Genomic DNA, 115,343 nt, shown 5'->3' on the forward strand with positions numbered 1-115,343 from the left:
AACTGGTGTTGTGTATGCATTTATCAGGCACAAAAAATTACTTGAAACAAAAGGAAAGCTTGAGCATGGAGATTATCTGATCTTCCGAAGATTTTCATTTGGAGTCAAAAATGGTAGTTCTTTTATTTTAAAAGATCTACCAGATGACGAGCAAGTAACGTTAATAACAGATAATTATTCAAATTTAAATACGCTTGAATCAGATTACGTTAAATTAATTTATAGCGACGAATATAAAGGCGTCGCCAATACGCTGTTGAGTATTTTGCATAGTTTTTTTGTAACATCAGAAATGGATAAGTTCTTACTTCGATCTGCTATAAAACTAATTGAAAATGAATATGGGCCACATAATAACTACAATATCAGATTTGATCAACTCTTAGAAATTAATGCCAAAAGATTTGGAATTATGACTGCTTTTGCAAAGAAAAATGAAAGTGGTAAATCTGTGGTTTTTTTCTCTAACATTGACGAGGACTTATTGATAAATAGCAGAAATCTAATTAATGTTATTGATGTCACCATATCAGAAGGACAGTCAAATAGTGATGAAGCTATTGTGCGTAACAAAACCTATAGCCTAAGAACATTGCCATTAAGGTTTGGGAATGAAAATCATATTGGCGGATGCCTAATACTTATCTCGTCCAAGAATGGAATCCCAGTTTTTGCTGTTAAAACAAACGAATTAGTTGTAGATCATTTTAATGAGCAGCGTGTTATTGGCATTAGAATGCAATTTCAGGCGGAGTTACAGCAAAAAATTATTCAAGGAACCTCTAAAAAGCAAACAGACTTAATGACTAATCAAAATAATGAGAATCAACCATCTAATTTTTTTGATCTCGTTACTGCTGGCTTAATAAAAACCACTCACGCCCATAGTGTTACCATTAGGACATATAAGTCTTTTAAAGGTGTTCTTGAGTTAGTATCTTATGCAGACATATTAGAAGAGCGTAATGATTCAGAAATAATCTGTTGCGCAAATAAGCCAGAATATATATCTGGGTTAACATTCGACCCTAAAGAAAGCGTTGTTGGATTTTGTTATCAAAACACGGAAGACAAAGGTCATGTCTACCTCCGCGACGTAGATGATATTCCTGTGGAATACAAAAACAAGGGGCTTCTGAAATCCAGGAAATGCCGAACTTCCACAAAGTCTGAGCTATGTGTACCTATTGTTACTAAAAGGATGAGATTTGGGGTTATCAATCTAGAGGCGCCTTTTAATTCTGCATTCGAGCTTGATATAGAATATGTAAAAAATATTTCTTTTTTAGTGACCCAGTATCTTGAATTACTTCATTCTTCTGATGATAACTGGTGGCTTTCTCAGTTATCGTTCACACATCTTGCGACTCACGAATTGAAAGACTTTACGAATTTGCTTAATTCGACACAACAAGAAAGGCTTTCCAAGATCTTGTACTTTCTATCTCCCGACAATATTTTTAGCTATAAGAGCGACTTAAAGTGGGGTACGTTATTTCAAGATATTGAATCGTATCATCGAAGATTAACGAGGTGCTCATTAAATCAAATATGGACGATTTCCGGAATTGACCCAGATTGGCAGATTAGCTCAAGATTGCTAAATTCGCTTCGGCTGATCATTCTATCAATTCTAAATAATACAAAACATTCAGTATATGAAAGTAATAGAATAGTGCTGGAGTACTGTCAGGATGATATAAGGCTACCAGAATATAGGATAACTTATTACTCAAAGGTTTCATATATCGATCCGGAAAGATTATTAACCTTATTCAATGAGCCAACAGTTAGCGATGGTTGGCACTTTGGTCTATTTCTAATCGGTGTCCATACGCGACTTCTGGGAGGACAAATCGAGATTGATCCAGACTGTATGAAAGACGTAGACTTTTCTCCATTCACCTACAGAATTAGACTACCGAAGGATGATTATGAAACCGCTTGATATAGTTTTCTTTGATGATGACATCTCTCAATTAAACAGCTTTAGCAAGACATTAACGGCTATCTTTGACGAATATAATGTAGAAACAAAAACAGAATTGTATCAGCTTAAACAAATCCCCATAGACGAACAGCTTGCCAAAATCGCTCGTTATTTAGTGAATCGCGATAAAAGGCCTCACATCGTTATTGCAGATAATTTAATCCATCAAATTGGAGGTGCAGGCCAACGACTCATAGCAACACTTAAGCGCAGATTGCCGGACACTGTTTTTTGCCTGCTTACGAGAGAGAGTTTGAGCTCTGATAAATTTGGGCTTTTTTTTCCAAACCCTGATATGGTTATTTCAAAAGTCTATCTTCGAGCAGGAAGCGGCGCAGATGCTTACCGTAAATACATCGGGAGCACAATATTAGGCCTATTGCGTAGAACACCTAGATTTGCTTTCGAATGGGAAAGAAATATTCAGGATGTTTTTAAATCCATCCAAGATGAACGAGGTAAAAAGATAAAGATAGCAGAAGTAAATTCTGTAATCGAGCAAGTACTTTTTGACGGAAGCTTTTCTAAACCAGAAGAGGTACTGAGGATTTTTGAAGTAAGGGGGGGTAGAAGTGGTTCAATAGTATTAGGGTGTAGAATAGAAGGCCGTGTTCAAAATCCTATAACAGGAATATTGAAAATTTCAACGGCATCTAAAGCGAAACAAGAACTTGATAATTATCATAGTTATGTTAAATGGACTTTGCCGTATACATGGCGGGTTGATGTAATTGGAGAGGGGTTTTCAGAGAGTATTGGCGGTGTGTGTTACTCCTTTGCGTTTGAGGGGCAAGATAAGGTAGCACCAATATCTGCGTCCAATTTATTGCAAACAGGAGACTCAAAAATAATTAATGATATTTGTTGTTCCATTTTAAGTCCTGACAAAAAAACATGGTATAGCGAACTTAGAGCTTCAAAAAAGGATATATCTGCATACTTTTCATCATCTCCTTATTTCTCTACTTCTCAACAATTAGATGATAGAGAAAGTAAATTTATAAGCTTATTTGAAAAATATTTCCCGGACGATTTTGTTGCACGGGATAGCACATTAACATTTTGCGGATATGAGATTAGAAGACCTCATCAACTAATCTTAACCGAAGACTGGGGGTGTGTTGAAGAATGTATTTGCCACGGGGACATGCATGGTGGCAACATATTAGTCCAGCCTCGGAACCGCGCAATTGTGTTTATAGATTTTCAGAATACTGGGTATCATCATATATTCAAGGATTTTATTTCGCTTGAAAGCAGCATTAGAATTGACTGGCCAAATACTTTGAATAATTCCATCAAAGAAGTTATTGAGGACGAGATCAAGCTTGCTCTATACACACAAGATAGCTATAAAGAAGAATATTTAAATATGTGCAGCGTTATCCGAGATTCCGCTTTTAGTAATTTCCCAATTGACGGTCGGCCATCTCGGCTTAACACATATTTGGTTGCGGCATACATCCAATATTGCTGGCTTGCGACTAGGTTTGAGTGGACTGACGATGCAGTCAAGCGATTGCTCCTTGGAGCTTTTGCTTCGATTGTCGGTCTTGAACGGACAAAAGGTATGCCTTAAAAACGGTAAACTGGTAAAGTCACAAGTCCATAAGGTGCGCAAATTATAGGGTGCTACCGTCGGCGCACCGTTCGCGATTGTTGCGCCTCGCATGGCTCGGCACGACCTATAGGTGGTCGCACCTTTTTGGGATTACAGCTAGCGGGCGGCTATAGATCTATCAGCAGACCTTCGTCCAGAAAAACCATCTGTCTGCTTATGGCCGAGGCTGTGTAAAAACTCAAAGATAAAATACAAAAATAAAGAATTGCCCCACTTTGCCGGTTATTTTGCGGGTATATGAAATGAATTATTTCCACACAGTCATAAAATGGCGGAAATAAATCGACTTATTTTTCCACCGGCTTTTAGATTTTTATGTTTTTACACAGCCTTGGCCGTTTGGGCGAGGTCACCAACGACTGCTTTGTAGTCCTCCAGTTCGCAGAATCAGGATTTGCCTGACTGGCCGGTTTGGAGAAGCGCGACAGGCCGTTTTGGGTCGCCTGGCGACCGTCTTCTCTTCAGACTCATCGCCGGAAAGCGGTCATTCAAATCCGATCCCCGAAAGCGGCCAGTCGTCACTGAGTGCAGCCGACCCTTTGCCGCCTAGCGCTTCATGTGATTCAATGACGGCAAACTTATCCTTACCGGCCATTTATACTTCTCACCGATGATATACAGGATTTTCTAATTACTAGTTAGGTATTTATGATTCGCAAGGCTTATAAGGAAATATATTGAAAGCCATTAATATTTTATCCATGGTGCAAGGGAAATTGGCCGCTCGTCGCCACTGGCAATGTTGAAATTGGAACCGGTGGCGGATCTCATTGGAATCCGTACTTCCCTGCCATCTACCAGCTCCGCCCGGCGATGCACTGCGAAAAGTGTGCGCCAGCCAGCGCGGTGCTGCACTCGGTTTTTACATTTTCCCCTACGCCCAGTATGCTTTAGACCGTAACGGTTACGGAGCGTGCACAATGGCGCCGGCAAGTTTCGCCTATTTTCCCTCGATAGAGTTAGCCGCCATCGAAAGTCGGTTGGCGGAGTGGCGCGCGCTTTTTCCGGAAATGGGCGTGCTGGCCTTGTTGCCCGAAGCCGAAAAGGCGTCGATTCCGGCGTTGCAGGCCTTGTGCAACCGTGGCGGGCTGACGTTGTGCGGCGCGATGTTTCCGCAATTGATCTACGGTACCGGCTTTCGCAGCAGCGGTGTTTGTTTGTTGCGGTTCGACCGGATGCCCTACGCGGCCCTGTTCGACGTTGCCCGGCAGGATGCCATCGGTGCGGCCGAGGCCGCCGAGACCATAGCCGGCCATGTCGGCCGCCATCTGGAGGACGAGGTGCCGGCCACGCTGTTTTTAATGCCGGATGCGCTGCTGCCGAATATCGGCTCCCTGCTCGACGAGCTGTATCTGCGCCTGGCCAATCGGGTGCATTACGCCGGCGTCAACGCCGGTAGCGAGACTTTTCAAGCCATGCCCTGCCTGTTCGACAACCAGCGGATTATCGGCAACGGCGTGTTGGCGCTGTTGCTGAAGCCGCATGACGGGGCGGTGTTGGAGCACGGTTACCGCAGCGAAGCCGAAACCTTGCCGGCGACGTCCACCGACCGCAACCGGATCATACATATCGACTGGCGCCCGGCGTTTGAGGTATATCAGGAACTGGTGCGAGCCAAGTTCGGCGTTGAGATTACCCGCGATAACTTTTACCAATACGCGGTGCATTTTCCGTTCGGCATACTCAGGGCCAACCACACCACCGTGGTGCGGATTCCGGTCATGCTCGACGCCGATAACGCGCTGTATTGCATCGGCGAAGTACCGCCGCATTCGATGTTGGCCTTATTGGATGCGCCGCAAGTCGATTCGCCTGACACTTTGCAAAGCTTGCACGGCGGTCTTTCCAAACTCAGCGGCGATCCGGCCGGCCGCGAACTGCTGCTGTTTTATTGCGCCGGTCGGCGCCAACATCTCGGCGCAGCCAGCGCCGGCGAAGAATTGGCTATTTTTCAGAATTTGAGCCATGCGTCGGCAATCGCCGGCGGCCTGGCACTGGGCGAAATCGGCGACACCACGCTGTGGGGTTACCCTCTGTTCCATAATGCGACCGTCGTTACCGCCGCCTGGACCAATCCCACATGAGGCACGACGACGTCATTCCGGTTTTGTACGAAATGGCGATGACGATCGGTGGCGAGATCAGTTTGAAGCCGCTGCTGACCCGCACCCTGCAACGCCTGTTGTATTTCACGTCGTTTCCGGCCGGTTTCATCTGCCTGGATTTGTCCCCGAGCGCAACCGCCGGCAGCACTTGTCTGGATGCGGCGCTGTTGGCCGCGATCGGCGATTTTCAACTGATTAAACACATTGGCGAGACCATATCGTTGCCCGCAGACCTGGCGCTGGGGCCGGCGGCGCGGGAAGACGACCGGGCCGCACTATTTTCCGGATTGCCGGTGAGTCCGGACCGTTACCGGGCATTTTTGCGCTTGCCGATAACCGATATCGGCGTCGTGATTCTGATGGCACCGATCATGCCGGAAACCCATCTGCCGCTGACGCGGATGTTCGAGCCGATCATGGCGCATTTGGCCAGGGCGATATTGCTCTGCCGCCATTACGACCGGCATACCTCGCAACTGATCGCCGACAAACGCCAAGCCGACCAACGCGCCGATTTTCTGGCTTTGCACGACAGTTTGACTGCCCTGCCCAACCGGGTGTTGCTGCTCGACCGAATCCAGCAAGCGATGGCGATGGCCAGCCACAACGGCCAATACGGTGCGTTGTTGACGCTGAACCTCGACCATTTCAAGCAATTGAACGACATATACGGTTACGAGACTTGCGACAAGATCCTGGTCGAAACCGCGCGCCGGCTGGAGTATTGCGTGCGGGAGGGCGATACCGTGGCCCGTTTCGGCGGCGACGAATTCGTTTTGTTGCTGTGGCCGTTGTCGGTATCGAAGCAGGAAGCGGCGATTCAGGCCGAAGCCATTGCCCACAAGGCGCAGCAGGCGCTGCTAACGCCATACCAATGCGACTCGCGCGGTTTGCTGGCGACCTTCAGCATCGGCATCAGCCTGTTTCGGGCTCACGGCGACAGTCTGGAAAGTCTGCTGAAAAATGCCGAAACCTCGTTGTACCAAGCCAAAACCGCTGGCCGCAATACGATCCGCTTCTTCGATCCCGGAATTCAGGCGGCGATGATGCAGCGCTTGGAACTGGAAGCGGACTTGCTGGCGGCGATTCGCGGCAACCAACTGGAGCTGTATTACCAAGTCCAAGCCGACGACCGGAATCGGGCGACCGGCGCCGAAGCCTTGATCCGCTGGCACCATCCGCGGCGCGGCATGATATCTCCGGCCGTATTCATTCCGTTGGCGGAAGAAAACGGATCGATTATCGAAATGGGCGATTGGGTGTTGACCGAGGCCTGCCGCCGGCTCCTTGCCTGGCAAGCCGATCCCGTGCTCGGCCGGCTGGCGTTGGCGGTCAACGTCAGTGCGATTCAATTTCAACAACACGACTTCACCGCCAAGGTCGGCGCGCTGTTGGCCGACTATCCGTCGGTCTCGCAACGCTTGAAGCTGGAACTCACCGAAAGCGTGTTGCTGAACCGAGCCGAGGATGCGATCGATAAAATCCAGTTGCTGAAGAATCAGGGTATCCGCTTTTCGCTGGACGATTTCGGCACCGGTTATTCGTCGTTGGGCTATTTGAAGCGCTTGCCGCTGGACCAATTGAAAATCGACCAAAGTTTCGTCCGCGATATCGCCAGCGACCCGAGTGCCGCGGCAATCACCCAAACCATCATCGCGATGGCGCAAACCCTGGGCCTGGAAGTCATCGCCGAAGGCCTGGAAACTCCGGAACAGCTGGCGCTACTCAGCCGTTTCGGCTGCCGCCATTACCAGGGTTACCTGCTGAGCCGGCCGTTGCCGGTCGCCGAATTCGAGGCCTTGCTGGCCGGCGGCAGCCCTTGGTTAAACCCGGCCGGAGCGGGATGAGGCCAAACCCCGCCGCCGACTAAACCGGGGTCAAGCCATTGGGCCGGTGGGCTTGGCTTTAACCCGCCCGGACGCGGCTTTATGTTTCCGGCGACAACGCCGAGCCGGTTTCGGTATAGTGCCCTTGAATTTTTGCCGGATGACGACGATGAAAAAACTGTTGCTGACCCTGCTTGCCATTGCGTTGATTATCGAGGAATGGCTGTGGGATTTCCTGTCGGCTTGCGGCCACTATCTGGCGCTGTGGTTGCGGCTGGAACGGGTTGAAGTTTGGCTGAGCCGAACCTCGCCGCCGATGGCCTTGCTGGCGATTACGGTACCATTAATGATCGTGACGCCGATCAATCTCGCCGCGTTGTCGCTGCTGGTGCACGGCTTGCTGCTGCAAGGGATCTTGCTGGAAGTGTTCGCCAAACTGCTCGGCACCTTACTGGTGGCACGGGTGTTCAACCTGACCAAACCGCAACTGCTGACGTTTCGGCCAATCGCTTTTATCTACCACACCATTAGCGCTTGGTTGAGCTGGGCGCATGCCAAAATCGCCGATACCGCAATTTACCGCTTCGCCAAACAATTGAAAGCGGATGTCAAAGCCAAAGTCAAAGCCTGGCTGGCTTGATCGAAGGGTGGGTCGGGAGCAGGCGATGGCATTGGCATTTAGTAGGGCGGATGCGAACGACGCCGAGGCCTTGGCGGAGTTGATCAACTCCGCCTATCGCGGCGAAACCAGTCGCCTGGGTTGGACCACCGAGGCCGATTTGTTGGAAGGCCGCCGCATCGACGCCGCCGGCATCGTCAAGTTACTGGCTGCCGCCGACTCGTTGATTCTGGTCTGCAGGCAACACGGCCAATTGCTGGGTTCGGTGCATTTGCAATATGGCGCCGGCCAGGTGCAGATCGGCATGCTTGCGGTCAGTCCTTGCCACCAGGGCCAGGGCATCGGCAAACAGCTATTGCGTCAAGCCGAACAGTGGGCGGAGCAGGTCTGGCCGGTGCAGCGCTTTTCGATGGCCGTGATTCCGTTGCGCCAGGAGCTGATCGAGTTTTACCAACGCCGCGGCTACCGCCGCACCGGCCAAATCCAACCGTTTCCGCTCAACCCGGCGTTATGGACGCCTAAAGTCGGCGATTTATGCCTGGAGCGGCTGGAAAAACCGGCCCGGTTCAGCACAGAGTCGCCGCCGCCAAGCCGGGTTGCCGATACCGATGCTGCCGACGGCTAAGGGCTTGCGGTTTGCGCGATCAGCTTGCCGCTCAAGGTCGCCCCGGCGCTAGGCTCGGTAATCCGCCCGGCGTAACTCAAAATCGGCAGGCTGGCGAATAATTTGTCGCCGTCCTGGCGCATCGCGGCTTTGGCGGCTTCGTAGTCCTGTTGCCAGCGCGGGGCGAATTCGTTGGCGTCCTGGTTGGCACCGGCGCCGCCGGCCAGGAATAATTCGCGGGTAGCGGCGCCGGGATTGACGAAGGCGATCAACTGCGCGTCCTGCAACCGCGTTTTTTCGGCGCCGCGCTGCCAGTCCAGCGGGCTTAGCGACTGTTTGTTGCAGGCGTCTTTCATCCGCGTCAACAAGTTCGGCGAGCTGGCGGCCAGAAACAGGCTGCCGCCGCCGCATTCGGCGCCAAGGTCGGGATTTTTCAGATACTGGGCATAAGCGGCGCTGGCCTGCGGTTGGCTGGGGTTGGCGACGACGACGCCGACCGCACCGCTCGGGTCGTCCGGGCTGAAGTCCCATACCAGGCCGATGCCAGCCGCTTCCGGGCCGGGCGGATTGGCCGACGGGCCGGCAGCGGCCAGTTTGCGCCAATCCTCCGCAGTCAGGTCCGGCGGCAGCGCCAAGCTGGCGGCGAAGCCGGCGAAGGCGTCGTGCGGAATGCTGGCAACCACCCCTTCGAACAGCCGGCTGTGCAATTGACTCTGCCAAGTCGCGGCCGGCAAGTGCAACGCGCCCGGTGCGCCGGCAGCGAGCGCAAAATCCCAGCGCAACGGATAGGTTTCCGCCCCGGCGAACACCGGCAACAGATTGGCGACGAAGGCCTCGCTGCGCACGGTCAGGCTCAGCGGCGCATCACTGTCGGCCGGTTCCGGCACGGTGCTGTCCAACACATTCAGTAACGCTTCCAGGCTTTGCGCCAGATAAATCCGGCCGCGAAATTCGGTAAAGAACAGTTTTTGCAGGCCGATGCGGGCTTCCAGAATCGGTTCCGGCAACTTGGCGACCCGGTAGCCGCTGCTGGCCAGGACGCCGGCCAGCGCCGGCCGGGCTTGGTCGGCCAAGCCGCTGGCGCTGCGCCGATAACTGATGACCCAGCCCTGGCTGCCGTGAGCCATGTCGTAATGCAATTCGGCGTTGGCATTGACCGCGTCCCGCAGCACTTGCAGCAAGAAGTCGCCTTGCATGCCTTGTAAGTTGAGTTGTTCGGCTTTGACGTGCAGGCTTTGCAGCAGGCCGAAGAATAGGCCTTTGACGAAACGGTTTTCCACCATCTGCCGCACTTCGGGCTGATTGTCCCACCAGTTCAGAAACGCATCGCCGCGGTTGAAATAGAGCGTAAACGCCACCGGATGTTTGCGCACGTACCAGGCGGCGCGCTTGGGGCAATCAGCCGGGCGCTTGATCGACACGTCCACTGCGGTGGCGGAACCGATGTCGCCGCCGGTCAGCGCCGGGCAACGTTCGTCGCCGGCCGGCACCTCGTCATTGCTGCCGACTAGCGAAGCATTGGCGTCCAGATCATTCCGCGCTGCATCGCGCAATTTCACGGTCAAGTCCAACAACGGCAGGTCGGCGCGAACCAACTTGGCCAGAGGTTGCTTGGTCAAGTGCTGGTACAGCGCAACGCTCGCGCCGGCGGCCAATACAATACCGGCGGCGATGGCGGTCAGGCGCTTTGCGGGGGTAAGCGGTTCCATTCGTACACTCCTAGGAAATAGGGATTTTCCGGGCGGGGAATCCAGATCGGGTCCGGTGATTGCAGCAATTCGGCGACGCGCACCACCCGTACCTGGCCTTCGCTGCCTTGGGCGCCGTTATGGTAGACGGTCAGATTCTCGGCGCGGCCGGCGGCGAACAGCATCAGGTGGTAGGGTTCGTCGTTGATCAAGGGCTTTTGGTAGACCAGCAAATCGCCGCTTTGCGCTGCCGCCAGATCGCGCGATTTCAGCCGGAAGTTATAGCCGATCAGGGTTTCGGCGTCGGCGAAATGGCCGTAACGCGCGGCGCCGTTATTCAAACCGGTCTGCCAGATTTGCGGATAGCCGGGCAGGAGTTTGCGGGCCTGTTCGGAGACGGCCGGCAGTTTCAATTTGTTGGGGATGCCGAGTTTGGCGCTGCGGGCCGCATCGCGCGGCTCCAGAGCGGTACGGTAGGCGAAGCGGACCAGGCCGGCGCAGTCGCGTTGTTTGGGTTCCCATAGCGGGCTGAGCTTGCGGGCCTGTAGCAGGGCGACGTTGGTGACGCTCTCGCGCAAGGCCTCGGTGTCTTGTGGGGGCAGATAGCCCAGTTCTTCGGCGCTGTCCTCGGCTTCGCCTTCGCGCTTCGGTTCGTGTTTAATGTATTCGCGCACCTCGGCCGGCATGTCGCGCTCGGCGTCCTGGCCCGGCACGTAAATTTTCGCCGGCAGGCGGTTGCCTTGGATCGAGACGTAAGCCAGGGTTTGGGTTTCGCCGGGCCGGGCCAGCGGTTTTTGCACCCGGCGCCGGCTCTCGGTGGGCAGGCCTTCGTCGAGAATGATGTCCAGGTTCGCCAGCGTGTGTTGGACCGCGCCGCCCGGCCAATAATTGGTATCGATGCGGAAGACGCCGACCGGCGGCGCCGGATGCACGTATAGATACGGGCCGTAGCCGGCCTGGTCGAAGTTGTCGCCGTTGGAGTTCAAGAAGAAAATGCCGCCGCTGTTGGAGTTGGTATCGGCCCAATAGACGTGGCTTTTATCCGGTTCGTAGATATGCAGGTCGGTATAGACGCCGTCGCTGTCGCTGGTCAGGATCACTTTCAATGCGATCGGCGAAATCACCGCGTCTATCGTGGTCGAGGCCTTGGCGACGCCGGCGGCATTGGCGCATTCGGCGATGACGCTGTTTTTACCTTTCGCGGCCGGGAAGGCCCGGCTGAAACTGCCGTTGAGGTTGCGCACGTAGTAACGCACACCGTTGATGTTGACGACGATGGGGTCCGCGTTGGGGTCGGAGCAGGTACCGGCCACGGTAATCTGCAAGCCGCTGGTCCAGCCCCCGGCCGGTTTGCTCAGCGTAATGGCTGGCGCTTCGGTTTGGCCCGCGGCAAGCGGCCGTTGCTGGCCGCGGCGGGTCAGGATATCGGGGTCGTCGCTGGGAGCGGCCAGGCATTGCAGCGCGAAAGCCAAACCGGCCAGCATCAAGCCGGGTAGCCGGCATCGGTTGAACAAGGTAAATCTCCGCATCCAGGCCTCCACCGGCTATCGGACTCCAATTCGGTGCTGGAACTGTAGCAACCAAATCCGCTAACGGCAAATCTGGGTCTGGTTCGCCGATGTTGGCGGGGGCTTGCGGGGAAGCTGGCGTCCGGCCTAACCGGTCTCGGTTTCCTTGTCGTCGTCGGACGTCATTTCGGAAATTTCTTTCAGCCGGGCGACGGCTTTGAAGTTGACGCTGCCTTCCGGGTACTGGCCTTCGGCGTTCATCGCGCCGGCTTCCTGCCCGGTTAGCAGGCTCAAGGCTTCGTCGACGCTGGAAATGGCGTAAATCGCGAACAAGCCTTGTTCCACCGCGTCGATCACTTCCCGTTTCAGCATCAGATTGCGTTTGTTCGAGGCCGGAATGATCACTGCTTGCCGGCCGGTCAGGCCGCGCGCGGCGCAGAGTTCGAAGAAGCCTTCGATTTTTTCGTTGACGCCGCCGATGGCCTGCACTTCGCCGTATTGGTTGATCGAGCCGGTCATCGCAAAACCTTGCTTGATCGGGGTGCGGGTCAATGCCGAGATCAGACAGCACAATTCGGCCAACGAGGCGCTGTCGCCGTCGATGTGGCCGTAGGATTGCTCCATGGCGATGCTGGCCGAGATCGCCAGCGGAAATTGCTGGGCGTAGCAGTGGCCGAGGTAGCCGGTCAGAATCATCACGCCCTTGGAATGGATCGGCTGACCGAGTTCGACTTCGCGTTCGATGTCGACGATGCCGCGCGAGCCGGGATGCACCGTGGCGGTGATCCGCGCCGGCGCGCCGAAGCTGCTGCCGCCGATGTCCATCACGGTCAGGCCGTTGACCTTGCCGATGGCTTCGCCGTCGGTATCGATCAAAATCGTGCCGTCCAGCATTTCTTCCAGAATGGCTTCGGCGATGCGGCCGTTGCGTTGTTCGCGGGCGGCCATCGCCAGTTCGATTTCGGCCTTACCGATCTGCGCGGCGCCGGATTGGCTGCCCAGCAGGTTGGCTTCGGCGATGATTTCCAGACAGTTGTTGACGTGCGCCGACAGCCGTTGCTGGTTTTCGGCCAACCGGCAACTGTGTTCGATCAGTCTTACCAGGGCGCCGTCGGTCAGCGGTTTGGCGCCGGCATCGCGCGCCTGTTGTTTCATGACCCGCACGAATTGGCCGATGCTGTCCGGCGTGCGTTTGATGTAGTCGTCGAAGTCGGCCAAGACGCGGAACATCTCGTTGAATTCGCTATCCAGCTCTTCCAGCAGATAGTAAATGTCGCGGGTGCCGACCAGGATCACTTTGACGTTGAGCGGGATTACTTCCGGCTTCAAGGTGATGGTGTTGATGCCCAATTCCGAATACGGCGATTCGATCTCGATCTTGCCGGCTTTCAGTGCCCGTTTCAGGCCTTCCCAGACGAAGGGATAGGTCAGTATTTTTTCGGCGTCGAGGATCAGGTAACCGCCGTTGGCCCGGTGCAGCGAGCCGGGGCAAATGCGCCGGTAGTTGGTGATCAGCGTGCCTTGGTCGCTGATATATTCGATGCGGCCGAACAGGTTTTGGTAAATCGGGTGCGGTTCGTAGATGACCGGCGCGCCGGCGGCGTCGTGTTTGCAATCCACCAGGATGTTGGGCAGATATTGCTCGATCAACATCTGGCGCTTGGCGATGATTTCCCGGTTTTCCGGATTGCGAGTCGGCATCAGGAAATCGCTGATGGTGTTGCTCAGATTTTTCTCGACTTCCGCCAGATAGGTGATGACGTCGTCGACGTTCTGGTACTTGTCGGTCAGTTCGGCCAGTAGCGGTTCCAAGGCCAGTTTGATCGTGTCACTATCCAGTTGGCGGATTTCTTCGGCCAGCGTGCGCCGCCACTGCGGTAGTTCCAGCAGCACGTCGCCCAGATATTCTTCGAGTTCTTCGGTGTGTTGGTGGAAGGCGTCGCGTTCGGCTTCCGGCAGCAGCGTGAATTGCTCCTCGTCCAGTGCCTTGTTGTTACGGATCGGCAGGAAGGTGATCGAGTCGTTGTCGCGGTACAAGGCCACGCCCATCGCTCTGGCCTTGTTGTCGACCAAATCGATCGCCGCGTTGTAGCGCTGGTTGAAACGGCGCTCGATCGCGGTTTTCTTTTGCTGGTAACTGGGGCTTTCGAATGCGGCCGGAAAGGTGGCCAAGACGTTGTCGATCAGCTTTTCGATGTCTTTTGCAAAACTATGGCCTTCGCCGGACGGTAGTTCGACGGCGACCGGTTCCCGCGGGTTTTCGAAGTTCTCGACATAGGCGTAGGACAGCGGCGATTCTTGCTGTTCGGCATAACCATTCAGATAATGGCTGACCATCGACAACCGGCCGGTACCCGGATCGCCCATCACGAAGATGTTGTAACCCGGCGCCTTCATCGCGATGCCGAATGCCAGCGCCGACTGAGCGCGGTTTTGGCCGAGAATGCCGCTATACGGGCCGGCGGCGTCGGCCGGCAGGTCGATCGTCAGCTTCAGCGCTGCGGCCGGCAGTTTCAAGTGATCTAACATGTTGTTCAGGAACGGTCGGGTACCGACAACATGTGGCGCATGCGTTCGGCCTTGGTTTTCAGATAGTCGAGGTTGTCGCGGTGGATGCGGGTTTCGATGGCAATCCGGTTATTCACTTGCACGCCGAGTTTGGTCAGCTCGTCGATTTTTTGCGGATTATTGGTGATCAACTCGATCGAATGTACCTTCAGGTTGTCCAGGATCAGCGCGGCGATGTCGTATTGGCGCTCGTCGGCCAGATGGCCGAGTTTGATGTTGGCGTCGACGGTATCCAGACCTTGGTCTTGCAGGTTGTAGGCTTGCAGTTTTTTCAACAGGCCGATGCCTCGGCCTTCCTGGCGCAGGTAGATCAACACACCGTAGCCGGCCGTGTCGATCATGTCCAGTGCCATGTCCAACTGCTCGCCGCAGTCGCAACGGCGGGAGCCAAGCACGTCGCCGGTAAAGCATTCGGAATGGATGCGTACCGGCACGTCGTCCTTGCCGGCCACGTCGCCTTTAACGAAGGCCACGTGTTCTTTGTCGTCCAGGCTGTTGCTGTAGTAATGCAGGATGAATTCGCCGTGTTCGGTCGGAATCCGGGTTTGAACTTTGTCTTCTACGGTTGCTTTCACTGAGCTGGAAATCCTTGAAATGCGCGGGTTACGCGGCTAAGCCTTTTGCGATCGCCTCACGGGAAACGATGGCAAAAGGCTCCAGCCCGCGATGTTTGGCTTTGCGGCGGTATTGGGTTTTGTCGGCGTAGGTTTGCGCCTTGTTGAATTGGCGGGCGAATTTGGCGACCGGGTTATGCTTGGGTTTGGCCGGTAAACCCTGGCCGGGGTTTTGTTTTCTCATGCTTTTTTCTCGCTAAGCTATTAAAATAACGTTTTATTTGAACATAGATTGCCTGTGAAATTCCAGAAAGACTTTGACGTGATCGTGGTCGGCGGCGGCCATGCCGGCACCGAGGCGGCGCTGGCGGCGGCGCGTACCGGTGCACAAACGCTGTTGCTGACCCAAAACATCGAAACGTTGGGGCAGATGAGTTGCAACCCGGCGATCGGCGGCATCGGCAAGGGCCACTTGGTCAAGGAAGTCGATGCGTTGGGCGGCATCATGGCCAAGGCCATCGATTTGGGCGGTATCCAGTTCCGGATTTTGAACGCCAGTAAAGGCCCGGCGGTGCGGGCAACTCGGGCCCAGGCCGACCGTATGCTTTACAAACAAGCGGTGCGCAGCGCGTTGGAAAATCAGCCCAATCTGGCGCTGTTTCAACAAACCGTATCCGATTTGATCGTGCAAGGCGACCGCGTTACCGGCGTCAAAACCCAGATGGGTTTGGAATTTAACGCCAAGGCCGTGGTGTTGACCGCCGGCACCTTCTTGGCCGGCCGTATCCATATCGGCCTGGAAAATTACAGCGGCGGTCGCGCCGGCGATGCGGCTTCGATTGCATTGGCGGAGCGCCTGCGCGAATTGCCGTTCCGGATCGGCCGTTTGAAAACCGGTACCCCGGCCCGCATTGACGGCCGCACCATCGATTACAGTAAATTGCAGGAACAGCATGGCGACACGCCAGTGCCGGTATTTTCGTTCATGGGCAATCGCCAGCAGCATCCACGTCAGGTTTGTTGCCATATCACGCGGACCAATCAGGAAACCCACGACATCATTCGCTCCGGCTTGGATCGCTCGCCGATGTATTCCGGCATCATCGAAGGCGTCGGTCCGCGTTACTGCCCGTCGATCGAAGACAAAGTAGTGCGGTTTGCCGACCGCGATTCGCACCAGATTTTCGTCGAACCGGAAGGCTTGAATACCAACGAAGTCTATCCGAACGGCATTTCGACCAGCTTGCCGTTCGATATCCAGTATCGTTTCATTCGTACCATGCTCGGTTTCGAAAATGCCGAAATCGTCCGTCCCGGTTATGCCATCGAATACGACTTTTTCGATCCGCGCGATCTGAAGACGTCTCTGGAAACCAAGCACATGAATGCACTGTTCTTCGCCGGCCAGATCAACGGCACCACCGGCTATGAAGAAGCGGCGGCGCAAGGCTTGATCGCCGGTTTGAACGCCGCGCGGCTGGCAAAAGGCCTGGAAAGCTGGTGCCCCGGCCGCGAGGAAGCTTATATCGGCGTGATGATCGACGACTTGATTACCCGTGGCACCTCCGAGCCTTACCGAATGTTTACCAGCCGGGCCGAATACCGCTTGCAGTTGCGCGAAGATAACGCCGATCTGCGTCTGACCGAACAAGGCCGCGAATTGGGTTTGGTCGACGACGAACGCTGGCACCGGTTCGAGGAAAAGCGCGAAGCGATTGCCAATCTGCAAGGCAGGCTGGCGAAAAAGTGGATCAGAGCCGAATCCGACGAAGCGGCGTTGGCCGAGCAGTATTGGGGCAAAAAGCTGCTCAAGGAAGCCAGCTTGATGGATATGCTGCGCCGGCCGGAAGTCGATATCGAAAACCTGCTAACCTTCAGCGACGAAACCGAAGTCGACGAGCAAGTTGCCGAGCAGGTGGCGATTCAGGCCAAATATGCCGGTTACATCGACCGTCAACAAACCGAAATCAGCCGTACCCAGCGTTATGAGCATTTGAAATTGCCGGAAAACGTCGATTACAGTCTAGTGTCAGGTCTGTCCAATGAAGTCAGCGAAAAACTGAAAAAACAGCGCCCGGAAACCCTGGGTCAGGCGTCGCGGATACCCGGCATCACGCCGGCGGCGATTTCGCTGTTGTTGGTGCATCTGAAAAAGAAAAGCGCCTGATGCAAGCCTCTCGGGAAAAATTGCAGCAGGGCCTTGCGGCCTTGGCGTTGAATTTGTCTGCCGAGCAAATCGAATCGTTGCTCAAGTTCGTACAGCTGATTGCAAAATGGAACAAAGCCTATAACCTGACCGCCGTGCGCGAACCGCTGGAAATGGTCGGTTTGCATATTCTGGATAGTCTGGCCGTATTGCCGCATATCAAACCGTCCCGCATTGCCGACATCGGTACCGGTGCCGGTTTGCCCGGCATACCATTGGCGATTTGCCGCCCCGAATGCAAGTTCGTGCTGGTCGATTCCAATTCCAAGAAAACCCGTTTCGTACAGCAGGCTGTGCTGGAATTGAAGCTGAGCAATGTCGAAGTGGTGCATAGCCGGGTCGAGCAGTTCCAACCTGCCGAATTGTTTGACATGGTGTTGATGCGGGCTTTCGCCTCAATGCCGGACATCGTTAAAATGACCGGTCATTTATTGGCCGACGACGGCGTGCTATTGGCGATGAAAGGCCAGCAGCCTGTCGAAGAGTTAGCCGGAATAGACGCCGAATATCAAGTGATCCCGTTGGCGGTGCCTGGCATAGATGCCGAGCGTTGTCTGATTCGCATAGAGAGACTCAAGCATGGCTAAGATAATCGCGATCACCAACCAAAAAGGCGGTGTCGGCAAGACTACCACCAGCGTCAATCTGGCGGCGGCGTTGGCGGCGACCAAGCGCAAAATTCTGTTGATCGATCTCGATCCGCAGGGCAATGCCGCGATGGGCTGCGGCGTTAACAAGGACGAGCTGGAATATTCCAGTTGCGAGTTGTTGCTGGAAGAGGTGCCGGTCTCGGGTATCGTCGTCAAGAACAAGGATTTGGGGTTCGATTTGATTCCGGGTAATGCCGATCTGACTGCCGCCGAAGTGCAATTGATGACGGCCCAGCATCGGGAGCGGCGTCTGGCCGATGCGTTATTGCCGGTCAAAGACCAGTACGATTACATTTTGATCGACTGTCCGCCGTCGTTGAACATGCTGACGCTGAACGCCATGGTCGCCGCCCACAGCGTTTTGATTCCGATGCAATGCGAGTATTACTCTTTGGAAGGCTTGTCGTCGTTGATGTCGACCTTGCGCAATATTCGCGATACCGTGAATCCGGGTTTGCATTTGGAAGGCATACTCAGAACTATGGTCGATAGCCGGAGCCGGTTGGGCAAGGACGTGTCTGACCAATTGATCGAATATTTCGGCGACAAAGTGTTCCGGACCACGATTCCCCGGAATATCCGCCTGGCCGAGGCACCCAGCCACGGTGTGCCGGTCTTGGCTTACGATAAAGCGTCGCGCGGTGCGGTCGCCTATATCGCGCTGGCCGGCGAATTGATCCGCAAACACAAAGCAGCCAAATGATGAATCCGAAAAAACGCGGTTTGGGCCGAGGTTTGAGCGAGTTGCTCGGCGATGTTTCGGCGCCGGCTCCGGAAAAAACCCACGACACCCAAAAGTTGCCGATCGAATTTCTGCAACGCGGCAAGTACCAGCCGCGTAAGGATATGGATCCCGAAAAGCTGAAAGAGCTGTCCGATTCGATTGCTGCGCAAGGCATCATTCAACCGATTGTCGTGCGCAAAATCGCCGGCGAGAAATACGAAATCATCGCCGGGGAGCGGCGTTGGCGCGCCGCGCAGTTGGCCGAGTTGGCCGAAGTGCCGGTGTTGGTGAAAGACATCGACGACCGTTCGGTAATGGCGATTGCTTTGATCGAAAACATCCAACGCGAGGATTTGAATGCGCTGGAAGAGGCCGAAGCCTTGCATCGCTTGCAGGACGAGTTCGAGCTGACGCATCAACAGATCGCCGAAGCGGTCGGCAAGTCGCGCACCACGGTAACCAATTTACTGCGCTTGTTGGAATTGGCCGGCGAAGTCAAAACCATGCTGGGTAAAGGCTTGCTGGAAATGGGTCATGCTCGCGCCTTGCTGGGTTTGGACGAATCGAAACAGGTCGAGATTGCTCATAAAGCGGTCAAGCAAAGCTTGAGCGTGCGGGCGGTGGAAAAGCTGGTGCGTGAGATGCACGACGAAAAGCCGGTGGCTCAGGTGAAAAGAATCGACCCCGATACCTTGCGTTTGCAGCGCGAGCTGTCGGAACGCACCGGCGCCAAGGTCGAGATCAATCATCAGGCCGGCGGCAAGGGCAAGTTGATCATCAATTACACCAGCTTGGAAGAGTTGGAAGGGATTATCGGTAAAATCCATTGATGCGGTCGATTGTTGCAAGCCATTGTCGGTTTGTCGCATCTCCGACACGGTTTTTTCAACAAACCTTAGAAATGCTATTGATTTTGCCGCTGGCACGGCTATTGCTTTTGTTGTCGGGGCGTTAAACCAATTGCCGCTGTGGTTTCAATTTCTTGATTGTGGTTCAAAGCCTTAGCTCGGATGAGGCTTGAGTCGTGTAGCGGCCTTACCTTGCGTAAACCGCGATGGCTGGATATAATCGGCGCGCTTAACGGTCGAGGAGAGTTTTATGACAGTGGAAAATTCGTTTTCAACTGTCAGACGGGTGTTGTATGCGCAGGTCCTGATGGCTACGGTAGTGGCGTCGGGATTTTTATTGATAGGCGGCTGGAAATCCGCGATATCGCCACTGCTAGGTGGTGGTGTGGCCTTGATTCCCAATCTTTACTTTGCATACAAAGTTTATCTTGCCAGATATCAGGAAGCACCCGGCATCTTAAAGGCTTTTTATACCGGCGAAACGGTCAAGTTATTGCTCACGGCAGCATTGTTCGCGATGGTATTGCAGATCCCTTGGGTTAATTTTTTAACACTGCTGGTTGGCTATATCGCAGTGTTGTCGGTTTTTTGGTTCGCGCTTTTTTGTTGGCGCGGTTAGTTTTTATTTGAGAGGCAAAATGGCTAGTGAAGGCGGCGCAACCGGTTACATAGTCCACCACTTAACCCCGTTGTCGGTTGGTGAGGGATTTTGGAAATTGCATCTGGATACCTTGTTTTTTTCCGTGTTTTTGGGCGGATTGTTCATTTTGTTTTTTAAATCGGTTGCCGAACGGGCAACCTCCGGCGTTCCGGGGTTGGCGCAAAACATCGCCGAAATGCTGGTCGAATTTGTCGATACCCAGGTTAAAGACAGTTTTCACGGCCGTAGTGCGTTGATTGCACCGTTGGCACTGACCATCTTCTGCTGGGTATTCCTGTGGAATGCGATGGATATGCTGCCGGTGGATTTGCTGCCGATGATCGGTAGCCTGATGGGCATGGAATATATGCGGGTCGTGCCCAGCACCGATTTGAACGGCACCTTCGCCTTGTCTATCAGCGTATTTTTCCTGATTTTCTTTTACAGCATTAAAGTCAAGGGCTTGGCCGGTTTTGCCCGCGAAATGACTTGCACTCCGTTCGGTCCGAAAATGATGCCGTTCAATCTGCTGTTGAAAACCGTCGAAGAGCTGGCTAAACCGATCTCGCTGGGTTTGCGGCTATTCGGTAACCTGTATGCTGGCGAGTTGGTATTCATCCTGATCGCCTTGTTGCCCCCGATCGTGCAGCCTGTGTTGGGCTTCCCCTGGGCCGTATTCCACATTCTGGTGATCACTTTGCAGGCTTTTATATTCATGGTTTTGACCATCGTTTACCTGAGTCTGGCCTGCGAAGACCACTAACCGCTTTATTTTTTACATTCATATCAATCTTTAGGAGACATTATGGAACTCGCATCATTAATCGCCAACGTTCAAGGCTTCACCGTTATTGCCGTCGGTATCATTCTGGGTTTGGGCGCGATCGGTACTGCTATCGGTTTTGGCCTGTTGGGCGGTAAATTCCTGGAAGGTGCAGCCCGCCAACCTGAACTGGTGCCAATGCTGCAAGTGAAAATGTTCATCATCGCCGGTTTGCTTGACGCGGTAACCATGATCGGTGTGGGTTTGGCTCTGATGCTGACTTTCGCAAACCCGTTCCTTTCTGCCGTTCAATCCGTTGCAGGTTAATTAACCCAACCATCTGTAACCTAAGGCGTGAGCCTTTTGCGTGTCGTTTATGTACGACTGCGGACAGATAGACTAACAACGGCATTACGAGGAAAGCATCAATGAGTATCAATGCTACTCTGATCGGGCAGATGATCACTTTCACCCTTCTGGTGTGGTTCACCATGAAGTATGTCTGGCCGCCGATCATTGCTGCTCTGGAAGAGCGCAAAACCAAAATTGCGGAAGGTTTGGCTGCGGCTGAGAAGGGTCAGGAAGAAATTAAACTGGCTGAAAAGAAAGCTAAAAGCGTTTTGAAGGAAGCCAAGGAGCAGTCGGCCGAGATCGTCAGCGCCGCGCAAAAGCGCGCCAACCAATTAGTTGAAGAAGCCAAGGAACAAGCCAAGAAAGAAGGCGAGCGCCTGTTGGAAGCCGCGAAAGCTCAAATCGAACAGGAAATGTTGCACGCCAAGGAAAGTTTGCGTAAAGAAGTTTCCTCTTTGGCTTTGCGTGCCGCCGAGCAGATTTTGAAAGAAGAAATCGACAAGGCCAAGCACCAAGACATTATCAGTAAAGCGGCGGAACAATTGGGTTAAGCGATGGCTGAAATATCGACATTAGCAAGACCTTATGCTCAGGCCGCTTTCAAGCGGGCCAAAGAAGCCAATGCTGCCCAAAACTGGTCCGATTCTTTGACGTTTTTGGCTTTGCTGGTTCAGGACGAAGCTTTGGCTGGAATCGTCGCTAACCCCAGAGTCAACAAACAGAATACAGCACAGTTGGTCCTGGATATTTGCCAGGATCAAATTCACGATGAAGCCAAGAATCTTCTCAAGGTGTTGATCGAGAACGACAAATTGCCTTTGTTGCCTCAGATTTCGGTAATGTTCGAACAGTATAGGGCCGACGACGAAGGTTATGTCAATGTCGAGCTGCAAAGCGCATACCCGTTGACAAAAACCGAGCAAGGCAAGTACGTCGCCATGCTCGAGAAGTTTTTGCATAAAAAAGTCAACGCGTCAGTGTCTGTCGACAAATCGTTAATTGGGGGCATTCTCGCCAAAGCCGGCGACAAAGTCATCGACGGTTCCGTCAGAGGTCAGCTTCATCAATTAGCTAAAAGACTTTAAGAGTTAGAGCGGGAAAATAACATGCAATTAAATCCATCAGAAATAAGTGATCTGATCAAGAAGAAGATCGAGAACTTCGACGCCCACCTCGAAGCCCACACCGAGGGCACAGTGGTCAGCGTTACCGACGGTATCGTTCGGGTTCACGGTTTGTCTGAAGCAATGCAAGGTGAAATGCTGGAATTTCCTGGCGGCTCTTACGGCATGGCTTTAAACCTGGAAAGAGATTCTGTCGGCGTGGTGATGTTGGGTGCTTACCAGCACATCACTGAGGGCGACACCGTTAAATGCACCGGCCGGATTTTGGAAGTACCAGTCGGCGAAGCGCTGTTGGGCCGCGTGGTCGATGCGCTGGGCAACCCGATCGACGGCAAAGGCGCGATCGAGACCAATCTGACCTCCCCAATCGAAAAAATCGCACCGGGTGTTATCGCTCGCCAATCGGTCGACCAACCGGTGCAAATCGGTTTGAAATCCATCGATTCGATGATTCCGGTTGGCCGCGGCCAGCGGGAGTTGATCATCGGCGACCGTCAAACAGGTAAAACCGCGATTGCTGTCGATGCCATCATCAATCAAAAAGGCACCGGCATTAAATGTATTTATGTCGCGATCGGTCAAAAACGTTCGTCGATTGCCAACGTGGTGCGTAAATTGGAAGAACACGGCGCGATGGAGCACACCATCATCGTCGTCGCGTCGGCGTCCGAATCCGCTGCGTTGCAATTTATCGCACCGTACACCGGTTGTTCGATGGGCGAATACTTCCGCGACAATGGCCAAGACGCACTGATTATTTATGACGATTTGACCAAGCAAGCTTGGGCCTACCGCCAAATTTCTTTGTTGCTGCGCCGTCCGCCGGGACGTGAAGCTTATCCAGGTGACGTGTTCTACATCCACTCCCGTTTGCTGGAACGTGCTGCCCGTATCAATGCCGACGAAGTCGAGAAACTGACCGGCGGAAAAGTTAAGGGCAAAACCGGTTCGCTGACCGCACTGCCGATTATCGAAACCCAAGGCGGCGACGTTTCGGCCTTCGTTCCGACCAACGTGATTTCGATCACCGACGGCCAGATCTTTTTGGAGACCGGTCTGTTTAACTCCGGTATCCGTCCAGCGGTTAACGCGGGTCTGTCGGTCTCTCGGGTCGGTGGCGCGGCGCAAACCAAGATCATCAAAAAGTTGGGCGGCGGTATTCGTCTGGACTTGGCGCAGTTCCGCGAGTTGGCGGCATTCGCTCAGTTCGCTTCCGACTTGGACGAAAGCACCCGCAAACAGATCGAGCGCGGCCAACGCGTTACCGAATTGATGAAGCAGAACCAATATGCGCCGATGTCGGTCGCAGAGATGGGTGTTTCGCTGTATGCGGCCAATAATGGATTCCTGGATAGCCTGGAAGTCAAGCAAGTACGCGTATTCGAAGCGGCGCTGCTGGATTTCATGCGAAACGAAGAAGCCGAGTTGATGGCCAAAATCAACGAGAAAGGCGACTACAACGACGAAATCCAAAAAGGCATTCACGCGGCGATCGAGCGTTTCGTCAAGACTGCTAGCTGGTAAGGGACTCGCACATGGCTGTTGGTAAAGAGATACGATCAAAAATCGCGAGTATCAAGAATACTCAGAAGATTACTCGCGCCATGGAAATGGTGGCCGCGAGTAAGATGCGTAAAACCAAAGACCGTATGCAGGCTACCCGGCCTTACTCGAAAAAAATTGGCCAGATCATTCGGCATCTGGCCAAAGCCAATCCGGAGTACAAACATCCGTTCATGATCGAACGGGAAGTAAAACGGGTGGGCATTATCGTGGTGAGTTCCGACCGTGGTTTATGCGGTGGTTTGAACGCCAACCTGTTCCGAAAAGTGCTGGGCGAAATGCAGCGGTGGCAAAGCAAAGATATTGCCGTCGATGTCTGTGCGATTGGTGGTAAGGGTGCTGCGTTTTTCAGCATGATCAACGCCAATTTGGTTGGCCAAGTCTCGAAATTGGGCGACACGCCGCACCAGAGCGACATTATCGGCCCGATCAAAATCATGTTGGACGCGTTCACTAATGGCGATATCGACGAGCTATTTCTGCTCAGCAACGACTTTGTCAACACCATGACCCAAAAGCCGGTGATGCAGAAATTGTTGCCGGTATCGGTCGGCGAGCTGGGCGAAGAGAGCAAGGGCCGGTGGGATTACCTGTACGAACCCAACGCCAAAGACGTATTGGACAGCTTATTGATTCGCTACGTCGAGTCCGCGGTATTCCAGGGCTTGGTGGAAAACAACGCCTGCGAACAGGCTGCACGGATGGTGGCGATGAAAAGCGCCTCCGACAACGCCGGCAATATCATTAAAGAATTGCAACTGGTCTACAACAAAGCCAGACAGGCCGCGATCACGCAGGAAATTTCCGAAATCGTCGCCGGCGCCGCCGCGGTGTAACGCATTCAAGACAAGTTTAGATAGATTTTTATAGAGGACGACATAATGAGTTTGGGTAAAATCGTTCAAATCATCGGTGCGGTCGTCGACGTGGAATTTCCACGCGACAACTTGCCGAAAGTATATGACGCGTTGAATGTCGAGGGCGGTCTGGTTCTGGAAGTTCAACAACAACTGGGCGACGGCGTGGTACGGACCATTGCGATGGGTTCCACCGATGGTCTGAGCCGCGGCGTCAATGTCACCAACACCGGCGAGGCGATTAAAGTACCGGTAGGCCAAGCCACGCTGGGCCGCATCATGAACGTTCTCGGTGAAGCGATCGACGAAAAAGGCCCGATCGGCGAGAAAGAAAAGTGGACCATCCACCGCGATGCGCCATCCTATGACGAACAAGCCCCAGCCAACGAATTGTTGGAAACCGGTATCAAAGTTATCGATTTGGTTTGCCCGTTCGCGAAAGGCGGTAAAGTCGGCCTGTTCGGTGGCGCCGGCGTAGGCAAAACCGTCAACATGATGGAGTTGATTCGTAACATCGCGATTGAACACAGCGGTTATTCGGTATTTGCCGGCGTGGGCGAGCGGACTCGCGAAGGCAACGACTTCTACCACGAAATGACCGATTCCAACGTTATCGATAAAGTATCGTTGGTATACGGCCAGATGAACGAGCCACCGGGAAACCGTTTGCGGGTAGCGTTGACCGGTCTGACCATGGCCGAATTCTTCCGTGACGAAGGTCGCGACGTACTGTTCTTCGTCGATAACATCTACCGTTACACGCTGGCCGGTACCGAAGTTTCCGCGCTGTTGGGCCGGATGCCGTCTGCGGTAGGTTACCAGCCTACGCTGGCTGAAGAGATGGGTGTATTGCAAGAGCGGATTACTTCCACCAAGACCGGTTCTATCACCTCGATCCAAGCGGTATACGTACCTGCGGACGACTTGACCGACCCGTCGCCAGCTACCACCTTTGCCCACTTGGACGCGACCGTGGTATTGTCCCGTCAAATCGCCGAGCTGGGTATTTACCCTGCCATTGATCCGCTGGATTCCACCAGCCGTCAGCTGGATCCGTTGGTGATTGGTCAGGAACACTACGAAACTGCCCGGACCGTGCAAGGTATCCTGCAACGCTATAAAGAGCTGCGTGACATCATCGCGATCTTGGGTATGGACGAATTGTCGGAAGAAGACAAATTGACCGTGGCTCGGGCGCGTAAAATCCAGCGCTTCCTGTCGCAGCCGTTCTTCGTGGCCGAGGTCTTCACCGGTTCACCGGGCAAATACGTTTCGCTGAAAGATACCATTGCCGGCTTCAAAGGCATCATCAGTGGCGAATACGACAGCCTGCCGGAACAAGCTTTCTATATGGTCGGCACGATTGACGAAGCCGTCGAAAAAGCCAAAGGCATGTAATCCGGCTCATAGGAGAGTTTTAACATGGCAATGACAATACATGTGGACATCGTCAGCGCCGAGGCGGAAATCTTTTCCGGCTTGGCGGAGATGGTGTTCGCTCCTGCCGAGTTGGGTGAAGTCGGTATCGCGCCGCGCCATGCGCCGTTGATTACCAAACTGAAGCCCGGCGAAGTCAGGGTCAAAATCAGCGACAAAGAATCGCAGGCGTTTTTCGTGTCCGGCGGATTCTTGGAGGTCCAGCCGCATTTGGTGACTGTGCTGGCTGAAACCGCGATTAGAGCCCACGACATTGACGAAGCGGCGGCATTGCAAGCCAAAGCCAGAGCGGAAGAAATGTTGCAAGACAAGTCCGGCAAATACGACTACGCAATTGCCCAAGCCGAGTTGGCCCAAGCTGTTAACCAATTGAAAACTCTGGACAGACTCAGAAAGCGTGGCGCATAAAACACGAATTGCGTGAAAATTTAAGCCCGATAGCGTAACGTTATCGGGCTTTTTTTGTTTAAGGAATAGCGATGTCGATAAAAACCATTATTCTCGCCGCCGGCCAGGGTACGCGGATGCGCTCGTCCCGGCCGAAAGTACTGCACGAAATTGCAGACAAAGCGCTATTGCAACACGTCTACGAGACTGCGCGATCTCTGGAAAACAACCAAATCTACATCATCTACGGCCACGGTGGCGAGACGGTCAAGCAAACTCTGGCCGTGCTGGATGCCACCTGGATCGAACAAAAGCAGCAATTGGGTACCGGACACGCAGTGCAACAGGCCATCCACCATGTCGAAGATCCGGATACGGTGTTGATTTTGTACGGCGACGTGCCGTTACTGAAAGCGAAAACCCTAAACGCGCTGTTGCATAAAGTCAGCCTGACCTCTTTGGCCTTGTTGACGGTCAATCTGGACGACCCAACCGGCTACGGCCGCATCGTCCGCGACAAAGACCATGCGGTGGTGAAAATCGTCGAACAAAAAGACGCCAACGAAGCCGAATTGCAAATCACGGAAGGGAATACCGGCATTCTGGCTTGCAAAGGTAGTCAACTTAAACAATGGCTGGCCAGACTTGGCAATAACAATGCTCAAAACGAATATTATTTGACCGACATCATCGAAATGGCGGTGGAAGACGGTTTGACCGTCGAGACCAGTCAGGCCGGCAGTGCCGAGGAGGTGTTGGGCGTCAATAACCGGGTCCAACTCGCTCATCTGGAACGGGTCTATCAAGCCGAACAAGCGCAAGTGCTGATGGAAAAAGGTGTCACTCTCAGGGACCCGGCTCGTATCGACATCCGTGGTGAGTTTGCCGAATTGGGCCAGGACATCGATATTGACGTCAATGTGATTTTCGAAGGCACGAATCGGATCGGTTCCAATGTCAAAATCGGGCCGAACTGCTTGCTCAAAAATGCGACGATTGCCGACGGCGTAGAAATATTGGCGAACAGCGTACTTGAGGACGCCAGCGTTGGCAGTGGCAGCCGAATTGGTCCTTTTGCCCGGCTACGGCCGCAAACCGAATTGGCCGACCACGTTCATATCGGCAATTTCGTCGAGATTAAAAAATCCACGGTTGCCAGCGGTAGCAAAATCAACCACTTGAGCTATATTGGTGATAGCGAAGTCGGCAGCAAAGTCAATATCGGGGCCGGGACCATCACCTGCAATTACGATGGCGTCAATAAATTCAAAACCGTGATCGGCGACGGCGCGTTTATCGGCTCAGATACTCAATTGATAGCGCCGGTGACAGTGGGCAAAAATGCCACGATAGGTGCGGGTTCCACCATCACCAAGGATACGCCCGACGACCAATTGACGTTGAGCCGCACCAAGCAGCTTAGCGTACCGACTTGGCAGAGACCGGTAAAACTGGCGGAGATTGTTCCCGACAATGCTTCGCACTCCTCACATCCCTGTAAGTCGGCAGAGATTGTTCCGGACAATCTTCTGCACTCCCAACATCCCTGTCGGTCGGAGAAAGAATAATGTGTGGCATAGTCGCAGGTGTTGCTCAACGAAACGTGGTCCCGATTTTAATTGAAGGCTTAAAGCGCCTTGAGTATCGCGGGTACGACTCGGCCGGACTGGCTGTAATCCACAGCGGCGAAATATTCCGGAAGCGCGAATTGGGCAAGGTTAAAGGATTGGAAGAATTGATCGCGGCCGATCCGATCGAAGGCCGCATCGGCATCGCCCATACCCGTTGGGCAACCCACGGTAAGCCCAGCACCCGCAACGCCCACCCGCACATTAGCAAGGACCGGGTCGGAGTCGTGCATAACGGCATCATCGAAAACCACGATAACCTTCGGACCTCGCTGCAGGAAAACGGTTACGTTTTCACGTCCGAAACCGATACCGAAGTCATTGTCCACAAGGTTGCCGAAGAGCTAAAAGAGGCTGCTAGCCTGCTCGACGCGGTCGGCAAAACCATCAAAAGCTTGCGCGGTGCCTACGCTCTGGGAGTGATCGACAGCGAACAACCGGATGTGTTGGTCGCCTGCCGCAAGGGTAGTCCATTGGTAATCGGCATCGGCATCGGCGAATACTTCATCGCCTCCGATATCGCCGCGCTGTTGCCAGTGACGCAACGCTTCATCTTCCTGGAAGACGGCGATATCGCCGAATTGACCATCAACGGCGTGACGATATTCGACGAAGCCGGCCGTCGCGTGGTCCGCCCGGTCATCGAAAGCCAGCTCAAGGCCGACGCGGTCGACAAAGGCAAATATCGCCACTACATGCTCAAGGAAATCTATGAGCAAGCCTGGGCGGTATCGGAAACGTTGGAAGGCCGCTTCATCGACAACCGCTTGCAGGATAACGCCTTCGGCCATAACGCCGGCGAAGTGTTCGACCAGATCAAGTCGGTTCTGATTTTAGCCTGCGGTACCAGCTACCATGCCGGTTTGGTCGCCCGCTACTGGTTCGAAAAATACGCCAGGGTTCCCTGTGCAATCGAAATTGCCAGCGAATTCCGCTACCGCAACCCGGTCGTCGCCCCGGATACCCTGGTCGTCACCATTTCCCAGTCCGGCGAAACCGCCGATACTCTCGCCGCATTGCAGGAAGCCAAAAAGCTGGGTGTTAAACATTCCTTGGTGATCTGCAACGCGCCGGAAAGCTCGTTAGTGCGCGAATCGGACTTGGTGTTGATGACCCGCGCCGGCCCGGAAATCGGCGTCGCCTCCACCAAGGCCTTCACTACCCAGTTGGTGGCCTTATTGATGCTGATCATCGCCATCGGCCGTCGCTTCGAACTCAGCGCCGATAAAGAAGAGCACATCGTTTCGCAATTGTTCGCCTTGCCCGGCAACATCGAAAAAGTGCTAAAGCTCGACAATACCATCGAACTGCTGTCGCAGCGGTTCGCCGACAAGCACAACGCGCTGTTCCTCGGCCGCGGTACGCATTACCCAATCGCGATGGAAGGCGCCTTGAAGCTGAAGGAGATTTCCTATATCCACGCCGAAGCCTATCCGGCCGGGGAATTGAAGCACGGCCCGCTGGCCTTGATCGATGCCGAAATGCCGGTCGTCACGGTCGCACCCAACAATAACCTGCTGGAAAAGCTCAAATCCAACATCCAGGAAGTCAGCGCCCGCGGCGGTCAGTTGATTGTATTCATGGACGAAGACTTGGCCGAAAGCGACGCCGCCGACGAGAACGTGCAAATCGTCAAAATGCCCAGCGTCGCCAATGCCATCTCACCGATTATCTATACGATACCGCTACAACTGCTTTCGTATCACGTCGCCGTGCTAAAAGGCACCGACGTCGATCAGCCGAGGAACCTCGCAAAATCGGTCACGGTGGAATAGCGGAAGCGTCGACGGAATGGATTTGTTTTGTGAGATTAAAGTCGTAAAACGTTTAATAAAGTCATAAAAATTGTTTACACCAGTAGTCGTTTTTAAAGGGTTACTACTGGTGTAACCTCGCACTATACAGGCTGTTAATTATATTTAACCCTTGTAATCGGCAAGGCGGAGTATAGTATTTCCGCTTGTTCACGATCCGTAAGCTGATTGGCGAAGTAAGCGGCTACGCTGGACCTTGGGTACCCTGGGGCAAACGAAATTCCGTGGTTTGAATAATATTGGCCGCTAAAACCGTATTTACCTTCGCGATCTATCACCTGACACGCATGCGCATGATTTTCGAGTATATTCGATTTATCAATTGCAAACAGTACCAATCTTGACGAAGCCGAGGATTGCCGAAAACTTGAGTTTCGTTACTTGAACCGTCGATCAAAACTCGCTTGGCGCATGGCAATTACGTGGAACCATCGCCTAACAAAAGCGGCAGCAAGCAGAAAATGCCTGCCAGGAAATTTGGCCTGACGACGGTGCTGCGGACGGCAAAACATAGCGAAATCCGCCCGGATTAATAAAATTGAATGTTAAGTAGTTTTAATCTTGCCTGGTTTTTACGGAATGATTTCGGCGGGATTCAAGGATTGTTTGCGAATTTGTTGATTTGAATTGAGCTGTCCGCATGCGGCTAATACATCATCGCCTTTGGTGCCTCTAATTAAAGTCGGAATTTTGTAAGTATCTAAAACCGCTTTGAAATTTTCAATTGCCGCAGCATCAGGGCAAGTGTAACGCGATCCCGGAAATTCATTAAAAGGGATCAGGTTTATATATGCACTTTTACCGGCAAGCATCTTGCCGAGTTTATTCGCATCATCGGCGGTATCGTTGAAGCCTTTTATCAGAATATATTCATAGGTAATAAACTGCTTCTTTTGCAGCGGTATCTGGTCAATATATGATACTACTTCGGCTAGCGGGTACTTTTTGTTGAGTGGAATCAATTCATTTCGCTTTTCGGGAAAAGGCGAATGCAGTGATAGAGCCAGATTCACGCCAGGTATTTCCTGGCTCCATCTTTTAAGCCCAGGAATATACCCGGCCGTTGAGATCGTAATCTTTTGAGTGCCGATTGAGGTGCCGTATTGCGATAAAAAAATTTCGCAGGCTTTTTTGACGGCATCAAAGTTATGTAAAGGCTCGCCTTGCCCCATAAATACAATATTTAAAATCCGCTCTTCGCCGGGTCTGTTGGTTGCCAACCAGCGCCAAGCCTGAAGAAATTGGCCGATAATTTCGTTGGTCGCCAAATTTCTTTTAAGCCCTTGCTCTCCTGTAAAACAAAAGGAGCAATTCATGGCGCAACCGACCTGCGACGACAGGCAAATAGAATATTTGTTATTGAACGGAATGAGGACTGTTTCGACTTTGTGCTGATCTTTGAGTTTGAACAGAAATTTTACTGTTCGATCTTTGTTCGATTCATAGACCGTATCGATTTCCGGCAGCGAAAAATCGAAATGGGCATCGAAGAAAGCAGAAGATGATTTGGAAATTTTATTGCGGCAGCGATCAATTTCTTTTTTCTTGTAGTGCCAATTAAACAGGACTGCCGGCACTGAAGGGCTTAAATCATTTTCACTGGCAACGGCCTCTAAATCCGAATAACTCAGATCATAAAAGGATTGTTTCAAAAGGGGCTCTCCTGATGAGGATAATTGAGGATTTCAATTTGTTGCTAAAGGCGCTGTTCGTTACTCGGCCAATAACACCTCAATGGCGGCTTTGGCATTGCACTGGCTAATCGCTTCGGCCAGTTGGTCGGCCGTCAGTTTGTGGCGGAGGGCTTGAGTGCCTTGCCATTCGAATGCTTGGTATTCTTTCTGAGCGAAAGTGGCGATTTGGCATTTTTTGAACGGAGAATTTTCAAACGGCATGTTGGCATCCGCTGCTAAGGCTGCCATTGCTTCGGAACTAGGCGCGTAGATCAAGAAGTCTCCCTTCATCGCCAACACCGCACGGTATTGCCCGGCGGTCGTCAGGTACAAGCAACAGACTTCGATATCCGTTTGATTCAACCAGAGGTCTTTGTTTTTCTTCTGCTTTTTCATGCGTGATTCGGATAAGTTTTGAGCGGACTCAGGGTTTGCCATTCACCCGAAGTTTGGTCATTATAAAATCGGTATGAGAGACACCCAAAAGATCTGCAATTTTCCGCACCAGATATTCTTCTTGTGGGTCAAGTTGGCCGTCGGCATAGGCAATTTGCCAGAGCGATTGTATCAACCCGACCTTTTCGCCGGGACTGAAGCGTTTGTTGATCAGCGAGGTAAATTCGTAATAGTCGACCGCGTGTTGACGTTTTTGTTCTGCATTTGCCATCAAATGCTCGGCCTGTTCGGTCGATAACGAAAAACATTTTTTGGTGAGCGATAAAATCGCCGTCCGCTCGGTTTCCTGGCAAACATCGTCCATCGTCATCATTTCCATGAACAATGCAACCAAGGCCTGTTGAAGTTGGGCTTCTGCGGCAGCCGCCGGCAATGGCAAGGCGAGGTGTTTCTCAAAAAATAGTTTAATTTGGTCTAGCATCGGTCATAGTGAAAATGGGGTTGAAAAGTGTGTATAGGTTACCGGGCTAAAGGCCGATCGGGAATGGGGAATGCGACGAGGCGGCGGGTTGGGTCTACCGGCACCGGCGTTAGACAGGAGAAGCCCCCTGTTGCTTGAATTGTGGCTGTCGGCCGGCGCCGTTGGATGTTGAACGCCAAGATCAATGATTTTAGAACGGCTTCACCAGTCGCTGAGGCGGCGGCTAAGGCTTGAGGGCAGTATCAGCCGGCCTAATCCGAGTAGCGGCTGCTGCGCCGAAACCACACCGGGATCAGACTGGCGCTTGCCATTAGCGCCAGCGAACCGGCAGTATGCCATTCGAACAAGTCGGCCGCGGAGCGGATCTGTTCCAACCGTTCGCCGCCGTTCGCATAAATCAACGACGCTGGCACCACGCCAAGCAAGGTGCTGAGCAGATAATCCTTGACCGATAGTCTGGATAACCCGGCGACGAAGTTGATCAGGAAATAGGGCACTACCATAGCGACGCGCAGGCTAAGGAAATAGTAAAAGCCGTTGCGTTCGATTTCGTGTTCGATGGCTTCCAGGCGGCTGTAAAACAAGCGCTCGAATCGGCTTCTGAGGGCGTAACGGCTCAGCCAAAATCCCATTAAACATGCCAATAGCGTTGCGCCGACGTTGTAAACCGCGCCCAGGTAAAATCCGAAGAAATAGCCGGACAGGATTTTCATGGCCGCGGCCAAAGGTAGCGGTGAGTTGATGAAAATCGTGCACAACAAAAAGAATAAAACGACCGCCGCCCCGTAATGGCTGTCGATGAAAAGGCCGATGGCCTGTTTGTGGAGTTCGATATCGTGCAATCCGGGCGTACCGTGTCGAAATGCGACGATGCCCAGCAAGGTTACCAACAAAATGGCGAGAATTGTCGACTGGGTGCGCATGCTTTTGGATCGGGTTCCGGTTGAGGGGACGGCTGAGCCAATATCGGCCGGGGAATACCTGCCGCAGGAATTGGCCTGCTATCCAAACATAGCGATATGACCGGGGTATGACAATCGGCCGGGTTTCGCCTTACTGCGGTTGATTGTAGCGTCGGCTATCGGTTTTATAATCGGCACTCGGCCTAACAGGTTGGTGAAAAACTCATTTTTGACCCTGACTCAGTCTGTATTTAGTTGAAGTATGATGCTGCAGACACTATATATTGATTAAGCTGACCAAAATTAGCGTCTGAAATATGGTTTTTCACCAACCTGTTAAATACATAAGCGGTCCCAATCTAACGTGGGCCGGTAATAATATTATTTTGATACTCCATGGATTGGGTTAAATTGTAGCCGTTATCGCTATATAGGTCGCCGGTAAAATACAAGTGTAAATCTATAATCCAGGCGATTCTTTTTTGCTTATTATTTTCGATAATGATTGTCGACAGTTTCGGGTTATTGTCGGTGACCTGGACTACCACGGTTTTCGGGTTATTGGGGTCTTCCTTCAATGCGCCGGTGACAATGCGCTGTGCAGTCTCCGGTGTCAGAAGCTGCCGTGCCACCTGATTCGACGCATTTTTTTCGTCGATCAGCGACTGGGCTTTGAAATAGCCGATATCGTAGGATATTTTGGAAATCAAACTTAAAACGATGGCTGCCGCCCAAAGCGACAACCCGATTTTCAGTCGCCTTCTAACTTGCGGATGCGAGAATCTTTTTAGAATAACGCGAAGTTTCATTATTAGTTTAGTTTCAAGATGTAATGTGGTCGATTTAGATTCAATCCGGGTAACGCCGGCGGTTTGTCGCCGCAGTTAAAATAACCAATAAACTCCAAAGCGACGGCGGAATATGCTTTACAAATCCGTCGTGTTTTCAATAATGCGGTGGATGCGTTTGGTGACGATGCCGATCGCGATCAAAATAAACGGGATAGCGATACCCTCGGCAATTTCGGGGTTCACGTGCCAGCCCGCGCTATGCAGGGCTTCGGCAATTTTACCGACCAAACTGGCGGCGTAATATGCGATCGCCACAATCGAAATCCCTTCGACCGTTTGTTGCATACGTAGTTGCATCTTGGCGCGCAAGGCCATCGACGACAGCAAGCCCTGGTTTTGGCGTTCGATGATGATATCGACTTTGGTACGCAACAGTTGGCTGGCGTTGCTGACCCGTTCCGAAACCAGGTTGAACCGGTGCGAGGTCGAGGCGCAGGTGTTCATTGCCGGCTCAAGGCGGCGTTTGATGAACTCGCCGAGGGTTTGAATGCCTTGAATCCGCGCTTCGCGCAAATCAGTCAGACGTTGGCCGACCAGATGGTAGTAAGCGCTGGCCGCCGCGAACCGGAACTGGTGCGACGAAATGTGGTTTTCCACTTCGGCGGCCAGTGCAGTCAGTTCGTCGAGCAATTTGGCGTCGTCGGCGTCCGGCTGGGTCATCGAGTTAGTGATTGCGTATAACTGGCGGTCGGCCCTTTTTAATTCGGGATAGAGTTTGCGGGCGATCGGAAAAGCCAGCAATGCCAGTACCCGGTAAACCTCGATGTCGAACAGACGGTGCAGCAGGCGGCCGGCTTGGGCGGTTTTCAGGTTTTGGTCGACCACCAGAAACCGGCTGAAGCCGTCCACATGGATCCGAAAATCGGTGAAGACCGACGCCGCGCCGCCGGTGACCTTGGAGCCGACGATCGGGTTGCCGGCAAAATAGGCGGACAGCGGGCTTAAATCCATGCCGTCCTGGTAATCGATGTCGGCGGCCGTCACCACGCAGGCATGGGCGGCCACCATGGTTTGGCCGGCGATTTTCGATAGCCAGTCCACCGGGACTTTTTTTAAGGCCGGTTCGGCAAAGGGTTCGCTCTCGCCGTCGTAGGCGTAAAAGGTGTAGGTGCTGAATTCCCCGTGCTGTTCCCAACTCATCTGAAACGCGTCGAAGCCGGCGCTGAAATGGTCGGCGTCGTGGTCTGGCGCTGCGACGCCGTAGCGTTGGCACAGCGCGATCAGATGCTGGCGTTCGCGCAGCTTTTCCTCGCCGGACAGCGCCAAGGCCAGGTAGCTGGCCCGCACCGGCAGGCTGCGAATCGATGAGGCGCGGGCATGGACTTCGTTATGCAGGACGAAGCGTTGCGGGTGGTTCGGCGGAATTTGAAATAAAGTAGCCACGGGACGTCGATTAAAAGTCTGGAAGATATGCCGCCAGACCGCAGCAAAACGTAACGCTGCGGCAGCGGGTCGAGTATGGTTTTCGATTTGTCGTGCCGGCTGGTTTAACCATGTGCCGCCTGCCATGCCGACCATTGCCGGACGATGTGCTGCATCTGCCGCAGGCCGTGCTGCAACACCGCGGGGCCGGGTTGCAGGATGTCGGCCGATTTGATTTCGCGGACGAAGCCGTCGCGTACTGCCGGAATAAGGTCCCAGCCGGGGCGGCCGGCAAGCTGTTCCGGGCGGAATTTCTTGCCGCACCAAGAGCCGACGATGATGTCGGGTTGGCGCTCGACGACCCGATTCGGGTCGTCAATGATCCGGCCTTTGGCCGAGGCCTGACCGGCCAGTTCGGCAAAGCAATCGTTGCCGCCGGCCAGTTCGACAATCTCCGAAACCCAACCGATGCCGCTAATCAGAGGCTCATTCCATTCCTCGAAATAAATTTTCGGCCTGACAGCCATCGATTCGGCTGCGGTGCGGGCCGAGGCGATCTGCCGCTCTAACTCGGCACGCAATGCGGCGGCGGCTTCGGCGGCATCGACCAGTGCGCCGAGCGTGGAAATCATTTGCAGGATGCCGACTAACGAACGTTGGTTGAAGGCATGCACTTCGATACCGGCTTTGATCAGTGCCGCGGCAATGTCGGCTTGCAGATTGGTGCAGGTCAACACTAAATCGGGGTTCAATGCCAGAATCTTGCCGATGTTGGCCGAGGTGAAGGCGGCGACTTTGGGTTTTTCTTTACGTGCTGCGGCCGGGCGGGTGGTGTAACCGGAGATGCCGGCAATCCGCCATTGCTGGTTCAGCAAATAAAGCACTTCCGTGGTTTCGCCGGTCAAACAGACGATGCGTTGCGGGCCGTTCATGTTGAATCCTTGATCTGTTCCTTATCGCTTACTCGGTCCTTTCCGCCATTTTCCATGCCGAGCGCGGATCGAGGCGCTCGTTGCCGGGCTGCGGCTAATTTGATCGGTTCGCCGGGTCGATATCGTCGCTCTGCGGCTGTTCGAACATTCTGAGCCAAAACCAAGCTTCGAATACGCCTCCGGCGATCGCCGCGGCAGCGCTGGTTTTGGAATAACCTACCAGATAAAGCAAGGTTGCGGCCAGAAAAATCGCGGCACTGAGTAGATGGCGTTTCAAGGTGCAGCCAACAGCGGGCAAAGCGGGTCAGGACCGATCAATGCGATAAGGTCCGCAGCAGGTTTTTGTAGTCTTCGGCCATTTTCACGTCCTCCTCCTTCAGTTCGGCGATGCGTTTGCAGGCGTTGATCACGGTGGTATGGTCGCGGCCGCCGAAAGCGTCGCCAATTTCCGGATAGCTGTGCGAAGTCAACTCGCGCGCCAGGCTCATCGCTACTTGGCGCGGCCGGGTGATCGATTGTTTGCGGTTTTTCGACGACAAATCGGCGACTCGAATCTTGAAGTACTCCGCCACGGTTTTCTGGATGTTGTCGATGCTGATCAATTTGTCCTGCAGGCTGATCAAATCGTGCAGCGCTTCTTTGGTGAACTCCAACGTGATTTCGCGGCCGGTGAATTGGGAGTTGGCCACCACCCGCCGCAGCGCGCCTTCCAGGTCACGCACGTTGGACGGAATGCGTTTGGCGATGAAAAAAGCGATTTCCTGATCCAGCTCGACGCCGACCTGCAAGGCTTTTTTAATCAGAATCGCGGTGCGGGTTTCCAAGTCCGGCGGCTCGATCGCCACCGGCAAGCCCCAGCCGAAGCGCGATTTCAGCCGGTCTTCCAGGCCGTCGATTTCCTTCGGGTATTTGTCGCAGGTCAGTACCACCTGGTGCTTGTTATCCAGCAGATTGTTGAAGGTATGGAAAAACTCCTCCTGCGAGCGCTCCTTGCCGGCCAGAAACTGGATGTCGTCCATCAACAAGATGTCGATGCTGCGGTAGTACTCTTTAAACTGATTGATGCTGTTCTGTTGCAGGGCCTTGACCATGTCCTGCACGAATTTTTCCGAGTGCAGGTAGACGATGTTGGCATCCGGTTTTTTCAGCAGCACCGCGTTGCCGATGGCATGCATCAAATGGGTTTTGCCCAGGCCGGAGCTGCCGTAGATGAACAGCGGGTTGTAGACCTTGCCGATATTGTCCGATACCGTGACCGATGCCGCCCGCGCCAACTGGTTGGATTTACCTTCGACGAAACTCTCGAAGGTGAAGGCCTTGTTCAGAAAATTGGGCTGGTTCTTTTTCTGGGTCGAACTCTTGCTCAAGGTCGGCGCTTTGATGGCCGGCGCTTTCTTGGAGCCGATCTCGAAATGCACCGACAGCGTCGCATTCGAGAATTCGTTGACCGCGTCTTCGATGATCGAAAAAAAGTGTTGTTTGATATGGTCGATAATGAAACGGTTGGGGGCGAGCAACTTCAGTTGGCTGTCGGACTCCACAGCTTGCAGCGGCCTGATCCAGGTACTGAAATCCGCGCTCGGGATTTCATGTTCCAGTTTGGCCAGGCAGTTGTTCCAAATCACACTCATCGGCGTTAAAGAAGGGGCAGAGAAAGGCCTTGCATCATACCACAGCACGCGGCGGGGCTTGACTCTTAGGCGTTATCAGAAAAGAATGGCGGCCGCATGGATAACCCTGAATAAATAAATGACTACGGGCAGACTTTATATCATTTCCGCACCGTCCGGCGCCGGTAAAACCAGCTTGGTCAAACAGCTGTTTACCGAACTGGACGGATTGACGGTGTCGGTCTCGCATACCACGCGGCCGATGCGTAGCGGCGAGCGTCACGGTACCGATTACTTTTTCGTCTCGGTCGCTGAATTCAAAACCATGATCGAAAACCAGGCGTTTCTGGAACACGCACAAGTGTTCGACAACTTTTACGGTACGGCGCAACAGACGGTGCAGGACAATCTGGCGTCCGGCCTGGACGTGATTCTGGAAATCGACTGGCAGGGTGCGCAGCAAGTGCGGCGTATGCTGCCGACCAGTCAATCGATCTTTATTTTGCCGCCGTCGATCGAAATACTGCGCGAACGTCTGCAAAACCGCGGCCAGGACAATGCTGAGGTCATCGCCCGGCGCATGCGCGACGCGGTAACCGAAATGAGCCATTATCCGGAGTTCGATTACCTGATCGTCAACGACGATTTCGAACTGGCCTTGCGCCAGTTGAAGAGCATCATCGTCGCCAATCGCTTGCGCCAGGATAGCCAGCAGCAAACGCTGGCCCCGTTGTTACAGGACTTACTCAACTAAAACCAAATCAGACAGCACACATCATGAAAAACAACTCGTTGAAACGGGCCCTCGCCCTCGCCTTGCTTCCTGCCCTATTACTGCTGTCGGCCTGCTCCGATGACAAAGCCGAAGCAGAAGCCCCGAAAGCTGCCAAAACCGGCGCCTTGAAAAAATCCGTACACCGCGACGACACCGGCGAAGCCAGCGGTGCGGAAAAACGCCAATTCGAAAAGGAGTTCTCGGCCAAATGCGTCGAGCGCGAGTTGAAAAACTCGGTCAATAAAGACGTCGACGAGCCGCGTTTCAAACAAACCTGCGATTGCATCGCCGAGCACATCATGAAAGACCTGTCGGAAATCGACGCCGAAAAATATATCGAGGACCACGAAGATACCCAGACCCTGGGCATCAAATTCGACGCTGCCGCATATTTCTGCTTGCAAAGCAAACCGCAGCCGAAAGGACCGCATTTGTTCGGCAAACCTTCGGATAATTCCGCCAACTAACGGCAAACGGGCCGCGGGCGCGTCCGGCAACACCGCCGGCGCCGGCGGCCCGATTCGCTCCGACTGCCCTGACCGGGCAGCTCGGCCGGCGCTCCTGCCAGCCGAGCGCTTCAGGCTCGATCAACTTCAATCCGATTGCACAGACCATGACACTATCCAGCGAACTATTCTCCCAAGCCCAACAAGTCATTCCCGGCGGCGTCAACTCGCCGGTGCGCGCCTTCAAGGGCGTCGGCGGTACCCCGGTTTACTTCGACCGCGCCCAGGGTGCCTACGTCTGGGACAGCGAAGGCAAGCGCTATATCGATTACGTCGGCTCCTGGGGACCGATGATCTTGGGCCACGCCCATCCGGCGGTGATCGACGCCGTCAAAGTGTCCGCCGAAAAAGGCCTCAGCTTCGGCGCGCCGACCGAGATCGAAACCGTGATGGCGCAAAAAGTCTGCGAGCTGCTGCCGTCCATTGACATGGTGCGCATGGTCAGCTCCGGCACCGAAGCGACGATGAGCGCCCTGCGGCTGGCGCGCGGCTACACCGGCCGCGACAAAATCGTCAAATTCGAAGGCTGCTACCACGGCCATTCCGATTCGTTGCTGGTCAAGGCCGGTTCCGGCGCGCTGACCCTGGGCGTGCCCAGCTCGCCGGGCGTGCCCGCCGCGCTGGCCGCAGACACCATCACCCTGGCTTACAACGACAGCGACGCGGTCAAACAAACCTTCGCCGAACTTGGCGAGCAAATCGCCTGCATCATCGTCGAGCCGGTGGCCGGCAACATGAACTGCATCCCGCCAGAACCGGGCTTTCTGCAAACCCTGCGCGAGGTCTGCGACCGCTACGGCAGCGTATTGATTTTCGACGAAGTCATGACCGGCTTCCGCGTCGGCCTGCAAGGCGCACAAGGCCTCTACGGCATCAAACCGGACCTGACCACGCTAGGCAAAATCATCGGCGGCGGCTTGCCGGTCGGCGCCTTCGGCGGCAGCCGCAAGATCATGGAATATTTGGCCCCGCTTGGCCCGGTTTATCAGGCCGGCACCCTGTCCGGCTGTCCGGTGGCAATGGCGGCGGGATTGAAAACCCTGGAACTGATTTCCGCGCCGGGTTTTTACGACGAGTTGGCCGCCAAAACCGCCAAATTGCTGCAAGGCCTGCAAACCGCCGCCGACCAAGCCGGCATCCCGTTCACCACCAACCAGGTCGGCGGCATGTTCGGTCTGTTCTTCAGCCCCGAAAAATCCATCACCCGTTTCGCCCAGGTCATGGCCTGCGATGTCGAGCGCTTCAAACGTTTTTTCCATGCGATGCTGGATCAGGGCGTGTATCTGGCGCCGTCGGCGTTCGAGGCGGGGTTTGTTTCGGCGGCGCATACCGATCAAGATTTGCAGGCTACCGTAGAGGCGGCCGCCACGGTCTTTAAGGTTTAGGCCGGTAGTCCGCCTGAGCGGAATCGGCGGCGGATAAGAAAGCGGGGGGAGTTGCTGGCGGCCGGTCGAATTCTGCGGCCGGGATCAGAGATCGCAGGCGGCTCCAGGCCGAATGGCCGTCGGAAGAGCCGCCCGCCGTCGGTTTTGGCCGGATTAGAGCAGATCCTGGTCCGTTGCAGTCTTTTGTACCTTAGGCTCTTGAATGGCCGTGGATTTGAAATCGATCACCGGTTTCATCGTGACCCGAGCCTTACCATGCAACGTACAAAAATCGTCGGTGTCGCTGACACGGTTGCAATGAGGGCATTTCTTCAACATACATTTTCTCCGTTAAGTCTGAATCTTTAAGGCTAATCAGCCCGATCTGGGGGGCCGGCCCGGTAACATGGAGGCGCCATCCCGGTTTTTCAATAGCGCTGCCGATTTTCGAGCGCCATTGTGCCGCGACTAATACGATTTCACGCCGGATTTGGCAAGGCTTGGCGGTACGGAAAGTAAAATCGCCGGCCGATATTTGTACGCCCGCTCAGGTTTCTCGGCGTCCAAATCTCGGACGACGCGCTTTTCCAGGCCAGCCAAACCGAATTAATTCATGACTTTTTGACCGCTCCGGCCAATACTTGTGCGGGTGACCAATTTCAGCGCGGGGGTGGAGCTATGAGTTTTGTCGAGATTTATTTCAACAGCTCGCTGCAAAACGTAGTCGAGATCGGCGATCAGGCCTGCAGTATCGGCCGGGCGACCTATAACCAGGTGTATATCGGCAACAAGGGTGTATCGCTGGTGCATGCGGCGATTTCCCGCCAAGACGGCGAATGGTGGCTGGAGGACATGAACAGCACCAACGGCACGTATTTAAACGGGACCAAGATTGCCGGCCGGCACAAACTCCGTTTCGGCGACGTCGTTACCGTCGGCAAGCATGATTTGAAATTTGTCGACCAACCCACGGCGCCAGGCCTGAACCCGGCCCTCTCCGCCCAATTAGACGATTTCGACCGCACGTTGCTGGTCAACCCGGCGACCGGCTCCGGCCAGCCAGCAGCGGCTGCTCGGCCCGGCAACCAGGCCTTGCTGATGCACGGCGAGGCACGCAATATCAATAAATTGTTGTTGAACAAGGATTACTACACGATAGGCAAAGGCCCGCAGTGTAACGTGCGGGTGGGCGGTTGGTTTACGCCGAAACTGATCGCAGAAATCATCCGCCTCGGCGACCACTATTACCTGACGCCCGTCGTCGACAAACACATCCGCCTGAACGGCCGCGAAGTCGGCCAGCAAGTTCGTCTGGTTCACGACGACAATATTCTGGTGAAAAAAGTATTGATGAAATACGTCGAGCAATAGAACGGCATTACTGGCAGATCAATATCACCGAGATATTGTCTTTACCGCCGGCGGCATTGGCGGCGGCAATTAAAGCCAGGGTTTTTGCTTCCAGATTTGCCGGGCTCAGACCCGCCAGCAAGGCCGCGATTTCAGCGTCCCCCAACATGCCGGTCAAACCGTCCGAACACAATAAAAAGCCGTCGCCGGGAGCTATCTCAACCACTTGGGTTTCCGGCTCGATTGCCGGATTGGGGCCGATAGCTTGGTATAAGCGGTTGCCGGGCGGCGGTTCGCCGATTCGGCCGGCATCCTGCCACTGCCGCAGCAACGAGTGGTCGGCGGTCAAGGCCTGTAACGCATCGCCGCGCCAGAGGTACAAACGGCTGTCGCCGATGTGAAATATCTGCATCGCCGCTAAGTCGGGCAGAAGCCGGCAGCCGACCAAGGTCGTGCCGCAACCGCTACCGTCGGCCGCTCCCCATTCGCAGTTGCTTCGGTAAAGCGTACGGTTGGCTTCGCGGATCAGGTCCGCCAGCAAATCGAGCTGCCGCGCCGGCAGATGGGGATCGGAGGGTTCGGCCGACTTGAACCAGCGGCCTAGCCAAGCCGGCGTTCGGCTGGCGGGCACGGGCGGCAGATGGCGGGCGATCAGACGCTCGACCTCGGCGACGGTCTGCTGGCTGGCAATATCGCCGCGGCCATGTCCGCCCATGCCGTCCGCCAGCAAACAGATCCCGGTTTCAGGACTGAGCAGGATGGTGTCTTCGTTAATCTCGCGTACTCGGCCCCGGTCGCTGGCGCCATAAACGAAGTAACGGTTGAAAATGGGTGCGGCCGGCATGGCGGTATCCTTCAGAACGGGCAATGTATCGAACTGCGCTAGCGAAAAGTGGCCGTAACCGGCCCAATTGTCAAGGTCGAGGCGCCGAATTGCCGGCCCCAACGCCAGCAAGCCGCATAAAAAAACCGCCCGCAGGCGGTTTCAGTTTGTACGGAATCGTCAGCAATCTATGCGCTACGTCGCTGCAAACCCAGTAGTCCGGCCAAGCCGGCGCCGAACAGCCACACTGCCGCCGGTAACGGCACCGGTGCCGCGATGTCGGCGTTGTCCAGCGTGAAATGGAAACCGGCGCCGAGATAGTCCTCGCCGCCGCTGGCAACCAACTCCAAAGTATCGATGCCGGCAAAGTTCAGGTTGAATAACTGTGCGGCGTCGGTGTTGACCAGCAATTGCTGTTGGTAAAGCAGGTCGCCGTTCCGGTAACCGCTGGCAGTGATCTGCAGGCCCCAGCGCGAAGCGGCAGCGAAATATGCAGAGCGGAAATCGAACAAGCTGTTCGAGCGAATACTGGCCGGGCCGCCGTCGGCGTTGAAGGCCGAATAGTCCGCCGATACCACGCCGTGGTAAAAGCCGGAATCGAAATCCGCGACCTGGGCCAATTGCGGGTTCTGCACCCAGAAATTGGACCAATTCAACCCGGCGTAGCCGTCGGCGATCGCTGCTTCCGCATCGGCGGTCACGTCGTCGAAACTCAAAATGGCGGCATCGGCGTTGCCGACCTTCAGGATGGATAAAGCGAAACAAAATAATGCGAGATGAAGTTTATTCATGGCCGTATCAGATAAAAGCGATTAAAGAATGGAAACCGGTGGATACCCGCCGCCGCGATGGCGCTGCGCCGACGGGTAGTCGGTAGCGCGACGGTTAGCGGGTCGGCGAGAATTTATTCACCACCAGTTTGCCGCCGGACATGACCAAATCCGGGTATTCCAGCAATTTGAAGCGTTCCAGCGCATTGCCCTTGACCGCGATCAAATCGGCCGGTGCATTCGCAGATAGCGTGCCGAGTCCGGGAATGCCGGTGGCCAAGCGGGCGGCGGCGGCCGAGGTAGCCGAGCGCAGTACGTTCAATACGTCGCTGAAATCGATCGAATCGCCGCTGCCGGTATGCAACATCAGATGCAATTCCTCGCCGTTGATCCCCCACGGCACGTTGTCGTGGGCGATTTCGGAGCCGTAAACCAGCGGGAAGGCCAAGCCTTCGCCGGCATGTTCCTGGTACACGTGGCCCACCGTATGGGCGTTTTGGTAGAGACCGGCGCCGCACGAGGCCAAGGTATCGATCGTGGTCATGAATTCCATGCCGTCGTTTACCGCGGAATGCAGCAATTCGGCGTTGAGCGCAGAACACGGCATATGAGCCAACATGTCGACGCCGGCCACGTAGGCGAGCTCGAAACCGCTGTTTTCGCCGACGTGAGCCAGTACCCGCTTGCCGTGGTTATGCGCTTCGCTGACTATCCAGGCCACTTGCTGCTGCGACAATACCGGCCAGGGTGCGGCCGGCACCTCGCCGTGGCCGTGCGACATCATCCACGGCGCACCGGCTTCGCCGCCCGGCTCCAATGCGATCTTGATCGCCGAGGCGCCGCCGGCCACCAGATTTTGCACGATGGCTCTGACCTGGCCTTCCGTGGCATTGGCGGCGATGGCCAAACCAACCTTGTCGTAACCGCCGCCGGTATCGTCCGGGGTGAACACATTCAGCGGATAACCGCCCTGCGCTTGCAGAATCGGCCCGGTGCTCAGCAGTCGCAGGCTGCCGTTGCCGCCTTGCGGAGGCAGCAACGGGCCGCCGGTATCCTGCACGGTGGTAATGCCGTGCTCGAGGATTTTGTCCTTGCTGACGTTCTGAAACGTGACGTGGGCGTGCGACTCGATGAAGCCCGGCAGAATCGTCGCGTCGCCCAGGTTGTAACGGGTTGCGCATTGGCCGCTCAGGCTGGCGTAATCGCCGACAGCCTTTACTTTGTCGCCGACCACCAGCACGCTTTTGTTGAATTGCACTTCGTTGCCGTCGAACAGGCGGGCAGCGCTGATTAATTTGCAGGATACCGGAGCGGTGGCGGCGAAGCTCGGGCAGGAGGCGGCCAATACGGCCAAAGCCAGGGTATTCAAGGTAAACGATCTTTGGGGGCGTGGCATAAGGTGTCCTTGTCGCGTGAGTTGTAGTTATGTCCGAAATAAAAAACCGGCTCGGCCGGCCGCATCGCCAAACTCAGTACATGATCAACTAAGTCATTGTGTTATCAGGCAATATTTGCTGGCTGGGCCGGTGGGTATGGTATCGGTTTAACCGCGCCCGGTTTTATGCGCAACGGAGTCTTTGTTATGGCAAACGGATTAAATCGGCGAAATGACTGCGAGCTTGATTGACAGGACGGCGGTCTGGACTAGCCGGCCCGGATTGGCTTGGGCGCCGGGCATTGGGCCGGACGGAACCCCAGGAGGAAAAATATCGGTGGTGTTTGTCGATTTCCGGGTTTGCCGTTCGACTAGCTGGCGAACCCTTTCATTTACGACACAGGAGTAAACGATGAACTCACCCGTCAAACCGATCCCCGAAGGCTACCAAAGCGTCACGCCTTATCTGACCGTCGACGATGCCGCCGCCGCATTGGCGTTTTACCAGCAGGCGTTCGGCGCCGTCGAAATCATGCGCCTGCTTATGCCCGGCGACAAAATCGGCCATGCCGAATTCACCATCGGCGTATCGCATTTCATGATTTCCGACGAATACCCGAATGCCGGCTCGGCCTCGCCGCACAAGTTGGGCGGTACCCCGGTCAAACTGCACATGTATCTCAACGACGTCGATGCCGGATTTGCCCAGGCCGTGGCGGCCGGCGCCACGCCGGTAATGGAACCAGCCGATCAATTCTGGGGCGACCGGATGGCGGTGGTTAGCGACCCGTTCGGCCACCAATGGATGTTGGCGACCCACGTCGCCGATGTCGACGGCAGCGAATTTCAAGCGAAGATGGATGAGTTGCTCGCCGCCGGCGGCGATTGCGCTTGAGGCAACCATGGCAACGATTACCCCGTGTCTCTGGTTTGACGACCAGGCCGAACCGGCCATGAATTTCTACCTGTCGGTATTCAAGGACGGCAAAGTCCTGAACCTCAGCCGTTACCCGGCCGGCGCGCCATTGCCGGAAGGCACGCTGATGACCGCCGGCTTTGTCCTGAACGGCCAGGAATTCGTCGCGTTGAACGGCGGCCCGGCATTCGGTTTCAATCAAGCGGTATCGTTTGTCGTCAATTGCGAAAGCCAGGACGAAGTCGACTACTACTGGGACAAACTGTCCGAGGGCGGCCAACCCAACCAATGCGGCTGGCTGGCCGACCGCTTCGGCGTACCTTGGCAAATCGTACCGACCGCGCTCGGCCGCTTGCTCGGCGATCCCGATCCGGCCAAGGCCGGGCGGGTGATGCAAGTGATGCTGCAAATGCGCAAGATCGATATCGCCGCGTTGGAACAGGCCGCCGCGGCCTGACTTTATTTTTAGGAGACAGCAAATGACCTTATTCGACCCGCAACTCGACCTGGTATTCGAACGTAGCGTCGACCTGTCCAGAGCACAAATCTGGCAGGCCTGGACCGTGCCGGAGCACCTGATGCCGTGGTTTTGCCCGCTGCCGTGGCAGACCGTAGCCTGCGAAATCGACTTGAAACCCGGCGGCGCCTTTTTGACCACGATGCGCTCGCCGGAAGGCGCCGAGTTTCCGCATGCCGGCTGCTACCTGGAAATCGTCGAACATCGGCGTTTGGTCTGGACCAATACGCTGCTGCCCGGCTTCCGGCCCAAACCGTTCGGCTCCGGCAATGCCGCAGCCTGCGGCGATTTTGCGATGACCGGCATCATCGAGTTGAGCGATCACCCGCAAGGCACGTTGTATCGAGCCACCGTACTGCACGCCGACCCCGCCGGCCGCGAGCAACACGCGGCGCTGGGCTTCGAGGCAGGCTGGGGCAAGGCGTTGGCGCAAATGCTGGCTTATCTGAAGAATCGCTAAGCGAAGGAGGTAACTTGAAATACCTGCTATTGATCTATTTTGAAGAACAAAACCTAGCCGAAGCCGAACGCCAAGCCTGTTACGACGAATCGCGGCAACTGGCGCAGGATTTGGCGGCCAAAGGCCAATTCGTCGCCGCCAGCCCGTTGCAACCGACCGCGCTGGCGACCAGCGTGCGGGTGCGGGACGGCAAGCTTCTGGTCACGGACGGTCCGTTTGCCGAAACCCGCGAGCAACTCGGCGGCTATTACCTGATCGACGTGCCGTACCTGGATCAAGCCCTGGCCGCGGCGGAACGCATCCCGATGGCGCGCAAGGGTACCGTCGAAGTCCGGCCGTTAATCGAACTGGACGGTTTGCCGGGGTCGTGATTTAGCCGCGCCGTAGCCTCGGAGCTGTCGGCTCAATTCAATTCGACCACGGCCAGCCGCACCCGCTTCAAGGCCGGATCGGTCCAGGCCAGGTAGGCTTGGTTGCCGATTACTTGCGTCGCCAGATACTTGCTGGGCCATTTCGGAAAGCCGCCGCGGTAGAGCGTGGTGCGCCGGCTGATTTTACCGTCCTCGCCGAGCTTGGCGACGCGTAACTCGTCGTCCGGCCCCTGCCGGCCGCGCCAACTGACCAGTGCCGAACCGTCTTCCAGCAACACGGCGTTGGCGTAACCGCTGGCGTCGGCATCCAATTCGATAGGCGCCCGGAACGTTTCGCCGCCGTCTTGCGAGAACGCCGCCTTGACCCGGCCCTTGCCGTCGGCGGCGCTGAACCAGGCCACCACCGCATTGGTCGGCGCCAGATCGACCGACGGCCCGTTGCTCGGGCAACCGCCGATCACCCAGCCGTCGGCGTGGACGTCGCCGATTTGCGGCGTTGCGTTAGCCGGTTGCCAGCGCACTGCGCTGATATCGCGGATTTCGCCGGCGGCATGGTCGCGGTACACCGTTAGCAAGCGTTCGCCCAGTGCCGCGGTGTAGCTGCGGCAGCAGGAACAAACGTCGTGGTCCAGAATCCGCTCGGGGCTGGCCTGCCACTCTTTGGCGACCACCGTCGACATCAACTGGTAACGGTTGGCTTTTTTATCGGCGTCCGGAGCGTGGCTGGCGAAGCGCATATCGGTCCAGACCAACGCCAGACGCGCCCCCGGCAGAGCCGCCAGCGACATTTGCGCGTCGTAGATCCGCGCCGCCTCGCCGTAAGGTTTCAGCGGCGGGCTCCAGCTCAGGCCGCCGTCGATCGAGCGCGCCAGGTAAATATCCGCTGCGTAGCGGTCCGCCGACTCCTTCGGATACGGCATCCAGGCCGCCGCCAGACTGCCGTCGCTCAAACCCAGCACCACCGGCGGATCGGCCAGTTTGCCGTCCTCGCGGGTTACCGTTAACGGCAGGCTCCAGCCGGATTTTTCCAGCACCGCAAATTTGGCGGTGCTGGCCCGGCCGTCGACTTCGACCCAACTCAGGATCAGTTCCCCGGCCGCGGTTTTTTCCAGATGGTGTTGTTGGCTGTTATCGGCCGCCGGCACGGCCAGTTCCCGCCACGGCATCGGCCGGTCGGCGAGGGCCGCGGAACTAGCGCTCGCCAGCAAAACCAGGACTGCAAATCGGGTTGTTTCCGCCCACTTGAATATGTTCATACCTAATGCCTCTGCATCGCTGCCGGATTAATATTCCACCCGAATCGAGCCACCGGCGCGGCTTAGGAATCGGGAACGGTAGATTAGCACTACGCCATATCCGGCATAATGCGAATGTCGAATTGGGCGGTCATCCTGGAACCGCCGATTGGGTGTTTATACGCCAAATCGCCTCTGTCCGCACTGAACCCCGCATCGGAAAGGCGTTGGCATTGTCGCTTTGTCGCAGCCCGACAACAACTCGGCTGATGCCGGAGCCGAATTGGCGTTTGCCGCCGCACCCGCTGAGTGGCTGTCCGGTCGAATGATATCGAGAGCAAGGCTCAGCAGTTCTCGCCCCAACTTGACGGCCTCGGTGCCGGCGGTGCATGCTGCAATCGATTCACCACCCGCCGCAATCGGCCGGCGCGGCGTTTGCGGCTATCGACAAAACAGGAGGCCCCATGTCCGAAACCACGTTAAACGGCAGTTGCTTGTGCGGCGCCGTAAAGTTTCAAGTCCGCGGCGAACCGCAACGTTTCTACCACTGCCACTGCCAGCGCTGCCGCAAAGCCTCCGGTAGCGGCCATGCCAGCAATCTATTTCTCAGCAACGCGACACTAAACTTTAGCCAAGGCGAAACGTTGCTGAAGCGTTACAAAGTACCCGAAGCGCAGCGCTTTGCCCGCCAGTTTTGCAGCGAATGCGGCTGCGCCGTGGCCCGTTTCGTGCCGGAATTGGCCGCGGTATTGATTCCGGCCGGCACCTTGGACGACGACGCGCCGATCCAGCCGCAAGCCCGGATTTTCTGGGATTCAAGAGCCGACTGGTCTTGCGCCGGCGACGATTTGCCGCGCTACGCCACGTACCCGACCTGAGCCACCTGTCCTCGATTTCAAGCCGATGGCAATCCGACTCGACGAAGTCCGCTGGGGCATGATCGGCTGCGGCGCGGTCGCCGAACGAAAAAGTGCGCCGGCTTTCAACAAGGTCGCCCATTCCCGACTGGTCGCGGTGATGGGCCGTAGCGCCGAGAAAGCGGCGGATTATGCGGCGCGCCACGGCGTGCCGCGCTGGTACGCGGATGCGAAAAAGCTGATAGCCGATCCGGCAGTCAATGCCGTGTATATCGCGACACCGCCGTCCAGCCATGCCGAATATGCGCTGCAAGCCTTGCGCGCCGGTAAGCCGGTTTACGTGGAAAAGCCGATGGCCTGCCGTTATGCCGATTGTCTGGTGATGAACCAAGCCGCCCGCGACGCCGGATTGCCGTTGTTCGTAGCCTATTACCGCCGCGCGTTGCCCTACTTCCTGCAGATCAAGGCGCTGATCGACGCCGCCGCGATCGGTACGGTATTGGCCGTCAACATCCGCCTAGTGCAAACGCCGCGCCCGGCCGACCGCAATCCGGAGCAATTGCCCTGGCGGGTTAATCCGGATATCGCCGGCGGCGGCTATTTTTACGATCTGGCCTGCCATACACTGGACGCGCTGGATTTCATTTTGGGTCCGATCGTCGACGTCACCGGCCATTGCGCCAATCGCGGCGGGCTTTACCGGGCAGAAGATACCGTTGCCGCGGCGTTTCGCTTTGCCAACGGCGCAATCGGCTCCGGTTTTTGGTGTTTTGCCGCCGCCGAAACCCGCCGGGCCGACAGCGTCGAAATTCTGGGCAGCGCCGGTGCGCTAAGTTTTTCCACTTTCGCCTTTACTCCGATCATGCTGGAAAACGCGGCCGGAACCCGGCAATTTCTGCCGCCCAATCCGGAAAACATCCAGTTGCACCTGATCGAAGCGATTGTCGCCGAATTACGCGGCCAGGGCTGCGCGTCGTCCACCGGCGAAACCGCGGCCAGAACCAACTGGGTGATGGACGCGATTTGCGGGCATTTGGGGTGAAAGTCACTCTTGCCAAACAAACGGTTAAACACTGAACACGTTCATCTCCTTCCAGTGTTGGCTGAAGGCCATGTCGGAGTTGACGATGTGCTTGGTCCAGCGCTCGATGAATTCCGGCAGGTCGGTTGGAGCCAGTTGGTCGTGCTGAATTTTTTTGTCCATTTCCAGTAGCTTCTCCAGCATCAGATTGTGTTCCTTGGCGTGGTTGGGGTAATGCTGGAAACCCGATTTTTTCATCAGCGCTTCTTCCTCGGCGAAATGTTCTTTGACATGCTGGTACAGCTCGAACATCAAATCAAGCCGTTCGTCCTTGTTGCGGGCCGCCAGCAGTTTGTCGGCAATCTTGAAGAAGTCTTGGTGTTGATTGTCCACTTGAGGGTCACCCATCGCATAACAATCCTGCCAAACGCAATGCGCCATGCTGCCGGGTACCGCCTTGGCCACGCCGGCCGGTTGGCGATGTTTGGCGAGGTAGTCCGCGGTTTTGTCGTCGCTTTTTTTGAAGACGAACGCTTTACGGGCCTGATGGTAGGCATCGCTGCCGTAAAAGTTGGCATACATTTGCGCCAACTCGAATTTCCGGTACGCCGCCAGCGGTTTGATGGCTTCGTCCCGGCAGCGGACCGCGGCTTTTTCGGCCAGCATTTTCTGCAGATTGGCCGGGTCGGCGATCAAGGTGTTTACCGAATGGCGGATTTGCGCGGCAAAGATCGCATGCTGCCGGTCGAGCACCTTGTCGACCATGCCCAGGTGCCAGGCCCGGCGAGCGCTGACCGGCATCCGCTGTTCGGTCAATTCGGCCGCGACGGCGTGGCCGACCCGCTTTGGCAACAAATAGGTCCAATATTCGGAGCCGTACAACTCGCCCATGTTTTTGTAGTGCGGGTTGAAGACGACGCCGTCGCGGACGAATACTTTATCCGGCGCCAGCGCCAGAATCGCGCCGCCTGCGCCGGCGTTGCCGGCCACCGCCGCAATAGTGATTTTGTCCATGGTGGTAATGATCTGCCGGATCAGGTCGTCGATCGCATTGATGTTGTCCCAGGATTCGTCGGCCGGATTGGCCGCAGCCTCGATCCGGTTCAAATGAATGCCGTTGGACCAGAAGTCGTCGCCGCCGGTCAAGACGATGGCTTTCACATCCAGCGTCGCCACGTGTTGATAAACCCGCAACAACAAGCGGCATTGCTCGGTGGACATGCCGCCGTTATGAAATTGAAAATGCAAGTAAGCGGCCTGACCGACGATTTCGTACCAGACTTCCTGCCAGGGATATTGTCGGCCTGGCTGGGTGTAATCCGGTTCGTGGCGCTTGACGGTTTTGCCGAACCAGCCGGACAGGCCGGCTGGCGGTTCCGGCAGCAAATCGGCCAATGCGGTTACCGCCGGCAGCTTGATTGCGCTGGTATCGCCGGTTTTGGGTTTCAGGTGGCCGATCCAGATCGAACCGTCCAGCGTGGCGCGGCAAATCGCGCCGGCGGCAACCGCGACGATTTCGCCGGGTTTGCCGCCGCAGCGTTCGCCGGCCGTGGCGTTGTATAAGTAAAACGGCCGGCCGTAGAGCTCGTCCAGCACGCCGGGGCTACCGTCGGCGGCATGGATTCTGGCCAGGATTTCGGCGGTCGTGTGCCGTTTCCAGTCGATACGGCGATCGGCTTGTTTCATGGCCGGCCGCAGCCGGCCTTTGACATCGGCCCGGTTGTAATCCAGCGGTTCCGGCCGGAAATGGGCCGAATCCAGATAGGTCATGGCTTCCCACAAGCAATCCACCGCGCACTGCGCTACCTCCCGATTGAATAGGCTGCTCTTGTTGGCTTGGCGTAGCGGGAAACATTTAGTCGCCCAGATGGCGCCGGCATCCATTTCCCGGTCGGCGGCCAGCAGCGTTACTCCCCATTCCGGTAGCCGTTCCTGAATCGCCCAGTCCAGCGACGACGGGCCGCGATCGCCTTTGATGCCGGGATGCACGATCAGGCAGAGATATTTGTGGTAGATGTTTTCCGGCAGGCGCCGGGTCAGGTAAGGGCAAAGAATCAGATCCGGTTTGAATAATTCCACGCCTTCGGTCAGTTGCGCGTCGTTGCCGTGATGCAATTCCACCGAGACGTCGTAACCGGCGTCGTCGAGTTCGGTGTAAAAGCGTTGAGTCAATCCCGAAAAGGCAGTTGAGATCAATAAAATGCGCATAACGGTTCTCCTGGGTGTGGTTACTGCCGGGCAAAGCGACGGCCTGCCCGGCCGGCTTTATGGCCGCGGTTACTGAGGGAACTCCGAAGCCGACGATAGCGCTCCGGGCACGAACGGAATCTGGCGGTTAACGTCCTTACTGTTGCCAGGCTTGGCCAATCACGGATGCGGCTCGACTGAATCGCTGTCGATAGTTTTGCGGATTGATGCCCAACTGACGGATAAATGTGCGTCGCATCCGCTCCGGATCTTTAAAACCGGTCTTTTTGGCGACGCTTTCGATGGACTGTTCGGTGGTTTCCAGAAAATGCCGGGCTTGGTCGATGCGGGCGGTTTCGACGAACTTGGCCGGTGTCATACCGGTTTCGTTCAGAAACACCCGGGCGAAATTACGCGGACTCATCGCCAAACGTTCCGCCATCGTCTCGACTTTCAGTTCGGTATGCAGATTGGCGATGATCCAGGATTGCAATTCGCGCAAGTCGGTACGCTGGAACGCTTCGTTGGATAAATAACTGCTGAACTGGGATTGGCCGCCCGGCCGTTTTAGGAATACAACCAGGAAACGGGCGACAAACAGCGCCAAATCCCGGCCCCAATCTTCCTCGAGTAAGGCCAACGCCAGATCGATGCCGGAGGTGATGCCGCCGGAGGTGAAAATATGGCCGTGTTTGATGAAAATCCGGTCCGCTTCGACCTGGATGTTCGGATAGCATTCCGCCAGTTGCTGGCTGTAATGCCAATGGGTGGTGGCAATCCGGCCGTCCAGCAAACCGGCTTCGGCCAACAAAAAGGCGCCGGTACACACCGAGGCGATGCGGCGAACCTTCGGTGCCATCGCGGCGATCCAGTCCAGCAGTTCCCGGTTGTGCAATTCCTGCGAAATGTCGCCGCCGGGAATCAACAAGGTGTCGTACTCGGTCGAAGTATCGCCGTAAATGTCTTCGGCGACGATTTGCAGGCCGGACAGCGTCGCCACCGGCCCCGGACTCCGGCCCAACAGTTTGATCGTGTAAATCGGGTCGCAGTCGATACCGTGCTGGCCCAAGCCGAGATTGGCGAAGTTGAACACTTCGAACGGGCCGGTGATGTCCAGCGATTCCACGCCGGGAAATACGACGATGCCGATGGTACGCGATTGGTATTTGAAGTTTTCCGGATGAGCAAAGCTAAATGTCGTCATGACATTTTCCCCCGTTAGCTGGTCTCGCTAACAAGCGTACTCGTTCTGGAGGATGATTCAATGACAACTTTCCCTCGTTTTCTGCCAACGCTGATTCTGGCGGACCCTACCAGGGTCGCCGTTGGGAGCTCGACCGAAATCCGGGATAACTCGACGAGTTGCGGCAAATGTCGTAACCCGCCGGCTCCGCGCCCGGTTTAGAACTCCACTTTGATCGAGCCGATCGCCATTAGCGGCGCGCCGGGATAAATACCGTTACGCGGCGAGACATTCGAATCCGGGTCGGTCGATTCGTAATAGGTTTTATCCAACAAGTTGCGGATATTGAATTGGGCGGTGACCGGGAATTTATGCACATTCCATTTGTAGGCGGCAAAGGCGTCCAGCCGCACATAACCGGGCAACTGGAACGGGCTGCCGTAGTAGGCATAGCTTCCCTCGCGCTTGCCGGCCAGCACGCCGCCGACAGCACTCTGCCGCGGCCTTCGGTCAGCGCCGGCAAGTTCGCCAGACTGCGGCAATTGCCACAGTCGATGCGGCATTTCCCGCAATTTTCAAGCGGCAAGTTTGTCTGCCGCGCGTCCAGCCCAGCCGATTCTTGTCTCCGCGACGCCGAATTTACCGGGCGTGCCGGGCAAAAGCGGCGCGAGGCGTTGATGCTGGCGAAAGTTTTGCTTCGGGAAAGCCGGTTTCCCTCCGCAATTTTTTGCCATGTTAAAACTCGACCAAGCCTTTGCCAGCACGCTGCTCGAACTTCACCGCGAGGAATTATTCGGTTTTGTGTTGAATCGGGTGAGATGCCCGGATGCGGCTGCCGACATCCTGCAAGACGCGTTCTTTCGCCTCAGGCAAGTCGAAGCCGATGCGCCGATCCGGAATCCGCGGGCGTTTCTGTACAAAGTGGTCGGCAATCTGGCGATAGACCATATCCGGAAAATTCAGCGGGAACAGGCGCGCCATGCCGACGCCGAGGAATTGGCCGAACATGCCGACGCTCAGCCCGGCCTGGAGCGCCAGCTCTACAGCCAGCAGCAGCTGGCCCACTTGCGTATCGCTATTGCGGAGCTGCCGCCGCGGTGTCGGGAAGTGTTCGTTCTGCATAAATTCAAACACTACCCCTATTCGCAGATCATGCGCGAACTGGATATCTCGGAAAACACCGTGTTGAAGCATATCGTCAAAGCGCTGGAGCATTGCCGGCGGCGGATGCAGGAACTGGAAGCCGGCGGTCCTGCCGACCGGTCGTAGCCGGAAGCCGGCCGATGGTGGACAATACCCCGGCCGAATTGCCGTGCCGATTTCCTTCAGACTCCCGCTTGCCGCCCATGCCAGACCGCCGACAGCAACATGCAGAACAACAGGCCATGGAATGGCAGGCCCGATTGAGTTCCGATCTGGCCGACGCTGCCGTGCACCAGGCGTTTCAGGCTTGGCTGGCTCAGGCTTCGGAAAACCGGCAGGCTTGGCGCGACGTCAACGACTTTTGGCGCGGCCTGGACCAATTGCCGCTTGCCGATACCGATTTAGCGCCGCCCATTGCGGCGGCCAGGCCGGTTACAAGACCGCGCAAGCGCTGGTCTAAAACCGGACTGGCCTTGGCGGCCTCCGCCTTACTGGGGTTGACGCTGGCCTATCCGCAATGGAGCCTGTTGCTGGCCGATTACCGCAGTGCAGTCGGCGAACAACGCCAGGTGCAACTCAGCGACGGTTCTACCGTATTGCTCAACAGCGGCAGCGCTTTTTCGGTCAACTTCTCCGCCGAGCGACGCCGGATCGAATTGGCACGCGGCGAAGCCTATTTCGAAGTGGCGGCCGACAAGCGGCGGCCATTTGTCGTCACCACCGAAGCCGGTGAAATCCAGGCCCTGGGTACCGCGTTCAGCGTCCGCTGCCGGGACGGCGGGGCCAGTGTCACCGTATTCGAGCATGCGGTAAAAATCACCACCGCCGGGGGCCGGACTCACGAGCGCCTGTCCGCCAACCAGCAGCTCGGCTTCGCCGGCGACCGGTTGGAGCCGGTGGCGGCTGTCAATCCGCAACGCGCCGGCGCTTGGCGGCAACGGCGCATGGTGTTTCAAGACCAAAAGCTGGCAGAGGTTATTGCCGAACTGGAGCGTTACCGGCCCGGCAAGATACTGATCGTCGATCGCCGCATCGCCGATTTGCCGCTGACCGGCGTGTTCGATATCGGCGATACCGATCAGGCGCTGCAAACCATTGCTCAGACTCTTCCCGTCAAAGTCACCACATTTGGTGACGCGCTGGTGTTGCTTTCCGCCGGCTGATTGTTTCGACGCCCGATATTTTTTTTCGGGCGGATGGATGCTCTACCGAGTTGATTTCGTCTTCATCGCAGGAGCCGGCGGCATAAGCCGCTGCCGGCCGAATCGGATATCAATCGACGGAGTCCCAATGATGCATGAAGCCAGTATCCCGCCGTTCGCCGCTGCCGCCAGCCCGGCCGCAAATGCCTGCCGCGAGCGGCGGGCGCAGGTCTGGGCCGCCCCGCTGCTTTGCGCCGGATTGTTGCTGACGGCCTTTCCGGTCCGCACGATCGCCGACACCACGGAAAAGTCGCCGCCGACGGTGGAGTTTAAGATTCCGGCCGGGGCGCTGGCCGATGCGTTGCTGCAGTTTTCCGAGGCCAGCGGCCAGCGATTGCTGATCAATGCCGATCTGCTGCGCGGATTGGTTTCGCCGGGCTTGCAGGGAACAATGACGCCGAGCCAGGCTTTGCAGCGCTTGTTGGCGGGCAGCGGTTTGACGGTCCGGCGTACCGAATCGGGCAGTCTGACCTTGGAAAAAGCCGCGGCCGCATCACCGCAGTCGGCCGCTTCCGTATTGCCCGGCGTGACGGTAACCGGCAGAGCCGAATACGCCGATACCGATCCGTACAACCCGCATTACAACCGGAGCGTTGCCAGCACGGCGACCAAGACCGACACGCCGGTGATGGAAACTCCGGTTTCGATCCAGGTGGTGCCGAAAGCGGTGCTGCAAGACCAGCAGGCGATCCGGGTCGGCGATGCACTGCGCAATGTCAGTGGTTATTTCGATACCCGCGGCGAGGAGTTTTTCTACGACACGGCTTTTCTGCGCGGTTTCGATACCGGTAGCAGCCAGTATATCGACGGCCTGCGCGACGTTTCCCAATCGCATTCGCTGGCCAACATCGAACAGGTCGAAGTTCTGAAAGGCCCGGCCGGCGCCTTGTACGGCCGATTACAACCGGGAGGTTTGATCAACTACGTTACCAAACGGCCGTTGGACACGCCTTACTACTCGGTGCAGCAGCAATTCGGTTCGTTCGATCTGTACCGGACCCTGGTCGATGCAACCGGTCCGGTCAACCAGGACGGCAGCCTGCGGTACCGCTTCAATATGGAGTATCTGGACAGCAATTCGTTCAGGGATGTGGTGCATAAAGAGCGCGGTTTCGTCGCGCCGTCGTTGGCTTGGATATTGTCGCCGCGCACCCGGCTGGATTTCGATTTTCGTTACCACGATGTCAACGGCCCGACGACTTTCGGCGTTCCGGCGGTCGGCAAGCGGCCGGCCAACGTACCGATCAGCCGTTATTTCGGCGAGCCGGCGCTGGACGGCGCCGATTTTAGCTTGCTTTACGGCGGCATGAGTCTGAGCCACGAATTCAACGAGCGCTGGAAGCTGGAAGCCAAGGCCGCTTACAACAGCAACCACCAATACAGCGCCGGCGTCGGCATCGAAGCCCTGGACGAAACCAGCGGCGAGGCTTCGCGCTGGTACAGCATGTACGATTACGACCAGGACAGCATTCAGGGTCTGATCAACCTGACCGGCAAATTTTCCCTGCTCGCTACGGAACATACGCTGGCGGTCGGCGGCGATATTTTTAAAATCGATTACCGCAACAACACCGCGTTGTTTCTGTGCGAAGTGGGCTGCGGCAATACTTTTCCGGCACGGATCAATATTTATCAGCCCATGGTTTACGGCCGGCCGGGCGTGGATTTGAGCCAGGAACAATACGATCCGACTTCGTCCGGCCGCGATTCCTGGTGGGGGCTGTACATCCAGGACCAGGTCAAAATCAGGGAAGATTGGCATGTGTTGTTCGGTACCCGTTACGACCAGGCCCGCACCAGCTGGGTCGATACGCCGACCACGGACGACGGCGAGTTCAGTCCGCGGGTCGGCTTGCTGTATCGGCCGTTGCAGTGGCTTTCGCTCTACGGCAACTACAGCAAAGCCCTGAACGCCGCCAACAGCGTGTTGGTGGCGCCCGGCACGCAGCGCAAACCGGAAATGTCGGAAGGTTACGAAGCCGGTCTGAAAGGCGAGTGGTGGGACGGCAGGCTCAACGCCAGCCTGGCGTTCTTCGAATTGACCAAAAAGAACGTGGCTCAGACCGACCCCGACGACCAACGCTACAGCATCTTCGTCGGCAAGGGCCGCAGCCGCGGCATAGAGTTCGATATGGCCGGCCGGGTCACCGAGCAGTGGAATCTAATCGCAACTTATTCCTATACCGACACCCGGGTGGTGGAAGACGCCGACTTCCGCGACAAACGCTTCATTAATGTGCCGCGCCATGCCGGCAGCCTGTGGTCGAAATACGAGTTTGCCGAACCGGCCTTGAAAGGCCTGTGGTCGGGTGCCGGCGTCTATCTGGTCGGCCAGCGCGAAGGCGACAACCTCAACTCGTTTCAATTGCCCGGCTACGCGCGGGTCGATGCCGCGTTGGGCTACGCCTTTCATGCCGGCCCTTCCAAGATCAGTCTGCAGTTCAATATCGACAATTTGCTGGATAAGCGCTATTACACCAACTCCACCTGGGGCAGCCGTACCGGCGGGATTCAACCGGGCGCGTCGCGCACCTTTTTAGGCTCGGTGCGGATCGAGTTTTGAACCCGGCAGGCTTACGGCGGCGGCAGACCCGCCGCAAAATCTGGCTCAAGCTGCACTTATATCTGGGGTTGAGCGCCGGGGCAATCGTCGCGCTGGCGGGTTTGACCGGGGCGATTCTGGTGTTCTATGAGGAGCTGCAGGAAATTCTGAACCGCGATCAAATCGTCGTTGTCGTGCCGGCACACCCTCAAGTCCGCTCGCTGGACGAGATGGTCGCGGCCGCCGATAGCCTGAAGCGGCCCGGCAGCCGCTTTTTTAAGGTCTATTATCCGCGCCGGCCGGGCTTGGCCTATAAGCTGTTGTATTACGCATCCGTAAGTGGCGAAGCGGACGGCGACGGCTATTACCTCTTCGTCGATCCGTACACGGCTCAGGTAACCGGCCGCCAATTGTGGCATCCCGCCGCCGGTTACTGGCGGCGGCCGCTGGTCAGCTTCATCATGCAACTGCACTATTGTCTGTTGCTGGATCGGTTTGGCGTGGTATTAGTCGGCATTGTCTCGGCGCTGTCGCTGGCTTCGTTATCGACCGGGCTGGTATTGTGGTGGCCGTCGACCGGCCGTTTTACCCGTGCCTTGGCGTGCAGACGCCGCGCCGGTTGGGTCAGACGCAACTACGATCTGCACAAACTGGCCGGTGTTTTGAGCTTTTGTGTGTTGTTTCCGGTGCTGTTTTCCGGGGTGTATTTCAATTTGCCGGAGCCGGTCAACCGGGTGGTCGGCAGGTTTTCGGTGTTGACGCGGCCGAATGCCTGGGAAGGGATCGATAGCGAAAAGTTGTATTCGGAACCGGCCCTGGGCCGCGATCCGATCAGTTTTCAAGTGGCGGAAGCGGCCGTGAATCGGGCGTATCCCGGCGGCAGGTTGTGGATGTTGACCGCACCGACTGGGGAGCGGGGCGTGTTTCGGATTGCCAAACGCGACGCCGCCGAGTTAAGCGGTTTTGCCTTGGGCTATCGGGATTTCGCCGTCGACCAATACAGCGGCAGGTTATTACAAGTCTACGAAGCGGGGCGCGGCAGCTACGGCGATGTGTTTTTGGATTGGCAATGGCCGATCCACAGCGGCCAGGCTTTGGGTTGGAGCGGGCGGCTCGCCGTATTCGCGTCCGGTCTGGCTTGCCCGCTGTTGTATCTGACCGGGGTACTGCGATGGCTGCAAAAGCGGCGGGCCGCCCACGCACGGGAAAATTAAACTATGTTAGCTGCCGGCTGGATTGGGCGATATGCCGTATCTGCCAAGCGACATGGCGCGCAACATTTTGAATGTACAGGCGTTTTTCTGTGGCATGAAACTGGCTGTGTATTCGGCCGACCCCTCTTGCCTATTCCGCCCACCATGAGTTTGGATATTGCCGTACTGTACCGGAGTTACCGTAAAGAGTTGCTGCACCATTTGCAACGCATCGTACACTGCCCGGAGACGGCTCAGGATTTGGTGCAGGAAAGCTATCTGATTTTATGCCGTAACGCTGCCGATACCATTGAGCATCCGCGCGGCTTGCTGTACCGCATCGCCGGCAATCTGGCTTTGGACCATTTGCGCCACGGCCGCATCGTCGATCGGCACCGCGAAACCTGCGATGCGCCGGAAACGGACCGCTACCCGGACGCCGAGAGCCAAGTTGCGGATGCGCAGCGGCGGGCGTTATTGCATCAATCCATCGCCGAATTGCCGCCGCGCTGCCGGGATGCCTTCATCTTGAACAAACTGCGCGGCATGAGTTACCGCGACATCGCCCTGCTACTCGATATCTCCGAGAGCGCCGTGGAAAAACACGTCATCAAGGGCGTGACGTATTGCCGCAAGCGCCTCGGCGGCCAGGTTCGTCGGCGGGAAGCTTTGGCAACTCCGCGCGTTAGCGGTTCCAAGCATCTAGTGGCATAAAGGAGCGATCCATGAAATGGCGCCCGTTCTGGGTGGTTGTACACCGTTACGCCGGGCTGGCGACGACTGCTTTCCTGATTATTGTCGGTCTGACCGGCAGTTTGTTGGCTTTTTACCATGAGCTGGATACTTGGCTGAATCCGGCATTCTCAGTGCCTGCTGCCGGGCAGCCCCGGCTCGAATTGCCGGTCGTGCTGGAGCGAGTGGAACGGTTGGCGCCCAACGCCCGCTTACAGTCGGTAAATTTGGGGCACGACTTGGTCGAGGTTTGGCTCGAACCGAAAACCAACCCGATGAACGGCAAGCCTTACGCCTTGGATTACGACCAATTACTGCTGAATCCTTACAACGGCGACGAGTTGGGCCGGCGCAAGTGGGGCGATCTTAGTCAGGGTTTGACCAATTTGTTGCCGTTCGTCTACCGCTTGCACTACGCCTTGGCGTTGGACGAAATCGGCGGCTGGATCATGGGCATTACCGCGCTGGTATGGACGCTGGACAGCTTCGTCGGTTTTTACCTGACGCTGCCGCCCGCCCGGCGCAACGCTGCGGGAGCCCCGGCCAAGCCGTTTTGGCGGCGTTGGGCTGTGGCCTGGAAGATCAAATGGCAGGGTTCCGCGTATCGGATCAATTTCGATCTGCACCGCGCCGGCGGCCTGTGGCTGTGGTTATTGTTGCTGACCTTCGCTTGGTCCAGCGTTTACATGAATCTGAGCGACAGCGTTTACGCACCGGTGACGCGGACGCTGGTCGGCGAATACCATGAGCCTTGGATCGATGTTCCCGACCTCGACCAGCCGCTGGAAAACCCGGCCATCGGCTGGCGCGACGCCTACCGTATTGCCGGCGAATCGTTGGCCCAGGCCGCCCGTGGACGTGGCGTGGCAGTTAATGAGCCCGTGTCGTTTCGCTACAACGCCGCAAAGGGATTTTACGTTTACACGGCCCGCACCGGCGCCGACATTCAGGATACGGGCGGCGAGACCCGGCTGGTGCTGGACGCCACGACCGGCGCACCGAAATTGTTGCTGTTTCCCCGCGGCCAGTACGCCGGTAACACCGTAACCAGTTGGCTGGCCGCGTTACACATGGCCAAGGTGTTCGGCCTGCCTTACCGGATAGTGGTCTGCATCCTCGGCTTGGCGATCGTCATGCTGTCGGTGACCGGCGTGGTGATTTGGTTGAAGAAGCGGCGGGCGAGGTTGGTTAAATCTTGAATAACCGCTGAAATCAAAACCCCGGTTTGGATGGGCTATATCCCTACGAAGGCGACCATGAACGCAAGTCTAAAAGGTAGCCGAGTCATTCGGAGAAGTTTTATCCGACAATCGTCCGGGGTGGGCTGAGTAGATCAAATTCAACAGAGTTACTTTCTAAACATTGACCGTCTGGAACCCGAAACCAATAACAGCAAGCCGCTAAGCAGCATAAGAAACGACGGTGGCAGAGGCACACTAGCTAGTGTGCCAGCTGACATTATTGTAATCCCTCCAGAACTAAGAGAAATTTGCCCGCCAGCGGGAGGCACTAAAGAAATAGGTGGTCGAGCCAAGAAAGTAACTGATGGAGGCGAAATTTTAACAATTCCGGCCCCGCCCCTACCGGCGCTAATATCTCTACCAGTTGTCACCGTAATATCTCCACCTGATGACAGCGACGGTTCTGTCGGGCTGAAATTGCCGCCGATCAAGCGCGATTCTGGTGAAGAAATAAGAATGCTGGGCTGATTGCCGTTTCCTGCAAATGAAACATCAGAACCAATATGTAATGAATCTTCAGTATTCAACGTTATACGTGGTGCAGAGAGCTTAAAATTACTTAGCGAAAGCCTTCCCTTAGAAAATAAAGTAATCGCAGTATCCGATATTAAACTTCCCTGGCCGAGCGAAAAATCGCCCGTACAACTGAGAGCCAAGCCATTGCTGGAATCCAGAGATTGATCGCCAGAGCAAATAGAGCTACCAAGATCAATAAATGTTGAAGCTTGAATCGTAGACGTTGCTAACCCAAAAACGCAAACCAGAAACCATTTCGCACGCATACTAAATTTATCCTTTTCTAGAATTTAATCTCAGCGTACTACCTGATTATTTCAGCTCTGTGACATAAGCGCGGTCGTTCAATTTGCAACGATTAAAGATGGCTTGGTCATCGCTGGTTGGCCGGCTTCGACACAAAACAGTGCTTTCGTGACCGAACGGTTTATTCACAAACCTCCACCTCAAACTCCGTCCCTTTCACTGCGGTAACTTTGACTTTGGTGCCCACCGGGCTATCCGGGCCGCGAACTGTCCAGATCGTGTCGTCGACTTTGACTTTGCCGTGGCCGTTTTCGATCGGGGCGATCAGATTGAAAGTGCGGCCGACGTATTGGGCGCCGCGCCGATTCAATAACGGGTGGTCGCTAACGTCCGTGGCGCGGTTGCGGGCGTATCGGCGCCAGGCCAGTACCGACGATACCGCCAGCAGCGAAAACAGCAAGACCTGGATGTTGAACGTGGTTGCTTCGATCAGTAGCACCACGGAGCCGACGATGAAGGCAGAAACCGCCAGCCACAGAAAAAAGAAGCCGGTGGCCACAATTTCCAAAGCCAGAAAGCCGACCGCCAGCACCCACCAGTACCAAAATACGATGTCTTGTTCCACCATGTTCAGCCCTTCTTCTGCAAGGCTTCTTTAGCCAGCTCGCCGATGCCGCCCAAAGCGCCGATCACGCTGGAGGCCTCCAGCGGCATGAACACCAATTTGCTGTTACCGGCGGAGGCGACGTCTTTCAAGGATTCGATATATTTTTGGGCGACGAAGTAATTGATGGCCTGTACGTCGCCTTTGGAGATCGCTTCGGACACCATCAGCGTGGCGCGGGCTTCCGCTTCCGCCAGGCGTTCGCGGGCCTCGGCGTCGCGGAACGCGGCTTCCTTACGGCCTTCGGCTTCCAGAATCTTGCTTTGTTTTAAACCTTCGGCTTTCAGGATTTCCGCCTGACGCAGGCCTTCGGCTTCCAGAATTTGCGCGCGTTTTTCCCGCTCGGCTTTCATCTGCCGCGCCATCGAGTCGACTAAATCCTTGGGCGGCGCGATGTCTTTGATTTCGATCCGGGTGACTTTGATCCCCCACGGCGAGGTGGCATCGTCGACGACGGTCAACAGGCGAGCGTTGATTTCGTCGCGGCGGGACAGCAGTTCGTCCAGGTCCATCGAGCCCATCACGGTGCGGATGTTGGTCATCACCAGATTGATGATCGCCACGTCCAGAAAATTGACTTCGTACGCGGCCTTGGCGGCATCCATGATCTGGTAAAAGATCACGCCGTCGACCCGTACCATCGCGTTATCCTTGGTAATTACCTCCTGCGACGGCACGTCCAACACTTGCTCCATCATGTTCAGCTTGCGGCCGATCTGGTCGATGATCGGCACGATAATGTTCAAGCCGGGCGTCAAAGTCGCGGTATATTTACCGAAGCGCTCGACGGTATATTCCATCCCCTGGGGGACGGATTTGACGCTCATGAACACCATCAGTATGGCAAACACCAGTAACACGGTTACAAACAAGCCAAAGCCGCCCATAGCGCCTCCTAAATTTGAAGTTTATTTTTGTTTATTGCCAACGTTTGGTCGGCTAATAATAATGTATGTCCCTTTAACTTGCTGGAAACAGGACCCGGATACATGAATACCTTGATCTACTACAGTTTTAACGTGATGATCCTCGCGGTGGTGATATTGATCGTCGGGATGTTCAAGCCCAAGTGGATTCTGTTGTGGATGGATAAACCGGGGCGGTTGCCGGTAATCGCCATTGCCGGCGCGATTTTCATGGCCGCCGCAGTGATGTTCGGCGAGGGTAACAAGCAATTACAGACTGAAAAAGCCAAGCAGGCTCAATCGCAGCCCCAGCAAAAAGCCAAGGAAGAAGTGCCGGATCTTCATTAGCTCTCGCTCAAACCCGCAAGCCGCGAACCAGCGCTTTCAAGACCTGCAAGTCTTCGGCCGCAGTGCAAGGTTCGTAGCGCAGGCGGATAAAAACCGTTGCAATCCGTTCGATTGCGTCAGCCAAGTCCGGCCGCGCGATCTTGGCGCGTTGCGCCAGGGTCTGCGGGCCGTCGCCGGGACCGAAGTCGACGCCGGCCTGGCGCAGTTTGTCGCAAAACTGGCGGTAGGCCAGCAATACCGGGTCGCGCCGACGCCGGTTCGGCCTTAACAACCGCCAGGCCAACACGCCTCCTAACCCGCCCACGCTGAGCACCAGCCAATAACCCAGCTTGACGAAGTCGTCGATACCCAGGCTTTGCAACAAAGCCTGTTGATTGGCGGTATCGTAGTTGATGACCCAGCGCTGCCATTGGTAATCGACGTTCTGCCACAGTTGCCGGCTGCGTTGTAGCCAGGTCAAGGTGTTGGCATCGAGTTGAATCGGGCTGAAATTCACAGCACCGCTGGCGATCTGCAAATCAACGTTCACGCTTTGTTCGATCCGTTCCGGGGCTATCGCGGCGGTCGGGTCGAAACGCACCCAGCCCTTACCGTCCAGCCAGACTTCGGCCCAGGCATGGGCGTCGGCTTGGCGGATTTCCAGAAAACCGCCTAGCGTGTTAAAGCGGCCGCCTTGGTAGCCGCCGACCACCCGCGCCGGGATTTCGGCGGCCCGCAGCAGATAAACGAAAGCCGTGGCGTAATGGCTGCAAAACCCGGCGCGGCGTTCGAACAGAAACGTGTCGACCGGATGCTCCGGCATCGGCTCCGGATTCAAGGTATAGCGAAAATTTTCGCGGTGGAAGTGCTGCATCAAATTAGCGATCAGCACCTCCGGCGATGTCTCGCCGCCGCGCAACTGGGCGATCAAATTGCGAATTTGTTCGGAAGGCTTGCCGGGCAATTGCAAGTTTTCCCGACTCTCGGCCGGGTTGATGTCGCCGGTGTTGTATACCGGCGTTGATGAAATCCGATATTCGGCGCGGTCGCCGGGATCTTTGTTGGTGGTTAACTGGTACAACTCGTTGCGGCGCAGGCCGGCGCTGAATGTGCTCGGCAATTCCAAAGCAAACACCCAGTTTTGTTTTTGCGGTTCCATCATTAAGGTGTAAGCGTAAGTCTTGCCGCTGAAGACCGGCTGATCGGGATTGGCCGCGCGGAACAAGGCCGGCGCCGCCTTCCAGGCCGAGCCATCGAAAAGGCTATAAACCGGGCCGCGCCAGTAACGCTGGGTCGGCGGCGGCAGATCGCCGTCGAACTTGACCCGAAACACCAGTTCCGGGGACAGGCTCAATTCGGCGATCGAACCCGGTTCCAGCGTATCGCTCAAGCCGCTTTTGGCTTGATTGTCGGCATCCAGCCAACTCCAGCGCGGCGCTTCCAGCCTGGGAAACAACACAAACAACACCATGGCAATCGGCAGACTTTGCAGAATCAGCGCCGCGGCGGTTTTCAGGGCCGGAACGGTTTGCGGCGAGACGCTGTTTTGGGTGATCAACGTCGCCAACAGCACTGCGCAGACCAGCACAATGTAAAGCGCCATCAAGATGCTTTCTTCGTACAAAAACTGGGTTGCGGCGACTATGAAGGCCAGATAGACGATGACATACACATCGCGCTTACCCTGAATTTCCAGTAACTTAAGTCCCAGCGCTACGACAAACAACGCGGTGCCGGCGTCGCGGCCGAAAATGCCGCGGTGCTGGCTGTAGACCAAGCCAATGCCGGCCAACGTCAAGCCAAACAAGGCCAAACGATTCGGCAACCAGTCCGGCCGGCTTATCGCCAACAACCGCCAAAGCCAGGCCAAGCCAAAAAAACCAATCAACAACGGCGGAACATGCCAGGCATGCGGCAAGGTAATCAGGCCGATCGAACCCGATATGAACCATAACAGGCGGGAGGAGGGTTGGCCGTTCATGCTCAAAACAGGGCCAAGGCTTGCAGACATTGGCGGTAGTGGGCCGCGCCGGTATCGGGCTGCAGGCGTAGATTGGGCAGCACCAGCCCGTAGCGCAATCCGGCTTTTTCCGCATCGACGATCCAGCGGCAGAGTTGGCTGAGGCGTTCCTCGCGGTTGTGTCCCGGCGCCTGTTGATAGTCCAGCCATAGCTCGCTGGAACCGGCGCCGGCGTATTGCTTGCTGAAGACGCCCTGGCCCTTGGCGAACGTTTTCCAATGAATCTGCCGAATCGCATCGCCGCGTTGATAAGGGCGCAAGCCGTAAAATTCGTCGCCCTGACGCCGGCTCTGCCCCTCGGCGACGGCACCGTCGTCGCTCTGCGGAAACGGCAATTGCCGCTTGGCCGGTTTGGGATAAACCAGCAACGGGCTGTCGAATCGTAGCGGCGCCCAGGCTCGAAACAATCCCAACGGATACAGGCTGGATACCGTCAATGTCTGCGGTTGCAGCCAGCCGCGGCGAACTGTCGCTTGATACAAAGTTGCGGTTTGGGTTTCGGCCGGCGCCAGGCTGATAGTCAGCTCGGTTTGCAAATGTAGTTGCACGGCAAACCGGCTGAGCCGGCCGGGATTACTGATCTGAAAATTAAAGGCTCCCGCCTGGCCGGCAAACACGGCCGGTTGACGGCCGGCCCTGACGATCAACCCGGCCAGGGCTTTGAAGCTGTGCAAAATCGCGACAAAAAAAATGCTGGCTAACAAAAAGCCCAGTAAATAAGCCAGATTATTGCTGTAAACGAAGCCGATCAACAGCAGCAACAGGATCAGCAGAACGAACGCCAAGCCGCGCTGGGTTGGCAAGATAAAGATCCGGCGGTGGCTGAGCGTGATCGGGCCGGCGGCTGGCGCTTCGCCCCGGAAAAACCGCGACAGGCGAAAGCGGTCCGGTAACGATAACGCCGCCGAGTTCAATGAACCGGCACTTGCGCCAGTATCGGCGCGACGATGCCGACCGAATCGCTGGAGCCGGCATTCAAGCGATGGCCGGCCACTGCCGGTAACACGGCTTGCACATCTTCCGGTAGCACCGCGTGGCGCTTATCGATAAAAGCCCAGGCTTTGGCGGCGGCCAGTAAGCCGAGGCCGGCACGAGGCGACAAGCCGTTGACGAAATCGGGCGACTGCCGGGTGTAAGCCAACAGGGCTTGCAAATAATCCAGCAAAGCGGGCGAGGCGTGCACGCCAGCCGCCGCTTGTTGCAGTTCGACCAGCTGCGTCGGGCTCAGGGCTTCGGGCAGCTTATTAATCAACAGATGGCGAGGTTGGCCGGCCAACAATTCGCGCTCGGCCTGGCGGCTGGGATAGCCCAGTTCTATCCGCATCAGAAAACGATCCACTTGCGATTCCGGCAACGGAAAGGTGCCGATTTGATTGGCCGGATTTTGGGTCGCAATCACGAAAAACGGCTGCGGCAAAGTATAGGTCTGGCCCTCCACGGTTACTTGGCGCTCTTCCATCGCTTCCAGCAACGCACTCTGCGCCTTGGGTGTGGCACGATTGATTTCGTCGGCCAGAATCATTTGTTTGAAGATCGGGCCCGGGTGAAAGCTGAATTGCTGCTTATGAGTGTCGAATACCGTCGAGCCGATGATGTCGGCCGGTAAGATGTCGCTGGTAAATTGAATCCGCTGGTATTCCATGCCGAATAGTCGCGCCAAGGTGTGCGACAACGTGGTTTTGCCGACGCCGGGAATGTCTTCGATCAGCAAATGGCCCTTGGCCAGCAGGCAACAAACCGCCAGCTGAATTTGGCGTTCCTTGCCCAGAATGATCTGGTTGGCGGCGGCGAGTAGCCTGTCGAGAGCAAAGTCCATCGCGAGATTCATGGCAGAAATGTCGATGTTTCGAGTATAGACCAGCTTGGTTGCGCCGGCAGGAGCTTCGTTGTATAAACCAAAAGGCCGGCACCGGCCGGACCAAGCCATGCAGCACCGCTGCGGAGACTGAAATGAAAGAATATCAAGACGTGCGCGACCAACTGCTGAATATGCTGGAAGATCTCGACGACCGGCTGGGTAAGATTACCGCCGATGTGAAGCACGCCGAGCATCCGCTGGATAAGGATTTCTCCGAACAAGCCGTCGAAACCGAAAACGATCAAGTGCTGGATGCCTTGGGTAATGCGGCCCGCGACGAAGTCGAAAAAATCAAACAGGCCATTATCAGAATCGATGCCGGCACGTATGGGGTGTGTGTCAGCTGCGGCGAACCGATTCGGCAGGAGCGGCTGGCAGCGCTGCCGTTCGCCAACCAATGCCTGCGTTGCGCCGAACACAGCCAGAGCCGGCAATAGTCCGTTCCAGCTACGGCCGATCCCGGCTAGCGGAGGATTTTGCTGCCGCTATCGGCGGCACATGTCAGAGCGCTGCCACGGAAAATCCGAACCACTCGTCCAGAATCTGGTGCACGTCGTCGACGCCGACTTTGTCTAAGGCCGAAAACAGCTGCAAGCTCACGACAATATCGACCCGGCTCAACTCCTTCTGCACTTGTAGCAACGTGGTTTTAGCCGCGCCGAATTTGAGTTTGTCGGCCTTGGTCAACAAGATATGCAGCGGTAATTTGCGGTGTTCGCACCACTCGACCATTTGCCAGTCGAAGTCGGTCAACGGATGGCGGATATCCATTACCAACACGATGCCGCACAAAGCTTGGCGTTGGTTCAGATAGGTTTCCATCATTTTCCGCCACTCTTGTCTCATCGCTTCGGGGACTTTGGCGTAACCGTAACCGGGCAAATCCACCAGTTTTCGCTCTGGGTCGATTTCGAAGAAATTCAACAATTGAGTGCGGCCGGGTGTCTTACTGACTCGGGCGAGGGCATTCTGTTGTACCAGCGTATTGATCGCGCTGGATTTACCGGCATTGGAACGGCCGGCGAACGCAATTTCCTTGCCCTGATCCGGCGGCGCATCCTTCAGTTTGGGGGCGCTGTTGATGAACTTGGCCTGGTGGTAGATCGGATTCATCCAGTCTCGCTTACAGTGATTAAATCGGTTAGAATCCGGCCATTATAGCGCTTGGCGGCCGACGGCCGCGTGCTTTGTGCCGATCAACCTTTCCTGAGCAGGGGCCCATAATGATAAGAAAATTGCTGACTGTTTCCATCTCTTTGGCGTTGGCGTCCGCCGCCGGTTATGTCCACGCCCAAGGCAACGCCAGCGCCGGCAAGGCCAAGGCCGCCAGTTGCGCGGGTTGCCATGGTGAAGACGGTAACAGTACCATGCCAAGCTTCCCGAAGTTGGCCGGCCAGCACCAGGGCTATCTGGTGAAGCAATTGCAGGCCTTTAAGAACGGTAGTCGAATTGCGCCTATGATGGCGCCGTTGGCGGCCGGACTGGACGATCAAACCATTCAGGAAATCGCCGCTTACTACGCCGGCAATAAAATCTCCGCCAATCCTGCTCCGGTTTTGCCGGCCAGCGACGACGATGATGACGCTCCGGCCAAAACCGACGAGCAGAAAAAAGCCGAGTTGGCGGCATTGATCGCGCAGGGCAGCGATTTGTACCGCAACGGCAATTTAAGCCGGGAAGTCTCGGCTTGCGTGGCGTGTCACGGCCCTTATGCGGAAGGCAACAAACCGGCCTCGTTCCCGTCGCTGCATTCGCAACATGCCGATTATCTGATCAAAACCCTCACCGATTTCAAGACCGGCGCCCGTAGCAACAATCGGGAAAACATGATGCACATGATCGCCACCAAGATGACCGATGAGGATATCAAAGCGGTTTCTTATTACATCTCGACGATGAAATAAGCCCATCGAAGCCGATTGTCGGGATTATTTTTTACGGAGAACTTTGATGTTAAAAATTATTGCGTTGCTGGGGCTGTTCGGTTTTGCCACGTTGGCGAATGCGGAAGGCGGTTATGATCCCGTCTCGCCGGCGCAACCGGTGCAAAATCCGGCTAAAGTCGAAGTTATCGAGTTTTTCTGGTACGGCTGCCCGCACTGCTACAGTCTGGAGCCGGCAATGGTGGCGTGGCTGAAAACCAAGCCGGCCAACGTCGAATTTATCCGCCAACCGGCGGTGTTCAGCGAGCTGTGGGGCAAGCACGCTAAAGCTTATTACACCGCAGAAGCTCTGGGTGTATTGGAAAATGTGCATGCCGACCTGTTCAACACCGTCCAAGCAGCGCTTCGAGACAAAAAGCCGGCACTAACAGACGAAGACGACTTGGCGAAATTTTTTGCCGCCCACGGCGTGAAAGAGGAAGATTTCCGTGCCGCCTACAGCTCGTTTCTGGTCGACGCCAAATTGCGCCAGGCCGAATCGATCGGGCCGCGCTACGGCATTACCGGCGTGCCCTCTCTGGTGGTCAACGGCAAATACAAGGTGACCGCGCAGTCGGCCAAATCACAGGCCAATATGCTTAACGTGGTCAACCAGCTGATCGCCCAGGAAAGCCCCCAAAAATAAGGCTGCAACAGCCTTGGCAGCTTCCGGCAGGGACGCGGAAGCCGTCCGTCGCAATTTTGGCCATAGGCTATACTTGGCCCGATGAAAGTTTCGATATTGAGGCGGAGTTCATGGTTTTTTTCAAAAACAAGGAAGAAGGGCCGGAAAAGTGGAAGGAGAAATATCTCCGGCTTTTGGATGAGCAGGAACAAAGCGAAAAGCAGTTCAAAGCCAACGAAGAATTACTCTGCAAAACCATCGTCCGTTTTGCGTTAGCGGTGAAAGGGCTCAACCGGCAGTTAGACCCGCATTTGAACCGGATCCGCAATTTGTTGAAAAGCGGTCTGCAAAGCCAACAGCTACAACAGGAATTGGCTGCCTTCTCGGCCGCGTTGGCCAAATTGGAAGATTCGGCGGAAACCAATTTTGCCGATGCCGGCTTGTTATTCGAATTTCTCGGCAAACAATACCCGCCGTTGCAACTTCGCTTCGACCACGTTCGCGACGATTACGAAAACCGCCGGTTTAATAACAACCAAGGATTGTTCTTGGCGCTGTTGGAACTGATCGAAGCCGAAAACAAAGCTCAGGCGCTGCCGGCTCTCGGTATAGAGCTGCCGGCCGGCGACATCGATGTCGATGCGATCCACATTCAGTTGATACGCTTGCTGGACAATGCCGAGATCCCGTCGTTTTTCGCGGCGGACGCCGAGCGATTGAAACAGCGGATCCAGACCGAACGGCAGCCTTTGGGTCGGGTGTTCGACGATACCATCAGTCTGTTGCTGTCGATAAAAAGCCATCTGGAAGCCGAGCAGCGCGAAATGGCGGTATTTCTGGCCGCGTTAACCGAACAGTTGACGGAGCTTGGCATCAGAGCCACCGGCGTCAACTTGGCCGCCGAAAACAGTTTGAAAAAACGTAACCTGTTGGATCGCACCGTATCCGAACAGATTCAGGAATTGAAGGAAAAGGCCGAAAATGCCACCCAATTGGAACCGCTGAAGCAAGTCGTCAGCAGCCGGCTCAGTACCATCAGCGAGCAAATTCAGGAACACAATCGCCGGGAACAACAGGAACGCGATCGGGTGAGTCAAGAAATGCAGGCCTTGGCAAATAAATTGAAAGAAATGGAAACCGAATCCGGCGAATTGCGTTCGCGACTGGATGTCGCCCAGCAGCGGGCAACCCGCGATCCATTGACGGGTTTGCCGAATCGATTGGCTTTCGAAGACCGGCTCGCCGACGAAATCGCGCGTTGCAAGCGGCACAAGTCGCCGCTGACGATGATCGTCTGGGATGTGGATTTGTTCAAGGCTATCAACGACACTTACGGTCATAAGTCCGGAGATAAGGCGTTAGTCATTATCGCCAAGTTATTGACCGAACATTGCCGGCAAACCGACTTCGTTTCCCGTTTCGGCGGTGAAGAATTCGTCATGTTATTGCCTGACACCAATGCCGCGGCCGGACTGCAAGTCGCCGAAAAGCTGCGTAATACGGTACAAGGCTGCAGTTTCAACGCCAATGGCAACAAAGTGAACATTACCCTGTCCGGCGGCTTGAGTCAGTACCGGGAAGGCGATAGCACCGAGGCTTTATTCGAACGTGCCGATGCCGGTTTGTATCAGGCCAAGCATTCCGGTCGGAATCGTTGCGTCGTGGTTTAGAGCGATTGTACGATGGCAATTCAGTCCCCTTATTCCGCCCCGGTCGATATCGAAAAATTTCTGTATAAGTTGGTCATCCAACTTTTGATTTTCAGCCAAGGCAGCCACAAATTACTGGAGCCGCATCTGGTGACGATCGGCGCTAGATTGCGCAGCGGCGCAAATTTGCATGACTTGTTGCAGGAGCTGCAAGCCGTGTCGAAAACGTTGTTACAAATATCCAAGCAAGCCAAAGAAGAGCCCGGAAGCGATAGTTCGGCCGCTGCCCAGCATGACTATGTGTTTCAACGCCTGGAGGAACTGTTAGGCGAAGCTGAGGTGCCGCGGAGATTTCAGCAGCAGACTACGCTGCTCCGGCAACGCGTCCACGCCAGACAAACCGGGCAAGCGTATAAACGCGTAATCGACTCGGCGATCGAGTTGTTGTTGAACATCAAGGACTATGGAGCTTCCGAGAAAAAGGATCTTGATCTGTTTCTGGCCGACTTGACCGATCAACTGGGCGAAATCGAGCAACAGGCCGAAACCGCCAGCAAAGCCAACAAATTGTCGATGGACAATCGCAACGACCTGAGCGAAAGAATTTCGCGGCAGGTCGGTGATTTGAAGGACTCTGCACAATCGGCGCAAGGACTGGCCGAGTTGAAAACCCACACCAGCGAGCACCTCGACCGCTTACTGGAACAATTGCTCGAACACAAGCAGATGGAAGACTTGCGCCAGCTCGAAGCGCAGCAGGAAATCGAGATCATGACGCAAAAATTGCAGGCCTTGGAAACCGAGACCGAGACTTTGCGCACCAAGTTGAAAATCGAGCACGACAAAGCAATGTGCGATTCGCTGACCGGGTTGCCCAACCGTTTGGCTTACAACAACAGGGTGGAAATGGAAACGAATCGCTGGAAGCGCTACAAGGAGTCGTTGGCGTTGGTGATTTGGGATATCGACCATTTCAAGCAGATTAATGACAATTACGGCCACAAAGCCGGCGACAAGACTTTGGCTTTGGTCGGTCAATTATTGTCAAGCAACTGTCGGGAAACCGATTTCGTCGCCCGATACGGCGGCGAAGAGTTTGTGATGCTGATGCCCAACACCCCTGAAGACCAAGCCCTGGAAGTCGCAGACAGCATTCGCAGTATTGTGCAGCATTCCGGATTTCATTCCAACGGCGAGGAAATCAATTTAACCTTGAGTTGCGGCGTCAGCGAATTCAAGGAAGGCGACCAGCACGAAGACGTTTTCGTTCGAGCCGACCAAGCGTTGTACCGCTCCAAACAACAGGGCCGAAACCGTTGTACTTTATTCACCGACGATCTCGGCTAGGGGCGCGGCAAGCGCCCGCCTGCGCTATCTAACGTAATTGCCGGGCGGCAAGGCGGGATTAGTTGAAAAAGAAAGGGTAGCGGGCGGAACGGTAAGGCCGGGTAGCGGCCATACAGCGATCGAACACGGTAATTGCTTGGTCGCAGGAAATCACTTCTTGCTGACTGTCCAAAATGTAGTGGGCCAAATTCAAAATGCATTTCCAATGCCGGCGATCGTCGATAATGCGGAAGGCTTCGGCCAGTAATTCCTGCATTTTCTTTTCGCGCTCGGCCCTGGATGAAATGAAGTGCTCCAAATAGCTTGAGGCGGTCTCCAGATCGCTGTATCCGCCGTAGTTGTGCAGCGCGTTGAAATTAATCAGGTTGAGATTGAACACCTCGTCGTCGCGGATTGCCACGTATTTGGCTTCGGCTAACGGGCCGGCCAGCAGATTCACGACATCGGCTTCGTAAGCCCTTTGGCAACTGTGCTGTTGATGTTCTGCAAGTAATGAAAAACTTTCGACGACGGCGATCGGCAGGTTTTGGATCAGATTACCGTCCACCACTTTGGCAAAGAACTGGTCTTTACCCGCTCCGGGGCGTTGGACATGGATTTCGAAAAACACGGGAGGTAATTGCTTTTGCCGGTTGCCAAGGTAAATGGCCGCTGCGTGGCCGGCTTCGTGAAAAGCGGTGCGTAAGTCCAATTCGTCCGGATGCACGAAAGTGGACGTCGAAGAATGGTAGTTTCTTTCCATAATGACAACCTCGTCCAAAAAAAGATGCGGCGCAAGGCCGCATTGAGGAAGGATATTAAAACTCTTTACCCTTTAGGAGAGGGAGCGCATACATAAGAGTTGCATATAGTTTACTGGCGGGCTAGGGATTTGAGAATGTGACAAATTGCCGCGCGGCAAACTGTCGCTCGATATTGAGGCTTGGAAAACATCGCGCCGAGGGCACGGTTTCGGCAGCCGTAGTATCTAGCATTAGCGATCAGCGTTCTGCGGTTTGCCGAACCAAAACGGTAACGACAGCACCGCCAGATAGACCAGCCAAGTCGCTAATTGCCGGTTGTTCAGCGTGTAACTTAGCGCGACCGGCAAACCTTCGGCTATGCCGGGATGAGCCTGGATGAAATCCCGGCCCACCATAAATGCCAGGCTTTCGCCGACCACCATTCCGGCAATTGCGAAACACAGCAAGTAGGCGACGACACGGCTATGTTTGAGGCCTGATTCCCAGCCTATCAACTGATCGAACGCCAGCAAGCCGCCGTTGGATTTCCCAGGTCCCAACCATCGGGATACGATTAGCGCGACCAAGCCGGAAACCGGAACCGAAAACTGTTCGATCGGGAAGCTCAGATAGCGGCCATTGACTGCCAGGCCGTAAGTTTTGTACAGCGCCAAGCCGACAAACAGTAAGTATCCTGTCCGCAATGCCTTTGCCAGCTCCAGCGATCCGGGGCGGCCGGCCAGGATCTGCTGCACCCGGCCAAGCAACAACCCGGCCATTGCCGCGTTGGCCAACACTATTAATAAGGTGTACAACCTTTGCCAGTCGCTGTAGCTGGTATACCAAAGGAAATCGGCCAGCGTGACCAAACAGGCGCTGAAGGTCTGAATCGTCGCCAAAACCAGCAGCATCCCCCGCCAAGGCAAGGCTTGCAGCTTGTTAAAAAAGACTCCAATCACCGCCAAGCTAAGCAATGTGGCCGCCGCCAAGCGCCATGTCCAGTTCGGCGTTTCCAGCACCGGCCCGGTTAACGGAAATACCGGTTTGCGGGAAGCCGAGAACAGGCCCCAGTTAGCGCCGACCACGCCTTCCAACTCGCTTTTCCAGGGCTGATTGAAGGCTTCGACAATGTTGTAATCGAAATTATGGCGCTGGGCGACCTGGATCATGCCGCGGATGAACTTGGCTTCGTTGACCACGCTCGGTACTGCCAGACCGCGCTGGCGACCGGCACTGGGCCAGCCGGACTCGCCGATCAGAATCGGTTTGCCGGGGGCGATGCCGCGCGCTTCGTCTTCCACTTGTTTGACGATTTTCTCCAAATGTTGCGTCGCATTTTCCACCGAGATCGGCTCGTCCTCCCAATAGGGCAGAATATGAATGGTGATGAAATCGACCTCGTTGATCAGTTGCGGATGCTTCATATACATAGACCAGACGTCGGCATAAGACACCGGTTGCTTGACCGCCTGCTTCACGGCGCGGATGTAACCGATCAGCCGATCGACATCCATTTCGCCGCGCAACAAAACTTCATTGCCGACGATGACCCGTTTCACGACATCGGGATTCGCGTTCGCTGATTTGATCAAGGCTTCCATTTCCCGTTGGTTGTCGAGATAAATCGCATCGATCCAACAACCCTGAATCATCTGCAAACCGTATTTCCGTGCTAATTCGGGCGTGGGTTGCATGCCGCCCAGGCTGGAATAGGTGCGGATGGTTTCGGTTTTATCCGCCAATAAACGCAAATCCTCATCGACGTGTTCGGGCAGCGGAAACTTTGCCAGCAACGGATTGAAGCCTTCACGGAACGGCGCAAACGACAGACTCATCAACTTGCCGGCCGGAACGTCGGTGCCGGCATCCTGCGGGCGGTTACTGAGCCAGGCATAGCCGCCGTGAACTGATAAAATTAGGATCAAACAAAGCAGGAGTCGTAGGCTGGGCATAATGTCGCGTGCTGAATTAACGGGCAAATATTTTGTCCGACGATTAGCAAAAAGCGCCGGTTATGGAATTATAAGGCATAGCCGCTTCGCCCGATTGCAAGGTTTTCTCGGCTGGCGAACCGAGCCGCCTCGGCGGCAAAATTGTTAAATAATTTCTGTACTTTACCCATGGGTTCTGGTTACAGTATCGCGCTTTTTCTGATGTTCGGATGCCCTGTCGAGCTATCCGCTAATTTGTCTGTTTTATGAGGTTTTGTATGCATAAAAAGGTTATCCCCATGCTGTGTGGCGCGATGTTGCTGTCCGGTTCGCACTGGGTTTTGGCGGCGGCGGACAAGCTACCGGCAAGTACTAACGTCAAATTGGGGGCGGCAGAAGAGTTTTGTTCAGAATTTACCGATCCGAAATGGCGCGAGGCGCAAGTGATCGACGGTGTGGAAATTCAGGAGTCGCGGATGTGCAATCCGGACAACCCTGCCGAGATCGCTGCGTTTGTAAAAGGTACCAACAATATTTCCATGGCGACCCTGATGGAAACCCAGTTGGCCGCCGATGCGATCACCGTCAGCAACGACATGGACGGCGACGGCGATCCGGACCATTACATCATCAAGCTGGAAATCGCCGAGCTCAACGGCCATTCGCCGGACATGAAGGAACCGACCACGACTTTCGACATTGCCCCCGGCATTCAGCCCACGTTCTGGGTTTATGCGCCCAAAACCCGTGACATGTCGACTCTGAGCCTATACGAACCGGTGGCAAATCCGCTGTTGCGTGCACCGTCGCCGGTAATCCGCGTAGAGCAAGGCGACATCGTTTGGATTGTGTTGGAAAACAGTCATTACTTCCCGCATTCGATTCATTTGCACGGTATCGACCATCCTTACATGGACCATGGCGGCGAAGGCAACGACGGCGTCGGCCAGACCGGGCAAATGGACGTGATGCCGGGCCAAAGCAAAACCTATGTCATCAAACCCCGTCAGCCGGGCACGATGTATTACCATTGCCATGTTCAGCCCCACACGCATATTCCGATGGGGTTGCAAGGTATTTTTGTGGTGGAAGAAAACCGCCCGAATAACTGGGTCCAGGTGTTTAACGTCGGTGCCGGCCAAGTCCGCCATCCATCGGTAGCGGTCAAGGAAAAATACGCGGGCGAATACGATCTGCACTACCAATCCGCGGACAAGGAGCTGCATGAAATGGTGCGTTCCGCTAACGATCCGCGGATTATCGCCCGGCGCATGAATCAGGAATACGATATCACCGAAGCCAAGCCGGATTACTTCATGCTCAACGGCCGCTCGTTCCCGTACACTTTACGCGAATCGTTGATCCTGATGGAAGAGAACAAAAAGGTCAAAATTCGCGTCCTGAACGGCCATGAGGAAGAGTTCGCATTGCATATCCACGGCCATAAACCGATGGTGACACATTACGACGGCGTCGATAACGGCCCCTCCTCTTATATCAAGCGCGACGTGCATGGCATGGTGCCGGCACAACGACTTGATCTGGAACTTAGCGGCGTCGACGATGGCTTGAATAGTTTCGGCCAAGGCGTCTGGATGTTTCACGACCATGTCGAGAAATCGTTCACCACCAACGGTATCGGCGAAGGTGGCGACATTAGCTTGGTGGTTTACAAAGGCTACATGGATGAGCGCGGCATCCCCAAAGTTCACGGCATGAGCTTGGCGCCTTATTTCACCAAGGAATTCTGGCAAGGCAAATTCCCCGCTTGGCAGGATTACGATGCCTGGAAAAGCCTGGGTTTACCGGACATTTCCAACAAAAAACAAGCTGCATTCGTACCGCCACCGCCTGCACCGGCTAAAACCGATGTCGCTGGGCAACCGGCGTCCGCGGAACAATCGTCATTTTTCGGCCAATTGGTTACCGGCCTGATTTTAGGCGGTTTGGCTTATGTCGGTTTTGCCAATCGGCAACGTATCCTGGATTTATTCGGGAAAAAGTAATCCGCACTAGCCGCTAAACACGCCGGTGTCGAGCTTGTCTCGGCACCGGCGTTTTGTTTTCAGCCGATGTAATATTGGCGCATCATGCCCAAATCTTCGTGCTCCAGATTGTGGCAGTGATACAGGAATAAGCCCTTGTAATCCTGGAACGGCTTGATGATGTTCACCTCTTCTCCCGGCATCACCAATACCGTATCCTTCCAGCCCGAATCGATAAACCCGTCTTTCACCGTTGCATAGTCTGCGGCTTTGGTATTTGCACCGTTGCGGGACAGGATCTGGTACTGCTGGCCATGCAGGTGTATCGGATGGGCCATTTCCATCATCATGCCCCCCATTCCGCCCATGCCCCTGCGGTCCGATTCCGCGCCGCCGCGCATGCCGCCCATCCGGCCCATGCCCATACCGCCGCTGTGTTGGCCGTCCGCGCCACCATGGTCGTGGAAGATTCTGATTTTTTTGATCGAGCCCAGCGCCACTTTCTCGTAATCCATGACCCTGTCCATCGAGAACGAAAGTCCGTTCAATAGCGGCCGCATATGGCGAATCGACAAAGCTATCGGAATCGGGTTGTCCCGGTTGTCGACATTGGCTTCGCTTAGGCGCTGCAACGGCACCAGGGTTTTCGGCAACTTCGGCGAGTCGGCAACTTTTTCGCTGACCTTGAACGCCGCGATCGGAAATTTCGCGCCCTGCGCCAACTTGCCATGCATCATGCCCATGCCGCCATGCATCCCCGGCAAGGCGCCGGAATAGGCCAGGCTGTTTAGGGTCAAGCGCGTGCCAACGGCTCTGCCGCTGAAATCCAGCCACAAATCGACCCGCTCGCCCGGAGCCAGCATGATGTAGGGCCGGGTTTCCGGCTGCGCCAGCAATCCGGCATCGGTACCGATCGCTGTCAATGGCGTGCCGTCGTCCCAACCGAGTTTGTAGATTCTGGAATTGGAGCCGTTGACGGCACGAAACCGGTATGCGCGGGATTTGACGCTGAATTCGGCCTGCGGTTTGCCGTTGACCAATATCGTGTCGCCCAAAAAGCCCATCATCCGCTCCGGCATCGCCTGCAGATATTGCAATTGGTTTCGCTCGTCGAAACGCCGGTCTTGAATGACAAGCGGCAGATCGAATTCGCCGCGCGGCAAATCGAGCTTGGCTTCGTCGGCGTCGTTGACCACGATCAAGCCGGCCAAACCGCGATAAACTTGTTCGGCGGTCAAGTCGTGGGCGTGCGAATGGTACAAACTGGTGCCTGCCCGATTCAGTACTTCGAATTCGTAAACGTATTGCTCGCCGGGCTGTATCGAATACATCGGGTGGCCGTCGCTGTGCTGCGGCACATGCAGACCGTGCCAATGAATGATGGACGGTTCCTGCAGGCGGTTATTGAAAAATATCCGTACCTTCTGGCCCTGCTGCAAGTTTAGGATCGGGCCGAGATAATTGTCCGGCAGTGTCCGCAATGTGCTCGCCGGCCCCTTTAAAAGAGAGGCGCTGTAGGTTTGTACCCGGGTGGCCGGGCCGTCTGCAAAAACGCGTACTTGCGACGTTTGCGCGGAAAACTCGATTTCGACATCGGCATTAAATCCCGGCGTGGCTTTGCGCAGCAGGCTGCTGCCGGTCGCCGCCGACAATCCAGGCAGCGCCGCGAAGGCTGCTCCCGCTGCCGAAGTCTGCAAAAACCGCCGTCTGCTGTGGTTGGTTTGATGCGTCATTTTCCTCTCCCCCTGTTGGCCCTTTGAAAAAGCTCATAATTATTGGGTTTGAACATACTCCAAATTCCAGTGCCGAACAACTTGCCCTTAGGCCTTGACCGCCAGCCCGCGGCAACCCAATCACAATCCGGAATTGGGTGTTAGAATGCTCGGCGAGCGATATGCAAACGCCTAACCGGGCCGATTTAACTCCGGTCGGGGCCACGGCGGGCAAGCGTAAAACTATTAAAAGAGGACATTATGCGTAACTGGAAACTGTTGCCGGCGCTGATGGCGGCAACCCTGGTAGTAGCTGCCGTTTTGTACGTGGCGTTCTACTTCGTGTTTCTCGATTTTTTCGTCGATTTATGGTGGTTTCGCTCGCTGGAATTCGAAACCTACTTTTGGTTGAAGCTGCTCTATCGCTTTATCTTTTCCGGGGCGGTTACCGCATTCTTCTTTGCAATCTTCCTGTTTCATTTCTGGATCGCCTCCCGTTACCTGGGCCTTAACCCGCCTGACGACATCTTGATGGACGACGGCAAACGCCGCCGTTTTCAGCGTTTTGCCGATGTGTTTATGACCGGCTCGGCTAAGGTTTACACGCCGGTCTCGCTAGTGTTGGCCATCGCGATCGCGGTCCCTTTCTACTTGCAATGGGAACAAGCGCTACTGTTCTTCTTCGGCGAAGCCGCCGGCATCACCGACCCGGTATACGGCAACGATGTCAGCTTCTACATGTTTTCGTATCCGATTTACATGTTGATTCAAAAGGAATTACTGACTACGGCCGCGCTGGTGCTGTTGGCGACAGGCGTGTTGTATTGGCTGGAACACGTGTTTGTACCCAACCAAAGTAAGGAGTTTCCGCTCGGCGCCAAAATCCATCTGGCGGTTCTGTTCGGCTTTGTCGTGCTGTTCGTGATCTGGGGCTTTCTGCTAGACCGGTTTTCGCTGCTGTATTCCGACCAAAACGAACCGGTGTTTTTCGGCCCCGGCTTTGTCGAATTGCATTACCAATTGCCGTTGATTTGGCTGGAAATATTTTTCATCGCCGCGATCGCGGTCTCTATCGTGTTTTATGCATTTTCGGAACGGCACCGCAGCAAAACCCCGACCATCGTTGCCGTGCTCGGTTATCTGGCGGTCTGGGGGCTGAGCGGCTCGCATACCATTCCGGAAATGATCGAAAAGTTTATCGTCAAGCCTAATTTTACCCGGACAGAGGGCGATTCGATGCTGCACAACATCGATGCGACGATGGCGGCTTACGACCTGAACAACATCAAAGTCGTCGATTTCAAAGTCAATCTCGACGCGACCAAAGATATCGAGGCCTGGTCCAACGTCAAGCATTTCGAAAACATTCCGGTCTGGGATCGCGAGTTTTTGATCGACAGCTACATGCAGTTGCAGGGCTTGCGCTCGTACTACGTGTTTCCGACTGTCGACGAAGACCGCTATTTCATCAACGACCATTTTCAGCAAGTCAATCTGGCGGCGCGGGAAGTCAACATCGAGCGCATGCCGAAGGAAGCCCAAAACTGGGAGAACACCCATCTGCGCTTCACCCACGGTTACGGTGCGGTGGTTTCGCCGGCGGCGCAAGACGCCGGTATTCCAATCGTCTGGTATCTGCGCGATTTGAACATGAGCTCCGACGTCGGCTTTTCGGTCAAATATCCGGATATTTATTACGGTCTGGAAAAGTACCGTTATGCCATTGTGCCTAACCAACTGGCGGTATCCGATATCTCCACGTCGGCACCCGACGAAGGCAAAGATTACCGCGGCAATACCGGCATCCCGATCCCATCGCTGTTTAGAAAGCTGTTGTTTGCCTTTTATTTGAAAGACGAAAAAATCTTTTTCTCGCCAAGTATCTCGGGCGATAGCAAATTATTGCTGCGCCGCAATATCGACGAACGCATCAGCGCGTTGACTCCGTTCCTGCATCTGGACAAAGACCCGTATCTGGTCATCGACAAAGACCGGTTTTACTGGATCCAGGACGCCTATACGCTATCGAAATACTATCCGGTCTCGAAACCGGCCGCCGACGATTATCTGGACGGCAGCCACCAGTTCAATTACATCCGCAATTCGGTCAAAGTGGTGGTCGACGCTTACGACGGCAGCGTCGACTATTACATTGCCAACCCGGATGACCCGATTATCAAGGCATACAGCCGAGCCTACCCCGGACTGTTAAAAAACCTGAAGGAGATGCCGGATCACTTGCTGAAACATTTGCGCTATCCGCGCGATTTGTACTTCATGCAAATGAAGATTTACGCCAAGTACCACCAAAACACGCCGGAGTTGTTTTACGAGCAGGCCGAAACCTGGCAATACGCCACGGTCGACGGCCAATCGGTTTTGCCCTATTTCATTACGATGGATTTCAACCGTTGCAACGACACCGAAGAATTCGTCATGATCAATCCGATGACGCCGATTCGCCGCGACAATCTGAGCATGGTCGGCCTGGCCGGCACTTTGGACGAAGCCGACTGCGGCCGCGGTTACAAACCGGGTATTACCATCTTCAAATTTCCGAAGGATGTACAGGTCAACGGTCCGTCGCAGGTCAATGCCTTGATCGACCAGAATCCGGAAATCGCCGCCCAATTCACGCTTTGGAACCAACAGGGTTCTGAAGTGAAAAAAGGCCGCATGGTGATTTTGCCGATGGGCAATTCGATTTTGTACGTGCAGCCGATTTACATGCTGGCGACCAAAACCAAAATGCCCGAGTTAGCCCGAGTTATCGTCTCGATCGGCAATCAAGTGGTGATGGATAAGACGCTGCAGGCGGCATTCGACCATTTGAAAGCGCAGTTTATCAAAGGGGCTAACGGCCCGGCCTCCGGCATTTCGGCAGTCGGCGGCAAATAAGCCTTTGGTGGTTTCTACGGTTCAATGCAGCAGCATGGAGCAAAGCTGGTCTTCCAGCTCCATGCGTTCTGCCAAGTGCTCGCCGAGTACAGATAAGTCTTGCGCCAGATTATCGGTTTTGAATTTGCGCCGGCCTTCGTCGTAGGTGTCGCTGAACGATACCGCCGAGGCTGTGATCTTGGAAAACGCCGGATAAATCCGTTCCGCATAGTTCAGTGCCGTAGATTCGTCCTGTGTTTCGGTTAATAGATGCTCGTAAATGCCGAAATGGCCGAGTGAAATATAATCGATCAGTAGCTGAGAGAATTCGGATAGCACGGAGCGCAAATGACTGTCGCCATTGAATGGCAGCATTTTCCCTATCTGGCAATACAACTCCCAAACCGCGGAGCGTTCGGCCAATAATGTTTCGACCCAATGCCGGGCGCTGGCGCTTTTTTCGGCGCGGTAGACGTTAGACTCGATCACTGAAGTTCTCCCTAAATAAAATGACGAGCCTTAAATTTAAGTCACTTATTAACAATATTCAACAACACATTAAAAACAAAGCATTTTTTAATGAAAAATGTGAACGACTCAGCACCTGAGATTTTTGTTTTTGTGGCCCTGCCCTGTGAAGCAAAGCCCCTGGTTGCCGCCTGGAAGCTTAAAAAAAACACGCAAATACAAGCGTTTGTCACTTACCAGAATCAAAACAGCGTTCTTACGGTTAGCGGCCTGGGAAAAGTAGCGATGGCCGCAGCAGTGGCCTACACGCTGGCGCGCCACCCGGATGTCGCGCAACCCTTGTTGTTGAATTTGGGCGTGGCCGGACATCGCAATCTTCCGCTAGGCAGTTGCGTTTTGGCTGATCAAATCATTGACGCCGACAGCGGCCGGCGCTTTTATCCGCAGTTGCCTTTCTCGGTGCCGTGTCCGACCCACGCTTTAAAAACAATGTCCCAAGCAGATGAGACATATAGCGACGGCTACATCCGCGACATGGAAGCCTCCGCCTTTTTCGAAACCGCGGTTAAATTCAGTTCCAGCGAACTGGTTCATTGCTTGAAGGTGGTATCCGATAACGCCGACTCGCCGCTGGCGAACATCACTGAGGATGCGGTAACAAACTGGATTGACGGCCGGCTTTCGGTTGTGGCAGACCTGATAGTTGCGCTGAGGGAGTTGAGAGCTGTAATAGCGGTGCCTGACGGGCGGGATTGTCAAGGCATCCTGAGTCGATTTCATTTCACCGCGAGCAATGCTGCAAAATTACAATCGCTATTGAACCGGTGGCGTTTGATGAATGGGGTATCGGTGGATTTAGCGAAAATCGATGCCAAAAACGCAAAAGACTTGATTGCGCAACTGGAAGCCTTAGTGGCTGAAAAGCAATTTTATTTGTAACGGGAAGGCCGTTCTGGAACGGTAGAGCAGACGGGATAAAAAACAGGGCGCCGAAGCGCCCTGCCGCGAAACGATTACAGCAATTTTTTCAAGCCATCGATGCCGGCTTTCGCTTTTGCCAAGTGCTCTTTAGACTCTTGCAGGTTGGCGGCTTTAGCAGCGGTGATAGCGGCTTTCAGGTGAGATCTGACTTTTGAATTTTCTCTGGCAACTTTATCGTTGGCATTGATTTCTTCGGAAAAATCAGCGGCTTTTTTGATCAGGGCTGCAACTTCAGCGTCTTCAGCGCCGTTGTTAATCGCAGTCTCGGCAGCAGCGATACGCTCTAAAACGCCATTGATCGCATCAATAGGTTTGTAGGACGTTCTGCCGGCTTCGGCAACCGCAGCAGTCGAAAAAGAACCCATAGCGGCAGCCAAAGAGAACGCGATAACAGCACTTTTTAAAATTTTCATGTATTGAACCTCACAGTTATTTTTATAAGAACATATAGCTGCTAATCCAACCGATTTAGCCACCACATGTTGGGCCGGGATAATAGCATAGTTCATGCGCTTTGCTAGCGAGTTTATTGGCGAAAATCAGGGTTTTTCCGGCCCGTTTCGCCTCATTCGACGCTGACCAGTAACTTATCCAACCACGCTGTCGGCAGCAGGCGTTTCAGCCAGGCAAATAGATGGGTCGGGACCGTAACCCGGTAACGGATTTTAGGTCGCGCGGACTCCAATGCCGCCGCGACTTTTTCGGCGACCGCCGTGGCCGGCAAGGTAAACGGCGCCGCCGGACCTTGCTTTTGCAGGCGAGCCTCCATGGCTCGATAGGTTTCTTTGTGGACGCTGCGTTCCGGGTCGATGTTTTGCCGGTACAAGGCAAACGCGTTCTGCCTAAAACGGCTCTCGATCGGCCCCGGCTCGATCAATACCACATGCACGCCGCTGCCGCGCAATTCCAGACGTAAAGTATCGACCAAACCCTCCAGCGCGAACTTGCTGGCGTTATAGGCGCCGCGGAATTTCATCGCTACAAAACCCAGCACCGAACTGTTGTAAATGATCCGGCCGTGGCCTTGCCGACGCATCACCGGCAACAACAAATTGGTTAACTCGTGCACGCCGAAAAAGTTGGTTTCGAACTGGTTGCGCAATACATCCCGACTCAGATCCTCCACCGCTCCTGGTTGGCCGAACGCGCCGTTGTGAAACACCGCATCGAGCTTGCCGTCGGTTAACCTCAATAACTCGTCTACAGCAACACGAATGCTTTGCGAGTCGGCCAGATCGAGTTGCAGGCATTCGTAGCCCTCGCCGCGCAAGCGTTCGACATCCTCCGCTTTGCGCGCCGAGCAGATCACCCGGTGGCCGCGTAATTTCAGATAAAGCGCGGTGCTGTAACCGATGCCCGACGAGCAACCGGTAATAAAAATGATTTTGCCTTGGGTCATGGCTGGCTCAGGTCGCTTTCGCTGAAGGTATAGGTTTTACCGCTGCTGCAGTTGATCGAGAACACCAACTGGTCCAATTTGCTTTTGCCGTTCAGTTCGTCGGCTTCGACCCGTTGGCATTCGCCGCCGGCCAAGGCTTTCTGAGCTGCTAAACGCCGAAATTTCTCGACATCCGGCAGCCGGGTTTCGAACGGTTTGATTTCAACCGGTAATTTATCGGGATCGTAGGGCGGGACGGCAAAAGCGGAAAACTGCAGCGGATTTTGCTTGATCAGGCTTTGGGTTTGCTCGCTTTCCGATTTGGCCGCCTGCTTGGTTTGCGCGATCAAGTCCAGTTTGGCCTGCTGCGCCGCGCGCTCCTGCTCTGACTGCAATTTCTTCAATTCGGCTTCGTCGGCTTGCTTCTTCTCTTGTGCGGTGATGTCGACGCTGCTGCCGGTCTTGGGATTCATTTGCACCGCTTTATGTTGCTCGGTGCACGGCGACGACTGATAGTTAGTATGGCCGCTGGCATCGGTGCATTTATAAACGCCTGCCCAGCTGTCGCAAGACAGGCACAGGGCAAAAACAAAGAACAGATTTTTCATTGTATTCCTGTTGGTTAAACGCTACTGTAAAACTATCACTTAGCTTGCCCTTACTGTAAACAGATTTTTCAATCCGCCGATGTTCGTCCTGCACAGCTCCAACAAAACCGAAAACCTGCTGGAGCACTTGGTCACGGTCATTAGCGCCGCACCATTATCGTCGCCGTTCGCCGCCGAGTTGTTCTTGATTCAAAGTCAGGGTATGGAACGCTGGCTATCGCAGCAACTGGCAGCGCGGCTGAAGGTTTGGGGCCATTTCAGCTATTTGTTCCCGGCCAAATTCTTCGCCGAAATTGCCGCGACGCTGCACGACGAACTCTACGAGCCAGCCTTCGACCGCCATTGGATGCTATGGCGCTTCGAAGCCTTATTGCGCGATCTCGACGCCGAAGTGTATCAGGCTTTGCGGCAATATCTAGTCGGCGAAAACGCCGAGCTTAAGCGTTACCAATTGGCGCAACAATTGGCGCGGGTCTACGACCAATACCAGATGCTGCGGCCGGACCTGCTCGAGGCCTGGCAAGCGCGGCGCCTGCTATACGGTAGCCCGGCGGAAGCCTGGCAAGCCCAGTTGTGGCGAGCCGTCGTTGCCGAAATCGGCCAGCGTCACCGCGGTGTGCACTGGCTGCAAGCGATCGCCAAACTGCAGCAAGCGGAACCCGGTGCGTTCGCCGGGCAATTGCCGGAACGGGTTTCGGTATTCGGCGTCAACAGCTTGCCGCCGCTGATGCTGAACTACCTGCAGGCCTTGTCCCGCCATTGCCATGTCCACCTGTATCTACTAAATCCGGTCCAGGGTTACTGGGCCGACCTGCCGCCGAAGCGGCTGCTGGCCGAATTGCAACAGTTCGACGGCCATCCCTTACTGGTCCGGCTGGGTCAGCAAGGCCGCGAATTCCAGCAAATGTTGCTGGAGCAGGCCGAATTCGCCTTCGAACCCAGCAGCTTCGAGCCGGCTGAGCCCGAGACCGTGCTGCAATGCCTGCAAAACGACGTCCTCGCCAACCGGGTACCGCAGCAAATCCGGCTGGCGGCCGACGCTTCGATCGGTATTCACGCCTGCCACTCGCGCCTGCGCGAAGTGCAAGTGTTGAAAGACCAGCTATTGCAAACCCTGGAACAACACCCCGATCTGGATCTGCGCGACATTGTCGTGATGGCGCCGGACATCCAGGCCTACGCCCCGTTCATCAGCGCGGTATTCGACGACATCCAGCACGCCGTCGCCGACCGCAGCCTGAAAATCAGCGATCCGCTGCTGGACGCTTTCATCCGTTTTCTGAAACTGTCGCAAAGCCGGCTGGGCTGGCGCGCGGTCATGGATTTACTCGAGCAACCGCTGATTCACACAGGCTTCGGTTTGGCGGCTGCCGATCTGGAATTGATCGCCTATTGGCTGCAGGAGCTGCACGTGCGCTGGGGCCGGTCGGGCGAGGCCAAGCAAGCGCAGGGCCTGCCGCCGACGCCGCAGAATACCTGGCAGGCCGGCCTGGAGCGGTTGTTCATGGGTTATGCCCTGGCCGAAGACGAGTTCGTCGACGACATCCTGCCCTACCCGGATATCGAAGGCTCTTCGGCGCAGGCGCTGGGCGGCCTGAACGCTTTCCTGCAACTACTGTTCCGGGCCGGCGACGAGTTGGCGGCCGCGAAAACCCTGAGCGAATGGCAAACCTGCCTGAGCCGCTACGCCGACGGCCTGTTGGCCGGCGCCGACACGGCGCAACGCCAAGCGCTGAATGAGCTGCTGGCCGAAATGGCGGAGATGGCCGCGATTCACGACCGGCCGCTGGCTTTGGCCGTGATCGTCGCCTGGCTGCAAGGCCGGATGGACGAAACCAAATCCGGCGCCGGCTTTCTGCGCGGCCAACTGACTTTTTGCTCGATGCTGCCGATGCGGTCGATCCCGTTTCAGATCATCGCCTTGTTGGGTATGAACGACGGCGAATTCCCGAAAATCGAACGCCAGCCGACCTTCGACCTGCTGGCTGCGCATCCGCGCTTGGGCGACCGTTCGCGCCGTGCCGACGACCGCTACCAATTTCTGGAAATACTGCTGTCCGCCCGCCGGCAACTGATCGTTACCTATCTGGGCCAATCGCTGCGCGACAATAGCGAAATTCCGCCGTCGCCCATCGTCAGCGAATTGCTCGAGGTACTGCGCGACGGTTACGGCCTGGACGGCATCGTGGTTCGCCACCCGTTGCACCCGTTCAGCCAGCGTTATTTCCTCGGCCAGGATCCCAACCTGTTCAGCTACGCCCGCCACGATTGCGACACCGCCCGCCGCCTGCGCGGCGAGAAACCGGCGCCGCAGCCCTGGTGGTCCGGCGCGTTGCCGGCCGAAACCGACACCGTGATCGAAATCGACCGCTTACGCCAGTTTTTCCACCACCCGCAACGCTATTTTTTCCGCCACTGCCTGGAACTGCAGCTTCCCGGTTTGATAGTCGACGCCGAAGAGCGCGAACCGTTTGCCTTGAACAGCCTGGAAGATTATTTGTTAGCCCAGGAGTGGCTCGATGCCGAACTGCAGGGCAAAGTATTTTCGCTGGCAAAATTGCAAGCCCGCGGTTTGTGGCCGGCCGGCGCCGCCGGCGAAATTGCCTGGCGCCGCCGCCAGCCGGCGATCGCCGAATTCGCCGCGATTATCGCCGGCAAACAACTGGGGGAACCGCTGCCGCCCCAGGCCATCGATCTGACCATCGGCGATTGCCGGCTGGTCGGCAAACTGGGGCGTTTACACCAACACGGCGGACTGATTTACCGCTTCGGCAAACTGAAAGGCCGCGATTTTTTCGGCGCCTGGTTACAGCATTTGATTGCCAACCGCATCGCGCCGCAAGCCACCCACTTGGTTTGTGCCGATGCCGATTTACGGTTTCCGGCCCAAGCCGACCCCGACGACGCGCTACCGCAATTGCTAGCGATTTTCCGGAGCGGCCAAATCCGGCCCGACGCGTTTTTTACCGAAGCGGCGCTGGATTTCGTGCGTCATAACGACCCGGAAACGGCGCTGGCGGCAACGGCCAAACGCCTGGCCGACGCCATCGAACAGGGTTACGAAGCGGAAATCGGCCAACTGTTCGCCTACCGCGACTTGAGCGATTTGCTCGGCGACGCATTTAGCGGGTTCTGCCGGGATTGGCTGGAACCGGCCTGGAGGGCGGCGCATGCAGAGTAAGGCCTTCGATGCCACTCGCGGCGAGCTGGAAACCGGGATCAATCTGATCGAAGCCAGTGCCGGTACCGGCAAGACCTACACCATTGCGATGCTGGTGCTGCGCTTTGTGGTCGAATGCCGGCTCGACATCAAGCAACTGCTGGTGGTGACCTTCACCAAAGCCGCCAGCGAAGAACTGAAGGACCGCATCCGCGCCCGCCTGGTCGAGGCCCGGCACATTCTGCTGCATCCGGCGCCGGACGACGATCCGGCGATTACCGCCTGGCTGGCAGGCTTGACGCAGGATAGCGCCAGCATTCGCCAACGCCTGGAACTGGCGCTGCTCGATATCGACCAGGCGGCGATTTTCACCATCCACGGTTTCTGCCAACGGGTGTTGGCCGAGCACGCACTGGAAAGCGGCCAGTTGTTCGATTGCGAACTGAGCGGCGACGTGGCCGAATTGAAGTTGCAGTGCGCCGACGACTTCTGGCGTCGGCAAATCTACCAACGCCCGGCCTGGCAAGCCGCATTGCTGCTGCGCGCCTATCCGACTCCGGACACCTTGCTGGATAGCGTGCTGCGCATCGATCTGCAGCAAAACGCCTACCCGCTGGATACCGATCTGGACGCCGATCTGGCGGCGCTGCCGGCCTTGCGCGCGGCGGCCGCTGCGCAATTGCCGACGGTAGCGGCAACCTTGATCGACGCGCTAGAAGCCGGCTACTTTAGCGCAAGCTTCGCCGCCGGTTTGCCGCAACGGCTGCAAGCCCTGGCAGAGTGGTTGCAAGACTCGGAGCAGGATTTGCCGGATTTCGACTGTCTGAACCAAGTCACGTTGCTGGCCGGTCTGAACGGCATCAAATTCCGCAGCAGCAAGAACAAGCCGTTGCCGGCCGAGGAGCAGAAGCAGCAGTACTTGGCTGGCCTGAATATCGATTGCGCGCCGTTCGAGGCTCTGGCCGACGCAGTGCGGCGGCTGCCGGTCGCGTTGCGCGCCGCGTTGTTGGCCAGCTTGCGCACGGAGCTGGACCGGCGCCTGTTGCGGGAGAACGTGTTGTCCTTCGACGACCTGATCACCCGCTTGGCGGCGGCGCTGGACGGCGACAACGGCGCCTTGCTGGCGGCGGAATTACGCTCGCGTTTCCGGGCAGCGTTGATCGACGAATTTCAGGACACCGACGCCAAGCAATGGCGGATCTTTTCCGGCGTGTTTGCCAGCGCGGAACATTACTTGTATTTAATCGGCGATCCGAAGCAGGCGATATACAAATTCCGCGGCGCCGATATTTTTTCCTACTTCGCCGCCCAACAACGCGCCGACCGGCATTACACGTTGCTGCACAATTGGCGCTCGCATCCGCATCTGGTACAGGCGGTGAACCGCTTGTTCCGCCGGCAAAAACCGTTTTTGTTCGATCAATTGGATTTCACGCCGGTCATGGCCGGCCGCCAGCCCGGCGACGGCAGCATCGCCGGTGCGCCGCTGGTCCTGTGGCAGCTCGATAAAAATCCCGGCAAGCAGGAGCATTGGACCGCGCGCAAAGGTAGTTCCGGGGAAGTCTCGGCGCTGATCGAGCACGCCGTCGTCGCCGAAATCAGCCGGCTACTGACGGCCGGCCGCATCGCCGAAAAGCACGGTGCGGAACGGCCGGTACAAGCCGGCGACATCGCGATTCTGGTGCGGAGCAATGCCGCTGCCGCGGCCTATCAACAGGCGTTGCTGGCAGCCGGCATACCGGCAGTATTGAACAGCAAGCAGTCGGTATTCGCCTCCATCCAAGCTTTCGAGTTGTACCACGTGCTGCGGGCCGTAGCCGGCGCCGGCCAAATCGATCTGTTGAAGCAGGCGTTGGCCACGCCTTGGTTCGGATTGGACGGCCAGCAATTGTACCGGCTGAGCCAGGACGAGGCGGAGCTGGACGCTTGGGTGTCGCGCTTTCAGGACTATCTGCAATGCTGGCGCAACCAGGGCCTGCTGGCGACGCTGCAGCAACTGCTGCGGCGGGAACGGATCGAACAACACCTGTCGGCGCAACCCCAAGCCGAACGGGTGCTGACCAATATCCACCATTTGGCCGAGCGGCTGCAGCAAGCGGCCATCGACGAGCATCTGGCGATCAACAAGACGCTGGACTGGCTGCGGTGGGCGATTCAGCAAGCGGCGCAAGACAGTAGCGAAGATCGCCAATTGCGGCTGGAAAGCGACGAGGACGCGGTCAAAATCGTCACGCTGCACAGTTCCAAAGGCCTGGAGTACCCGCTGGTGTTCTGTCCCGATCTATGGCGGCGCAGCGACCGGCTGAAAACCGAAACCGCTTTGGTGCAATGCCACGAACACGGGACGATGGTCGCCGACCTGGGGTCGGCACAATTCGCCGAACGCCGCGAACAAGCCTTGTTCGAAGAATTGGCCGAGGACCTGCGTTTGTTTTACGTGGCGCTAACCCGCGCCAAGTACCGCTGCTATCTGAATTGGGCCGACGTCCGCACCAAGGAGCGGGCCAACGATTCGGCCATGGCCTATTTATTCGAATTCGCCGACTGCGATTTCGCCGGCCAGCAGTGGGTGCTGCAACAGCTGGCAAGCGCAGAACCGGATTTATTCGAGTACCGCCTGCTACCGGCCGAAGCGGCCGGCGAGCTGGCCGAATTGCCGGCCGACCGCCGTGCTACCGACCTGGCGTTGGCGCATCGCCGCCAAACCCGCAGTCTGCACAGCATCTGGCAAATGAGCAGCTACACCGCGTTGGCGGCGCTGAGCCTGGAGCAGACGCCGGAACTGCCGGAGGATAAAGCCGAAGAAAGCCACGGCCAACCGGCCGGCGATGAAGCCCTGCCGCGCGGCGCCCACACCGGCAACGTGATCCACAGCCTGCTGGAGACTGTGGCGTTTGCCGACTTGGCCGGGCGCCGCGACATCGGCCGCGCCAGCGCCCAAGCCTGCCTGCGCTACGGTCTGCAGTTGGCGCAACCGCAAATTTTGAGCGAGGTGCTGTACCGGGTAACGGCCACACCGCTCAGCGAAGATCCGGGGTTTTGCCTGAAAAATCTGGCGCCGGCGCAGTGCATCAAGGAAATGCCGTTTTACCTGTTCATGCCGGGCCGGGTGGATACCGCCCGCATCAACCGGATCCTGGCCGCCTGTCCGGCCTATCAGGCGCTGGACGCCAAACAAATCAGCGGCTATCTGACCGGCTTCATCGATCTGGTCTGTTGTTACGGCGGCCGCTACTTTGTAATGGACTACAAAACCAACGCCTTGGCGGACTATAGCCAGGCCAGTCTGCTGCAGGCCATGCGCGAACACAATTACGGCCTGCAATATTGGCTGTACAGTCTGGTATTGCACGCATACCTGGACCAACGCCTGCCGGACTACGATTACGCCCGCCATTTCGGCGGCGTCAAATACTTGTTCGTGCGCGGCATGGAGCCCGAGCGGCCGGCAAGCGGCGTGTTCGCCGACCGCCCGGAGCAAGGTCTGCTTGGCGATCTGGCCGATGTGTTCTTCCGTACCTAGCCGATTTTCAGCGCTGCTACGATTTAAAAATCCGATTTTGCCTGTTCTCGTGGTGGCTTGGCGGCGTCGATCCGGCCAGGGACAATCTAAATATGTTAAATCACCCAGGCCGGTATCGGGATTTGCCGATATCAAGCCAAAGAGCCAGCCAATACAATAAGTTACCATTTGCCGCTTAGGGGGTGTTTGGGTTAAATCCCCTAACTTCCGTCGTCCGTTTCATCGCTTGGGCTTGTCGTCATCAGACCAAGCTGGAGCGGACATCCATTCTCTCAATCGCGACTCGAATCTCCCGTCCACCCTTTCCGGCCCCGCCGTTCCTAATATTTCAGCCGCTCGGCTTCCCGCTCCAGCCTGCTGAATCGGCATCTGGTTTTATTTGTTAGGACTGGCATGGTATCTGCTGAACTCCTGTTGTAGCGTTTGCCAGCGTTCTGGTGGCGGCTGTGGCCCGCCCGACCGGTGCGTTAGCAACCGCCGCTCACTAAAGGAATATGCCGTTCGGGGTCCAGCCGTCCGGTTTTCAAGGAGGGAGCACTTCGCCACATCCGCCGCAAGGTGGAGCCGGAAAGCCGCGGATCTCGGCAGCTCGAGACAGCCGGGCCGCCTCTCGTGCGAGAGTCATCGACGGCTTGAGTCGTTCAAGCCGCTTATAGCGTTTATATCTTTCATTTAGGAAAAAAGTATGCAAAAGATCGGATCGAAATCGCTGCGGCTACGCTGCGTACTGGCTGCCGGCGCGCTGGCAATCGCTAACGTGGCAAGTGCGGGCACGCTGAACGGCGGGGTATTCCAAATTTCCTATGACAATCCCGATGATTTGTTGTCGGGCTTGACCTTGGGCGACGGCGCGATCACTTCGTATTATGTCGCCAATTATTTCGACAAGTCGTTGGCGGACAATATGAATGTGTCGCAAATGCTTGGCGTGGCAAACGATACCTACCCGGCGCCTGCGACGCTGTCGTTCGACATCAACCCGTCCAGTTTGGCCGGTACCGGCATTCCGTTCGGTAGCGGCGGCCGCAACAACAAAGCGACCACTTTAACGTGGGGAAGCAGTCAGGACGCGTTGACCAACTCGTCGACCTTTACCGCCAGCGGCGTTGCCGGGCTAAACGGTGTGGTAATGACTCGCGGCAGTTTCACCGGTACGCTGCTATCCGGCGATTACCAATTCGGCTACGTCGCCGCTCGCAATAATGGCGTCAACAGCGGTTGGGCTCTGACCAACAACGTCAGCTTCTCGTCCACCACCTACGATACCCGCAACATCAGCGTCACCACCGACGGCGACAAACTGCTGTTTACCGGCGAACTGTGGTATTCCGCCAGCACCAGCGCCTTCCTGTTCGGCGGCGACGGCGTCAGCCAAGCCGGCCGCGCCGGTACCTTCAGCCTGATTTCTCCGGCTCCGTCTGCGGTTCCGGTGCCGGCAGCGGTCTGGTTGTTCGGTAGCGGTTTGTTCGGCGTGATGGCCTCCACTCGGCGTAAACGCAAAGCCATTCCGGCCTAAGCCGGCTTTCGCACCCGGCCATACCCGGGTGCTTTGTCTTGGCTGGCACCGTTTTTCGAGATTATTTCCCTCAGCATGACTATGAGTATTCATTTAGCTAGATTTTCGGCGCTCCGCTTCGGCTGGGGTATGTTGCTGGTCACGGCGTTGTTATCCCCGGCGGAGGCCGCCACGGTATCCGGCGGCTGGTTGGTCGTGAACTTGGATCGCGACGCGTTGGCCGCCGCCGTGGATATCGACGAAACGCCTGCCCGGTCGATGTACCTGGAAGAGTTTTTCGACGCGCAGGCCTCGCGCAGCCGGAGCTATAGCCAAATTTTGGAAGACCACCTGGTGCCCGGCGTGGCGGAGATTCCCGCAACCGGATTGACGTTTGCCGTTAACGGCAGCTCGGTCACCAACTTAACCAACCGGCGGAGCAAGCCGACGACCATCGACTTCGATCCGGCCGATTTCGAGGCCACGGTGACGGGTGCTATCGGCTTGGCCGGGGTGTTCCGGTTTCGGGTCGATACCGGCTCGGACTTCAATCGCATTTTATCCGGCGATTACACCTTGGAATACGCCGCCGCCAATATCGACCTTGCCAGCGGCCGCTCGGCCTGGAGTCTGTACAACCACGTTTCTTTCCGCTCGCAGTCTTACAACCTGTTCAACGTCGTGATGGGACTCGATTCCGGCCGCTTCAGTCTGTCGGGCGATCTGGGTTTGGGAGAGGGCTACGACCACCTGAACGGCACCCGCGATGCGATTGTCGGCAACTTCAAGCTGCAAACCGCGGTGGTGCCGCTGCCGCCGGCATTCGCGTTGTTCGCGGCCGGCTTGGCCGGGTTCGGTTTTTGCCGCAAGCCAAGAGGACACATGTTATGAAAATCGACCTAGGCCAAGCGGCTAGCACCTGTCCGCTCCGTTGCGCGCCCCCTGCGAAGCGCTTGGTGACAGCGTTGGCGGCTTCGATGCTGACCGCCGGCTGGACGCAGTCCGCGATCGCGAATCAATACAGCCAGGGCGCTTATATCAGTACCCAAGTCAATGTCACCGCCGACGGCAAAAATATCGTCGGCGATGCCGCCAACGAACCGAGTCTGGCGATCAATCCACTGGACCCGGCCAATATGGTGGTTTCCTGGCGCCAGTTCGATTCGGTGGACTCGTCGTTTCGGCAAGGCGGATGGGCTTATACCGCCGATGCCGGTGCGCATTGGCATTTCAACGGCACGATCACACCGGGCGAAGGCCGCAGCAATCCGACCCTGGATGTCGACGCCTTGGGCAATTTTTACTACCAGAGCCTGCATTTCGATCCGAGTTATACCTTTGTCCAAGACATCCAGGTCATCAAATCATTGGACGGTGGCCGCAGTTGGGAAGCGCCGGTGTTCGCTTACGGCCAAGGCGGCGACAAGGCCCAAATGGCCGTGGACCGCAGCGGCGGCACCAGCGACGGCCACGTCTACCTGAATTGGCGCGACTGTCTGGCGGAAAAATGCTTCGTCCGCTCGATCGACAGAGGCGCCAGCTTCCAGCCGCCGCTGGCAATCCCGGAGACCCCGACCTTCGGCACGATGCGGGTCGGCAACGACGGCGAGCTGTATCTGGCTGGCAGACGGGAGCCGCCGGAATTCGACGAGGAACACCAAGACCGTAACCTGCATCACCACCTGTTTTCCCGGTCATTGAATGCCCGCGATCCGGCGCAAACCCCGACCTTCGATACCCGCGAAATCGACTTGGGCGGTCTGGCTCCGCTGTTTTTGTTTAAGCAAAACCCCAACCAATACGGGCCTATCGGCGACGTCCAAGTCGGTGTCGATAGCTCGGCCGGCGCGATGCGCGGCCAGCTTTATGTTTTGGCGACGGTCGATCCGCCGGGGGCGGACAATCTCGACATTACCTTCGTCCGCAGCGGCGACGGCGGCGACACCTGGAGCGCGCCGATACGCATCAACGACGACGCGCAGAGCAAAAATAACTGGAATTGGTTCGGGATGATGGGCGTGGCGCCCAACTCGCGCATCGATGCCGTCTGGTACGACACCCGCGATAGCGGCAATTACAAGGTGTCGCGGCTGTATTACAGCTACTCCTGGGACGGTGGGCAAACCTGGAGCAAAAACGTTCCGGTTAGCCCGGCATTCGACACCACAATCGCTTACCCGCACGGCTCGACCAAGATCGGCGACTATTCCACCTTGGTGTCGGGCAAGGACGGGGCCAGCCTGGCCTACACCGCAACCTATAACGGCGAACAGGACGTGTACTACCTAAACGTGTTTCCGGACTGTAACCAAAACGGCCAATCGGATGTAACCGACATCGAGCGGCGCCGGGTCGGCGACACCAACACCAACCATGTGCCGGACGTGTGCGAGGCCATCACGGTGGCCGGCGATTTTGACGGCGACCGCGATGTCGATCAAGTCGACATTAACCGGATTCTGGCGGCGCGCGGCAGCAAGATCGCCGCCGGCGACCCGCGCGACATCGACCGTAACGGCGTCGTCAACCTTCTCGATGCCCGCAAACTGGTGCAATCCTGTACCCGGCCGAAGTGCGCGACCAACTGAACAAATTTCCACAGACCGCTGACCAGCCCATCAAACATAAGGAGATACCGCAAATGAAAAACCGTTTTAGCCTGACTCTGCTCACTGCGTGGTTATTATCGATATCGGGAACGGCAGGGGCCGCGATCGAATTGAGCCTGGTGCCGATCACGCAGACCGCTTCGTCGCTTAGCGTCGGCGTTTCGATATCCGGCTTGGGTAACGCTGCGGCGCCGTCGTTGGGAGCCTACGATTTGGACCTGGTTTTCGACGGCGATCATTTAGCGTATGTCGGCGCGGTATTCGGCGATCCGGTTTTGGGTAAGGCTTTGGACCTGCTGGATTTGGGTTTGAATCCGTCGGCGGCGGCACTGGCCGGCGCAGGCCGGTTGAATCTGTTCGAATTGTCTCTGGATAGTGCGGCGACACTAAACCAATTGCAGGCGGACAGTTTCATCCTGGCTGTGCTCAATTTCGATTTTCTGATGGCCGGTAGCAGCCAATTGAGCCTGAACATCAACGCCCTAGGGGATGCCAACGGCGATCCGTTGCAGGCCGCCGCGACGCCGATCGCTGTCACTTCCGTACCCTTGCCGCCGGCTTTTGCCTTGATGGCCGCCGGCTTGGGCTTATTGTACCGGCGCCGCGCTTAGTGCCGTTTCGACTCGGCCGCATCTCGATATTCCTTTATCTTGCCGCTGCGGTGTCGTGTGCATTACCCGAGGGTGTTATTCGACCGGCCGTGCTGTGAAAGGCAAGTATCGGCGGATAGGCGCCGCGTTTACCCGTCAGGAGGAGATCAAAATGTTGGGATCGATTCGCCGCGCGACCGTGCGTGGGCTCTGCTTTGTCATACTGCTGCCGGCAAACGCGCAATCCGGTTTTACCCTGTTTGAAAGCGGCCAAGTCCGGCCGTTGGCGCTGTCGCCGGACGGCAAGTTACTGTTTGCCTTGAACAAGCCGGATAACCGGCTGGAATTGTTCCGGGTCGGCGACCGCAGTGCAGTGCCGTTGGGATCGGTCCAGGTCGGGTTGGAGCCGGTCGCCTTGGCGGTCAGGAACGACAAGGAAATCTGGGTCGTCAACCATCTATCCGATAGCGTCAGTATCGTCAATCTGGACGAGAACGGCAGCGGCCGAGTGACCCGGACCCTGTTGGTTGGGGACGAGCCGCGCGACATCGTTTTTGCCGGTCCCGGCAAATCCCGCGCCTTCGTTACGACCGGCGATGTCGATAAAAACGACTTGAGTTTGCTGTTGGCAAGCAAAAATACGGCGGCGGCCATCGGCGATCCGAAAGATTTGGATTACGACGGCACGATCACCGCCCAGGATGCCCGTAAGTTGATTTCGCTGTGTAGCCTGGAGCGTTGCGCGCTGAATTGAAGCGCAGGTGCCGGAGCTACTGGTCATCCAGTGGTGAGGCTCGGCCTGATCACTCTGGAATCGGAATCAACGGATATTCGGCGCCGCTGTGCGACCGGCGGTAGCGGCCGGGGCTGGTGCCCAGGCAGCGTTTGAAGGCGCGGCTGAACGACGATAGCGAGTCGTAGCCGCAGCGGCTGGCGACTTTCTCGACCGTCATGCCGCTTTCGCTGAGCCAGTCGGCGGCGATCTGCATCCGCCAGCGCGTCAGATACTCCATCGGCGGCAATTGGAAATGGCGGTCGAATTTTTGGATCAATGCGGTTTTCGACAAACCGACCTGGGCGCACAGCCCGTTCAAAGTCCAATCCCGCCACGGCTCTTGGTGAATCAGAGCCAAAGCCTTTTCCAGCCGGGCGTCCGCCATGGCGCCGAACACGCCGCCCCGAACCGAACCGGACTCGATGCAGTGGCGCACCGCCAACAGGAAAATGCCGTCGCACAGGCGTTCGATCACGGCAAAGCTGCCGAAGCGGCCGCTGTCGGATTCGGCCGTGATCAATTCGATCAATTGCGCCAGAATCGGCCCGGCCTGCCGCTGCCTGACCACGATCTCGGTCGGCAAGGTCCGCCAGACCGGCAACGGCGCAACCCCTGGTTCGATCAGGCCGCAGACCATGCCGCTGTCGCCTTGCGGCCAGTGCGCGGTGCGGGCGCCGGGCAAATCCGGCCTCACGTCGCTCGGGCTGTAACTGAGATAGTGCTTGCGGGCGTGCGGCAAAAACAACACCAGATCGCCGGTTTCCAGCCGCAACGGCTCGGGCCAGGCCGGCGAGTGGACCCAGCCGCACCCTTTGGTCACCAAATGAAACCAGATCGCCTGTTCGGAATTATGGTCGACCACCCAGGGGCCGCACAGGCCGCCGGCAAATACCAGTCGCGCCCGCAGACTCAGACTGTGGAAAATTGCAGACAGGCCATCCATACGTCAACCTCGGTTAAACGGCCGGTCTCGGCAACAGCGCCGGCCTTTACGCCGCCGGCACATGATAGGACTGTTTCCGGACTGTGGGCAAAGGTTTGCCGGCGGGGTGTATTCGGGTGGGATTGAAGTCGAGGCGGAGAGTGATTTTGCGAAGGGGTGAGCCGTAACTGGTTTTTTGGGTTGTCTCAATGATCCTGACGTACGCATAGCGTATAAGGCTGTCATGCTATGATTCGGACTAGACTGATGCGCTAAGAACGCACCTTATCGCGTTGTCTGTAATAAGACCTTACTGATCTTGGTATGCGTTATGTTTTAGTACTCCTTTTAGAAGAAAAAATAGACTTATGACCGTCGCAAACATCAACACGACCATGCTGACCTGGGCGCGCGAGCGCTCCGGCATTGCCGTGTCTGAATTTGCCCGGAAATGCGGTGTCAGCGAAGATAAACTCAGAGAGTGGGAATCCGGCCACCGGCCGTTGACCTTCAAGCAGGCCATGACCTACGCTGAAAAGGCCCATATCCCGTTCGGTTATTTGTTCCTAGTCCAGCCTCCAATCGACGATTTGCCCATTCCCGATTTGAGAACGATCGAAGGCCAAATCGGCCGGAACCTTAGCGCAGAATTGCTCGACCTGATCAAGCTGATGCAACAGCGCCAGGAATGGTACAAAGACTATTTGCAACAACATTTTGTCGGTCCAAATCCTATCGTTGGCCGCTTTGCTGTCAAAGATGGAGTCAGAGCCATCGTCCGAGATATGCGCATCGCGCTTGGTGTCGGCAATCATCCGCAACGCGGCAGTTGGGAAGATTACTACCGCGATTTGGTCAGCCGTATCGAGTCTGTCGGGGTTTTGGTAATGCGCCAAAGCGATGTGGGCCACTACACGCGACCGTTGCGCGTCGAAGAGTTTAGAGGTTTTGCAATTGCTGATGATTACGCGCCGATCATTTTCGTCAACCATGCAGATGCCTTAGGTGCACGGCTATTCACCCTGATCCACGAACTCTGCCATATTTGGATCGGCCAGTCCGGCATTTCTGATGCCAGTACCCACGCGCATCGTGAAGAAGAAATACTTTGCAATGCCGTCGCCGCAGAATTTTTAGTGCCTGCGTCTGAATTTGAAATGCTATGGCAACCCGACCTGGAAAGCTGGCAGGCCAATTTGGCGACGCTGGAAGCACATTTCCACGTCAGCACCTGGACCTTGGCTCGACGCGCGCTGACACTGAATTTCATCACCCTGGACGAATACCAGCGCCACATTAGCGCCCAACAAGCAGCCTATCGGGATCGCGAAGATAGTGGCGGCCCTGGTTACTACCGCACCAAAAAAGCTCAAATCAGCCTGCGTTTTTCTCGTGCCGTCGTTAGCCAGGCGCTCTGCGGTCAACTTTTACTCCGTGAAGCCAGCCAGTTATTGGGCGGTATCAAACCTCACAAAATCGCTACCTTTGCCAAGGAGTTGGGCGTTTGAAATATCTTTTGGATTCCAATACCTACATTCAAGCCAAGAACTTCTATTACGGTATGGATATCTGCCCGGCCTACTGGGATTGGTTGGATCGGCAATTTCAATTGGGCTTGGTCGCCAGTGTGCAGATGATCGGAAAAGAACTCAGAGACGGTGACGACGATTTGGCAGAATGGGTCAAGCTCCGTCCGGCACACTTCATCGACAACGACGACACCGAAACTCAGTGGGTGTTTTCCGAAATTGTCCGAAGTGTCGCAACCGGCGATTACAATCCCGGCAACCGCGATAACTTCTTAGCGAAAGCTGATCCCTGGCTCATCGCCAAAGCTAAAACCCTGGGGGCGTCAGTGGTCACTCATGAAGCTTTGTTGGCGCCGAATACCAAGAAAGTTAAAGTTCCGAATATTTGCCGCCAATTCGGCGTGCAGTGCCTGGACACGTTTCAGTTTCTGCGGGAACTGAATGCCAAGTTCGTTTTAGAGCGTTAATTTTCAGCGAATTAGAAGAGAGCTAAACGGATCAAAACGCACTTAGTCTTTTCACTAATTTTTCGCGTCCAATCCCATTCCCACCGGTTTTGCCCTCGGTCTATTTCCGATCGATTTCGGGCCCACTCAAGGCATAGATCAAGTCAGCAAATTCGGACATAAAATGTGAAATAGCTAACATATTATTCGCTATTCCCGCGCGCTAGACTATCGCTGCCGTTTGGCCTTTACCTGCAATTTTCAGGAGGATTCCCAATGCGAAACCCTAGCGCTTATTCCCTGCTTTGCGGCGGCTTGCTAGCCTGCTTCAGTTTATCCGCCCACGCCGTCTCTCAAATCGGGGCGGCCGGTTATACCGATTTGGACGGCAACTTCGTTCGCGAAAATGTGACCGCGGATGCCGAACCCAGCCCGCCCGGTACGCCGTTCGACCGCTCGGTCGTCGCGGTTCAGGCCGGCGATCCGAACGGCGCGTTCTACTACAGTGCCTCGGCCGATATCGGCCTGCTGGAGTTGAAAGTGTTCGGCCAAATCGACAATACCGCGCAAGACGCTAAAGCCAACGGCGAAATTGGCGTACTCAGCGCTCGTGCCGAATTGGACGACGTGATTTCTCTGCACTCCGACCTGGCTACGCCTTATGAGGTGACTTTCGAACTGCAAGTGGACGGCATTTTGAGCATCTTAGGCGGCAGCGCCAACGGCTTCGCTTCGATCAATTTCGGACCGACCAGCGGCGCCGATGCTTTCGACTCCAGCTTTTATAGTAGCGACGGCGCCTTCAGCGATACCTTGTCGGTGACCAAAACTTTTACCGGCAACGTCGACGCCGATATCGGCGCCTTGTTGAGCTTCACGATATTTGCGGTCGATCAGAACGCCATCATCACCGGCGCCTTGAATAACACCGCGACGCTGAATCTGATTCTGCCGCAGGGTGTGACGATCGCCGCCTCCGAGTCAGGCACGTTCGGCATTCCGATCCAACCGGTGCCCTTACCGGCGGCGTTGCCGTTATTTTTGACCGGCATTGCCGCCACCTGGGCCGGCAGCTTCCGTCGCAACCGGCCGTGCAGCCGGTGTGCGGCCGAGGTTTAAACGGTCGGAGTATCCGTTTCGCGCCGGCGGTTGCCGGTGGGGCTAGGCGGCATCGGGCGCAAGCGCTTCCCGGCCGCTGTCCATCGCCGGTTCCTTCAAGATTAACCGCACAATCTTTCCGTTAGGTTGGTTATGATATCCGGGCCGCCATGCCGGCGGCTTTTTTGCCGATGCCACTAACTCAACCTTCTCTGCACGGAGCCTGCGATGAAATCCACGACCGAACGCCGCGAACACCTGGAAGCCCTGATCTGCCGCGCGGAGCGGGAAGCGCAGCAACGGCCCGATCTGTACCGGGCCAAAGTCGGCCTGATGGCACTATTGGGTTATCTGGTGATCTTCGGCGTGCTGTTTACCTTGTTGGCGCTCAGCGTCGGCATCGGCTGGGCCGCGTTGGCCAGCACCACCTTTGCGATTCTGTTGTTGAAGAAGAAATTGATCTTCGTGATTCTGGGTATGATCTACGTGCTGCTAAGGGCGCTGTGGGTCAAGTTCGAAGCGCCCGACGGTTACCGCCTGACCGCCAAGCAGTATCCGCAACTGTTCGACCGTCTGAAAACCCTGAGCCGGCAACTGCGCGCGCCGCGAATTCACCAAGTGATTCTGACGCCGGAAGCCAACGCCGCCATCGTACAAACTCCGCGGCTGGGTGTGTTCGGCTTTCCGAAAAACACATTGATACTCGGCCTGGAATTGTTGATGAGCCTGTCTCCGGCCCAGGCCGAAGCCGTGATCGCCCACGAACTGGGCCATCTGTCGGCCGCGCATGGCCGTTTCGGCGGCTGGATTTACCGGGTCAGGCTGGGTTGGCAACGCATCGTCGACGGCCTGGAACAACAACAAAACATCGGCGCATCCTTGATGCGGCGCTTTTTCGATTGGTATGCGCCGACCTTTGCCGCCTATTCGTTCGCGTTGGCCCGCAGCAACGAATTCGCCGCCGACGCCGTCGCCGCGCAACTGACCAGCCGCGCCGATGCGGCGCAGGCTTTGGTCAACAGCTACGTGGTCAGCGGTCTGGTCAACGAGAGGTTCTGGGCGCCGTTTTTCCAGCAGGCCGATTGCAACGAGCAGCCGGCTGCGCCGTTCGGCCCGTTGCGCGATTTCCTGAGCCAGGCCCCGTTTGCAGCCGACGAATTGCAGCGCAAATCCGCCGAAGCGATGGCGGTGGCGACCGGCCACTACGATACCCACCCGGCGCTGAGCGACCGGTTGCAGGCGCTGCAGGCCGGAACCCCGCTGCCGAAAATGCCGGCGCTGTCGGCAGCTCATGCCTGGTTGGGCGAACGCTTGACCACCGTATTGACCGACTTCGACCGGCTTTGGCTGCAACGCCACGGCGATAAGTGGCAGGAGCGCTTCAATTATTGTCAACAAGGCCGCAGCCAACTCGCGGAATTGACGCCATTGCCGGCCGAAACCCTGAGCCGCGACCAGCAATGGCGTTTGGCGACGCTGACCGAGGAATTCGCGCCCGATATCGATCCGCTGCCGCTGTTTCAGCGTTACCGCGCCGCCCATATCGACGCCAATGCCGACTTCGTGATCGGCCGATTGCTGTTGAAACGCGGCGATGCGGCCGGTATCGACGCAATCCAGGTGGCGATGCAGGCCAAGCCGGAATTGGCGCTCGACGGTTGTCGCTGGCTGGAATACTTTTACCGCAGCCGGGGCGAGGACGCTGCTGCGGAGCAGTGGGTACGCCGGGCGGAGCGGCAAATCGACGTCAACCATGCCGCGGCTATCGAGCGGCAAAACCTGACGCGCAAAGACGTGTTGATCATGCCCGATGCCGACGGCGACACCTTGGCCGTGTTGCGCGCAGCCGGGCAAAACTTGTCCGGCGTCAAGCGTATTTGGCTGGCGGAAAAACCGATGCAGCATTATCCCGAGGCCAAAACCTATGTCGTGGCGTTTGCCAAAACCCGCTTTGCCAACGAAAAAAAACTGACGCAGCAGCTGATTGCCGAACTCCAACTACCGCAAAACCTGTTCGTGCTGTGCAAATCCGGTGCTTATGCAGCCATTGCCAAACGGGCGATCAAGGCCGGTATCGAAGTTTACCGGCGCTAAGCCGCCGCCACGGGAATCCCGCCGCCGCCCGCTCCGGCTTCGGACGGGCGCCACAAAATCCGTCACCCACCGAACCCCATCCCGCGCTAAAATCGCGATCCCGGTGCGGCATGTCGCCGAGCCGAACGTTTTATCGCCACCATGCTCAATTTCAAAAACATCGCGATTCGCCGCGGCAGCCGCCAACTGTTCAGCGGGGCGTCTTTCACCATTCATAAGGGCCAGAAAATCGGCTTGACCGGCGCCAACGGTGCCGGCAAATCCAGCTTGTTCGCATTGTTGCGCGGCGAGCTGCATGCCGACGAAGGCGAGTTCTCGTTGCCGCCGAATCTGGAAATCGCCCATGTCGCCCAGGAAACTCCGGCATTGCCGTGTTCGGCGATCGATTACGTGCTGGACGGCGATCAGGCCTTGCGCCGGCTGCAGGCCGAGTTGGTTGCGGCGGAGCAGGCGCACGACGGTTTGAAACTGGCGGAATTGCATGTGGCACTGGAACACGCCGGCGGCTACACCGCCCAGGCCCGCGCCTCGCGGTTGTTGAACGGTCTGGGTTTTACCAGCGAGCAGGAAGCCCGGCCGGTCAGTTCGTTTTCCGGCGGCTGGCGGATGCGACTGAATCTGGCCCAGGCCCTGATGTGCCGCTCCGACGTGTTGTTGCTGGACGAACCCACCAACCACCTGGATCTGGACGCCGTGATTTATTTGCAGGACTGGCTGGTCAAATATCCCGGCACGCTGTTGCTGATTTCGCACGACCGCGATTTTCTGGATGCGATCACCGACCACATCGTCCATATCGAACAAGGCAAGGCCGAGATTTATACCGGCAATTATTCCGACTTCGAGCGGATGCGGGCCGAGAAACTGGCGCAGCAGCAATCCGCCTTCGAAAAGCAACAGCGCGAGATTGCCCACATCCAGAGCTTCATCGACCGCTTCAAGGCCAAAGCCACCAAGGCCCGCCAGGCGCAAAGCCGGATCAAGGCGCTGGAGCGGATGGAAATCATCGCCCAGGCCCACATCGATTCGCCGTTCGGATTCGCCTTCCCGCCGCCGAAACGGATGCCGAATCCGCTATTGAAGATCGAGGAAGCCGACATCGGTTACGGCGACAAGGTGGTGATCAAAAACGCCAGCCTGTCGATCTCGCCCGGCGACAGGATCGGCCTGCTCGGCCCTAACGGCGCCGGCAAATCCAGCTTAATCAAAGTTTTATCCGGGCAAATGCCGGCGTTGGCTGGTAAGCTGCAGACCGCCCAGGATTTGAACATCGGCTATTTCGCCCAGCACCAGCTCGAATTGCTGCGGCTGGAGGAGAGCCCGCTGTGGCATTTGCAGCAACTGGACAAACAAGCCACCGAGAAGGATTTGCGCAATTTTCTGGGCGGCTTCGATTTTCGCGGCGACAAGGTCAACGATCCGGTCGGGCCGTTTTCCGGCGGTGAAAAGGCCCGGCTGGTGCTGGCGATGCTGGTCTATCAAAATCCGAATCTGTTGTTGCTGGATGAGCCCACCAACCATCTGGATCTGGAAATGCGCCACGCCTTGAGCGTGGCCTTGCAGGAATACCAGGGTGCGTTGGTGGTGGTGTCGCACGATCGGCACTTGCTGCGTTCGGTCACCGACCAGTTGTTGTTGGTGGCCGGCGGCCGGCTGCAACCTTTCGACGGCGATCTGGACGATTACAAGCAATGGCTGGCGGAACAGAAGAGGGCTGCAGACGAACCGGCCGCCGGTAGCGACTCGACCGGCAACGTATCGCGCAAAGATCAACGCAAGCAGGATGCCGAACGCCGGCAACGGCTGAGGCCGCTGCTGGATGCGGTCAAAAAGGCCGAAGCGGCGGTGGAAAAGTTTCACCAGCAACAACGGGATCTGGAGGAAATGCTGGCGGATCCGGCGATTTATGCCGACGAACACAAGGAACAATTAAAACAACTGCTAAGCCGCAAAAGCCAGATCGACAGCGCGCTGGAACAAGCCGAGACGGATTGGCTGGCCGCGGAGGAAAACCTACAACAAGCGGAGTGACCATGTACCAACTGATTGTGTTGTTTTTCGAGATTACCATCCTGCGCAAAGGTCCGCAGGATGTACCGGCCGCTCCGGTGTTGTACCGGCTGGTTTTCTTACCCTATATCGGCGTCAATCTTTTGATTCTGCTGCTGGACGGCTCCTGGAGCAAAGCCATCGCTCAGATCGCAGTGGAAACGGCGCTACTGGTCGGGTTTTGTTATCCGCTGCTGTATTTCGCCGGCAAAACCGCCCGGTTTCCGCAGACCTTTACCGCCTTGCTCGGTACCGACGCCCTGATCAGCTTATGCGCAATTCCGGCCGTGGCCAGCCTGCAAACCCAGATCGGCGACGTTGCTTTCATCGTGGTGATGGGCATGATGATCTGGCATTGGCTGGTCAACGGCCACATCTTCCGCAATGCGCTGGATCGGCCCCTGCTATTCGGCTTGGCGTTGGCGTTTTTATATATACTGATTTCCTCGCAAGTAATGACCTTATTATTCGCCGGACCTACCGCCGATTAACCTGGAGCTTATTTATGACGCTGTACAAACATATCTTGCTGGCTGCCGATTTTTTCGAACACGGCGGTCAAGTCGCGGAAAAAGCCAAACGCCTTGCCGAACAAAATCAGGCCCAACTCAGCCTGGTACATGTGGTCGACAATCTGCCGATTACCGATCCGGCTTACGGGCCGATGATTCCGTTCGATGTCGATTTGACCCAGGAACTGATCGAAGCCACTAAAAAACGGCTGGCCGAATTGGGCGAAAAATTGGGCGTGCCGGCCGAGCGGCAATGGTTGGAGATGGGCAGCCCGAAACTGGAAATCGTCCGCGTCGCCGCGGAAAACCAAGTCGATTTGATCGTGGTCGGCTCGCACGGCCGCCACGGCCTGGCTTTGTTATTGGGCTCTACCGCCAACGGCGTGTTGCACCATGCCCAATGCGATGTGCTGGCGGTGCGCCTGGCCGATGATTGAATTGGTGCTCGGCGGCGCCCGTTCCGGCAAGAGCCGCTATGCCGAACAACAGGCGCTGGCCAGTGGTCTGCCGGTAGTCTATGTGGCGACCGCCGAAGCCGGCGACGCCGAAATGCAGGCGCGGATCGAGCACCATCGGCAGCGGCGGCCGGCCGAGTGGACCACGCTCGAAGAGCCGCTGGATTTGGCGCGGGTCATTACCGAATCGGCCGGCCGTGGCCAATGTTTGCTGGTGGATTGTCTGACCTTGTGGCTGTGTAATGCGCTGTTCGACCGGCAAGGGAATCTGCAGGCGGAGCGTTACCGCGACCTTAGCGATGCCTTGTGCAAGGCGCTGAGTATCGGCGGCCAGCGGGTGATTCTGGTCAGTAACGAAGTCGGCTTGGGCGTGGTCGCCGCCGATCCGATGACACGCCGCTTCGTCGACGAAGCCGGCTTCCTCCACCAAAAACTGGCCCAACTCTGCGATAAAGTGGTACTGGTCACCGCCGGTTTGCCGCAAATCCTGAAACAGGTTTAATCCCGCCGATGAATTGGATCTTCGAGCCGATTGCCGCGCCCGCGGCCGACTATTACCTGCAAGCCCAACAACGCCAGCAGCAACTGACCAAACCGCCCGGTTCCTTGGGCGTGTTGGAGGACTGCGCCGCCCGGCTGGCGGCGATGCAACGCAGCGCAGCGCCGGGCATAGACCGCATTCATATCAGCGTCTTTGCCGCCGACCACGGTATCGCCGCCGAGGGCGTATCGGCCTTTCCGCAAGCGGTTACCGCGGAAATGGTGAAAAACTTCGCCGCCGGGGGCGCCGCGGTCAATGTGCTGGCTCGCCATATCGGCGCTGATTTCGAAGTGGTCGATACCGGCTTACTGCAGCCGGTGGCGCTGCCGAACGTGATTGCCGACCGCGCCGGTTCCGGCACTGCCAATTTCATCGATAGCCCGGCGATGACCGCCGCCCAACTGGAATTCGCGCTGGCTGCCGGCCGCCGTGCCGTGGCGCGGGCGCTATCGAACGGCGCGCAACTGTTCGTCGGCGGCGAAATGGGCATCGCCAATACCACTAGCGCCAGCGCGTTGGCCGCGGCCTGTTTGGGTCTGCCGGCCGTGGAGATTACCGGCGCCGGGACCGGTTTGCTGCCGGAACAAATCGGCCGCAAAGCCGCGGTGATCGAGGCCGCGCTGCAACGCCACCGGCCGCTGTTGGATACGCCGCTTGCCATTCTGCAAACCTTGGGCGGTTTCGAAATCGCCGCACTGGCCGGCGCTTACATCGCCGCCGCGCAGCAGGGTTTGCCGGTTTTGGTCGACGGTTTCATCAGCAGCGTCGCCGCCTTGCTGGCAGCGCGGCTCAACCCCGGCTGCACGGCCTGGTTTTTCTTCGGCCATTGTTCGGCGGAAATGGGCCACGGCCGGGTGCTGCAGGCGTTGCAAGCCCGGCCGCTGCTGACGATGGACATGCGTCTGGGCGAGGGCAGCGGCGCGGCGTTGGCGGTACCTATCCTGCAAATGGCCTGCCGGCTGCACAACGAAATGGCGACCTTTGCCGAAGCCGGAGTATCCGCAGGCTGACGCCGGTAGCGAGCGTTGCGGACGATGGCAGGCCATGGCGCTTTCCCGTATCATGGCCGGCGCTGCAAATATCCGAGTCGCTCCGGCGCGGCAGAATAATAAAAACAACTCAAACCAATGCGGATTAGCCCATGCTAGGACATATCGAAAGTTACGACGAACGCTGCCAAACCGGCGTTATCAAATACCAAAACCAGTTTTACGAATTCCATATCGACCAATGGACCTCCCAAGAGCCGCCTAAAGCCGGCGACGACGTCGATTTCGATCAGGACGACGGCAAGGTCACCGAAGTCAGTCCGGTCGGCGCCTACTTGATGGAAGTCAAACCGGTAAAGAGCCGGATGTTGGCGGCCTTGCTGGGTATTGCTTTCGGCGCGATCGGTCTGCACCGGATTTATCTGGGGTTTTATATGCTGGGTCTGTTGCAAACCCTGGTCACGCTGGGCACCGGCGGTTTCGGCGTGATGTGGGGCTTTATCGAAGGCGTACTGATTTTTACCGGCCATATCGATAAAGACGCCAAGGGCCGGCATCTGAAATAACCGTGCAGGCATTCTGGCTGGCCTTACAGTTTCTGACTCGCATTCCGGTCCCGGACACCGGTCCGGCCGGGCCGCGGCGGCTGGGCCAATCCGCACTGTATTATCCGGCGGTGGGCCTGCTGCTGGGCTTGCTGCTGGCGCTGCTGGCGGCAATGCTGGCCGGCGGCCCGCACTTGGCCGGTGCCGCCCTGGTGCTGGCCGCCTGGGTGTTATTGACCGGCGGCCTGCATCTGGACGGTTTGGCCGATTGCGCCGATGCCTGGGTCGGCGGTTACGGCGACCGCGAGCGCAGCTTGCGGATTATGAAAGACCCCAGCTCCGGCCCGATTGCGGTTTGTCTCTTGTTGCTGGTGTTGCTGCTGAAATTCGCGGCGATCGAGGCACTGCTGGCCGAACAACGCTATGCCGCGCTGGTGTTGGCGCCGGTATTGGGTCGGGCGGCGATTTTGCTGTTGATGTGCAGCACCGCTTACGTCAATCCTCACGGCCTGGCTGCCAAACTGCTGGAACAGTTTCCGGCAGACGCGGCGCGTTGGCCGATCGCGGCCAGTGCGCTATTGGGCTTGGCGCTGGCGGGTTGGCCGGCGCTATTGGCCGCCGGGCTACTGCTGTTTTGGCTGCGCCGCACCGCCATCGCCCGCTTGGGCGGCTGCACCGGCGACGTCTACGGCGCGGCGGTGGAGTTGGTCGAAACCGCCGTGATTGTCGCCGCCGCATTTTGATGACGCAGTCGCCTTACCGCTTTTCCGAGCCGGAACTGAACGGCGTCTACCGCGCTATCGCCGAACGCCGCGACATGCGCCATTTCCTGGATCTCCCGGTCGATCCGCAAGTCCTGACGCGCTTGCTGCAAGCCGCGCATCAGGCCGGCAGCGTCGGTTTGATGCAACCCTGGCGATTTTTGCGGATCAGCGACCGCGAACTGCGCCGGCAGATCCATGAGTTGGTGGAAGCCGAGCGCCGCGCGACCGCAGAGGCGTTAGCCGAACGCCACGACGAATTCATGAAGCTGAAAGTGGAAGGCATCCTCGATTGCGGCGAGCTGTTGGTCGTCGCGTTGCCGGACCGGCGCGAACGTCACATCTTCGGTCGCCGCACCCTGCCGGAAATGGATTTGGCCTCGGCCTCTTGTGCGATCCAGAATCTGTGGCTGGCAGCCCGCGCCGAAGGTTTGGGCTTGGGCTGGGTATCGTTGTTCGAGCCGCAGGCGCTGGCAAATTTGTTGAACATGCCGGCCGGCAGCCGGCCGATAGCGATTTTATGTTTGGGCCACGTCGCCGAGTTTTACCCGAAGCCGATGCTGGAATTGGAAAATTGGGCCGCGCCGCAGCCGTTGTCGGCATTCGTTTACGAAAATAGCTGGCCTGATGACACCTAAGTCGCCGTTTCCGGCCTTGATGGTGCAGGGCACCACCTCCGATGCCGGCAAAAGCACGCTGGTCACGGCCTTATGCCGTTACTACCGGCGCCAGGGCGTCAGCCTAGCGCCATTCAAACCGCAAAACATGGCCTTGAACAGTGCCGTGACCGTAGACGGCGGCGAAATCGGCCGGGCCCAGGCGGCCCAGGCGGCCGCCTGCGGCTTGCCGCCGCATAGCGATATGAATCCGGTATTGCTGAAGCCCAATTCCGATACCACGGCCCAAGTCATCATCCATGGCAAAGTCCTGCAAAACCAGTCTGCGGCGCAGTACCACGACTATAAAAAAGTAGCGAAGCAAGCCGTGCTGGAGTCGTGGCGGCGCCTGACCGAACAATACGCGATGGTCATCGTCGAAGGCGCCGGCAGTCCGGCCGAAATCAATTTGCGCGCGGGCGATATCGCCAACATGGGCTTTGCCGAAGCGGTGGATTGTCCGGTGATTTTGATTGCCGATATCGACCGCGGCGGCGTGTTCGCCCATCTGGTCGGTACGCTGGAATTGCTGTCCGACAGCGAACGGCGGCGGGTGGTGGGATTCGTTATCAACCGTTTCCGCGGCGACATCGGTTTGCTGCAGCCCGGCCTGGACTGGCTGGAAACCAAAACCGGCAAGCCGGTGCTGGCGGTGTTGCCTTATCTGCACGACTTGTACCTGGAAGCGGAGGATGCGCTGTCCACCCGCCATGCTGCAGCCGACGCCGGCGGTTTTCAGGTGGTCGTGCCGCACCTGCCCAGTTTCAGCAACCATACCGATTTCGACCCGCTGCAATTGCATCCCGGCGTCAAAGTCAGCTTCGCCAAGCGGCCGGACCAGGTCGACGGCGCCGATCTGGTCGTACTGCCGGGCAGCAAAGCGGTGCGTAGCGATCTGGCGCAATTGCGCGAGCGCGGTTGGGATGGTTTTATTCGTCGGCATTTGCGCTACGGCGGCAAATTGCTGGGCATTTGCGGCGGTTTCCAGATGCTGGGCCAGACGATCGCCGATCCGCTCGGTCTGGAAGGCGCCCCCGGCCAAGCCGAAGGGTTGGGCTTGCTGGATATGGCGACCGAGTTGCAAGCCGAGAAATGCCTGAAGCGCACGGCCGGCCGTTTTTACCGGCAGAATACACCGGTGGCCGGCTACGAAATCCATCTCGGTATCAGTCGCGGCCCGGCCTTGTCCAGTCCATTATTCGAGCTGGCCGACGGGCCGGACGGCGCGGTTGCCGCCGACGGCCAAGTCGCCGGCAGCTATCTGCACGGTTTGTTCGATCTGCCGGAAGCTTGCGACGCATTGTTGGCCTGGGCCGGCTACAGCGCCAACCAGGCCGTGGATTTCAATGTGCTGCGCGAGGCCGGGATCGAGCGTCTGGCCGATTGCCTGGCCGAACACTGCGATTTCGCCAAGCTGGAAGCCGGCGTCCGCCGGTTCGGTTCAGAACGATAGTTCGCAATGCTCCAATAACTGGACGATCTCCAGATTCACTTCCAATAGCTGTTTAAACTGCTCGGCAGCTTCCGCGTTGCGGCCCTCTTGCCGGTTACGCCACATCAATTGCGCCAGCCGGTGTTGCTGCTGTTGCGCGCGTTCCAGCTGCTCCAGTAATTGCCGATCGACGTTGCGTTCGTTTTTCTGCCGCTCCAGCCAGCGGCCGAGGTGCGATTTTTTGGCCGTGGCAACCGGCCAGCGCGGTTTGATGTCGATAGCTTCGCCGTGCAGGCATTGCTCCAGCCGGCGCAACCAGTATTGCTGTTGCAATTTCAGCAATTCCAACTGTCTGTGCCAGGCGCTGCGCTGGGTTCCGGCGCAACGGCTCCAGGCTGGCGGATGGCGGTAATTGGCGACCCAGCCCAACACGGCGTTGGCCGGCATCGGCCGGGCAATGCCGTAGCCTTGGGCGACGCTGCAGCCCAAGTCGATCAGAAACACGCCGTGTTCGAGGTCTTCGACGCCTTCCGCCACCGCCTCTCGTTTAAAGGCTTTGGCGAGTGCGATCACGCTCTCGACGATGGCCATGTCGTCCGGATCGTCGATCATGTCGCGGACGAAGCTCTGGTCGATTTTGACGGTGTTGATGGTGAGGTGGCGCAGGTGGGCCAGCGATGAATAGCCGGTGCCGAAATCGTCCAGCGCGCAGGGTATGCCCAATTCGTGGAAGCACTGCTTCAAGACTTCGCCGACCGAAATCAAATCTTCCAACACGCTGCTTTCCAGCACTTCCAGTTCCAGTTGCCGGGACGATAGCTGCGGGAATTCGGCCAGCAGCGTCTCCAGATTCTTGATGAAATCCGGCCATTGCAGATGCCGCGGCGAGACATTGACGCTGATTTGCTGGTTCAAGCCTTGTTCGCGCCAGCTTTGCAATTGGATGAAGGCCTGACGCAGCACCCAGTTGCTGACGTCGATTTCCAGCGGCGTATTTTCGATGATCGGCAGGAATTCGGCCGGCGGCAACAGGCCGCGCTCTGGGTGGCGCCAGCGAATCAACGCTTCCATGCCGACGATCTCGCCCGATTTCAAATTGACCTTGGGCTGGTAATACAGGCGGAACTGATTTTGGGCCAAGGCTTGGCCGACTTCGGCCAAAGCCTGCTCCAGTCGGCTAGGGCGCTGGCTGTAGGCGCTGCTCGGCTGCGCCAGGTGTTCGTACAATTTGAAGCGGTTGCGGCCTTCGAGTTTAGCCTGGTACATGGCCTGATCGGCATGACGCAGCAGGATGTCCGGGTCTTCCATATCCAGCGGGTAGACCGTCACGCCGCTGCTGGCGGCGATACGGACGTGGCGTTCCACCAATTCGAACGGCTCGGCCAAGGCCTGGTGAATCCGGCTCAGGGTGTCTTCGCATTGTTGGATCGATTGCAGGTTCTCGAACAGCAAGGCGAATTCGTCGCCGCCCAGGCGGCAGACCGTGTCGCCTTCGCGCAGATTCATCTTGATGCGTTTGGCTACCTCGATCAACAACTGGTCGCCGGTTTCGTGGCCGAAATGGTCGTTGACCTGCTTGAAGCCGTCCAGATCCAGGTAACACAACGCCAACAACGAGTCGGCGCGCTTGCTGTGGGCGATGGCCTGGGCAAATCGGTCGGCAAACAGCGCGCGGTTCGGTAACTGGGTTAACGGATCGAAATGCGCCAGTACTTCCAGTTCCTGCTGTTGCTTTTTGGTTTCGGTGATGTCGGAAAACAAGCCAATGTAATTGATGACCGCGCCGGATTCGTCGCGCAATGCCGAGACCGTCAGCAGCTCGGCGTACAAGTCGCCGTTCTTACGCCGGTTCCAGATTTCGCCGCGCCAATGGCCGTTTTGGCTCAGGGTTTGCCACATCTGCGCATAAAACTCGTTGGACTGGCGGCCGGATTTGAGAAACCGCGGATTCCGGCCGATCGCTTCGTCGCGGCTGTAGCCGGTGATTTCGCTGAACGCGGTGTTGACGTCGATGATCAACGCATCGACATCGGTAATCATGATGCCTTCGTGGGCATCGGAAAATACCCGCGCCGACAGCCGCAGTTTTTCCTCGGCTTTTTTACGTTCGCTGATATCCTGGACGATACCGCGCATCCGCACCGGTTTGCCGGAAGCGTCGCGTTCGGCCTGACCCACCGAGCGCATCCAGCGCCGCTCGCCGCCGTTACCTTGAATCCGGTACTCCACCTCGTATTTGGCACCGGTTTCGATATGGCGTCGCGTCGCTTCAATCAATAAAGGCCGGTCTTCCGGGTAAACCACGGCCAGAAAATCGGCCCAGGTATGAATGTCTCTGACCGGAAACCCCAATTCGGAGGTGACGATCTCGGACCA

General features: G+C 56.5%; 104 protein-coding genes and 1 riboswitch (2 of these 105 running past the window's edge). Of the genes, 66 read left to right on the plus strand and 38 right to left on the minus strand.

Translation table 11 applies throughout. The features are described 5' to 3' along the window. The 6 genes from ACH518_RS05045 to ACH518_RS05070 all read left to right on the plus strand — a co-directional run. Positions 1-1,948, plus strand: partial view of a hypothetical protein gene (locus ACH518_RS05045; RefSeq protein ID WP_445372104.1) — the 3' portion only. 137 nt of this gene lie to the left of the window's left edge; 1,948 of the gene's 2,085 nt are visible here — the last part of the coding sequence; its start codon lies beyond the left edge, outside the window; the stop codon is at positions 1,946-1,948. After that, positions 1,935-3,569, plus strand: coding sequence for an aminoglycoside phosphotransferase family protein (locus ACH518_RS05050; protein WP_445372105.1), 1,635 nt, complete (start codon positions 1,935-1,937; stop codon positions 3,567-3,569). The genes ACH518_RS05045 and ACH518_RS05050 overlap by 14 nt, the downstream gene beginning before the upstream one ends. 962 nt (positions 3,570-4,531) lie before the next feature. Then, on the plus strand, positions 4,532-5,695 hold the full coding sequence (locus ACH518_RS05055) for an FIST signal transduction protein (protein ID WP_445372106.1): 1,164 nt from the start codon (positions 4,532-4,534) through the stop codon (positions 5,693-5,695). Beyond that, positions 5,692-7,563, plus strand: a complete 1,872-nt coding sequence (locus ACH518_RS05060) for a putative bifunctional diguanylate cyclase/phosphodiesterase (protein ID WP_445372107.1) — start codon at positions 5,692-5,694, stop codon at positions 7,561-7,563. The genes ACH518_RS05055 and ACH518_RS05060 overlap by 4 nt, the downstream gene beginning before the upstream one ends. A 148-nt stretch (positions 7,564-7,711) precedes the next feature. Continuing rightward, positions 7,712-8,182, plus strand: a complete 471-nt coding sequence (locus ACH518_RS05065) for a hypothetical protein (protein ID WP_445372108.1) — start codon at positions 7,712-7,714, stop codon at positions 8,180-8,182. Positions 8,183-8,207: 25 nt separating this feature from the next. Continuing rightward, the gene (locus ACH518_RS05070; RefSeq protein WP_445372109.1) at positions 8,208-8,786 is read left to right on the plus strand and encodes a GNAT family N-acetyltransferase; all 579 of its coding nucleotides are present in this window, start codon (positions 8,208-8,210) and stop codon (positions 8,784-8,786) included. On the opposite strand, the gene ACH518_RS05075 is transcribed toward ACH518_RS05070, so the two are convergent. From ACH518_RS05075 to ACH518_RS05095, 5 genes are all read right to left on the minus strand, one after another. Continuing rightward, the gene (locus ACH518_RS05075) at positions 8,783-10,474 is read right to left on the minus strand and encodes a hypothetical protein (RefSeq protein WP_445372110.1); all 1,692 of its coding nucleotides are present in this window, start codon (positions 10,472-10,474) and stop codon (positions 8,783-8,785) included. The genes ACH518_RS05070 and ACH518_RS05075 overlap by 4 nt on opposite strands. After that, a complete protein-coding gene (locus tag ACH518_RS05080; RefSeq protein ID WP_445372111.1) occupies positions 10,444-11,982 on the minus strand; it encodes a DUF1175 family protein in 1,539 nt (512 codons plus the stop codon). Before ACH518_RS05080 ends, ACH518_RS05075 begins: the two co-directional genes overlap by 31 nt. 126 nt (positions 11,983-12,108) lie before the next feature. Further along, positions 12,109-14,490, minus strand: coding sequence for an AAA family ATPase (locus ACH518_RS05085; RefSeq protein ID WP_445372112.1), 2,382 nt, complete (start codon positions 14,488-14,490; stop codon positions 12,109-12,111). A 5-nt stretch (positions 14,491-14,495) separates the two neighbouring features. Beyond that, positions 14,496-15,104 carry a GTP cyclohydrolase II gene (ribA, locus tag ACH518_RS05090; protein ID WP_140913192.1) on the minus strand — a complete coding sequence of 203 codons (609 nt, stop codon included), beginning with the start codon at positions 15,102-15,104 and terminating at the stop codon, positions 14,496-14,498. A 28-nt stretch (positions 15,105-15,132) separates the two neighbouring features. Next, on the minus strand, positions 15,133-15,327 hold the full coding sequence (locus ACH518_RS05095; protein ID WP_140913191.1) for a DUF7230 family protein: 195 nt from the start codon (positions 15,325-15,327) through the stop codon (positions 15,133-15,135). 54 nt (positions 15,328-15,381) lie between these two features. Here ACH518_RS05095 and mnmG point away from each other — a divergent pair, with 54 nt between their 5' ends. From mnmG to glmS, 15 genes are all read left to right on the plus strand, one after another. Further along, positions 15,382-17,250, plus strand: coding sequence for a tRNA uridine-5-carboxymethylaminomethyl(34) synthesis enzyme MnmG (mnmG, locus tag ACH518_RS05100; protein ID WP_445372113.1), 1,869 nt, complete (start codon positions 15,382-15,384; stop codon positions 17,248-17,250). Next, positions 17,250-17,876 (plus strand): 16S rRNA (guanine(527)-N(7))-methyltransferase RsmG, encoded by a 627-nt coding sequence (gene rsmG, locus ACH518_RS05105; RefSeq protein WP_445372114.1) that lies wholly within the window; start codon positions 17,250-17,252, stop codon positions 17,874-17,876. The genes mnmG and rsmG overlap by 1 nt, the downstream gene beginning before the upstream one ends. Then, positions 17,869-18,642: a ParA family protein gene (locus ACH518_RS05110; RefSeq protein WP_445372115.1), complete on the plus strand. Its 774-nt coding sequence runs from the start codon at positions 17,869-17,871 to the stop codon at positions 18,640-18,642. The genes rsmG and ACH518_RS05110 overlap by 8 nt, the downstream gene beginning before the upstream one ends. Continuing rightward, the gene (locus tag ACH518_RS05115) at positions 18,642-19,493 is read left to right on the plus strand and encodes a ParB/RepB/Spo0J family partition protein (protein ID WP_445372969.1); all 852 of its coding nucleotides are present in this window, start codon (positions 18,642-18,644) and stop codon (positions 19,491-19,493) included. Before ACH518_RS05110 ends, ACH518_RS05115 begins: the two co-directional genes overlap by 1 nt. Positions 19,494-19,761: 268 nt before the next feature. Continuing rightward, positions 19,762-20,130 carry an ATP synthase subunit I gene (locus ACH518_RS05120; protein WP_445372116.1) on the plus strand — a complete coding sequence of 123 codons (369 nt, stop codon included), beginning with the start codon at positions 19,762-19,764 and terminating at the stop codon, positions 20,128-20,130. A 19-nt stretch (positions 20,131-20,149) separates the two neighbouring features. Further along, positions 20,150-20,914, plus strand: a complete 765-nt coding sequence (gene atpB / locus ACH518_RS05125) for a F0F1 ATP synthase subunit A (RefSeq protein ID WP_445372117.1) — start codon at positions 20,150-20,152, stop codon at positions 20,912-20,914. 42 nt (positions 20,915-20,956) lie between these two features. Next, on the plus strand, positions 20,957-21,241 hold the full coding sequence (atpE, locus tag ACH518_RS05130) for a F0F1 ATP synthase subunit C (protein WP_020484117.1): 285 nt from the start codon (positions 20,957-20,959) through the stop codon (positions 21,239-21,241). A 101-nt stretch (positions 21,242-21,342) separates the two neighbouring features. Continuing rightward, complete coding sequence (locus ACH518_RS05135) at positions 21,343-21,816, plus strand: F0F1 ATP synthase subunit B (RefSeq protein ID WP_278209951.1); 474 nt, start codon at positions 21,343-21,345, stop codon at positions 21,814-21,816. Between the two features lie 3 nt (positions 21,817-21,819). Then, on the plus strand, positions 21,820-22,350 hold the full coding sequence (locus tag ACH518_RS05140; RefSeq protein ID WP_140913183.1) for a F0F1 ATP synthase subunit delta: 531 nt from the start codon (positions 21,820-21,822) through the stop codon (positions 22,348-22,350). Between the two features lie 21 nt (positions 22,351-22,371). After that, complete coding sequence (gene atpA / locus ACH518_RS05145) at positions 22,372-23,913, plus strand: F0F1 ATP synthase subunit alpha (protein ID WP_256609118.1); 1,542 nt, start codon at positions 22,372-22,374, stop codon at positions 23,911-23,913. Between the two features lie 11 nt (positions 23,914-23,924). Beyond that, the gene (atpG, locus tag ACH518_RS05150) at positions 23,925-24,788 is read left to right on the plus strand and encodes a F0F1 ATP synthase subunit gamma (protein WP_445372118.1); all 864 of its coding nucleotides are present in this window, start codon (positions 23,925-23,927) and stop codon (positions 24,786-24,788) included. Positions 24,789-24,833: 45 nt separating this feature from the next. Continuing rightward, on the plus strand, positions 24,834-26,207 hold the full coding sequence (gene atpD / locus ACH518_RS05155) for a F0F1 ATP synthase subunit beta (protein ID WP_278209948.1): 1,374 nt from the start codon (positions 24,834-24,836) through the stop codon (positions 26,205-26,207). Positions 26,208-26,231: 24 nt separating this feature from the next. Then, on the plus strand, positions 26,232-26,654 hold the full coding sequence (locus ACH518_RS05160) for a F0F1 ATP synthase subunit epsilon (protein WP_140913179.1): 423 nt from the start codon (positions 26,232-26,234) through the stop codon (positions 26,652-26,654). 71 nt (positions 26,655-26,725) lie between these two features. After that, on the plus strand, positions 26,726-28,201 hold the full coding sequence (glmU, locus tag ACH518_RS05165; RefSeq protein WP_445372119.1) for a bifunctional UDP-N-acetylglucosamine diphosphorylase/glucosamine-1-phosphate N-acetyltransferase GlmU: 1,476 nt from the start codon (positions 26,726-26,728) through the stop codon (positions 28,199-28,201). Continuing rightward, the gene (glmS, locus tag ACH518_RS05170; RefSeq protein ID WP_445372120.1) at positions 28,201-30,036 is read left to right on the plus strand and encodes a glutamine--fructose-6-phosphate transaminase (isomerizing); all 1,836 of its coding nucleotides are present in this window, start codon (positions 28,201-28,203) and stop codon (positions 30,034-30,036) included. Before glmU ends, glmS begins: the two co-directional genes overlap by 1 nt. A gap of 611 nt (positions 30,037-30,647) precedes the next feature. Here the strand turns inward: glmS and rlmN are convergent. The 9 genes from rlmN to dnaA form a co-directional block, all read right to left on the minus strand. Beyond that, positions 30,648-31,727: a 23S rRNA (adenine(2503)-C(2))-methyltransferase RlmN gene (rlmN, locus tag ACH518_RS05175; RefSeq protein WP_445372121.1), complete on the minus strand. Its 1,080-nt coding sequence runs from the start codon at positions 31,725-31,727 to the stop codon at positions 30,648-30,650. A gap of 60 nt (positions 31,728-31,787) precedes the next feature. After that, complete coding sequence (locus tag ACH518_RS05180) at positions 31,788-32,144, minus strand: hypothetical protein (RefSeq protein ID WP_445372122.1); 357 nt, start codon at positions 32,142-32,144, stop codon at positions 31,788-31,790. Between the two features lie 28 nt (positions 32,145-32,172). Further along, complete coding sequence (locus tag ACH518_RS05185) at positions 32,173-32,583, minus strand: tellurite resistance TerB family protein (protein WP_445372123.1); 411 nt, start codon at positions 32,581-32,583, stop codon at positions 32,173-32,175. Between the two features lie 293 nt (positions 32,584-32,876). Next, the gene (locus tag ACH518_RS05190) at positions 32,877-33,548 is read right to left on the minus strand and encodes a TVP38/TMEM64 family protein (protein ID WP_445372124.1); all 672 of its coding nucleotides are present in this window, start codon (positions 33,546-33,548) and stop codon (positions 32,877-32,879) included. Positions 33,549-33,886: 338 nt separating this feature from the next. Beyond that, a complete protein-coding gene (locus ACH518_RS05195) occupies positions 33,887-34,336 on the minus strand; it encodes a hypothetical protein (protein WP_140913564.1) in 450 nt (149 codons plus the stop codon). Between the two features lie 117 nt (positions 34,337-34,453). Beyond that, a complete protein-coding gene (locus tag ACH518_RS05200; RefSeq protein WP_445372125.1) occupies positions 34,454-35,761 on the minus strand; it encodes a DUF3422 family protein in 1,308 nt (435 codons plus the stop codon). Between the two features lie 104 nt (positions 35,762-35,865). Continuing rightward, the gene (locus ACH518_RS05205; RefSeq protein WP_445372126.1) at positions 35,866-36,672 is read right to left on the minus strand and encodes an ABC transporter substrate-binding protein; all 807 of its coding nucleotides are present in this window, start codon (positions 36,670-36,672) and stop codon (positions 35,866-35,868) included. 94 nt (positions 36,673-36,766) lie between these two features. After that, positions 36,767-36,949: a hypothetical protein gene (locus ACH518_RS05210; protein ID WP_445372127.1), complete on the minus strand. Its 183-nt coding sequence runs from the start codon at positions 36,947-36,949 to the stop codon at positions 36,767-36,769. Between the two features lie 37 nt (positions 36,950-36,986). Then, positions 36,987-38,303 carry a chromosomal replication initiator protein DnaA gene (dnaA, locus tag ACH518_RS05215; RefSeq protein ID WP_140913560.1) on the minus strand — a complete coding sequence of 439 codons (1,317 nt, stop codon included), beginning with the start codon at positions 38,301-38,303 and terminating at the stop codon, positions 36,987-36,989. A gap of 118 nt (positions 38,304-38,421) precedes the next feature. On the opposite strand from dnaA, the gene gmk reads away from it, so the two are divergent. The 3 genes from gmk (at position 38,422) to hemL (ending at position 40,948) form a co-directional block, all read left to right on the plus strand. Next, positions 38,422-39,036, plus strand: a complete 615-nt coding sequence (gmk, locus tag ACH518_RS05220) for a guanylate kinase (protein ID WP_445372128.1) — start codon at positions 38,422-38,424, stop codon at positions 39,034-39,036. Positions 39,037-39,059: 23 nt separating this feature from the next. Continuing rightward, positions 39,060-39,524 (plus strand): hypothetical protein, encoded by a 465-nt coding sequence (locus ACH518_RS05225; protein ID WP_445372129.1) that lies wholly within the window; start codon positions 39,060-39,062, stop codon positions 39,522-39,524. Positions 39,525-39,670: 146 nt separating this feature from the next. Then, entirely contained in the window at positions 39,671-40,948 is a 1,278-nt protein-coding gene (hemL, locus tag ACH518_RS05230; protein WP_445372130.1) for a glutamate-1-semialdehyde 2,1-aminomutase, read from the plus strand. 153 nt (positions 40,949-41,101) lie between these two features. On the opposite strand, the gene ACH518_RS05235 is transcribed toward hemL, so the two are convergent. Continuing rightward, the gene (locus ACH518_RS05235) at positions 41,102-41,266 is read right to left on the minus strand and encodes a hypothetical protein (RefSeq protein WP_186289644.1); all 165 of its coding nucleotides are present in this window, start codon (positions 41,264-41,266) and stop codon (positions 41,102-41,104) included. Positions 41,267-41,605: 339 nt separating this feature from the next. Here ACH518_RS05235 and ACH518_RS05240 point away from each other — a divergent pair, with 339 nt between their 5' ends. Next, positions 41,606-42,298 (plus strand): FHA domain-containing protein, encoded by a 693-nt coding sequence (locus tag ACH518_RS05240; RefSeq protein ID WP_445372131.1) that lies wholly within the window; start codon positions 41,606-41,608, stop codon positions 42,296-42,298. Positions 42,299-42,305: 7 nt separating this feature from the next. Here ACH518_RS05240 and ACH518_RS05245 read toward each other — a convergent pair whose 3' ends face one another. The 3 genes from ACH518_RS05245 to ACH518_RS05255 all read right to left on the minus strand — a co-directional run bounded on the left by ACH518_RS05245 (position 42,306) and on the right by ACH518_RS05255 (position 45,266). Beyond that, positions 42,306-43,121: a PP2C family protein-serine/threonine phosphatase gene (locus ACH518_RS05245; protein WP_445372132.1), complete on the minus strand. Its 816-nt coding sequence runs from the start codon at positions 43,119-43,121 to the stop codon at positions 42,306-42,308. 167 nt (positions 43,122-43,288) lie between these two features. Continuing rightward, positions 43,289-43,891, minus strand: a complete 603-nt coding sequence (locus ACH518_RS05250) for a hypothetical protein (RefSeq protein WP_445372133.1) — start codon at positions 43,889-43,891, stop codon at positions 43,289-43,291. A gap of 94 nt (positions 43,892-43,985) precedes the next feature. Continuing rightward, a complete protein-coding gene (locus ACH518_RS05255) occupies positions 43,986-45,266 on the minus strand; it encodes an amidohydrolase family protein (protein ID WP_445372134.1) in 1,281 nt (426 codons plus the stop codon). 391 nt (positions 45,267-45,657) lie between these two features. Between ACH518_RS05255 and ACH518_RS05260 the strand changes: the two genes are divergently transcribed. Genes ACH518_RS05260 through ACH518_RS05275 form a run of 4 tightly spaced genes read left to right on the plus strand, consistent with a single transcriptional unit; the run spans position 45,658 to position 47,509 of the window. After that, positions 45,658-46,140, plus strand: coding sequence for a VOC family protein (locus ACH518_RS05260; RefSeq protein WP_445372135.1), 483 nt, complete (start codon positions 45,658-45,660; stop codon positions 46,138-46,140). Between the two features lie 7 nt (positions 46,141-46,147). Beyond that, positions 46,148-46,618 (plus strand): VOC family protein, encoded by a 471-nt coding sequence (locus ACH518_RS05265; RefSeq protein WP_445372136.1) that lies wholly within the window; start codon positions 46,148-46,150, stop codon positions 46,616-46,618. Between the two features lie 22 nt (positions 46,619-46,640). Then, the gene (locus ACH518_RS05270; protein WP_445372137.1) at positions 46,641-47,138 is read left to right on the plus strand and encodes an SRPBCC family protein; all 498 of its coding nucleotides are present in this window, start codon (positions 46,641-46,643) and stop codon (positions 47,136-47,138) included. Between the two features lie 14 nt (positions 47,139-47,152). After that, positions 47,153-47,509, plus strand: a complete 357-nt coding sequence (locus tag ACH518_RS05275; protein WP_445372138.1) for a YciI family protein — start codon at positions 47,153-47,155, stop codon at positions 47,507-47,509. 32 nt (positions 47,510-47,541) lie between these two features. Here ACH518_RS05275 and ACH518_RS05280 read toward each other — a convergent pair whose 3' ends face one another. Next, positions 47,542-48,765, minus strand: a complete 1,224-nt coding sequence (locus ACH518_RS05280; RefSeq protein ID WP_445372139.1) for an exo-alpha-sialidase — start codon at positions 48,763-48,765, stop codon at positions 47,542-47,544. A gap of 443 nt (positions 48,766-49,208) precedes the next feature. Here ACH518_RS05280 and ACH518_RS05285 point away from each other — a divergent pair, with 443 nt between their 5' ends. Further along, positions 49,209-49,622 (plus strand): GFA family protein, encoded by a 414-nt coding sequence (locus ACH518_RS05285; protein WP_445372140.1) that lies wholly within the window; start codon positions 49,209-49,211, stop codon positions 49,620-49,622. A 25-nt stretch (positions 49,623-49,647) separates the two neighbouring features. Further along, positions 49,648-50,643, plus strand: a complete 996-nt coding sequence (locus ACH518_RS05290) for a Gfo/Idh/MocA family protein (RefSeq protein WP_445372141.1) — start codon at positions 49,648-49,650, stop codon at positions 50,641-50,643. 24 nt (positions 50,644-50,667) lie between these two features. Here ACH518_RS05290 and ACH518_RS05295 read toward each other — a convergent pair whose 3' ends face one another. The 3 genes from ACH518_RS05295 to ACH518_RS05305 all read right to left on the minus strand — a co-directional run bounded on the left by ACH518_RS05295 (position 50,668) and on the right by ACH518_RS05305 (position 54,555). Then, a complete protein-coding gene (locus tag ACH518_RS05295) occupies positions 50,668-52,830 on the minus strand; it encodes a hemerythrin domain-containing protein (RefSeq protein ID WP_445372142.1) in 2,163 nt (720 codons plus the stop codon). A 136-nt stretch (positions 52,831-52,966) separates the two neighbouring features. Further along, a complete protein-coding gene (locus tag ACH518_RS05300; protein WP_445372143.1) occupies positions 52,967-54,013 on the minus strand; it encodes a GlxA family transcriptional regulator in 1,047 nt (348 codons plus the stop codon). A 197-nt stretch (positions 54,014-54,210) separates the two neighbouring features. Next, positions 54,211-54,555 carry a hypothetical protein gene (locus tag ACH518_RS05305; RefSeq protein ID WP_445372144.1) on the minus strand — a complete coding sequence of 115 codons (345 nt, stop codon included), beginning with the start codon at positions 54,553-54,555 and terminating at the stop codon, positions 54,211-54,213. A 169-nt stretch (positions 54,556-54,724) separates the two neighbouring features. Between ACH518_RS05305 and ACH518_RS05310 the strand changes: the two genes are divergently transcribed. The 6 genes from ACH518_RS05310 (at position 54,725) to ACH518_RS05335 (ending at position 62,003) form a co-directional block, all read left to right on the plus strand. Further along, on the plus strand, positions 54,725-55,261 hold the full coding sequence (locus ACH518_RS05310) for an RNA polymerase sigma factor (protein WP_278209916.1): 537 nt from the start codon (positions 54,725-54,727) through the stop codon (positions 55,259-55,261). 77 nt (positions 55,262-55,338) lie between these two features. After that, positions 55,339-56,298 (plus strand): FecR family protein, encoded by a 960-nt coding sequence (locus ACH518_RS05315; protein WP_445372145.1) that lies wholly within the window; start codon positions 55,339-55,341, stop codon positions 56,296-56,298. 127 nt (positions 56,299-56,425) lie between these two features. After that, the gene (locus ACH518_RS05320; protein WP_445372146.1) at positions 56,426-58,900 is read left to right on the plus strand and encodes a TonB-dependent siderophore receptor; all 2,475 of its coding nucleotides are present in this window, start codon (positions 56,426-56,428) and stop codon (positions 58,898-58,900) included. Beyond that, positions 58,897-60,093 carry a PepSY-associated TM helix domain-containing protein gene (locus ACH518_RS05325; RefSeq protein ID WP_445372147.1) on the plus strand — a complete coding sequence of 399 codons (1,197 nt, stop codon included), beginning with the start codon at positions 58,897-58,899 and terminating at the stop codon, positions 60,091-60,093. The genes ACH518_RS05320 and ACH518_RS05325 overlap by 4 nt, the downstream gene beginning before the upstream one ends. 144 nt (positions 60,094-60,237) lie before the next feature. Next, entirely contained in the window at positions 60,238-60,786 is a 549-nt protein-coding gene (locus ACH518_RS05330; RefSeq protein ID WP_445372148.1) for an RNA polymerase sigma factor, read from the plus strand. Between the two features lie 11 nt (positions 60,787-60,797). Further along, entirely contained in the window at positions 60,798-62,003 is a 1,206-nt protein-coding gene (locus tag ACH518_RS05335; RefSeq protein ID WP_445372149.1) for a PepSY-associated TM helix domain-containing protein, read from the plus strand. A 149-nt stretch (positions 62,004-62,152) separates the two neighbouring features. On the opposite strand, the gene ACH518_RS05340 is transcribed toward ACH518_RS05335, so the two are convergent. The 3 genes from ACH518_RS05340 to ACH518_RS05350 all read right to left on the minus strand — a co-directional run bounded on the left by ACH518_RS05340 (position 62,153) and on the right by ACH518_RS05350 (position 64,358). Next, a complete protein-coding gene (locus tag ACH518_RS05340; RefSeq protein ID WP_445372150.1) occupies positions 62,153-62,827 on the minus strand; it encodes a hypothetical protein in 675 nt (224 codons plus the stop codon). Positions 62,828-62,988: 161 nt separating this feature from the next. Continuing rightward, entirely contained in the window at positions 62,989-63,435 is a 447-nt protein-coding gene (locus ACH518_RS05345) for an NfeD family protein (protein ID WP_445372151.1), read from the minus strand. Positions 63,436-63,437: 2 nt separating this feature from the next. Further along, positions 63,438-64,358 carry an SPFH domain-containing protein gene (locus ACH518_RS05350; protein WP_445372152.1) on the minus strand — a complete coding sequence of 307 codons (921 nt, stop codon included), beginning with the start codon at positions 64,356-64,358 and terminating at the stop codon, positions 63,438-63,440. Positions 64,359-64,460: 102 nt separating this feature from the next. Between ACH518_RS05350 and ACH518_RS05355 the strand changes: the two genes are divergently transcribed. Further along, positions 64,461-64,724, plus strand: coding sequence for a hypothetical protein (locus tag ACH518_RS05355; protein WP_140913573.1), 264 nt, complete (start codon positions 64,461-64,463; stop codon positions 64,722-64,724). A 7-nt stretch (positions 64,725-64,731) separates the two neighbouring features. Here ACH518_RS05355 and ACH518_RS05360 read toward each other — a convergent pair whose 3' ends face one another. From ACH518_RS05360 to ACH518_RS05370, 3 genes are all read right to left on the minus strand, one after another. Next, positions 64,732-66,684 carry a transglutaminase TgpA family protein gene (locus ACH518_RS05360; RefSeq protein WP_445372153.1) on the minus strand — a complete coding sequence of 651 codons (1,953 nt, stop codon included), beginning with the start codon at positions 66,682-66,684 and terminating at the stop codon, positions 64,732-64,734. A 2-nt stretch (positions 66,685-66,686) separates the two neighbouring features. Next, positions 66,687-67,526 carry a DUF58 domain-containing protein gene (locus tag ACH518_RS05365; RefSeq protein WP_445372154.1) on the minus strand — a complete coding sequence of 280 codons (840 nt, stop codon included), beginning with the start codon at positions 67,524-67,526 and terminating at the stop codon, positions 66,687-66,689. A 107-nt stretch (positions 67,527-67,633) separates the two neighbouring features. After that, positions 67,634-68,539 (minus strand): AAA family ATPase, encoded by a 906-nt coding sequence (locus ACH518_RS05370; protein ID WP_140913595.1) that lies wholly within the window; start codon positions 68,537-68,539, stop codon positions 67,634-67,636. 134 nt (positions 68,540-68,673) lie between these two features. Between ACH518_RS05370 and ACH518_RS05375 the strand changes: the two genes are divergently transcribed. Further along, positions 68,674-69,018: a TraR/DksA family transcriptional regulator gene (locus tag ACH518_RS05375; RefSeq protein WP_140913576.1), complete on the plus strand. Its 345-nt coding sequence runs from the start codon at positions 68,674-68,676 to the stop codon at positions 69,016-69,018. 64 nt (positions 69,019-69,082) lie between these two features. Here ACH518_RS05375 and yihA read toward each other — a convergent pair whose 3' ends face one another. Beyond that, complete coding sequence (gene yihA / locus ACH518_RS05380; RefSeq protein WP_140913577.1) at positions 69,083-69,694, minus strand: ribosome biogenesis GTP-binding protein YihA/YsxC; 612 nt, start codon at positions 69,692-69,694, stop codon at positions 69,083-69,085. A 110-nt stretch (positions 69,695-69,804) separates the two neighbouring features. Between yihA and ACH518_RS05385 the strand changes: the two genes are divergently transcribed. From ACH518_RS05385 to ACH518_RS05400, 4 genes are all read left to right on the plus strand, one after another. Further along, positions 69,805-70,485, plus strand: a complete 681-nt coding sequence (locus tag ACH518_RS05385; protein WP_278209899.1) for a c-type cytochrome — start codon at positions 69,805-69,807, stop codon at positions 70,483-70,485. A gap of 46 nt (positions 70,486-70,531) precedes the next feature. Continuing rightward, entirely contained in the window at positions 70,532-71,149 is a 618-nt protein-coding gene (locus tag ACH518_RS05390; RefSeq protein ID WP_140913579.1) for a thiol:disulfide interchange protein DsbA/DsbL, read from the plus strand. A gap of 110 nt (positions 71,150-71,259) precedes the next feature. Next, entirely contained in the window at positions 71,260-72,798 is a 1,539-nt protein-coding gene (locus ACH518_RS05395) for a GGDEF domain-containing protein (RefSeq protein WP_445372155.1), read from the plus strand. Between the two features lie 12 nt (positions 72,799-72,810). Continuing rightward, a complete protein-coding gene (locus ACH518_RS05400) occupies positions 72,811-74,124 on the plus strand; it encodes a diguanylate cyclase (protein WP_445372156.1) in 1,314 nt (437 codons plus the stop codon). A 58-nt stretch (positions 74,125-74,182) separates the two neighbouring features. On the opposite strand, the gene ACH518_RS05405 is transcribed toward ACH518_RS05400, so the two are convergent. Both ACH518_RS05405 and ACH518_RS05410 read right to left on the minus strand, forming a co-directional pair. Then, complete coding sequence (locus ACH518_RS05405) at positions 74,183-74,866, minus strand: hypothetical protein (protein ID WP_186289645.1); 684 nt, start codon at positions 74,864-74,866, stop codon at positions 74,183-74,185. Between the two features lie 231 nt (positions 74,867-75,097). Next, a complete protein-coding gene (locus ACH518_RS05410; RefSeq protein WP_445372157.1) occupies positions 75,098-76,771 on the minus strand; it encodes a glycoside hydrolase family 17 protein in 1,674 nt (557 codons plus the stop codon). Positions 76,772-77,055: 284 nt separating this feature from the next. On the opposite strand from ACH518_RS05410, the gene ACH518_RS05415 reads away from it, so the two are divergent. Next, entirely contained in the window at positions 77,056-78,783 is a 1,728-nt protein-coding gene (locus tag ACH518_RS05415; RefSeq protein ID WP_445372158.1) for a multicopper oxidase domain-containing protein, read from the plus strand. A gap of 59 nt (positions 78,784-78,842) precedes the next feature. On the opposite strand, the gene ACH518_RS05420 is transcribed toward ACH518_RS05415, so the two are convergent. Beyond that, positions 78,843-80,495, minus strand: coding sequence for a multicopper oxidase family protein (locus ACH518_RS05420; protein WP_445372159.1), 1,653 nt, complete (start codon positions 80,493-80,495; stop codon positions 78,843-78,845). Between the two features lie 240 nt (positions 80,496-80,735). Between ACH518_RS05420 and ACH518_RS05425 the strand changes: the two genes are divergently transcribed. Then, entirely contained in the window at positions 80,736-83,372 is a 2,637-nt protein-coding gene (locus ACH518_RS05425; RefSeq protein WP_140913585.1) for a UPF0182 family protein, read from the plus strand. Positions 83,373-83,393: 21 nt separating this feature from the next. Here ACH518_RS05425 and ACH518_RS05430 read toward each other — a convergent pair whose 3' ends face one another. After that, on the minus strand, positions 83,394-83,840 hold the full coding sequence (locus ACH518_RS05430; protein WP_260839377.1) for a sigma D regulator: 447 nt from the start codon (positions 83,838-83,840) through the stop codon (positions 83,394-83,396). A 90-nt stretch (positions 83,841-83,930) separates the two neighbouring features. Here ACH518_RS05430 and ACH518_RS05435 point away from each other — a divergent pair, with 90 nt between their 5' ends. After that, positions 83,931-84,758: a 5'-methylthioadenosine/S-adenosylhomocysteine nucleosidase family protein gene (locus ACH518_RS05435; RefSeq protein WP_445372160.1), complete on the plus strand. Its 828-nt coding sequence runs from the start codon at positions 83,931-83,933 to the stop codon at positions 84,756-84,758. Between the two features lie 74 nt (positions 84,759-84,832). Here ACH518_RS05435 and ACH518_RS05440 read toward each other — a convergent pair whose 3' ends face one another. Genes ACH518_RS05440 through ACH518_RS05450 form a run of 3 tightly spaced genes read right to left on the minus strand, consistent with a single transcriptional unit; the run spans position 84,833 to position 86,786 of the window. Then, complete coding sequence (locus ACH518_RS05440) at positions 84,833-85,309, minus strand: hypothetical protein (protein ID WP_260839378.1); 477 nt, start codon at positions 85,307-85,309, stop codon at positions 84,833-84,835. Between the two features lie 56 nt (positions 85,310-85,365). Further along, the gene (locus ACH518_RS05445; protein ID WP_140913587.1) at positions 85,366-86,199 is read right to left on the minus strand and encodes an SDR family oxidoreductase; all 834 of its coding nucleotides are present in this window, start codon (positions 86,197-86,199) and stop codon (positions 85,366-85,368) included. Further along, complete coding sequence (locus ACH518_RS05450) at positions 86,196-86,786, minus strand: DUF4124 domain-containing protein (protein ID WP_445372161.1); 591 nt, start codon at positions 86,784-86,786, stop codon at positions 86,196-86,198. Before ACH518_RS05450 ends, ACH518_RS05445 begins: the two co-directional genes overlap by 4 nt. A gap of 79 nt (positions 86,787-86,865) precedes the next feature. Here ACH518_RS05450 and recC point away from each other — a divergent pair, with 79 nt between their 5' ends. From recC to ACH518_RS05485, 7 genes are all read left to right on the plus strand, one after another. Further along, entirely contained in the window at positions 86,866-89,967 is a 3,102-nt protein-coding gene (gene recC, locus ACH518_RS05455) for an exodeoxyribonuclease V subunit gamma (RefSeq protein ID WP_445372162.1), read from the plus strand. Then, positions 89,957-93,469, plus strand: coding sequence for an exodeoxyribonuclease V subunit beta (recB, locus tag ACH518_RS05460; protein ID WP_445372163.1), 3,513 nt, complete (start codon positions 89,957-89,959; stop codon positions 93,467-93,469). The genes recC and recB overlap by 11 nt, the downstream gene beginning before the upstream one ends. 531 nt (positions 93,470-94,000) lie before the next feature. Then, a riboswitch (cyclic di-GMP riboswitch) is annotated at positions 94,001-94,080 on the plus strand. A 74-nt stretch (positions 94,081-94,154) separates the two neighbouring features. Then, positions 94,155-94,985, plus strand: coding sequence for a PEP-CTERM sorting domain-containing protein (locus tag ACH518_RS05465; RefSeq protein WP_445372164.1), 831 nt, complete (start codon positions 94,155-94,157; stop codon positions 94,983-94,985). 81 nt (positions 94,986-95,066) lie between these two features. Then, positions 95,067-95,855 (plus strand): hypothetical protein, encoded by a 789-nt coding sequence (locus ACH518_RS05470; protein WP_445372165.1) that lies wholly within the window; start codon positions 95,067-95,069, stop codon positions 95,853-95,855. After that, positions 95,852-97,552 (plus strand): hypothetical protein, encoded by a 1,701-nt coding sequence (locus ACH518_RS05475; RefSeq protein ID WP_445372166.1) that lies wholly within the window; start codon positions 95,852-95,854, stop codon positions 97,550-97,552. The genes ACH518_RS05470 and ACH518_RS05475 overlap by 4 nt, the downstream gene beginning before the upstream one ends. Before the next feature lie 53 nt (positions 97,553-97,605). Then, on the plus strand, positions 97,606-98,184 hold the full coding sequence (locus ACH518_RS05480) for a hypothetical protein (RefSeq protein WP_445372167.1): 579 nt from the start codon (positions 97,606-97,608) through the stop codon (positions 98,182-98,184). 151 nt (positions 98,185-98,335) lie between these two features. After that, positions 98,336-98,917: a YncE family protein gene (locus tag ACH518_RS05485; RefSeq protein ID WP_445372168.1), complete on the plus strand. Its 582-nt coding sequence runs from the start codon at positions 98,336-98,338 to the stop codon at positions 98,915-98,917. A gap of 49 nt (positions 98,918-98,966) precedes the next feature. On the opposite strand, the gene ACH518_RS05490 is transcribed toward ACH518_RS05485, so the two are convergent. Further along, positions 98,967-99,881 (minus strand): AraC family transcriptional regulator, encoded by a 915-nt coding sequence (locus ACH518_RS05490; protein ID WP_445372169.1) that lies wholly within the window; start codon positions 99,879-99,881, stop codon positions 98,967-98,969. Positions 99,882-100,228: 347 nt separating this feature from the next. On the opposite strand from ACH518_RS05490, the gene ACH518_RS05495 reads away from it, so the two are divergent. The 13 genes from ACH518_RS05495 to ACH518_RS05555 all read left to right on the plus strand — a co-directional run bounded on the left by ACH518_RS05495 (position 100,229) and on the right by ACH518_RS05555 (position 112,988). Then, the gene (locus tag ACH518_RS05495; RefSeq protein WP_445372170.1) at positions 100,229-101,368 is read left to right on the plus strand and encodes an XRE family transcriptional regulator; all 1,140 of its coding nucleotides are present in this window, start codon (positions 100,229-100,231) and stop codon (positions 101,366-101,368) included. Beyond that, complete coding sequence (locus ACH518_RS05500) at positions 101,365-101,856, plus strand: DUF4411 family protein (protein WP_445372171.1); 492 nt, start codon at positions 101,365-101,367, stop codon at positions 101,854-101,856. The genes ACH518_RS05495 and ACH518_RS05500 overlap by 4 nt, the downstream gene beginning before the upstream one ends. Before the next feature lie 255 nt (positions 101,857-102,111). Then, positions 102,112-102,954: a hypothetical protein gene (locus tag ACH518_RS05505; RefSeq protein ID WP_445372172.1), complete on the plus strand. Its 843-nt coding sequence runs from the start codon at positions 102,112-102,114 to the stop codon at positions 102,952-102,954. A gap of 207 nt (positions 102,955-103,161) precedes the next feature. Beyond that, the gene (locus tag ACH518_RS05510; protein WP_445372173.1) at positions 103,162-105,027 is read left to right on the plus strand and encodes a M48 family metallopeptidase; all 1,866 of its coding nucleotides are present in this window, start codon (positions 103,162-103,164) and stop codon (positions 105,025-105,027) included. Positions 105,028-105,168: 141 nt separating this feature from the next. Then, a complete protein-coding gene (locus ACH518_RS05515) occupies positions 105,169-107,058 on the plus strand; it encodes an ATP-binding cassette domain-containing protein (RefSeq protein ID WP_445372174.1) in 1,890 nt (629 codons plus the stop codon). Positions 107,059-107,060: 2 nt separating this feature from the next. Then, the gene (locus ACH518_RS05520) at positions 107,061-107,567 is read left to right on the plus strand and encodes a hypothetical protein (RefSeq protein WP_445372175.1); all 507 of its coding nucleotides are present in this window, start codon (positions 107,061-107,063) and stop codon (positions 107,565-107,567) included. 14 nt (positions 107,568-107,581) lie between these two features. Continuing rightward, a complete protein-coding gene (locus ACH518_RS05525) occupies positions 107,582-108,025 on the plus strand; it encodes a universal stress protein (protein ID WP_445372176.1) in 444 nt (147 codons plus the stop codon). After that, positions 108,018-108,545: a bifunctional adenosylcobinamide kinase/adenosylcobinamide-phosphate guanylyltransferase gene (gene cobU, locus ACH518_RS05530; protein WP_445372177.1), complete on the plus strand. Its 528-nt coding sequence runs from the start codon at positions 108,018-108,020 to the stop codon at positions 108,543-108,545. Before ACH518_RS05525 ends, cobU begins: the two co-directional genes overlap by 8 nt. Before the next feature lie 8 nt (positions 108,546-108,553). Beyond that, positions 108,554-109,594, plus strand: a complete 1,041-nt coding sequence (gene cobT, locus ACH518_RS05535; RefSeq protein WP_445372178.1) for a nicotinate-nucleotide--dimethylbenzimidazole phosphoribosyltransferase — start codon at positions 108,554-108,556, stop codon at positions 109,592-109,594. Between the two features lie 131 nt (positions 109,595-109,725). Further along, on the plus strand, positions 109,726-110,139 hold the full coding sequence (locus tag ACH518_RS05540; RefSeq protein WP_140914376.1) for a TM2 domain-containing protein: 414 nt from the start codon (positions 109,726-109,728) through the stop codon (positions 110,137-110,139). A gap of 2 nt (positions 110,140-110,141) precedes the next feature. After that, positions 110,142-110,861, plus strand: a complete 720-nt coding sequence (locus ACH518_RS05545) for an adenosylcobinamide-GDP ribazoletransferase (RefSeq protein ID WP_445372179.1) — start codon at positions 110,142-110,144, stop codon at positions 110,859-110,861. Further along, positions 110,861-111,517, plus strand: coding sequence for a 5,6-dimethylbenzimidazole synthase (bluB, locus tag ACH518_RS05550; protein WP_445372180.1), 657 nt, complete (start codon positions 110,861-110,863; stop codon positions 111,515-111,517). The genes ACH518_RS05545 and bluB overlap by 1 nt, the downstream gene beginning before the upstream one ends. Beyond that, on the plus strand, positions 111,507-112,988 hold the full coding sequence (locus ACH518_RS05555; protein WP_445372181.1) for a cobyric acid synthase: 1,482 nt from the start codon (positions 111,507-111,509) through the stop codon (positions 112,986-112,988). The genes bluB and ACH518_RS05555 overlap by 11 nt, the downstream gene beginning before the upstream one ends. Here the strand turns inward: ACH518_RS05555 and ACH518_RS05560 are convergent. Next, positions 112,977-115,343 carry the 3' portion of an EAL domain-containing protein gene (locus ACH518_RS05560; protein ID WP_445372182.1) on the minus strand. Its footprint extends 2,262 nt past the window's final position, so the window shows 2,367 of its 4,629 coding nt (coding positions 2,263-4,629); its start codon lies off the right edge, out of view; the stop codon is at positions 112,977-112,979. The genes ACH518_RS05555 and ACH518_RS05560 overlap by 12 nt on opposite strands.

The sequence above is a fragment of the Methylomonas sp. HW2-6 genome (assembly GCF_052474525.1).

What these genes read in the sequence shown, in the direction of transcription:
- ACH518_RS05495 (WP_445372170.1), top strand. Translation starts at nt 100,229, where the DNA reads ATGACCGTCGCAAACATCAACACGACCATGCTGACCTGGGCGCGCGAG.
- recC (WP_445372162.1), top strand. Translation starts at nt 86,866, where the DNA reads ATGTTCGTCCTGCACAGCTCCAACAAAACCGAAAACCTGCTGGAGCAC.
- ACH518_RS05245 (WP_445372132.1), bottom strand. Translation starts at nt 43,121, where the DNA reads ATGCCGGCCGCACCCATTTTCAACCGTTACTTCGTTTATGGCGCCAGC.
- ACH518_RS05085 (WP_445372112.1), bottom strand. Translation starts at nt 14,490, where the DNA reads ATGTTAGATCACTTGAAACTGCCGGCCGCAGCGCTGAAGCTGACGATC.
- ACH518_RS05070 (WP_445372109.1), top strand. Translation starts at nt 8,208, where the DNA reads ATGGCATTGGCATTTAGTAGGGCGGATGCGAACGACGCCGAGGCCTTG.
- ACH518_RS05360 (WP_445372153.1), bottom strand. Translation starts at nt 66,684, where the DNA reads ATGAACGGCCAACCCTCCTCCCGCCTGTTATGGTTCATATCGGGTTCG.
- ACH518_RS05095 (WP_140913191.1), bottom strand. Translation starts at nt 15,327, where the DNA reads ATGAGAAAACAAAACCCCGGCCAGGGTTTACCGGCCAAACCCAAGCAT.
- ACH518_RS05265 (WP_445372136.1), top strand. Translation starts at nt 46,148, where the DNA reads ATGGCAACGATTACCCCGTGTCTCTGGTTTGACGACCAGGCCGAACCG.
- ACH518_RS05120 (WP_445372116.1), top strand. Translation starts at nt 19,762, where the DNA reads ATGACAGTGGAAAATTCGTTTTCAACTGTCAGACGGGTGTTGTATGCG.
- bluB (WP_445372180.1), top strand. Translation starts at nt 110,861, where the DNA reads ATGACGCAGTCGCCTTACCGCTTTTCCGAGCCGGAACTGAACGGCGTC.
- ACH518_RS05510 (WP_445372173.1), top strand. Translation starts at nt 103,162, where the DNA reads ATGAAATCCACGACCGAACGCCGCGAACACCTGGAAGCCCTGATCTGC.
- ACH518_RS05235 (WP_186289644.1), bottom strand. Translation starts at nt 41,266, where the DNA reads ATGTTGAAGAAATGCCCTCATTGCAACCGTGTCAGCGACACCGACGAT.
- ACH518_RS05335 (WP_445372149.1), top strand. Translation starts at nt 60,798, where the DNA reads ATGAAATGGCGCCCGTTCTGGGTGGTTGTACACCGTTACGCCGGGCTG.
- ACH518_RS05135 (WP_278209951.1), top strand. Translation starts at nt 21,343, where the DNA reads ATGAGTATCAATGCTACTCTGATCGGGCAGATGATCACTTTCACCCTT.
- cobU (WP_445372177.1), top strand. Translation starts at nt 108,018, where the DNA reads ATGATTGAATTGGTGCTCGGCGGCGCCCGTTCCGGCAAGAGCCGCTAT.
- ACH518_RS05465 (WP_445372164.1), top strand. Translation starts at nt 94,155, where the DNA reads ATGCAAAAGATCGGATCGAAATCGCTGCGGCTACGCTGCGTACTGGCT.
- ACH518_RS05435 (WP_445372160.1), top strand. Translation starts at nt 83,931, where the DNA reads ATGAAAAATGTGAACGACTCAGCACCTGAGATTTTTGTTTTTGTGGCC.
- ACH518_RS05390 (WP_140913579.1), top strand. Translation starts at nt 70,532, where the DNA reads ATGTTAAAAATTATTGCGTTGCTGGGGCTGTTCGGTTTTGCCACGTTG.
- ACH518_RS05420 (WP_445372159.1), bottom strand. Translation starts at nt 80,495, where the DNA reads ATGACGCATCAAACCAACCACAGCAGACGGCGGTTTTTGCAGACTTCG.
- ACH518_RS05405 (WP_186289645.1), bottom strand. Translation starts at nt 74,866, where the DNA reads ATGGAAAGAAACTACCATTCTTCGACGTCCACTTTCGTGCATCCGGAC.
- ACH518_RS05205 (WP_445372126.1), bottom strand. Translation starts at nt 36,672, where the DNA reads ATGAACGGCCCGCAACGCATCGTCTGTTTGACCGGCGAAACCACGGAA.
- ACH518_RS05340 (WP_445372150.1), bottom strand. Translation starts at nt 62,827, where the DNA reads ATGCGTGCGAAATGGTTTCTGGTTTGCGTTTTTGGGTTAGCAACGTCT.
- ACH518_RS05110 (WP_445372115.1), top strand. Translation starts at nt 17,869, where the DNA reads ATGGCTAAGATAATCGCGATCACCAACCAAAAAGGCGGTGTCGGCAAG.
- ACH518_RS05190 (WP_445372124.1), bottom strand. Translation starts at nt 33,548, where the DNA reads ATGCGCACCCAGTCGACAATTCTCGCCATTTTGTTGGTAACCTTGCTG.
- ACH518_RS05375 (WP_140913576.1), top strand. Translation starts at nt 68,674, where the DNA reads ATGAAAGAATATCAAGACGTGCGCGACCAACTGCTGAATATGCTGGAA.
- recB (WP_445372163.1), top strand. Translation starts at nt 89,957, where the DNA reads ATGCAGAGTAAGGCCTTCGATGCCACTCGCGGCGAGCTGGAAACCGGG.
- ACH518_RS05555 (WP_445372181.1), top strand. Translation starts at nt 111,507, where the DNA reads ATGACACCTAAGTCGCCGTTTCCGGCCTTGATGGTGCAGGGCACCACC.
- ACH518_RS05290 (WP_445372141.1), top strand. Translation starts at nt 49,648, where the DNA reads ATGGCAATCCGACTCGACGAAGTCCGCTGGGGCATGATCGGCTGCGGC.
- ACH518_RS05300 (WP_445372143.1), bottom strand. Translation starts at nt 54,013, where the DNA reads ATGACGACATTTAGCTTTGCTCATCCGGAAAACTTCAAATACCAATCG.
- ACH518_RS05315 (WP_445372145.1), top strand. Translation starts at nt 55,339, where the DNA reads ATGCCAGACCGCCGACAGCAACATGCAGAACAACAGGCCATGGAATGG.
- ACH518_RS05180 (WP_445372122.1), bottom strand. Translation starts at nt 32,144, where the DNA reads ATGAAAAAGCAGAAGAAAAACAAAGACCTCTGGTTGAATCAAACGGAT.
- ACH518_RS05160 (WP_140913179.1), top strand. Translation starts at nt 26,232, where the DNA reads ATGGCAATGACAATACATGTGGACATCGTCAGCGCCGAGGCGGAAATC.
- ACH518_RS05195 (WP_140913564.1), bottom strand. Translation starts at nt 34,336, where the DNA reads ATGAAACTTCGCGTTATTCTAAAAAGATTCTCGCATCCGCAAGTTAGA.
- glmS (WP_445372120.1), top strand. Translation starts at nt 28,201, where the DNA reads ATGTGTGGCATAGTCGCAGGTGTTGCTCAACGAAACGTGGTCCCGATT.
- ACH518_RS05450 (WP_445372161.1), bottom strand. Translation starts at nt 86,786, where the DNA reads ATGAAAAATCTGTTCTTTGTTTTTGCCCTGTGCCTGTCTTGCGACAGC.
- hemL (WP_445372130.1), top strand. Translation starts at nt 39,671, where the DNA reads ATGACACTATCCAGCGAACTATTCTCCCAAGCCCAACAAGTCATTCCC.
- ACH518_RS05140 (WP_140913183.1), top strand. Translation starts at nt 21,820, where the DNA reads ATGGCTGAAATATCGACATTAGCAAGACCTTATGCTCAGGCCGCTTTC.
- yihA (WP_140913577.1), bottom strand. Translation starts at nt 69,694, where the DNA reads ATGAATCCGATCTACCACCAGGCCAAGTTCATCAACAGCGCCCCCAAA.
- ACH518_RS05050 (WP_445372105.1), top strand. Translation starts at nt 1,935, where the DNA reads ATGAAACCGCTTGATATAGTTTTCTTTGATGATGACATCTCTCAATTA.
- ACH518_RS05055 (WP_445372106.1), top strand. Translation starts at nt 4,532, where the DNA reads ATGGCGCCGGCAAGTTTCGCCTATTTTCCCTCGATAGAGTTAGCCGCC.
- ACH518_RS05060 (WP_445372107.1), top strand. Translation starts at nt 5,692, where the DNA reads ATGAGGCACGACGACGTCATTCCGGTTTTGTACGAAATGGCGATGACG.
- ACH518_RS05490 (WP_445372169.1), bottom strand. Translation starts at nt 99,881, where the DNA reads ATGGATGGCCTGTCTGCAATTTTCCACAGTCTGAGTCTGCGGGCGCGA.
- ACH518_RS05345 (WP_445372151.1), bottom strand. Translation starts at nt 63,435, where the DNA reads ATGGTGGAACAAGACATCGTATTTTGGTACTGGTGGGTGCTGGCGGTC.
- ACH518_RS05515 (WP_445372174.1), top strand. Translation starts at nt 105,169, where the DNA reads ATGCTCAATTTCAAAAACATCGCGATTCGCCGCGGCAGCCGCCAACTG.
- ACH518_RS05285 (WP_445372140.1), top strand. Translation starts at nt 49,209, where the DNA reads ATGTCCGAAACCACGTTAAACGGCAGTTGCTTGTGCGGCGCCGTAAAG.
- ACH518_RS05350 (WP_445372152.1), bottom strand. Translation starts at nt 64,358, where the DNA reads ATGGGCGGCTTTGGCTTGTTTGTAACCGTGTTACTGGTGTTTGCCATA.
- ACH518_RS05440 (WP_260839378.1), bottom strand. Translation starts at nt 85,309, where the DNA reads ATGAACTATGCTATTATCCCGGCCCAACATGTGGTGGCTAAATCGGTT.
- ACH518_RS05480 (WP_445372167.1), top strand. Translation starts at nt 97,606, where the DNA reads ATGAAAAACCGTTTTAGCCTGACTCTGCTCACTGCGTGGTTATTATCG.
- ACH518_RS05320 (WP_445372146.1), top strand. Translation starts at nt 56,426, where the DNA reads ATGATGCATGAAGCCAGTATCCCGCCGTTCGCCGCTGCCGCCAGCCCG.
- ACH518_RS05385 (WP_278209899.1), top strand. Translation starts at nt 69,805, where the DNA reads ATGATAAGAAAATTGCTGACTGTTTCCATCTCTTTGGCGTTGGCGTCC.
- ACH518_RS05445 (WP_140913587.1), bottom strand. Translation starts at nt 86,199, where the DNA reads ATGACCCAAGGCAAAATCATTTTTATTACCGGTTGCTCGTCGGGCATC.
- ACH518_RS05395 (WP_445372155.1), top strand. Translation starts at nt 71,260, where the DNA reads ATGGTTTTTTTCAAAAACAAGGAAGAAGGGCCGGAAAAGTGGAAGGAG.
- ACH518_RS05355 (WP_140913573.1), top strand. Translation starts at nt 64,461, where the DNA reads ATGAATACCTTGATCTACTACAGTTTTAACGTGATGATCCTCGCGGTG.
- ACH518_RS05250 (WP_445372133.1), bottom strand. Translation starts at nt 43,891, where the DNA reads ATGAATAAACTTCATCTCGCATTATTTTGTTTCGCTTTATCCATCCTG.
- ACH518_RS05485 (WP_445372168.1), top strand. Translation starts at nt 98,336, where the DNA reads ATGTTGGGATCGATTCGCCGCGCGACCGTGCGTGGGCTCTGCTTTGTC.
- ACH518_RS05470 (WP_445372165.1), top strand. Translation starts at nt 95,067, where the DNA reads ATGAGTATTCATTTAGCTAGATTTTCGGCGCTCCGCTTCGGCTGGGGT.
- atpG (WP_445372118.1), top strand. Translation starts at nt 23,925, where the DNA reads ATGGCTGTTGGTAAAGAGATACGATCAAAAATCGCGAGTATCAAGAAT.
- ACH518_RS05255 (WP_445372134.1), bottom strand. Translation starts at nt 45,266, where the DNA reads ATGCCACGCCCCCAAAGATCGTTTACCTTGAATACCCTGGCTTTGGCC.
- ACH518_RS05295 (WP_445372142.1), bottom strand. Translation starts at nt 52,830, where the DNA reads ATGCGCATTTTATTGATCTCAACTGCCTTTTCGGGATTGACTCAACGC.
- atpD (WP_278209948.1), top strand. Translation starts at nt 24,834, where the DNA reads ATGAGTTTGGGTAAAATCGTTCAAATCATCGGTGCGGTCGTCGACGTG.
- ACH518_RS05425 (WP_140913585.1), top strand. Translation starts at nt 80,736, where the DNA reads ATGCGTAACTGGAAACTGTTGCCGGCGCTGATGGCGGCAACCCTGGTA.
- gmk (WP_445372128.1), top strand. Translation starts at nt 38,422, where the DNA reads ATGACTACGGGCAGACTTTATATCATTTCCGCACCGTCCGGCGCCGGT.
- atpB (WP_445372117.1), top strand. Translation starts at nt 20,150, where the DNA reads ATGGCTAGTGAAGGCGGCGCAACCGGTTACATAGTCCACCACTTAACC.
- ACH518_RS05225 (WP_445372129.1), top strand. Translation starts at nt 39,060, where the DNA reads ATGAAAAACAACTCGTTGAAACGGGCCCTCGCCCTCGCCTTGCTTCCT.
- rsmG (WP_445372114.1), top strand. Translation starts at nt 17,250, where the DNA reads ATGCAAGCCTCTCGGGAAAAATTGCAGCAGGGCCTTGCGGCCTTGGCG.
- ACH518_RS05065 (WP_445372108.1), top strand. Translation starts at nt 7,712, where the DNA reads ATGAAAAAACTGTTGCTGACCCTGCTTGCCATTGCGTTGATTATCGAG.
- ACH518_RS05280 (WP_445372139.1), bottom strand. Translation starts at nt 48,765, where the DNA reads ATGAACATATTCAAGTGGGCGGAAACAACCCGATTTGCAGTCCTGGTT.
- ACH518_RS05330 (WP_445372148.1), top strand. Translation starts at nt 60,238, where the DNA reads ATGAGTTTGGATATTGCCGTACTGTACCGGAGTTACCGTAAAGAGTTG.
- dnaA (WP_140913560.1), bottom strand. Translation starts at nt 38,303, where the DNA reads ATGAGTGTGATTTGGAACAACTGCCTGGCCAAACTGGAACATGAAATC.
- ACH518_RS05520 (WP_445372175.1), top strand. Translation starts at nt 107,061, where the DNA reads ATGTACCAACTGATTGTGTTGTTTTTCGAGATTACCATCCTGCGCAAA.
- ACH518_RS05400 (WP_445372156.1), top strand. Translation starts at nt 72,811, where the DNA reads ATGGCAATTCAGTCCCCTTATTCCGCCCCGGTCGATATCGAAAAATTT.
- ACH518_RS05080 (WP_445372111.1), bottom strand. Translation starts at nt 11,982, where the DNA reads ATGCGGAGATTTACCTTGTTCAACCGATGCCGGCTACCCGGCTTGATG.
- ACH518_RS05310 (WP_278209916.1), top strand. Translation starts at nt 54,725, where the DNA reads ATGTTAAAACTCGACCAAGCCTTTGCCAGCACGCTGCTCGAACTTCAC.
- ACH518_RS05270 (WP_445372137.1), top strand. Translation starts at nt 46,641, where the DNA reads ATGACCTTATTCGACCCGCAACTCGACCTGGTATTCGAACGTAGCGTC.
- ACH518_RS05525 (WP_445372176.1), top strand. Translation starts at nt 107,582, where the DNA reads ATGACGCTGTACAAACATATCTTGCTGGCTGCCGATTTTTTCGAACAC.
- ACH518_RS05305 (WP_445372144.1), bottom strand. Translation starts at nt 54,555, where the DNA reads ATGCCGCATCGACTGTGGCAATTGCCGCAGTCTGGCGAACTTGCCGGC.
- ACH518_RS05115 (WP_445372969.1), top strand. Translation starts at nt 18,642, where the DNA reads ATGAATCCGAAAAAACGCGGTTTGGGCCGAGGTTTGAGCGAGTTGCTC.
- atpA (WP_256609118.1), top strand. Translation starts at nt 22,372, where the DNA reads ATGCAATTAAATCCATCAGAAATAAGTGATCTGATCAAGAAGAAGATC.
- atpE (WP_020484117.1), top strand. Translation starts at nt 20,957, where the DNA reads ATGGAACTCGCATCATTAATCGCCAACGTTCAAGGCTTCACCGTTATT.
- cobT (WP_445372178.1), top strand. Translation starts at nt 108,554, where the DNA reads ATGAATTGGATCTTCGAGCCGATTGCCGCGCCCGCGGCCGACTATTAC.
- ACH518_RS05475 (WP_445372166.1), top strand. Translation starts at nt 95,852, where the DNA reads ATGAAAATCGACCTAGGCCAAGCGGCTAGCACCTGTCCGCTCCGTTGC.
- ACH518_RS05505 (WP_445372172.1), top strand. Translation starts at nt 102,112, where the DNA reads ATGCGAAACCCTAGCGCTTATTCCCTGCTTTGCGGCGGCTTGCTAGCC.
- ACH518_RS05260 (WP_445372135.1), top strand. Translation starts at nt 45,658, where the DNA reads ATGAACTCACCCGTCAAACCGATCCCCGAAGGCTACCAAAGCGTCACG.
- ACH518_RS05540 (WP_140914376.1), top strand. Translation starts at nt 109,726, where the DNA reads ATGCTAGGACATATCGAAAGTTACGACGAACGCTGCCAAACCGGCGTT.
- ACH518_RS05240 (WP_445372131.1), top strand. Translation starts at nt 41,606, where the DNA reads ATGAGTTTTGTCGAGATTTATTTCAACAGCTCGCTGCAAAACGTAGTC.
- glmU (WP_445372119.1), top strand. Translation starts at nt 26,726, where the DNA reads ATGTCGATAAAAACCATTATTCTCGCCGCCGGCCAGGGTACGCGGATG.
- ACH518_RS05370 (WP_140913595.1), bottom strand. Translation starts at nt 68,539, where the DNA reads ATGGACTTTGCTCTCGACAGGCTACTCGCCGCCGCCAACCAGATCATT.
- ACH518_RS05075 (WP_445372110.1), bottom strand. Translation starts at nt 10,474, where the DNA reads ATGGAACCGCTTACCCCCGCAAAGCGCCTGACCGCCATCGCCGCCGGT.
- ACH518_RS05415 (WP_445372158.1), top strand. Translation starts at nt 77,056, where the DNA reads ATGCATAAAAAGGTTATCCCCATGCTGTGTGGCGCGATGTTGCTGTCC.